Origin of the sequence: Streptomyces sp. NPDC001717, from assembly GCF_042892775.1 — a bacterium.
Lineage (GTDB): Bacteria > Actinomycetota > Actinomycetes > Streptomycetales > Streptomycetaceae > Streptomyces.
This window is the reverse complement of the sequence record NZ_JBIAUK010000001.1, coordinates 769,890-882,032: the sequence shown is the minus strand read 5'-3', so window position 1 is coordinate 882,032 and position 112,143 is coordinate 769,890. Positions and strand designations below refer to the sequence as shown.

At 72.4% G+C, this 112,143-nt stretch carries 103 protein-coding genes, 2 tRNA genes and 1 riboswitch (1 of these 106 cut by a window edge); of the genes, 43 read left to right on the top strand and 62 right to left on the bottom strand.

From position 1 onward, the window contains the following. Nucleotides 1-210 carry the 5' end (the start) of an extracellular solute-binding protein gene (locus ACFYZL_RS04225; RefSeq protein ID WP_384751762.1) on the bottom strand. It extends 1,074 nt beyond the left edge of the window, so only the first 210 of its 1,284 coding nucleotides appear in the window; it begins with the start codon at nt 208-210; its stop codon lies off the left edge, out of view. 288 nt (nt 211-498) lie between these two features. On the opposite strand from ACFYZL_RS04225, the gene ACFYZL_RS04220 reads away from it, so the two are divergent. The 3 genes from ACFYZL_RS04220 to ACFYZL_RS04210 all read left to right on the top strand — a co-directional run bounded on the left by ACFYZL_RS04220 (nt 499) and on the right by ACFYZL_RS04210 (nt 3,847). Next, nucleotides 499-1,263 (top strand): GntR family transcriptional regulator, encoded by a 765-nt coding sequence (locus tag ACFYZL_RS04220; protein WP_215146782.1) that lies wholly within the window; start codon nt 499-501, stop codon nt 1,261-1,263. A gap of 170 nt (nt 1,264-1,433) precedes the next feature. After that, nucleotides 1,434-3,656 (top strand): carbon starvation CstA family protein, encoded by a 2,223-nt coding sequence (locus ACFYZL_RS04215; RefSeq protein WP_384751764.1) that lies wholly within the window; start codon nt 1,434-1,436, stop codon nt 3,654-3,656. Then, a complete protein-coding gene (locus ACFYZL_RS04210; protein ID WP_384751767.1) occupies nt 3,653-3,847 on the top strand; it encodes a CstA-like transporter-associated (seleno)protein in 195 nt (64 codons plus the stop codon). The genes ACFYZL_RS04215 and ACFYZL_RS04210 overlap by 4 nt, the downstream gene beginning before the upstream one ends. Nucleotides 3,848-3,896: 49 nt before the next feature. Here the strand turns inward: ACFYZL_RS04210 and ACFYZL_RS04205 are convergent, their stop codons facing one another. Continuing rightward, entirely contained in the window at nt 3,897-4,481 is a 585-nt protein-coding gene (locus tag ACFYZL_RS04205) for a Uma2 family endonuclease (protein WP_388675766.1), read from the bottom strand. A 34-nt stretch (nt 4,482-4,515) separates the two neighbouring features. On the opposite strand from ACFYZL_RS04205, the gene ACFYZL_RS04200 reads away from it, so the two are divergent. From ACFYZL_RS04200 to ACFYZL_RS04190, 3 genes are all read left to right on the top strand, one after another. After that, nucleotides 4,516-5,010, top strand: a complete 495-nt coding sequence (locus ACFYZL_RS04200; RefSeq protein WP_388675763.1) for a GNAT family N-acetyltransferase — start codon at nt 4,516-4,518, stop codon at nt 5,008-5,010. A gap of 76 nt (nt 5,011-5,086) precedes the next feature. Further along, nucleotides 5,087-5,142: riboswitch (cobalamin riboswitch) on the top strand. 162 nt (nt 5,143-5,304) lie between these two features. Continuing rightward, entirely contained in the window at nt 5,305-7,692 is a 2,388-nt protein-coding gene (locus ACFYZL_RS04195; protein WP_388675760.1) for a ribonucleoside-diphosphate reductase subunit alpha, read from the top strand. Then, nucleotides 7,692-8,711 (top strand): ribonucleotide-diphosphate reductase subunit beta, encoded by a 1,020-nt coding sequence (locus ACFYZL_RS04190; protein WP_384751775.1) that lies wholly within the window; start codon nt 7,692-7,694, stop codon nt 8,709-8,711. Before ACFYZL_RS04195 ends, ACFYZL_RS04190 begins: the two co-directional genes overlap by 1 nt. Here ACFYZL_RS04190 and ACFYZL_RS04185 read toward each other — a convergent pair. Then, nucleotides 8,663-8,869 (bottom strand): hypothetical protein, encoded by a 207-nt coding sequence (locus ACFYZL_RS04185; protein WP_384751778.1) that lies wholly within the window; start codon nt 8,867-8,869, stop codon nt 8,663-8,665. The genes ACFYZL_RS04190 and ACFYZL_RS04185 overlap by 49 nt on opposite strands. 81 nt (nt 8,870-8,950) lie before the next feature. On the opposite strand from ACFYZL_RS04185, the gene ACFYZL_RS04180 reads away from it, so the two are divergent. Then, nucleotides 8,951-9,922 carry a helix-turn-helix domain-containing protein gene (locus ACFYZL_RS04180; RefSeq protein ID WP_384751781.1) on the top strand — a complete coding sequence of 324 codons (972 nt, stop codon included), beginning with the start codon at nt 8,951-8,953 and terminating at the stop codon, nt 9,920-9,922. Nucleotides 9,923-10,015: 93 nt separating this feature from the next. Here the strand turns inward: ACFYZL_RS04180 and def are convergent, their stop codons facing one another. The 8 genes from def to ACFYZL_RS04140 form a co-directional block, all read right to left on the bottom strand. Beyond that, complete coding sequence (def, locus tag ACFYZL_RS04175) at nt 10,016-10,654, bottom strand: peptide deformylase (protein ID WP_384751784.1); 639 nt, start codon at nt 10,652-10,654, stop codon at nt 10,016-10,018. 57 nt (nt 10,655-10,711) lie between these two features. Continuing rightward, a complete protein-coding gene (locus ACFYZL_RS04170) occupies nt 10,712-11,719 on the bottom strand; it encodes a tetratricopeptide repeat protein (protein ID WP_384751786.1) in 1,008 nt (335 codons plus the stop codon). A gap of 131 nt (nt 11,720-11,850) precedes the next feature. Then, a complete protein-coding gene (locus ACFYZL_RS04165; protein WP_388675754.1) occupies nt 11,851-13,134 on the bottom strand; it encodes an HD-GYP domain-containing protein in 1,284 nt (427 codons plus the stop codon). Next, complete coding sequence (locus tag ACFYZL_RS04160; protein ID WP_388675751.1) at nt 13,131-14,615, bottom strand: HD-GYP domain-containing protein; 1,485 nt, start codon at nt 14,613-14,615, stop codon at nt 13,131-13,133. Before ACFYZL_RS04160 ends, ACFYZL_RS04165 begins: the two co-directional genes overlap by 4 nt. A gap of 191 nt (nt 14,616-14,806) precedes the next feature. Further along, nucleotides 14,807-15,112, bottom strand: a complete 306-nt coding sequence (rsrA, locus tag ACFYZL_RS04155; protein WP_376659124.1) for a mycothiol system anti-sigma-R factor — start codon at nt 15,110-15,112, stop codon at nt 14,807-14,809. Continuing rightward, the gene (locus tag ACFYZL_RS04150; RefSeq protein WP_030709911.1) at nt 15,109-15,753 is read right to left on the bottom strand and encodes a sigma-70 family RNA polymerase sigma factor; all 645 of its coding nucleotides are present in this window, start codon (nt 15,751-15,753) and stop codon (nt 15,109-15,111) included. The genes rsrA and ACFYZL_RS04150 overlap by 4 nt, the downstream gene beginning before the upstream one ends. Before the next feature lie 267 nt (nt 15,754-16,020). Beyond that, nucleotides 16,021-16,659, bottom strand: coding sequence for an alpha/beta family hydrolase (locus ACFYZL_RS04145; protein ID WP_384751795.1), 639 nt, complete (start codon nt 16,657-16,659; stop codon nt 16,021-16,023). A gap of 31 nt (nt 16,660-16,690) precedes the next feature. After that, nucleotides 16,691-17,509: an SOS response-associated peptidase gene (locus tag ACFYZL_RS04140; RefSeq protein ID WP_384751798.1), complete on the bottom strand. Its 819-nt coding sequence runs from the start codon at nt 17,507-17,509 to the stop codon at nt 16,691-16,693. 53 nt (nt 17,510-17,562) lie between these two features. On the opposite strand from ACFYZL_RS04140, the gene ACFYZL_RS04135 reads away from it, so the two are divergent. From ACFYZL_RS04135 to ACFYZL_RS04120, 4 genes are all read left to right on the top strand, one after another. Beyond that, complete coding sequence (locus tag ACFYZL_RS04135; RefSeq protein ID WP_384751801.1) at nt 17,563-18,276, top strand: M50 family metallopeptidase; 714 nt, start codon at nt 17,563-17,565, stop codon at nt 18,274-18,276. A gap of 64 nt (nt 18,277-18,340) precedes the next feature. Then, nucleotides 18,341-19,702, top strand: coding sequence for a 3-phosphoshikimate 1-carboxyvinyltransferase (gene aroA / locus ACFYZL_RS04130; RefSeq protein WP_384751803.1), 1,362 nt, complete (start codon nt 18,341-18,343; stop codon nt 19,700-19,702). Nucleotides 19,703-19,712: 10 nt separating this feature from the next. After that, nucleotides 19,713-20,723, top strand: a complete 1,011-nt coding sequence (gene rsgA / locus ACFYZL_RS04125) for a ribosome small subunit-dependent GTPase A (protein ID WP_376659129.1) — start codon at nt 19,713-19,715, stop codon at nt 20,721-20,723. A 97-nt stretch (nt 20,724-20,820) separates the two neighbouring features. Further along, nucleotides 20,821-21,144 carry a multidrug efflux SMR transporter gene (locus ACFYZL_RS04120; protein WP_366678933.1) on the top strand — a complete coding sequence of 108 codons (324 nt, stop codon included), beginning with the start codon at nt 20,821-20,823 and terminating at the stop codon, nt 21,142-21,144. Here ACFYZL_RS04120 and ACFYZL_RS04115 read toward each other — a convergent pair. Beyond that, nucleotides 21,110-21,649 (bottom strand): TetR/AcrR family transcriptional regulator, encoded by a 540-nt coding sequence (locus ACFYZL_RS04115; protein ID WP_384751806.1) that lies wholly within the window; start codon nt 21,647-21,649, stop codon nt 21,110-21,112. The genes ACFYZL_RS04120 and ACFYZL_RS04115 overlap by 35 nt on opposite strands. A 124-nt stretch (nt 21,650-21,773) precedes the next feature. On the opposite strand from ACFYZL_RS04115, the gene hisN reads away from it, so the two are divergent. From hisN to ACFYZL_RS04100, 3 genes are all read left to right on the top strand, one after another. Beyond that, nucleotides 21,774-22,577: a histidinol-phosphatase gene (gene hisN, locus ACFYZL_RS04110; protein WP_384751809.1), complete on the top strand. Its 804-nt coding sequence runs from the start codon at nt 21,774-21,776 to the stop codon at nt 22,575-22,577. A 133-nt stretch (nt 22,578-22,710) separates the two neighbouring features. After that, on the top strand, nt 22,711-23,106 hold the full coding sequence (locus tag ACFYZL_RS04105; protein WP_384751812.1) for a cyclic nucleotide-binding/CBS domain-containing protein: 396 nt from the start codon (nt 22,711-22,713) through the stop codon (nt 23,104-23,106). 165 nt (nt 23,107-23,271) lie between these two features. Next, the gene (locus tag ACFYZL_RS04100) at nt 23,272-23,688 is read left to right on the top strand and encodes a Fur family transcriptional regulator (RefSeq protein ID WP_384751815.1); all 417 of its coding nucleotides are present in this window, start codon (nt 23,272-23,274) and stop codon (nt 23,686-23,688) included. Nucleotides 23,689-23,803: 115 nt separating this feature from the next. On the opposite strand, the gene ACFYZL_RS04095 is transcribed toward ACFYZL_RS04100, so the two are convergent. From ACFYZL_RS04095 to ACFYZL_RS04080, 4 genes are all read right to left on the bottom strand, one after another. Further along, nucleotides 23,804-23,877, bottom strand: a tRNA-Met gene (locus ACFYZL_RS04095). 119 nt (nt 23,878-23,996) lie between these two features. Next, a complete protein-coding gene (locus ACFYZL_RS04090; RefSeq protein ID WP_384757828.1) occupies nt 23,997-25,868 on the bottom strand; it encodes a sel1 repeat family protein in 1,872 nt (623 codons plus the stop codon). A gap of 215 nt (nt 25,869-26,083) precedes the next feature. After that, nucleotides 26,084-26,157, bottom strand: a tRNA-Met gene (locus ACFYZL_RS04085). A 63-nt stretch (nt 26,158-26,220) separates the two neighbouring features. Further along, nucleotides 26,221-29,103: a UPF0182 family protein gene (locus ACFYZL_RS04080; protein ID WP_384757830.1), complete on the bottom strand. Its 2,883-nt coding sequence runs from the start codon at nt 29,101-29,103 to the stop codon at nt 26,221-26,223. 130 nt (nt 29,104-29,233) lie between these two features. On the opposite strand from ACFYZL_RS04080, the gene ACFYZL_RS04075 reads away from it, so the two are divergent. Next, entirely contained in the window at nt 29,234-29,803 is a 570-nt protein-coding gene (locus tag ACFYZL_RS04075) for a PPA1309 family protein (RefSeq protein WP_384757825.1), read from the top strand. A gap of 13 nt (nt 29,804-29,816) precedes the next feature. On the opposite strand, the gene ACFYZL_RS04070 is transcribed toward ACFYZL_RS04075, so the two are convergent. The 4 genes from ACFYZL_RS04070 to ACFYZL_RS04055 all read right to left on the bottom strand — a co-directional run bounded on the left by ACFYZL_RS04070 (nt 29,817) and on the right by ACFYZL_RS04055 (nt 33,235). Further along, nucleotides 29,817-30,908, bottom strand: a complete 1,092-nt coding sequence (locus ACFYZL_RS04070) for a PDZ domain-containing protein (RefSeq protein WP_384757822.1) — start codon at nt 30,906-30,908, stop codon at nt 29,817-29,819. A 79-nt stretch (nt 30,909-30,987) separates the two neighbouring features. Continuing rightward, a complete protein-coding gene (locus ACFYZL_RS04065) occupies nt 30,988-31,185 on the bottom strand; it encodes a hypothetical protein (RefSeq protein ID WP_384589556.1) in 198 nt (65 codons plus the stop codon). A gap of 147 nt (nt 31,186-31,332) precedes the next feature. Next, nucleotides 31,333-31,794 carry a molybdenum cofactor biosynthesis protein MoaE gene (locus ACFYZL_RS04060; RefSeq protein ID WP_384757820.1) on the bottom strand — a complete coding sequence of 154 codons (462 nt, stop codon included), beginning with the start codon at nt 31,792-31,794 and terminating at the stop codon, nt 31,333-31,335. 286 nt (nt 31,795-32,080) lie between these two features. Beyond that, nucleotides 32,081-33,235 (bottom strand): SDR family oxidoreductase, encoded by a 1,155-nt coding sequence (locus tag ACFYZL_RS04055; RefSeq protein ID WP_384752988.1) that lies wholly within the window; start codon nt 33,233-33,235, stop codon nt 32,081-32,083. Nucleotides 33,236-33,427: 192 nt separating this feature from the next. On the opposite strand from ACFYZL_RS04055, the gene ACFYZL_RS04050 reads away from it, so the two are divergent. Then, nucleotides 33,428-34,831: a zinc-dependent metalloprotease gene (locus ACFYZL_RS04050; protein ID WP_384752991.1), complete on the top strand. Its 1,404-nt coding sequence runs from the start codon at nt 33,428-33,430 to the stop codon at nt 34,829-34,831. After that, entirely contained in the window at nt 34,828-35,358 is a 531-nt protein-coding gene (locus tag ACFYZL_RS04045) for an NUDIX hydrolase (protein ID WP_384752994.1), read from the top strand. The genes ACFYZL_RS04050 and ACFYZL_RS04045 overlap by 4 nt, the downstream gene beginning before the upstream one ends. Before the next feature lie 67 nt (nt 35,359-35,425). Here ACFYZL_RS04045 and ACFYZL_RS04040 read toward each other — a convergent pair whose 3' ends face one another. The 4 genes from ACFYZL_RS04040 to ACFYZL_RS04025 all read right to left on the bottom strand — a co-directional run bounded on the left by ACFYZL_RS04040 (nt 35,426) and on the right by ACFYZL_RS04025 (nt 39,303). Further along, entirely contained in the window at nt 35,426-36,181 is a 756-nt protein-coding gene (locus tag ACFYZL_RS04040) for an AIM24 family protein (protein WP_384752997.1), read from the bottom strand. Nucleotides 36,182-36,198: 17 nt separating this feature from the next. Then, nucleotides 36,199-36,879, bottom strand: a complete 681-nt coding sequence (locus tag ACFYZL_RS04035) for an AIM24 family protein (RefSeq protein WP_384589610.1) — start codon at nt 36,877-36,879, stop codon at nt 36,199-36,201. Nucleotides 36,880-36,899: 20 nt separating this feature from the next. Then, on the bottom strand, nt 36,900-38,588 hold the full coding sequence (locus ACFYZL_RS04030; RefSeq protein ID WP_388675739.1) for a TerD family protein: 1,689 nt from the start codon (nt 38,586-38,588) through the stop codon (nt 36,900-36,902). Nucleotides 38,589-38,706: 118 nt separating this feature from the next. Beyond that, the gene (locus ACFYZL_RS04025; RefSeq protein ID WP_384589576.1) at nt 38,707-39,303 is read right to left on the bottom strand and encodes a M48 family metallopeptidase; all 597 of its coding nucleotides are present in this window, start codon (nt 39,301-39,303) and stop codon (nt 38,707-38,709) included. Between the two features lie 188 nt (nt 39,304-39,491). Here ACFYZL_RS04025 and ACFYZL_RS04020 point away from each other — a divergent pair, with 188 nt between their 5' ends. Beyond that, nucleotides 39,492-40,634: a ThiF family adenylyltransferase gene (locus ACFYZL_RS04020; RefSeq protein WP_388675735.1), complete on the top strand. Its 1,143-nt coding sequence runs from the start codon at nt 39,492-39,494 to the stop codon at nt 40,632-40,634. An 84-nt stretch (nt 40,635-40,718) separates the two neighbouring features. Next, on the top strand, nt 40,719-42,047 hold the full coding sequence (locus ACFYZL_RS04015; protein ID WP_384753005.1) for an ABC1 kinase family protein: 1,329 nt from the start codon (nt 40,719-40,721) through the stop codon (nt 42,045-42,047). A gap of 13 nt (nt 42,048-42,060) precedes the next feature. Here ACFYZL_RS04015 and ACFYZL_RS04010 read toward each other — a convergent pair whose 3' ends face one another. The 5 genes from ACFYZL_RS04010 to ACFYZL_RS03990 form a co-directional block, all read right to left on the bottom strand. After that, nucleotides 42,061-42,267, bottom strand: coding sequence for a hypothetical protein (locus ACFYZL_RS04010; protein WP_384589585.1), 207 nt, complete (start codon nt 42,265-42,267; stop codon nt 42,061-42,063). Nucleotides 42,268-42,368: 101 nt separating this feature from the next. Continuing rightward, nucleotides 42,369-42,698: a hypothetical protein gene (locus ACFYZL_RS04005; RefSeq protein ID WP_384753008.1), complete on the bottom strand. Its 330-nt coding sequence runs from the start codon at nt 42,696-42,698 to the stop codon at nt 42,369-42,371. Beyond that, nucleotides 42,695-43,066, bottom strand: a complete 372-nt coding sequence (locus ACFYZL_RS04000) for a WhiB family transcriptional regulator (protein ID WP_365165514.1) — start codon at nt 43,064-43,066, stop codon at nt 42,695-42,697. Before ACFYZL_RS04000 ends, ACFYZL_RS04005 begins: the two co-directional genes overlap by 4 nt. Before the next feature lie 180 nt (nt 43,067-43,246). Next, nucleotides 43,247-43,561 (bottom strand): hypothetical protein, encoded by a 315-nt coding sequence (locus ACFYZL_RS03995; RefSeq protein ID WP_384753023.1) that lies wholly within the window; start codon nt 43,559-43,561, stop codon nt 43,247-43,249. Nucleotides 43,562-43,742: 181 nt separating this feature from the next. Then, the gene (locus ACFYZL_RS03990; protein ID WP_388675730.1) at nt 43,743-45,983 is read right to left on the bottom strand and encodes an ATP-dependent DNA helicase UvrD2; all 2,241 of its coding nucleotides are present in this window, start codon (nt 45,981-45,983) and stop codon (nt 43,743-43,745) included. A 101-nt stretch (nt 45,984-46,084) separates the two neighbouring features. Between ACFYZL_RS03990 and ACFYZL_RS03985 the strand changes: the two genes are divergently transcribed. After that, nucleotides 46,085-46,345, top strand: a complete 261-nt coding sequence (locus ACFYZL_RS03985; RefSeq protein WP_030029876.1) for a mycoredoxin — start codon at nt 46,085-46,087, stop codon at nt 46,343-46,345. Between the two features lie 112 nt (nt 46,346-46,457). On the opposite strand, the gene nudC is transcribed toward ACFYZL_RS03985, so the two are convergent. The 5 genes from nudC to ACFYZL_RS03960 all read right to left on the bottom strand — a co-directional run bounded on the left by nudC (nt 46,458) and on the right by ACFYZL_RS03960 (nt 57,440). Further along, a complete protein-coding gene (gene nudC / locus ACFYZL_RS03980; protein ID WP_384753014.1) occupies nt 46,458-47,399 on the bottom strand; it encodes an NAD(+) diphosphatase in 942 nt (313 codons plus the stop codon). A gap of 72 nt (nt 47,400-47,471) precedes the next feature. Then, entirely contained in the window at nt 47,472-48,881 is a 1,410-nt protein-coding gene (locus ACFYZL_RS03975; RefSeq protein WP_388675726.1) for a dipeptidase, read from the bottom strand. 10 nt (nt 48,882-48,891) lie between these two features. After that, the gene (locus ACFYZL_RS03970; RefSeq protein ID WP_388675723.1) at nt 48,892-52,740 is read right to left on the bottom strand and encodes a UvrD-helicase domain-containing protein; all 3,849 of its coding nucleotides are present in this window, start codon (nt 52,738-52,740) and stop codon (nt 48,892-48,894) included. Nucleotides 52,741-53,225: 485 nt separating this feature from the next. Then, nucleotides 53,226-56,891, bottom strand: a complete 3,666-nt coding sequence (locus tag ACFYZL_RS03965) for a UvrD-helicase domain-containing protein (protein ID WP_388675720.1) — start codon at nt 56,889-56,891, stop codon at nt 53,226-53,228. Between the two features lie 189 nt (nt 56,892-57,080). Continuing rightward, the gene (locus ACFYZL_RS03960) at nt 57,081-57,440 is read right to left on the bottom strand and encodes an MGMT family protein (RefSeq protein ID WP_384757972.1); all 360 of its coding nucleotides are present in this window, start codon (nt 57,438-57,440) and stop codon (nt 57,081-57,083) included. Nucleotides 57,441-57,559: 119 nt separating this feature from the next. On the opposite strand from ACFYZL_RS03960, the gene ACFYZL_RS03955 reads away from it, so the two are divergent. Then, nucleotides 57,560-60,394, top strand: a complete 2,835-nt coding sequence (locus ACFYZL_RS03955; RefSeq protein WP_384757975.1) for a lysylphosphatidylglycerol synthase domain-containing protein — start codon at nt 57,560-57,562, stop codon at nt 60,392-60,394. Nucleotides 60,395-61,081: 687 nt separating this feature from the next. On the opposite strand, the gene ACFYZL_RS03950 is transcribed toward ACFYZL_RS03955, so the two are convergent. Then, complete coding sequence (locus tag ACFYZL_RS03950; RefSeq protein WP_388675716.1) at nt 61,082-61,822, bottom strand: YwiC-like family protein; 741 nt, start codon at nt 61,820-61,822, stop codon at nt 61,082-61,084. Nucleotides 61,823-62,012: 190 nt separating this feature from the next. Between ACFYZL_RS03950 and ACFYZL_RS03945 the strand changes: the two genes are divergently transcribed. The 7 genes from ACFYZL_RS03945 (at nt 62,013) to ACFYZL_RS03915 (ending at nt 72,983) form a co-directional block, all read left to right on the top strand. Then, nucleotides 62,013-65,660, top strand: a complete 3,648-nt coding sequence (locus ACFYZL_RS03945; RefSeq protein WP_388675713.1) for a nitrate reductase subunit alpha — start codon at nt 62,013-62,015, stop codon at nt 65,658-65,660. A gap of 4 nt (nt 65,661-65,664) precedes the next feature. Next, nucleotides 65,665-67,209: a nitrate reductase subunit beta gene (narH, locus tag ACFYZL_RS03940; protein WP_388675710.1), complete on the top strand. Its 1,545-nt coding sequence runs from the start codon at nt 65,665-65,667 to the stop codon at nt 67,207-67,209. Then, nucleotides 67,206-67,892: a nitrate reductase molybdenum cofactor assembly chaperone gene (gene narJ, locus ACFYZL_RS03935; protein ID WP_384758378.1), complete on the top strand. Its 687-nt coding sequence runs from the start codon at nt 67,206-67,208 to the stop codon at nt 67,890-67,892. Before narH ends, narJ begins: the two co-directional genes overlap by 4 nt. Next, on the top strand, nt 67,892-68,617 hold the full coding sequence (gene narI, locus ACFYZL_RS03930) for a respiratory nitrate reductase subunit gamma (protein ID WP_388675706.1): 726 nt from the start codon (nt 67,892-67,894) through the stop codon (nt 68,615-68,617). The genes narJ and narI overlap by 1 nt, the downstream gene beginning before the upstream one ends. Then, nucleotides 68,614-69,822, top strand: a complete 1,209-nt coding sequence (locus ACFYZL_RS03925; RefSeq protein WP_384758371.1) for a TIGR04053 family radical SAM/SPASM domain-containing protein — start codon at nt 68,614-68,616, stop codon at nt 69,820-69,822. The genes narI and ACFYZL_RS03925 overlap by 4 nt, the downstream gene beginning before the upstream one ends. Before the next feature lie 31 nt (nt 69,823-69,853). Then, the gene (hemG, locus tag ACFYZL_RS03920; protein WP_388675703.1) at nt 69,854-71,230 is read left to right on the top strand and encodes a protoporphyrinogen oxidase; all 1,377 of its coding nucleotides are present in this window, start codon (nt 69,854-69,856) and stop codon (nt 71,228-71,230) included. A 148-nt stretch (nt 71,231-71,378) separates the two neighbouring features. Further along, entirely contained in the window at nt 71,379-72,983 is a 1,605-nt protein-coding gene (locus tag ACFYZL_RS03915; protein WP_384758367.1) for an alpha/beta hydrolase, read from the top strand. A gap of 67 nt (nt 72,984-73,050) precedes the next feature. Here the strand turns inward: ACFYZL_RS03915 and moeZ are convergent, their stop codons facing one another. The 12 genes from moeZ to ACFYZL_RS03855 all read right to left on the bottom strand — a co-directional run bounded on the left by moeZ (nt 73,051) and on the right by ACFYZL_RS03855 (nt 87,157). Next, a complete protein-coding gene (moeZ, locus tag ACFYZL_RS03910; protein WP_384596291.1) occupies nt 73,051-74,229 on the bottom strand; it encodes an adenylyltransferase/sulfurtransferase MoeZ in 1,179 nt (392 codons plus the stop codon). A gap of 76 nt (nt 74,230-74,305) precedes the next feature. Continuing rightward, entirely contained in the window at nt 74,306-75,061 is a 756-nt protein-coding gene (locus ACFYZL_RS03905; protein WP_388675699.1) for a spherulation-specific family 4 protein, read from the bottom strand. Next, a complete protein-coding gene (locus tag ACFYZL_RS03900; protein ID WP_384758948.1) occupies nt 75,049-76,053 on the bottom strand; it encodes an NAD-dependent epimerase/dehydratase in 1,005 nt (334 codons plus the stop codon). The genes ACFYZL_RS03905 and ACFYZL_RS03900 overlap by 13 nt, the downstream gene beginning before the upstream one ends. A gap of 89 nt (nt 76,054-76,142) precedes the next feature. Beyond that, the gene (locus ACFYZL_RS03895) at nt 76,143-77,240 is read right to left on the bottom strand and encodes a hypothetical protein (RefSeq protein ID WP_388675696.1); all 1,098 of its coding nucleotides are present in this window, start codon (nt 77,238-77,240) and stop codon (nt 76,143-76,145) included. After that, complete coding sequence (locus tag ACFYZL_RS03890) at nt 77,237-78,838, bottom strand: DUF3492 domain-containing protein (RefSeq protein ID WP_388675693.1); 1,602 nt, start codon at nt 78,836-78,838, stop codon at nt 77,237-77,239. Before ACFYZL_RS03890 ends, ACFYZL_RS03895 begins: the two co-directional genes overlap by 4 nt. Nucleotides 78,839-79,021: 183 nt before the next feature. Next, nucleotides 79,022-80,752: a dipeptide ABC transporter ATP-binding protein gene (locus ACFYZL_RS03885; protein WP_388675690.1), complete on the bottom strand. Its 1,731-nt coding sequence runs from the start codon at nt 80,750-80,752 to the stop codon at nt 79,022-79,024. Further along, nucleotides 80,749-81,741: an ABC transporter permease gene (locus ACFYZL_RS03880; protein WP_384759006.1), complete on the bottom strand. Its 993-nt coding sequence runs from the start codon at nt 81,739-81,741 to the stop codon at nt 80,749-80,751. Before ACFYZL_RS03880 ends, ACFYZL_RS03885 begins: the two co-directional genes overlap by 4 nt. After that, nucleotides 81,738-82,724, bottom strand: coding sequence for an ABC transporter permease (locus ACFYZL_RS03875; protein WP_388675687.1), 987 nt, complete (start codon nt 82,722-82,724; stop codon nt 81,738-81,740). The genes ACFYZL_RS03880 and ACFYZL_RS03875 overlap by 4 nt, the downstream gene beginning before the upstream one ends. After that, nucleotides 82,721-84,457 carry an ABC transporter substrate-binding protein gene (locus ACFYZL_RS03870; protein ID WP_384757378.1) on the bottom strand — a complete coding sequence of 579 codons (1,737 nt, stop codon included), beginning with the start codon at nt 84,455-84,457 and terminating at the stop codon, nt 82,721-82,723. The genes ACFYZL_RS03875 and ACFYZL_RS03870 overlap by 4 nt, the downstream gene beginning before the upstream one ends. Before the next feature lie 190 nt (nt 84,458-84,647). After that, the gene (locus ACFYZL_RS03865; RefSeq protein ID WP_329379517.1) at nt 84,648-84,743 is read right to left on the bottom strand and encodes an Ms4533A family Cys-rich leader peptide; all 96 of its coding nucleotides are present in this window, start codon (nt 84,741-84,743) and stop codon (nt 84,648-84,650) included. Between the two features lie 56 nt (nt 84,744-84,799). Beyond that, nucleotides 84,800-86,179, bottom strand: coding sequence for a DUF3152 domain-containing protein (locus ACFYZL_RS03860; RefSeq protein WP_388675682.1), 1,380 nt, complete (start codon nt 86,177-86,179; stop codon nt 84,800-84,802). Nucleotides 86,180-86,188: 9 nt separating this feature from the next. Then, nucleotides 86,189-87,157: an alpha/beta fold hydrolase gene (locus ACFYZL_RS03855; RefSeq protein ID WP_388675679.1), complete on the bottom strand. Its 969-nt coding sequence runs from the start codon at nt 87,155-87,157 to the stop codon at nt 86,189-86,191. Nucleotides 87,158-87,288: 131 nt separating this feature from the next. On the opposite strand from ACFYZL_RS03855, the gene ACFYZL_RS03850 reads away from it, so the two are divergent. From ACFYZL_RS03850 to ACFYZL_RS03835, 4 genes are all read left to right on the top strand, one after another. Then, the gene (locus ACFYZL_RS03850) at nt 87,289-87,498 is read left to right on the top strand and encodes a hypothetical protein (RefSeq protein ID WP_384757370.1); all 210 of its coding nucleotides are present in this window, start codon (nt 87,289-87,291) and stop codon (nt 87,496-87,498) included. A gap of 181 nt (nt 87,499-87,679) precedes the next feature. Beyond that, complete coding sequence (locus ACFYZL_RS03845) at nt 87,680-88,327, top strand: TetR/AcrR family transcriptional regulator (protein WP_384757368.1); 648 nt, start codon at nt 87,680-87,682, stop codon at nt 88,325-88,327. 138 nt (nt 88,328-88,465) lie between these two features. Then, nucleotides 88,466-88,693, top strand: a complete 228-nt coding sequence (locus ACFYZL_RS03840) for a DUF3107 domain-containing protein (protein WP_376662072.1) — start codon at nt 88,466-88,468, stop codon at nt 88,691-88,693. A gap of 128 nt (nt 88,694-88,821) precedes the next feature. Beyond that, on the top strand, nt 88,822-89,124 hold the full coding sequence (locus tag ACFYZL_RS03835) for a hypothetical protein (protein ID WP_384757365.1): 303 nt from the start codon (nt 88,822-88,824) through the stop codon (nt 89,122-89,124). A gap of 90 nt (nt 89,125-89,214) precedes the next feature. Here the strand turns inward: ACFYZL_RS03835 and ACFYZL_RS03830 are convergent, their stop codons facing one another. Next, nucleotides 89,215-89,973 (bottom strand): ferritin-like fold-containing protein, encoded by a 759-nt coding sequence (locus ACFYZL_RS03830; protein WP_384594087.1) that lies wholly within the window; start codon nt 89,971-89,973, stop codon nt 89,215-89,217. 447 nt (nt 89,974-90,420) lie between these two features. On the opposite strand from ACFYZL_RS03830, the gene ACFYZL_RS03825 reads away from it, so the two are divergent. The 3 genes from ACFYZL_RS03825 (at nt 90,421) to ACFYZL_RS03815 (ending at nt 93,729) form a co-directional block, all read left to right on the top strand. After that, nucleotides 90,421-92,499 carry a DEAD/DEAH box helicase gene (locus ACFYZL_RS03825; RefSeq protein WP_388675673.1) on the top strand — a complete coding sequence of 693 codons (2,079 nt, stop codon included), beginning with the start codon at nt 90,421-90,423 and terminating at the stop codon, nt 92,497-92,499. Nucleotides 92,500-92,608: 109 nt separating this feature from the next. Next, the gene (locus ACFYZL_RS03820) at nt 92,609-93,484 is read left to right on the top strand and encodes an alpha/beta fold hydrolase (RefSeq protein WP_388675670.1); all 876 of its coding nucleotides are present in this window, start codon (nt 92,609-92,611) and stop codon (nt 93,482-93,484) included. A 92-nt stretch (nt 93,485-93,576) separates the two neighbouring features. Beyond that, nucleotides 93,577-93,729, top strand: coding sequence for a hypothetical protein (locus tag ACFYZL_RS03815; protein ID WP_365165459.1), 153 nt, complete (start codon nt 93,577-93,579; stop codon nt 93,727-93,729). A gap of 74 nt (nt 93,730-93,803) precedes the next feature. Here the strand turns inward: ACFYZL_RS03815 and ACFYZL_RS03810 are convergent, their stop codons facing one another. From ACFYZL_RS03810 to ACFYZL_RS03795, 4 genes are all read right to left on the bottom strand, one after another. After that, on the bottom strand, nt 93,804-94,409 hold the full coding sequence (locus tag ACFYZL_RS03810; protein ID WP_384594078.1) for a MarC family protein: 606 nt from the start codon (nt 94,407-94,409) through the stop codon (nt 93,804-93,806). A gap of 104 nt (nt 94,410-94,513) precedes the next feature. Next, the gene (locus tag ACFYZL_RS03805) at nt 94,514-95,377 is read right to left on the bottom strand and encodes a PHP domain-containing protein (RefSeq protein ID WP_384759138.1); all 864 of its coding nucleotides are present in this window, start codon (nt 95,375-95,377) and stop codon (nt 94,514-94,516) included. A gap of 133 nt (nt 95,378-95,510) precedes the next feature. After that, nucleotides 95,511-96,155, bottom strand: a complete 645-nt coding sequence (locus ACFYZL_RS03800; protein ID WP_384753867.1) for a DUF6758 family protein — start codon at nt 96,153-96,155, stop codon at nt 95,511-95,513. A gap of 71 nt (nt 96,156-96,226) precedes the next feature. Then, the gene (locus ACFYZL_RS03795; RefSeq protein ID WP_384753870.1) at nt 96,227-96,811 is read right to left on the bottom strand and encodes a suppressor of fused domain protein; all 585 of its coding nucleotides are present in this window, start codon (nt 96,809-96,811) and stop codon (nt 96,227-96,229) included. Nucleotides 96,812-97,168: 357 nt separating this feature from the next. Between ACFYZL_RS03795 and ACFYZL_RS03790 the strand changes: the two genes are divergently transcribed. From ACFYZL_RS03790 to ACFYZL_RS03780, 3 genes are read left to right on the top strand one after another with little or no spacing between them, the layout of a single operon-like run. Continuing rightward, the gene (locus ACFYZL_RS03790; protein WP_384753873.1) at nt 97,169-98,284 is read left to right on the top strand and encodes a magnesium and cobalt transport protein CorA; all 1,116 of its coding nucleotides are present in this window, start codon (nt 97,169-97,171) and stop codon (nt 98,282-98,284) included. Nucleotides 98,285-98,297: 13 nt separating this feature from the next. Next, nucleotides 98,298-98,816, top strand: coding sequence for a hypothetical protein (locus ACFYZL_RS03785; protein ID WP_384753876.1), 519 nt, complete (start codon nt 98,298-98,300; stop codon nt 98,814-98,816). A gap of 19 nt (nt 98,817-98,835) precedes the next feature. After that, complete coding sequence (locus ACFYZL_RS03780; RefSeq protein WP_384753879.1) at nt 98,836-99,345, top strand: hypothetical protein; 510 nt, start codon at nt 98,836-98,838, stop codon at nt 99,343-99,345. 201 nt (nt 99,346-99,546) lie between these two features. Here ACFYZL_RS03780 and ACFYZL_RS03775 read toward each other — a convergent pair whose 3' ends face one another. Further along, nucleotides 99,547-100,344, bottom strand: coding sequence for a hypothetical protein (locus tag ACFYZL_RS03775; protein ID WP_384753882.1), 798 nt, complete (start codon nt 100,342-100,344; stop codon nt 99,547-99,549). A 230-nt stretch (nt 100,345-100,574) separates the two neighbouring features. Between ACFYZL_RS03775 and ACFYZL_RS03770 the strand changes: the two genes are divergently transcribed. The 3 genes from ACFYZL_RS03770 (at nt 100,575) to ACFYZL_RS03760 (ending at nt 103,752) form a co-directional block, all read left to right on the top strand. Beyond that, nucleotides 100,575-101,846, top strand: coding sequence for a magnesium transporter MgtE N-terminal domain-containing protein (locus ACFYZL_RS03770; protein WP_384753885.1), 1,272 nt, complete (start codon nt 100,575-100,577; stop codon nt 101,844-101,846). Between the two features lie 103 nt (nt 101,847-101,949). Then, nucleotides 101,950-102,540 (top strand): DUF1003 domain-containing protein, encoded by a 591-nt coding sequence (locus tag ACFYZL_RS03765; protein ID WP_384753913.1) that lies wholly within the window; start codon nt 101,950-101,952, stop codon nt 102,538-102,540. A gap of 42 nt (nt 102,541-102,582) precedes the next feature. Beyond that, on the top strand, nt 102,583-103,752 hold the full coding sequence (locus ACFYZL_RS03760; RefSeq protein WP_388675662.1) for an Mrp/NBP35 family ATP-binding protein: 1,170 nt from the start codon (nt 102,583-102,585) through the stop codon (nt 103,750-103,752). Nucleotides 103,753-103,921: 169 nt separating this feature from the next. Here the strand turns inward: ACFYZL_RS03760 and ACFYZL_RS03755 are convergent, their stop codons facing one another. From ACFYZL_RS03755 to sigE, 5 genes are all read right to left on the bottom strand, one after another. Then, a complete protein-coding gene (locus tag ACFYZL_RS03755; RefSeq protein ID WP_384753891.1) occupies nt 103,922-104,668 on the bottom strand; it encodes a hypothetical protein in 747 nt (248 codons plus the stop codon). A gap of 113 nt (nt 104,669-104,781) precedes the next feature. After that, complete coding sequence (locus tag ACFYZL_RS03750; protein ID WP_384753893.1) at nt 104,782-105,228, bottom strand: sec-independent translocase; 447 nt, start codon at nt 105,226-105,228, stop codon at nt 104,782-104,784. A gap of 117 nt (nt 105,229-105,345) precedes the next feature. Beyond that, complete coding sequence (locus ACFYZL_RS03745; protein WP_388675658.1) at nt 105,346-106,731, bottom strand: S1C family serine protease; 1,386 nt, start codon at nt 106,729-106,731, stop codon at nt 105,346-105,348. A 54-nt stretch (nt 106,732-106,785) separates the two neighbouring features. Beyond that, entirely contained in the window at nt 106,786-107,502 is a 717-nt protein-coding gene (locus ACFYZL_RS03740) for a zf-HC2 domain-containing protein (protein ID WP_384753897.1), read from the bottom strand. Then, a complete protein-coding gene (gene sigE / locus ACFYZL_RS03735) occupies nt 107,499-108,275 on the bottom strand; it encodes an RNA polymerase sigma factor SigE (RefSeq protein WP_384589969.1) in 777 nt (258 codons plus the stop codon). The genes ACFYZL_RS03740 and sigE overlap by 4 nt, the downstream gene beginning before the upstream one ends. 178 nt (nt 108,276-108,453) lie before the next feature. Here sigE and ACFYZL_RS03730 point away from each other — a divergent pair, with 178 nt between their 5' ends. Then, nucleotides 108,454-109,116, top strand: a complete 663-nt coding sequence (locus ACFYZL_RS03730) for a class I SAM-dependent methyltransferase (protein WP_360867549.1) — start codon at nt 108,454-108,456, stop codon at nt 109,114-109,116. Nucleotides 109,117-109,153: 37 nt separating this feature from the next. On the opposite strand, the gene ACFYZL_RS03725 is transcribed toward ACFYZL_RS03730, so the two are convergent. Beyond that, nucleotides 109,154-109,771 (bottom strand): hypothetical protein, encoded by a 618-nt coding sequence (locus tag ACFYZL_RS03725; protein ID WP_388675653.1) that lies wholly within the window; start codon nt 109,769-109,771, stop codon nt 109,154-109,156. Nucleotides 109,772-109,888: 117 nt separating this feature from the next. Beyond that, nucleotides 109,889-110,056, bottom strand: coding sequence for a DUF3117 domain-containing protein (locus tag ACFYZL_RS03720; protein ID WP_003966491.1), 168 nt, complete (start codon nt 110,054-110,056; stop codon nt 109,889-109,891). 322 nt (nt 110,057-110,378) lie between these two features. Between ACFYZL_RS03720 and ACFYZL_RS03715 the strand changes: the two genes are divergently transcribed. Further along, nucleotides 110,379-111,182, top strand: a complete 804-nt coding sequence (locus ACFYZL_RS03715) for an enoyl-CoA hydratase/isomerase family protein (protein ID WP_388675650.1) — start codon at nt 110,379-110,381, stop codon at nt 111,180-111,182. Here ACFYZL_RS03715 and ACFYZL_RS03710 read toward each other — a convergent pair. Continuing rightward, nucleotides 111,167-111,787: a DNA-3-methyladenine glycosylase I gene (locus tag ACFYZL_RS03710; RefSeq protein WP_384753905.1), complete on the bottom strand. Its 621-nt coding sequence runs from the start codon at nt 111,785-111,787 to the stop codon at nt 111,167-111,169. The two genes, ACFYZL_RS03715 and ACFYZL_RS03710, sit on opposite strands and share 16 nt — an antisense overlap. Further along, nucleotides 111,787-112,131, bottom strand: coding sequence for a DivIVA domain-containing protein (locus tag ACFYZL_RS03705; RefSeq protein WP_384753908.1), 345 nt, complete (start codon nt 112,129-112,131; stop codon nt 111,787-111,789). Before ACFYZL_RS03705 ends, ACFYZL_RS03710 begins: the two co-directional genes overlap by 1 nt. Between the last annotated feature and the right edge of the window lie 12 nt (nt 112,132-112,143).

Genomic DNA, 112,143 nt, shown 5'->3' with positions numbered 1-112,143 from the left:
CTTGACCGTGACACCGGGGTGCTTGGCCGAGAACTCCTTGTTGACCTCGTCGAGCCAGGCCTTGGGCGCGGAACCGTCCATCAGCCAGACGGTGATCTCCTTGGCGCCACCCGCGTCGGCCTTCCCCTTGTCGTCGCCGCCGTTGCCGCACGCCGCGACTCCGACCATCATGCCCGCGACACCGACCGCCGCAATGAGCTTGCGCTTCACGCCACCCTCCTCGGGGATGCTGCCTGCAACTTCCCTCGCCCGCCGCGGTGACGTACCAAGTACTGCCCGTGGGGCCGGGATCCGATCCATATTGGTGTAGACCAGTAGCTGGAGCTTGGCCTAGACCTTTAGGGGTGTCAAGGGTCTAATGAGCGGGTGTCCGGTCCGTTATCGGACCGACACCTGGACAGAGATCAGGGCTGTCCCCCCGCACGTGTCACGATGTGACCGCACATATCGGAGGAGCCGGTGACGGCAGCGAAACTGGAGTCGGGAAGGCGGGCGGCGATGGCCACCGAAGGGGCGATCACGGAGCCGGAAGGCGGGGCGGCGACTCGCACGGCACGTGTACCCAAGTACTACCGACTCAAGCGGCACTTGCTCGACATGACCGAGACCCTGCCGCCCGGCACCCCGGTCCCGCCGGAGCGCACGCTCGCGGCCGAATTCGACACCTCGCGGACGACCGTGCGCCAGGCCCTCCAGGAACTGGTCGTGGAGGGACGACTGGAGCGGATCCAGGGCAAGGGCACCTTCGTCGCCAAGCCCAAGGTTTCCCAGGCGCTGCAACTCACCTCGTACACGGAGGACATGCGCGCCCAGGGCCTGGAACCGACCTCCCAGCTCCTGGACATCGGCTACGTGACGGCCGACGACACCCTCGCCGGACTGCTGAAGATCAACACCGGTGGACGGGTGCTGCGCATCGAGCGGCTGCGCCTGGCCAGCGGAGAGCCGATGGCCATCGAGACCACCCACCTCTCGGCCAAGCGCTTCCCCGCGCTGCGCCGGTCGCTCGCCAAGTACACCTCGCTCTACACGGCGCTGGCCGAGGTGTACGACGTGCACCTGGCCGAGGCCGAGGAGACCATCGAGACCTCCCTGGCCACCCCGCGCGAGGCCGGCCTGCTCGGCACCGACGTCGGCCTGCCGATGCTGATGCTCTCCCGGCACTCCCTGGACGCCGACGGCGAACCGGTGGAGTGGGTGCGGTCCGTGTACCGCGGCGACCGCTACAAGTTCGTCGCCAGGCTGAAGCGCCCCGCCGTCTGACGCACCCCGCCGCCTGACGCACCCCGCCGTCCGACGCGTCCCGCCGCCGGCGAGAACCGTCCGACGGGCGCCCTCTCCATACCGTTATGCGGACGGGGTCTTACGCTGACCGGCCAATTCCCCGTAGATTCCCTGCGCTTAGGCAGATGATCGACGAGGGGACGAGGGTCATGGCTGAACCGGAAGCAACAGGCACACGACGGGGCGTGGCGAGTCCGGGCACCACGCCCGGCTCGCCCTCCCCGAAGTCCGTCGCCGCATGGGTGCTCGTCGCGCTCGTCGGCGCCATCGGCTGGGGCGTGCTCGCCCTCTCCCGCGGCGAGGAGATCTCCGCCGCCTGGCTGCTCGCGGCCGCGGTCGGCTCGTACGCGATCGGCTACCGCTTCTACGCGCGTTTCATCGCGAACCGGGTACTGAAGGTGGACCCCACCCGGGCCACCCCCGCCGAACGCCTTGACAACGGTGTCGACTTCCACCCCACCGACCGGCGCGTCCTGTTCGGCCACCACTTCGCCGCCGTCGCCGGCGCCGGCCCGCTCGTCGGCCCGGTGCTCGCCGCGCAGATGGGCTACCTGCCGGGCACGATCTGGATCGTCGCGGGCGTCATCTTCGCCGGGGCCGTCCAGGACATGGTCACGCTGTTCTTCTCCACCCGCCGCGACGGCCGCTCGCTCGGCCAGATGGCCCGTGACGAGATCGGCCCGATCGGCGGGGCCGCCGCCCTGGTCGCCGTGTTCACCATCATGATCATCCTGCTGGCGGTGCTCGGCCTGGTCATCGTCAACGCCCTGGCGCACTCCCCGTGGGGCGTCTTCTCCATCGGCATGACCATCCCGATCGCCCTCTTCATGGGCTTCTACCTGCGCGTACTGCGCCCGGGCCGGGTCACCGAGGTCTCCGTCATCGGTGTCGCCCTGCTGCTCCTCGCCATCGTGGCGGGCGGATGGGTCGCCGAGTCCTCGCTCGCGTCCACCTTCACCCTGGAGAAGGAGACGCTGGTCATCTGGATGATCGGCTACGGCTTCATCGCGTCGGTGCTGCCGGTGTGGATGCTGCTCGCGCCCCGCGACTACCTCTCCACCTTCATGAAGGTCGGCACCATCGCGCTGATGGCGGTGGGCGTGGTCATCGCCATGCCGACCCTGAAGATGCCCGCGGTCACCGACTTCGCGTCCCGCGGCGACGGCCCGGTCTTCGCCGGTTCGATGTTCCCCTTCGTCTTCATCACCATCGCGTGCGGGGCCCTGTCCGGCTTCCACTCGCTGGTCGCCTCGGGCACCACCCCGAAGATGATCCAGAAGGAGACCCAGGTCCGGGTCATCGGCTACGGCGCGATGCTCACCGAGTCGTTCGTCGCCATCATGGCGATGATCGCGGCCACCATCATCGATCCCGGTCTCTTCTTCGCGGTGAACTCCCCCGGCGGCGTCATCGGCACCACGGTCCAGAGCGCCTCGGAGGCGGTGACCCACCTCGGCTTCGCCATCAGCCCGGAGGCCCTCGCGCAGGCGGCGAAGGACGTCGAGGAGGCGAGCCTGCTCTCCCGCACCGGTGGCGCGCCGACCTTCGCACTCGGAATGTCGGAGATCTTCTCGTCCGTGATCGGCGGCGCGGGGATGAAGGCCTTCTGGTACCACTTCGCCATCATGTTCGAGGCGCTGTTCATCCTGACGACCGTCGACGCGGGCACCCGCGTGGGGCGGTTCATGCTCCAGGACACCCTCGGCAACGTGCACAAGTCCTTCAAGGACATCAGCTGGAAGCCCGGCGTGTGGATCGCGAGCGCCGTCGTCGTCGGCGGCTGGGGCTACTTCCTGTGGGTCGGCATCAAGGACCCGCTGGGCGGCATCAACCAGCTCTTCCCGCTGTTCGGCATCGCGAACCAGCTGCTCGCCGCCGTCGCCCTGGCCGTCTGCACCACGCTGCTGGTCAAGTCCGGCCGGCTCAAGTGGGCCTGGGTGACGGGCGTCCCGCTGGCGTGGGACGTGGCCGTGACGCTGACCGCGAGCTACCAGAAGGTCTTCTCGGACGACGTGAAGGTCGGCTTCTTCGCGCAGCGCGACAAGTACCAGGGCGGGATCGACGCGGGCAAGGTGCTGCCGCCCGCCAAGACCATGGACGACATGCACACCGTGGTCACCAACGCCACGGTGGACGGCGTCCTTTCGGCGCTCTTCGCGGTCCTGATCATCATCGTGCTGGCCGACGCCGCCCGGACCTGCCTGAAGGCCGTCTCCGACCCGGAGTCGGTGCGGCTGGCCGAGGTCCCGTGGACCGAGTCGAAGATCATCGCTCCGGCCGGTCTGATCCCGACCGCGGCCGAGCGGGCCGAGCTCGCCGCGGCGGGCCTGGACTCGGGCGGCGGACGGGCCAAGGAACCGGCGGCGTCATGAGCCTGCGCGACGCGCTGGCCCGCGTCCGGTACTTCGTACGGGAGTTCTCGGGCGAGGCGGCCTACGACCGGTACGTCGCCCACGCCCGCTCCCACGACCCGCAAGCGGCCGTCCCGACCCGGCGCGAGTTCGAACGCGCCCGCACGGACGCCCGCGAGGCGGACCCCCGCGAGGGCTTCCGCTGCTGCTGAGCGCAGCCCGAAGGGCCCCGCCGAGCATGGCGGGGCCCTTCGCCGTTCGTCAGCGCACCCAGTCCTTGAGGGGCTCGGTCCGGAGGGTGATCCCGACGGGGTCGGGGAGCGGGACGTCCTTGCCGAAAGGCACGGTCCGGGCACACTCGTAGCGGCGGCCGTTGGGCTCGCTGTAGACCGAGACCTCGCACGTGTTCCGGTCGACCAAGAGGTAGATCGGGATGCCGGTTTCCGCGTAGACGCGGGGCTTGTCGACCCGGCTGCGCCGGTCGGTCTCGCAGTCGTACGAGGTCACCTCGGCGACCATGAGCACCGGCTCGGGCTCACCCCATTCGCCCTCTCCCGCGAACGCGCCGCTCGGCGCCAACACTCCATCGGCCGTTGCACGGCACGCGAGGTCTGCCTGCACCCGCAGTCCCTTCCAGGCATGCAGAAAGAGCTCCGGTCTCGACTCGAGGAAGCCGCGCGTCAGCCACTGGACCACGCGCCCGCGACTCCCGTCATGCCGAGCCTTGACGCTCAGTCGCCCGTCGATGAACTCAAGTCGTAGCCCCTCCGCCTCGCGGGCGGCGATGCGTGCCACCGCCTCGAACTCTTCGGGGAGCATGTGGGGACGCTTTCCCGGGGCGCTCATGCCCACGAGCGTAGTACCCGGCACACTCGTCCACATGGACATCGTCATCAGGGCGGCCCGACCCGCCGAATACGAAGAACTCGGCGAGATCACCGCGCAGGCCTACCTGGGCGACGGGCTCCTCGGCTCCGGCGAGGCCTTCTACGCGGGCGTGCTGCGCGATGTCTCAGGGCGCGCCTCCCACGGCGAGGTGCTCGTCGCCGTCGACGAGGGCGCCGTGCTCGGCGGGGTGACCTTCGCCCCGCCCGGGAGCCCGCTCGCCGACATCGCCGGGCCCGGCGAGGCCGAGTTCCGGATGCTGGCCGTCGCCCGCGAGGCGCGCGGCCGCGGCGCCGGCGAGGCCCTGGTCCGCGCCTGCACGGCCCGGGCCCGGGAGCTGGACGGCGTCACGCACCTGGTGCTCTCGACCCAGCGCGGGATGAAGGGCGCCCAACGGATCTACGAACGCCTCGGGTTCGTCCGCACCCCGGAGCGGGACTGGGCGCCCGTTCCGGGGCTGACGCTGCTCACCTACCGTCTGGAGCTGTAGCCGCGCCGACACAACATGTGGTGGGTCGCGCAGGACGCGGCCCCCACATGTATGCTCATCCTCGCTGTCGCCGCAGGGGAATCCGGTGCGAATCCGGAACTGTCCCGCAACGGTATGAAAAGTCCGAGGACCTGCCGACGGTGCATCCGGGTCGACCGAACCGGGTGCCGATTCGTCCGGGCCTCGCGGTTGGGCCGGTGGACGCCGTGCGGTGTTACGCGTACTGCCACGCCCGCACGTGCTCCCCCGCGTCCGCCCGCCGTCGACCGGGCCGAGCGAGGGAGAGCTCCCGCCGTGACCATCGCGCCTTCCGCACCGCGCGCCGAGTCCGTTTCTGGCGACAACACCGAGGGCCCGGGGGCCGCGCTGCTGCGTACCCTCACCGAACTGACGGCGGACCTCCCCGACACCGACCCCGGCCGGGTGGCCGCCGCCGCACTCCGCGGCCGCAGCTCCGCCGCCGACGAGGCCGAGCTGCGCGGCCTGGCCACCGAGGCCGCCGCCGGCCTGATCTCCGAGGACCCCGCGTACTCGAAGCTCGCCGCCCGGCTGCTGACGCTGGCCGTCCGCGAGGAGGCCGCCGGCCAGGGCTCCACCTCCTTCTCCGGCTCCGTCGAGGTCGGCCACCGCGAGGGCCTCATCGCCGACCGCACCGCCGAGTTCGTGCGCGCCCACGCGGCCCGGCTCGACGCGCTGGTCGAGTTCTCCCTCGCCGAGGGCGCGGACGACCGCTTCGGTTTCTTCGGCCTGCGCACCCTGCACAGCCGCTACCTGCTGCGCCACCCCATCACCCGCCAGGTGATCGAGACCCCGCAGTACTTCATGCTCCGCGTCGCCTGCGGTCTCGCCGCGGACGAGTCGGTCCAGGCCGTGGAGGAAGTGGCCTCCCTCTACCGGCTGATGAGCCGCCTGGACTACCTTCCGTCCTCCCCGACGCTCTTCAACTCCGGCACCCGGCACCCGCAGATGTCCTCCTGCTACCTGCTGGACTCGCCGCTGGACGAGCTCGACTCGATCTACGACCGCTACCACCAGGTCGCCCGGCTCTCCAAGCACGCCGGCGGCATCGGCCTCTCGTACTCCCGCATCCGCGCCCGCGGTTCCCTGATCCGCGGCACCAACGGCCACTCCAACGGCATCGTGCCGTTCCTGAAGACGCTCGACGCCTCCGTCGCCGCCGTGAACCAGGGCGGCCGCCGCAAGGGCGCCGCCGCCGTCTACCTGGAGACCTGGCACGCGGACATCGAGGAGTTCCTGGAGCTCCGCGACAACACCGGTGAGGACCAGCGCCGCACCCACAACCTGAACCTCGCCCACTGGGTGCCGGACGAGTTCATGCGCCGCGTGAACGCCGACGCCGACTGGTCGCTGTTCTCCCCGGCCGACGTCCCCGAGCTGGTCGACCTGTGGGGCGACGCGTTCGACGCCGCCTACCGCAAGGCCGAGGAGTCGGGCCTGGCCCGCAAGACCATGCCCGCCCGCGACCTGTACGGCCGGATGATGCGCACCCTCGCGCAGACCGGTCAGGGCTGGATGACCTTCAAGGACGCCTCCAACCGCACGGCGAACCAGACCGCCGAGCCGGGTACGGTCGTGCACTCCTCCAACCTCTGCACGGAGATCATCGAGGTCACCAACGACGGCGAGACCGCCGTCTGCAACCTCGGCTCGGTCAACCTGGGCGCCTTCGTCCTCGCCGAGACGGGTGAGATCGACTGGGAGCGGATCGACGAGACCGTCCGCACCGCCGTCACCTTCCTCGACCGCGTGGTGGACATCAACTTCTACCCGACCGAGCAGGCGGGCCGCTCCAACGCCCGCTGGCGTCCGGTCGGCCTGGGCGCCATGGGCCTCCAGGACGTCTTCTTCAAGCTGAAGCTGCCCTTCGACTCCGCCGAGGCGAAGGCCCTGTCCACCAAGCTCTCCGAGCGCATCATGCTCGCCGCGTACGAGGCCTCCTGCGACCTCGCCGAGCGCAGCGGCCCGCTGCCGGCCTGGGAGCAGACCCGCACCGCGCGCGGCGTCCTGCACCCGGACCACTACGACACCGAGCTGAACTGGCCGGAGCGCTGGGAGGCGCTGCGCGCCCGCGTCGCCGAGACCGGCATGCGCAACTCGCTGCTCCTCGCCATCGCCCCGACGGCGACGATCGCCTCGATCGCCGGCGTGTACGAGTGCATCGAGCCGCAGGTCTCCAACCTCTTCAAGCGCGAGACCCTGTCGGGCGAGTTCCTCCAGGTCAACGGCTACCTGGTGGAGGAGCTGAAGCAGCTCGGCGTGTGGGACGCCCAGACCCGCGAGGCGCTGCGCGACTCCTCCGGCTCGGTCCAGGGCTTCGGCTGGATCCCGGCGGAGGTCCGCGAGCTGTACCGCACGGCGTGGGAGATCCCGCAGCGCGGCCTGATCGACATGGCGGCGGCCCGTACGCCGTTCCTCGACCAGTCCCAGTCGCTGAACCTGTTCCTGGAGACGCCCACCATCGGCAAGCTCAGCTCGATGTACGCGTACGCCTGGAAGCAGGGCCTGAAGACCACGTACTACCTGCGCTCGCGCCCGGCGACGAAGATCGCCCGCGCCGCGCAGGCCGCCACCGCCGCTCCGGTGGCGCTCCCGCAGGCCGTCGACGCCGATGCGCTGGCCTGCTCCCTTGAGAACCCCGAGTCCTGCGAGGCCTGCCAGTAATGAGCACCACCCAGTCCGACAAGAACCTCCTGGACCCGGGCTTCGAGCTCACGCTCCGCCCGATGCGCTACCCCGACTTCTACGAGCGCTACCGGGACGCCATCAAGAACACCTGGACCGTCGAGGAGGTCGACCTCCACTCGGACGTCGCCGACCTCGCGAAGCTGACCCCGGCCGAGCAGCACATGATCGGCCGTCTGGTCGCGTTCTTCGCGACGGGCGACTCGATCGTCTCGAACAACCTGGTGCTCACGCTCTACAAGCACATCAACTCCCCGGAGGCGCGCCTGTACCTGTCGCGCCAGCTGTTCGAGGAGGCCGTGCACGTCCAGTTCTACCTGACGCTGCTCGACACCTACCTGCCGGACCCGGACGACCGCGCGGCGGCCTTCGACGCGGTCGAGGAGATCCCCTCCATCCGCGAGAAGGCTCAGTTCTGCTTCAAGTGGATGGACTCGGTCGAGAAGATCGAGCGGCTGGAGAACGCCGCCGACCGCCGCCGCTTCCTGCTGAACCTGATCTGCTTCGCGGCGTGCATCGAGGGCCTGTTCTTCTACGGCGCCTTCGCGTACGTGTACTGGTTCCGCTCCCGCGGTCTGCTGCACGGCCTGGCCACCGGCACCAACTGGGTGTTCCGTGACGAGAGCTGCCACATGGACTTCGCCTTCGCGGTCATCGACACCGTCCGCAAGGAGGAGCCGGAGCTCTTCGACGAGGAACTCCAGCAGCAGGTCACCGACATGCTGAAGGAGGCCGTCGAGGCGGAGCTCCAGTTCGGCCGCGACCTGTGCGGCGACGGCCTGCCGGGCATGAACACCGAGTCGATGCGCGAGTACCTGGAGTGCGTCGCCGACCAGCGCCTGGTCCGTCTCGGCTTCCCGCCGGTGTACGGCTCGCAGAACCCGTTCTCCTTCATGGAGCTGCAGGGCGTCCAGGAGCTGACGAACTTCTTCGAGCGCCGCCCGTCGGCCTACCAGGTCGCGGTCGAGGGGACCGTCGACCTGGACGAGGACTTCTGAGCCCTCGGGGCCTTCCCCGCCTTCGCCTCCGATCGGCCGGCGGCTGCTTCGCGCAGCTGCCGGTCGATCCTGCGTTCCCGGGCCGTTCCGTACAGGGCGGGGCCGGTGAGGAGTGCGGCGACGGCGAGGACGACGAGGTAGTTCAAGATCGTGGTCATGGCTCCACTCTCGCGAGAGCGGCGAAAACCGGACAGTGGCAGGACTGTCATGAAAGAGCGAATTACTGCCACACTGGAGCCATGCCTCTGAACAACGTCGCCGTGGCCGTGGTGAATCGGGTCGCCCCCTTCGAACTGGGCATCTTCTGCGAGGTCTTCGGGATCGACCGCAGCGAAATGGGCCTGCCGGTGTACGACTTCGCGGTCTGCGCGGTCGAGGACAATCCGCTGGCCGTCGGCGACGGCCACTTCGGCATCACGCTCCCCCACGGGCCCGAGCGGCTGGAGGAGGCGGACCTGATCTGCCTGCCCGCCGACCGGGAGGCACCCACGCGCGAGTATCCCGAGGCTCTGCTGACGGCCCTCGACCGGGCCGTGGAGCGGGGTGCGCGACTGCTGAGCGTGTGCAGCGGCGCCTTCATGCTGGGAGCGGCCGGGCTGCTCGACGGGCGGCGCTGCACCACGCACTGGATGCACGCGCCCGCCCTGATGCGCCGCTTCCCGCGCGCCCTGGTCGACCCCGACGTGCTGTACGTGGACGAGGGCCAGATCATCACCGCGGCCGGCACCGCCTCCGGGATCGACGCGTGCCTGCACGTCGTACGGCAGGAGCAGGGCGCCGAGGTGGCCAACACCATCGCGCGGCGGATGGTCGTGCCGCCGCACCGGGACGGCGGTCAGGCCCAGTTCATCCAGCGACCGCTGCCGCGCACGGCCTGCGACACGGTGGGCGAGGTCATCGCGTGGATGGCCCGCCACCTGGAGGAGGAGATCACCGTCGAGCAGCTGGCCGAGCGCGCCCACATGTCACCGCGCACCTTCGCCCGCCGCTTCCTCCAGGAGACCGGCACCACGCCCTACCAGTGGGTGCTGCGGCAGCGGGTGCTGCTCGCCCAGGAACTGCTGGAGACCACCGACGAGACGGTCGACGCGATCGCCGGCCGCTGCGGCTTCGGCAACGCGGCCGCCCTGCGCCACCACTTCCTGCGGACGCTGGGCACCACGCCGAACTCCTTCAGGCGCGCCTTCCGCGGCCCCCGGGCCGTCGCCTGACCCGGACGCACCCGACCGGATAGCGGCGGGCCCCCGCACGACCACCGCGGCCCCGACCGACGAGGCGGGCCGGAGCGCGGCGAGCGGTCGCCGTCAGTCGTTCGGAACGGTCTCGTAGCGCGGGGTGCCCTCCGCCATCTGCCGCAGGGCGTCCTTGCGGTCCCGCTTCGAGAGCCGGTCGATGTACAGGTACCCGTACAGGTGGTCGGTCTCGTGCTGGAGGCAGCGCGCGAAGTAGCCGGTGCCGCGCACCTTGATCGGGTTGCCCTGGGCGTCCTGACCGGTGACCTCGGCGTAGTCCGGGCGGGCCAGCGAGGCGTAGGCGGTCGGGACCGACAGGCAACCCTCGTTGGAGTCGTCCAGGACCCGGCCGGCCGCCGGCAGCTCCACCAGCTTGGGGTTGACCACGACACCGGTGTGACGCACGCCGTCGTCGTCGGGGCAGTCGTAGACGAAGACCTTGGCGTCCACGCCGATCTGGTTCGCGGCCAGGCCCACGCCCTCGGCGGCCTTCTGGCTGGCGAACATGTCGTCGATCAGCTGCGCCAGTTCGTCGCCGAACTCGGTGACGTCCTTGGTCTCGCGGTGCAGGACCGGGTTGCCGACCACCGTGATGGGGCGGGCCGTACCGCGCTCGCGGTGGGCCAGCTCGCGCTCCGCACAGTCCTCGGTGTCCACGACGTACCCGTCGTTCACGAGCTCGCCAACAACCTCGTTCTCCTGCTGCGCCATGTCCGCCGTACGCCTTCCGTAAGTCACCGATGTGCCCGTACAGCCTACGGCCCCTGCTCAGCAGACTTCTTCGAGATCCCGCCACTCCCGGGTGTCCGGGCTGTCCGCGACCCAGCCGTCGAGCAGACCGCGCACCAGACCGGGCGGGGCGGCGATGCCGCATTCGCGCTCGGGCACCCACAGCGAACCCGAACCGGCCGTACGGTGCCCCAGCGGGCCGGGGTGCCCCGGCTCGCTGTGGTCGTGCGGATCCAGGTGCTCGCCGTCGCCCTCGTCGCTCGGCATCTCGCTCTCCGAGCAGGTCCGGCACAGCAGCCGCACCGACGAGGACCAGTCCTCGGCGGCGAAGCCGGCGTCCGCGGCGAGCTGCTCCAGCGCGTCCCGGTCGGTCTCGCTCGCCGCTTCCAGGAGCACCACCCAGGTGGGCACGGGCGACGGCGCCCACAGCTCGATCTCGTCGAAGACGGGGTAGGAGGGGCCTGCCGCGGTGATCCGCTCGCCGTGCGGGACCCCGTCGTGCAGCACGACCTCGCCCCAGCGCCGACCCGAGGAGGGCAGCGGGATGGAGAGGACCTCCAGCCGGGCCGGGTCCAGCCTGCGGCCCCAGACCACCTCGGCCTCGCCCTCGGGCGAGAGGCGGACCGCGGCGCTGCCGAGTTCCATGCCGACCGGCTCGCCGCCGTGCTTGCCGTTGCCCGCGCCGGCGTGGGCGTCGCCGGGCACCTTCAGCCCGTACGCCTGCCAGGCCCGCCGGGCCAGCGGCCAGTCCTGGAGCGCGGTGGCGGCGATCCCGACGTTCCACCAGTCCGGGGCACCGGTCTCGCGGTCCAGCAGGGCCACGGCGCGCAGTCCGGCGGCCCGGGCCTGCTCCCAGTCGTGCCGGAACTTGTGGAGCAGCGCCAGGTTGAACCAGGACTCGGACAGCCAGGGTTCCAGGTCCGCCGCCCTGGTCAGGAGCGCACCCGCGTCCTCGTACCGACCGTCGCCGATCAGCGTGAACGCGCGGTCGGTGGCCTGCCGCCACGAGGCGGAGGGCCTATGCCGTACCTTCCCGAAGATCCTCACGATTCCCGCCTGCCTGGGGGCACCTCCCAGCGGTGGCTGGGGGACTCTGGTGCAGCCTCGCCGACACTCTCACGGTCGCTCCTACTGGCATCCAACCATGCCCACTCGGACGGCCGCTCATTACCCATGGGTTACCCCGGTGGTACAGGAACAACTCTGTCACGTCCACCCCTGGCCAGAACCCTCGCCAGGCACTCCACGACCTCCGGTTGGTAGTCCCGCCCGGTACCCAGCCGCAACTGCTCCAGCGCGGCCAGTGAGCCGCCCGGGTGACGGCTCCCTCCCGCGGCGCCGGTGAGGTCCTCGTACGCGTTCACCGCGCGCACGATCCGTGCGGCCACGGGCTGCTCCCGGTACGGGTCGGCCTGCCGCTCCACCACCACGGCGACCTCGGCGGGCACCCCGGTCTGGCGGGCCACCTCCCCGCCCAGCTCGGCGATCCGGCGGGCCTCGGCGGCGGGCAGCTCGGCCGTGGCCCCGGCGGGGACCGGGTCGACGAGGGAGAGCTGTCCGATGTCGTGCATGAGCGCGGCGTACTCCAGCACCGTGAGCTCCCGCTCCGACAGGCCCAGCTCCCGGCCGACGGCGCAGCTCAGGGCCGCGACCCGGCGGGAGTGGCCGGGCCGGGTGTAGCCGGCGATCTCGGTGGCACGGGCCAGGGAGGTGATGGTCTGGCGGTAGGTGGTGCGGATCGCGGTGATCCGGTGGAAGGACAGCTGGGTGAGCAGCAGCGGCACGCTGAAGACGGGGATGGCCCACAGTCCCGCGACGGCCACGCCCAGCGCCATCACGACGCCGGTGGCGCAGATCGCCGCGCCGATGCCCAGCTGGGCCCTCAGCTCGTCGCGCAGCAGGGGCCCGTACGGCCAGCCGGTCCGGGCCCCCGCGAGCGCCGCGGCGAGCACGGCGTCGCACAGGGCGGTGAGGCCGAGCAGGCAGAGCAGGAAGACGACGAGGTACGGGCCCTGGCCGCCCCACTCCCCCAGTCGGCCCGAGTTGTAGAGAGGCTGGAAACAGACGGCGGCGAAGGCCACGGTGAGGACCCGCCGGGAAAGGTGGTCGAGGGCGGGACCCCGGCCTCGGGCGACGTGCGGGACGATCCCGGCGAGCGTGGCCGCGACGACGACGGCGACCGCCTGGAGCACCCCGTGGTGGGTGGGCTGCCCGGCGTTCTGGCCGAGCAGGGCGTAGGCGAGGGCCCCGGCGGAGGCGAGGGGTGCGGGCCGGCGGCCCGTGTCCTCGCCTTGGCGGTCGGCCCACTGGTCCCTGCGGGCGAGCTCGCCGACGGTGATCAGGATGCCGAAGGCGAGGGCGGTGCCCGGCTCGTGGACCCCGTTCCACAGGGTGTGTCCGAGCGCGACGGCGGTGAGCAGCCCGGCGGCGCCCCGCACGGCCCACACGGCTCCCGCCCTCACCGGCTCCCCCTGGCCCGCACGCCGTCCGGGTCGGGCTGCGGTGCCGTGCCCTGCGCCGGGAGGTCGGTCGGCGAGCCGGGGTCAGGGGTCGCCCCCGCGGCGGGAGCACCGCCCGGAGTGCCGCCGGGAGTGCCCCCGGGGATCACCTGGAGGTCGTCGTCGGAGGTGACCACCGGGTTCCATCCGTCGCGGCCGATCGCCTCGGCGAGGGCGCGCACCATCGCCGCGTCGAACTGGGCGCCCGCGCACCGCTCCAGCTCGGCGAGGGCGGTCGCCACCGGCCGGGCCCGGCTGTAGGAGCGGGTGGAGGTCATCGCGTCGAAGGCGTCGGCCACCGCCACCACCCGGGCCAGTACCGGGATCTGCTCGCCGGTCAGCCCGTACGGGTAGCCGGAGCCGTCGACCCGTTCGTGGTGGTGCAGGATCGCCGCCCTGGCCTCGCCGAGGAAGCCGATGCCGCGCACCATCTCGTGTCCGTACTCGGGGTGCAGTTCGATGATCCGGCGCTCCTCCGGCGTGAGCGGCCCGTCCTTGCGCAGCAGCCGGGTGGGGACGCCGAGCTTGCCGACGTCGTGCAGGATGCCGGCGATGCGGACGACTTCGAGGCGGTCCTCGGCCATGCCCAGCTCGCGGGCGATCATCGCCGAGGCCTGGCCGACCCGCTCGCTGTGGCCGCGGGTGTAGCGGTCCTTGATGTCGACGGCCTGGACGAGGGCGCGGATGGTGGCCCGGTGGGCGGCTCGCTCGCGGTGGTACTGGGCGAAGACCCAGCAGGAGATGTACATCGGCAGCAGCACGAGCAGCGCGGCCGGGAGCCCGTAGGGGCTGCGCCACATGACGGCCATCATCAGTCCGGCGAGGCCGTGGACGCAGTGCGGGGCGAGGGACCGGGTGAGCAGGCCGCGCCAGGCCGTGGCGGCCGGGCGGCGTTCCGCGGCGGCCAGGACGGCCCCGTCGAGGGCGGTGAGCACCAGGCAGAAGGCGGCGGCCGCGACCGCCGCGGGGAGCAGCACGTACGGGAAGTCGGCCACCCACACGGGCGGGCCGGAGCCCGCGGCCACCGGGTCCGTCCGCGCCGGCCCGCCCAGGGCGGCGGGGCCGCGCAGCAGTCCGTACGCCTGCCCGGCGGTCCAGGCGGCCATCGAGTGCTGTGCCCCGTGCCAGACGCGCCGCACCCAGGCGGGTCGTTGGACCACGGCGCCCGCGAGTCCGCCGGGCAGCGCCACGAGCGCGGCGGCGGCGGGCGGGAGCAGGAAGACGGCGGCGAGCAGCACCGGGAAGAAGGCGCCGATGCCCTCGGGGACGCGGCTGCCGAGCAGCGGGCAGACCCTGACGAGTTCGCAGCCGAGGTAGAGGACGGCGAGCGTGGCCACGGCGGGCCAGGGCGTGGCGGAATCCGTGAAGGCGGGCGCGAAGCACGCGGCGGCCCCGAGGACGGCGCACAGGATGTAAACGCGCGCCGCCGGCGGAAGTACCCGCATGGCGCTCTCCTCCCCTGTGCAGTGCACGCCCGGTACCAAATCAAACCAGTACCGATGGGGGAGAATAAGTGGGGCCCCTCGCGAAGTGGGCCACATTTTCGGATTGCGCCGAGCGGGCGCCCCCGGATTAACACCTTCGGGTGAACGAAGTGCCCTTCCGGGGGCGGGTGTTCAAACGGCCGGCGACCCGGTCAGCCCGTGACCGGATTCTCCGCCGTGACGTCGTGTTCGGGTACGGCCTGCCCCGATCTGATCAACTCGATCCGGCCCATCACCTTCGACCGCAGGTCGGTCGGCACGTCGTCCGACCCGCAGCAGCGCTTGACCAGCTTCTTCACGGCCTGCTCGAGGCCGTACTTCTCCAGACAGGGATTGCACTCGCCGAAGTGTGTCTCGAACTTCGTGCAGTCACTGTCGGGCATCTCGTGGTCGAGGAACTCATAAAGGTGGTCAAGCACCTCAGAGCAGTCCGTCTCGTGCGGCTCTCCGCAGCTCATGAGCCCGAGCCTTTCCGGTCGTTCGACTCTCCCGCGCCGGCGGGTACCAGCCCGCGCTCACGGGCATAGTCCTCCAGCATTCCGCGGAGTTGACGGCGGCCACGGTGCAGTCGCGACATGACCGTACCGATGGGTGTACCCATGATGTCGGCGATCTCCTTGTACGCAAAGCCCTCTACGTCTGCAAGATAGACCGCGATGCGGAACTCCTCCGGAATGGCCTGGAGCGCTTCCTTCACATCCGAATCGGGCAGGTGGTCGAGTGCCTGCGATTCGGCGGACCGCAAGCCCGTCGACATGTGCGACTCGGCGCGCGCCAGCTGCCAGTCCTCGATCTCCTCCGCGGCGCTGCGCTGGGGCTCGCGCTGCTTCTTGCGGTAGGAGTTGATGAACGTGTTGGTCAGAATGCGGTAGAGCCACGCCTTCAGGTTGGTGCCCTCGCGGAACTGGTGGAAGGACGCGTATGCCTTCGCGTACGTCTCCTGGACCAGGTCCTCGGCGTCGGCCGGATTGCGCGTCATGCGCAGCGCGGCCGAGTACATCTGGTCGAGGTAGCCGAGGGCGTCCCGTTCGAAGCGCGCGTTGCGCTCCGGGGTCGTCTCCTCCGCGTGGCCTTCGTCGGTCCCAGCGACAGGACCCACCTCCTCCGACAGCGTGGCGGCTCCGAAAGCGGATCCGCTCGAATCGGAGAATAGTCGACCTTCCCGGCCCTCCGCCGCCCGAAGCTCACTGCGCTTGGGCCCCGGCAGAACCGTCCAGTCCAGGTCAACGGCATGCGTCCGGCTCTGGCTGATGACCTGGGTCATGCGCTCCCTCTCCTCCGACGATTTCCCGTACGTACCGACATCCGGCACAACAGAAGGGCGGGGCGGCGCATTCCCGGCTGCGGAGCGGGTTTCGGCCGGATTTCACACGGGCAGCGCCGGAAGCCATTCCGCGACCGCCCCGGTGATCATCCCGAGGGCCGCTTCCTGGGTGAGGTCGCCCTTCTTCAGGACGGCGAAGCCGTGGTCCGCGCCGGGGACCTCCACCAGGGCGTGCTCGCCGGCCGGGAACTCCTCCGGCCGCCCGAAGGGGTCCCGGCCGCCCTGGACCACGAGGGTGGGCCGCCCGGCCCCGGTGAGCTCCTCCGCGCGGGACTTCTCGGGGCGGCCCGGCGGGTGCAGCGGGAAGGCCAGCGCCAGCACCCCGGCCGCGCCCAGTTCGGCGGCGGTGCGGCAGGCCACCCGGGCCCCGGCGCTGCGGCCGCCCGCGACCACCGGCAGCCCGGGCGCCGCGAGGACCGGCCAGAGCCCGCGCCAGCCCTCGTCCAGGACCTTGGGCGCGGCGGCGACCTTCTTCCCGGCGACCCGCCAGGGCTGTTCCACGAGGGCCACGGTGACGCCGAGGGCGGGCAGGGCGGCGGCGAGCGCCTGGAGGTCACGGGCCTCGATGCCGCCGCCTGCGCCGTGGCTCACGGCGAGCACGAGCTTCGCCTCGGGGGCGGCGTGCCAGGTGATACGGGCCTCGCCCGCGGGGGTCTCCACGTTCTCGGTACGGGTGCTCATGGCTCCCATCCTGCCCGCACGCCGGCCCTGGTCAGAAGAGCGTGCCCTCCTCCGGCGCGGCCAGCTCCGCCAGCAGCTCCGGCCCGTTGTTCCGTACGTTGCTCGCCGCCGTGGAGACCGGGTAGGCCCGCATCAGCCCGCCCGGCGGGGCCGCGAGGAGCTGCTGCAGCGAGCCCTCGGTGTCGGTGTTCGCCGGGTCGAGCCAGGCGTCCCAGCGGTCCGGGGTGAGCATGAGCGGCATCCGCGGGTGGATCTCGGAGAGCGAGCGCGGCCCTTCGGCGGGCGCCACCCCCAGCGGCGTGGTCTCGGCCTCGGTGGTGATCACCGAGCAGGTGGCCCACCAGGCGAGGGGGTGCTGATCGGGCAGCGTCCGGTCGCGCCAGAACTCGTAGATCCCGGCCATGGCGAAGACGGAGCCGTCGGCGGGGAGGACGAAGTAGGGCTGCTTGCGGGCCCGCTTCTTCTTCCCCTCCACCTCCAACTGCCGTTCGTCGTGGGCGGTGACCCACTCGTAGTACCCGTCGGCCGGGATGATGCAGCGGCGCTGGGCGAAGGGGCGGCGGAAGGAGGGCTTCTCCGCGAGGGTCTCGGAGCGGGCGTTGATCATCCGGGCGGCGCCGTCGGGGTTCTGGGCCCAGGAGGGGACCAGGCCCCACTTCAGGACGCGCAGCTGGCGAACCGGACCGCGCTCGGGTGCGTCCTTCAGAGGACGGTCGAGGACGACGTGGACCTCTTTCGTCGGTGCCACGTTCCAGTCGGGGGCCAGGGTCTCGGCCGGCTCCCACCGCTCGATGCCGAACGCCTCCACCAGTTCCTCGGGCGCCCGCCCGGCTGCATACCTTCCGCACATGGCTGCCACACTGCCATGTCGCTCGAACAAGACCACGAGGAGTCCGCCACTTCATGGACAGCAGCACGATGGCCGGTCTGTGGGACCGGCTCACGGGTATACAGACGGCGCCCGACCAGTGGCTGGTCATCGCGACCGGAGTGGTCGCCCTGGTCGCCGTGGGCTACGGACCGGTGTGGCGGGTGCTGCGCAACGCCGTGACCATCGCCCACGAGGGCGGCCACGGGCTGCTGGCCAAGCTGACCGGGCGCCGCCTCGACGGGATACGGCTGCACTCCGACACCAGCGGGGTCACCCTCAGCTACGGCAAGCCGACCGGCGTCGGCATGGTCCTGACCGCGGCGAGCGGGTACACGGCGCCGTCGCTGCTCGGGCTCGGCGGGGCGCTGCTGCTGTCCGCCCACCGGATCACGCTGCTGCTGTGGGTGGCGACCGCCCTGCTGGCGGTGATGCTGGTGAAGATCCGCAACGCCTACGGGGTGCTGACGGTGGTGCTGACCGGCGCCACGTTCGTGCTGGTGTCGTGGCTGGCCCCGGCCGAGGTGCAGGCCGCGTTCGCGTACGGGGTGGTGTGGTTCCTGCTGATGGGCGGGGTCCGGCCGGTGTTCGAGCTGGGGGCCAAGCGCCGGCACGGGGGCGCGCCCGATTCGGACGCGGACCAACTGGGGCGGCTGACGCATCTGCATCCGGTGGTGTGGCTGCTCTTCTTCCACGTCGTCGCGCTGTGTTCGCTCACCGGCGGCGGGCGCTGGCTTCTCGGCCTCTGAGACGGTCCGGCCACGGTGCCGTGATCAAGATCCGGGGGCTTCGCGAGCCACTAAAGTGGGGGCCATGACCGAGACCCCCGCGCTTCCCGCCCTCTGGCCCGCTCCGCTCGCGGAAACGGCCGTCCACGCCACCGTCACGGTGCCGGGGTCCAAATCCGTCACCAACCGTGCCCTGGTCCTGGCCGCGCTGGCCGCCGAGCCTGGCTGGGTGCGCCGCCCGCTGCGCTCGCGCGACTCCCAGCTGATGTCGGACGCGCTGCGCGCCATGGGCGTGGGCATCGAGGAGACGGTCTCCTCCAGCTCCGCGGGCGACGGTGCCGGCGGCGAGGCCTGGCGCATCATCCCGGCGGCCCTGCACGGCCCGACCACCGTGGACGTCGGCAACGCGGGCACGGTCATGCGCTTCCTGCCGCCCGTGGCGACCCTCGCCGACGGGGACATCCGCTTCGACGGCGACCCGCGCTCCTACGAGCGTCCGCTCGGCCAGGTCATCACCGCCCTGCGCACGCTCGGCGCCCGCATCGACGACGACGGCCGGGGCGCGCTGCCGATGACCGTCCAGGGCGGCGGGGCCCTGGAGGGCGGCACGGTGGAGATCGACGCCTCCAACTCCTCGCAGTTCGTGTCGGCGCTGCTGCTCTCCGCGCCGCGCTTCAACCAGGGCGTCGAGGTCCGCCACGTGGGCGGCAACCTGCCGTCGATGCCGCACATCCGGATGACGGTGGAGATGCTGCGCGCCGCGGGCGCCCAGGTCGACACCCCCGAGGCGGGCGGCGAGAAGGACGTGTGGCGGGTCGCCCCCGGCGCGCTGCTCGGCCGCGACATGGTCGTCGAGCCGGACCTCTCCAACGCCCAGCCGTTCATGGCCGCGGCCCTGATCACCGGCGGCACGGTCACCATCCCGGACTGGCCGCGCCGCACCACGCAGCCCGGCGACGAACTGCGCCGCATCTTCACGGAGATGGGCGGCTCCTGCGAGCTGACCGACGAGGGCCTGGTCTTCACCGGCAGCGGCAAGATCCACGGCATCGACGTGGACCTGAGCGAGGTCGGCGAGCTCACCCCGGGCATCGCGGCGGTCGCCGCGCTGGCGGACTCGGAGTCGGTGCTGCGCGGGGTCGCGCACCTGCGGCTGCACGAGACGGACCGGCTGGCCGCGCTGACCAAGGAGATCAACGGCCTCGGCGGCGACGTCACCGAGACCGAGGACGGTCTGCACATCCGCCCGCGCAAGCTGCGCGGCGGTGTCTTCCACACGTACGACGACCACCGGATGGCCACCGCGGGCGCGGTGATCGGCCTGGCCGTCGCGGGTGTGGAGATCGAGAACGTGGCGACGACCGCGAAGACCCTGCCGGACTTCCCGAAGATGTGGGCCGACATGCTCGGTCAAGCTCCGCGAGGCGCGACGGGAGCGGGAGCGTAGGGGCCCCGTCATGCGCAGGTACGGCAAGCACACCGACGAGGACGACATCCGCCAGCGCCCGAACCCCAAGGGCAACCGGGCCAGGACGAACATCCGGCCCAAGCACGAGGACGCCTCGGAGGGTTTCGTCCTCACCGTGGACCGCGGCCGGCTGACCTGCCTGGTCGAGGACCGCACGGTCACCGCCATGAAGGCCCGTGAGCTGGGTCGCAAGGCGGCGGTGGTGGGCGACCGGGTGTCACTCGTCGGCGATCTGTCCGGCAAGAAGGACACCCTCGCGCGGATCGTGCGGATCCAGGAGCGCAAGTCCGTCCTGCGGCGCACGGCGGACGACGACGACCCGTACGAGCGGGTGGTCGTCGCCAACGCCGACCAGCTGGCCATCGTCACGGCCCTGGCCGATCCGGAGCCGCGGCCCCGGATGATCGACCGCTGCCTGGTCGCGGCGTACGACGCCGGGCTGGAGCCGCTGCTGGTGCTCACCAAGTCCGATCTGACCTCCGCGGACAAGATCCTGGAGATCTATTCGACGCTGGGTCTGAACTACGTCGTCACCAACCGCGAGGAACTCGCGACGGGCGATGCCGCCGAACGGGTCCGCGAGCGGCTGGCCGGCCGGATCACCGCTTTCGTCGGGCATTCGGGCGTCGGCAAGACCACCCTGGTGAACTCCCTGGTCGCCGAGGGCCGCCAGCGCGCCACCGGGCACGTCAACGCGGTGACCGGTCGGGGCCGGCACACCACCACCTCCGCGCTCGCGCTGCCGCTGCCCTCCGGGGACGGCTGGGTCATCGACACCCCCGGTGTGCGTTCCTTCGGCCTGCACCACGTGGACCCGTCCCGGGTGATCCTGGCCTTCCCGGACCTGGTTCCGGGTACGGAGGAGTGCCCGCGCGCGTGCAGTCACGACGAGCAGGACTGCGCGCTCGACAAGTGGGTGGAGGACGGTCACGCGGATCCGGCGCGGCTGTATTCGCTGCGACGGCTGCTGGAGACGCGGGAGCGGCGCGAAGGCGACTGACCCGGCGGGGTTTGCCGTGTTTCCGCAACGGCACGACCGGTAAATGCATAATCGCACCAAGTGACGCGACGTCACGTGACGCGGGGAGGCATTCGCCATGGCGTGGCTGCTGGTCGTGGTCGCCGGACTCCTGGAGACCGGTTTCGCGGTGTGCCTCAAGCTGTCCCACGGGTTCACCCGGCTGTGGCCCACGATCGCCTTCGCCTGTTTCGCGCTCGGCAGCTTCGGCCTGTTGACCCTCGCGCTGAAGAAGCTGGACGTGGGCCCGGCGTACGCGGTGTGGACGGGCATCGGCGCGGCCGGTACCGCCATCTACGGGATGGTCTTCCTCGGCGACCTGGTCTCCACCCTCAAGCTGGTCTCGATCACCCTGGTCATCCTCGGGGTCATCGGGTTGCAGCTCTCCGGCTCCGCGCACTGAGCAGGGCGAGCAGTTCGGCCGCCCCCGGCTCCTCCTCCGGGGCCACCACGTAGGAGAGGGCGAGGCGTACGGCGAGTTCGCACCGCCGGACGTCCTCGTGGGGCATGAGCGCCGCCGCGGCCCGGTCGCGCACCGCCCGGGTCAGCTCACCGGGCCCGGGCGCACGGCCCGGCGCGGGCAGGTCCGGGTCCCAGAACCCGGTCAGCAGGGCCCGTACGAGGGGATGCGCACGGGCCGCCCGTAAGGTCCACTCCGCGACCGCGGCGAGCCGGTCCGCCGTCGCGCCCGGGGCGGCGAGGGCCCGGTCCACGCCGTCGAGGTACCGGTCGGCCTCCAGCCGGACCAGGGCCCGGCCCAGGCCCCCCTTGCCGCCGAACTCGTTGTAGAGGCTCTGCCGGGACACCCCGGCCGCGGCGGCGACCTCGACCATCTTCACGGCCGGCCACGGGCGCGCGGCGAGGGCCGCTCCCGCCGCCTCCAGCAGGGACTCCCGGGCCGCCGGCATCGTCGCCTCCCCCGTTTGGCTCTTCAGCCAGAGTTGACGGGGCGACAGATCCTGTCAAGGGCGCGCGCCGGCCGCACTGTGGACCTCGTTCGCAGGGGCGCGGCGGCCCCGATACTGTTCGGGCATGCCCCGGTATGACGATGACCTGCGCCTTGCCCTCGAGCTCGCCGACGCTGCGGACGCCACCACGATGGAGCGGTTCCGCGCCCTCGACCTGAAGGTCGAGACGAAGCCGGACATGACCCCGGTGAGCGAGGCGGACAAGGCCGCCGAGGAGGTCGTCCGGGCCGGCATCGAGGCCGCGCGGCCCGCCGACGCGATCCTGGGCGAGGAGTACGGCCTCAAGGGCAGCGGCCCGCGGCGCTGGGTCGTGGACCCGATCGACGGCACGAAGAACTACGTGCGCGGGGTGCCCGTCTGGGCGACCCTGATCTCCCTGATGGAGGAGGGCGCCGACGGGGTGTTCCGCCCGGTCGTCGGCGTGGTGTCCGCACCGGCGCTGGGACGCCGTTGGTGGGCCTCGAAGGGGGGCGGCGCCTTCGCGGGCGGCGCGCTCGGCGAGACGACCCGGATCGGCGTGTCCAAGGTGGCGGGGCTGGGCGACGCCTCGTTCGCGTATTCCTCGCTGAGCGGCTGGGAGGAGCAGGGCCGGCTCGAAGGCTTCCTGGACCTGACCCGGGCGTGCTGGCGCACGCGCGCCTACGGCGACTTCTGGCCGTACATGATGGTCGCGGAGGGTTCGCTGGACCTGTGCGCCGAGCCGGAGCTGAACCTGTGGGACATGGCCGCCATCGCGGCGGTGGTCGAGGAGGCCGGTGGCCGCTTCACCAGCCTGGACGGCGTGGACGGGGTGCACGGCGGGAACGCCGTGGCGTCGAACGGGCTGCTGCACCAGGAGATGCTGGACCGGCTGCGTCCGCGCGCCTGAGCGTGCCCCCTTGATGACCCTGCGTTGTCGTGGGAATGTGAGAATCCTCCGCTTGTGCGCTTGTGAATCCTTTCTCTAGGGTTCCGGCGCACCCCACCCAGGCGGAGGGACTCACCAGGAGGTGGCTCTCTTCATGCTCGTCCGCGACGCCATGAGCACCGTGATCCTCACCCTCGGACCCGCCCACACCCTCCGACAGGCAGCCTGCCTGATGTCCGGCCGGCGCATCGGCGCGGCCGTAGTCCTCGACCCCGACCACAGCGGAATCGGCATCCTGACCGAACGCGACATCCTCAACTCGATCGGCGCGGGACACGACCCCGACCGGGAGACCGTGAGCGCGCACACCACCAACAACGTGGTGTTCTGCACCCCCGACGCCACCTTGCAGGAAGCCGCCGAGGCGATGGCCCACGGCGGATTCCGGCATCTGATCGTGCTGGAAAACGGCGGCCCGGTGGGCATCGTGTCCGTGCGGGACGTCATCAGGTGCTGGACACCCGGCCGGCGGAGCACGGTTCCCGCCTGACGCGAACGACGCCGGGCCGGAACCCCGAGAGGGGCTCTCGGCCCGGCACCTCGCGCCCCCACCCGCCCCCGACCCCAGATTGGACATCGTCCAATTCGAGCAGAGGTCCAAGATCGCAGCGCTTCGGGAGTTACACCGGGTCACCTCACTGTTAGGCTGACGTCCATGAGTGACCTGCTGGAACGACTCCGCGGACGCGGCTGGCGCATGACGGCGCAGCGGCGTGTCGTGGCCGAGGTGCTCGACGGTGACCACGTGCACCTGACGGCCGACGAGGTGCACGCGCGCGCCGTGGCCAAATTGCCCGAGATCTCCCGGGCCACCGTCTACAACACGCTGGGCGAGCTGGTCACCCTCGGCGAGGTCCTGGAAGTCGCCACCGACCGCCGCGCCAAGCGGTACGACCCGAACGCCCACCGGCCGCACCAGCACCTGGTCTGCGCCCAGTGCGGCGCCATCCGCGACGTCCACCCGTCGGGCAACCCGCTGGCCGACCTGCCGGACACGGAGCGCTTCGGCTTCGTCGTGTCGGCGGTCGAGGTGACGTACCGCGGGATCTGCCCGAACTGCGCGGGCGCCTGAACCACACGGTGAAAGGCCCGGACCCACGGGGTCCGGGCCTTTCCCGGCTTCCCGCCTTGGCATACGAAAACGACTCAGGGCCCGGATCCATTGGATCCGGGCCCTGAGCCTTCAGTAGCGGGGACAGGATTTGAACCTGCGACCTCTGGGTTATGAGCCCAGCGAGCTACCGAGCTGCTCCACCCCGCGTCGGTAAACACGACTTTACGTGAGGCCACCCGGCAGATGCAAATCCGTTAACCGCGCCGATGGCGAACCGGCCCCGGCCGGGCGGAAGGCCGGGCAGAACCAGCCCCGCCGACGACGGGTCACGCCGAGAGTTCCTCCGCCAACGCCTCCCGGAGCCGCGCCGCCCGCTCCGAAACCTCCGCCGGGCCCAGCTCCATCGCCCGGACGCACCACTTCTGACCCTCCGCGAGGTCCCCGTGCCGGGCCGCCAGGAGGCCCAGCCGCAGCGCGGCCCGGCCGTGGCCCGCCACCGCCGCCCGGGTCCACCACAGCGCGGCCTCCGGCTCGCTCCCCTCACGGGCCAGCAGCAGCCCGAGGTTGAACGCCCCGTTGCGGGAGCCGGCCTCCGCCGCCTCCCGGTACCACCGCGCCGCCACGTCCGCGTCACCGCGGGCGGAGGCCAGCATGCCCACCCGCACCTGCGCCCGGCGGTGGCCCAGCTCCGCGGCCCGCTCGTACCACTCCTCGCTCTCGGTCCGCGCGGACCCGCCCACCGGCTCGCCCAGCGCCACCGGCTCCGGCGGCGGGGCCAGCGACTCCAGCAGCGCCGCCAGCCGGAAGGCCGCCTCCGCGCTGCCGCCGCCCGCCGCGCACCGCAGGTGCCGTTCCGCGGCCCGCTCCTCGCCGTCCCGCACCAGGGCGATCCCGACCTGGAGCGCCGCGTCCGTGTGGCCGGCCGACGCGGCCCGCTCGTACCACTTCAGCGCCGTGCGGTCCTCGTCCCGGCTGGCGAAGAGGATCCCGAGGTTGAAGGCGGCGTCGACGCTGCCCGCTTCGGCCGCCTTCGAGAACCACGGCTCCGCGCCCGCCGCGTCGCCGCCCTGGAGCAGCAGGATGGCGAGCGCGTTGGCGGCCTCGCGGTGCCCGGCGTAGGCCGCGCGCCGGTACCACTGCTCGGCCTGCGCGGTCCGGTCCTGCGCCACGCACAGCAAAGCAAGGTTGTACGCCCCGTTTTGGTCGCCCGCGTCCATGGCCGTCCGGTACCAGCGTTCCGCGGTCTCGGTCTCGCCGCGGGCGGCGTGCAGCGCTCCCAGCGCGTTGGCGGCGTTGCCGTCGCCGTCCTGCGCGGCACGGTGCCACCACGCGGCCGCGCTGTCCTCGTCGCCGGCGTCGCGCAGCAGGAAGCCGAGCGCGCACGCGGCCCGGGCCTCGCCCTGCTTGGCGGAGGTCAGGTACCAGCGGCCCGCCTCCTTGAGCTCCCCGCGGGCCTCCAGCAGCGCGCCCAGGTGCAGCGCGGCACGCCGGTGTCCGCGCGCGGCGGCCTGCCGGTACCACTGCTCGGCCTCCGCAGGGTCGCCCTTGCGCAGGTGCCGGGCCAGCCGGTACGCGGCCTCGCGGTGGCCCTGTTCGGCGGCGGCGCGGAACCACCGCTCGACCCCCTTGTCCCCGCGGTGCTCCAGCAGGTCGGCCAGTCCGTACGCGCCCAGCGCGTGGCCGGATTCCGCCGCCTGCCGCATCCAGTACTCGGCGGCGGGCTCGTCGCCGCGCTCGCGGAAGTGACGGCCCAGGGCGTGCGCGGCGGGCGCGGATCCGGCGACGGCCGCGACCCGCCACCACCCGGCGGCCTCGTCCGGGTAGCCCCGCTGGTGCAGCAGTACGCCGAGGTTGTTCGCGGCGGCCCGGTCCCCCTCGCCGGTGGCGCCGCGCAGGTAGGGCTCGGCCCCGTCCAGGTCGCCGCGGCGCAGGAGCAGCGCCCCGAGCACGCTCATGGCGCCCGGGTCCCCCTTGTCGGCGGCGACCCGGTGCCGGGCCTCCAACTCTGCGTCACTCGCGGCGTCGACCTCCCCGAACACGTCCTCCGCGCTGTGCCTGTCCAAGAACTCCGCATCGGTCTGCGCGGTCAACGCATCGGCGGCCCGAGCCGCCCCCTTGGCCCCCGTGGCCGGTTCGGCTTCCGCCCTCGCAATCCGCCCTGTCTCCAGCAGAGTTGGCCTGTCCCCCATGAATCCCATCGTCGCATCACCTGCTACCCGCGTACACCTGGTATGTCGCAGCCAGTGAGGTCACTACAGCGTTTTGTCGACATGCCCACAGACCGCTAAGTCAAACACGGTCCTGCCCCAACTCACCCGCCCCAGCTACCGCGTGTCCATCCCCGTACATATCCGGGGCATATCCCGGACATGACGAAGGCCCGGATCCATCGGATCCGGGCCTTCGTCTTCAGTAGCGGGGACAGGATTTGAACCTGCGACCTCTGGGTTATGAGCCCAGCGAGCTACCGAGCTGCTCCACCCCGCGTCGGTGAAACCACAGTATCACGACGCGGGACGAAGCCGTTACTCCTTGATCACGAGCCGCCCGTCACTGCCCGGCCGGCTTGGGTGCCGTCAGCTTCGCCTCCGCGTCGACCGCCCGCTTCAGTGCCGCCTTGATCTCGTCCTGCGCCTTGCCGAAGGCGGCCCAGTCACCGGCCTGCCTGGCCTTCTCGGCGTCGTCGATCGCCTTCTGCGCGTCGGCGAGCGCCGCCTTGACCGTCGGGTCCTGACCGGTGGTGGTCGGCGGCTGCTCCACGGTGCCGTCGCCCGGGGTGGTCTTCGGAGGCGTCGCCGCCTCGGCCCCGAACACCACGTTCAGCGCCTTCTCCAGCGTGTCCTCGAAGGCGGTCTGGTCCCCGTAGGTCACCAGGACCTTCTTCAGCAGCGGGTACTTGAGGCCGCCGCCGCGCACGTAGACCGGCTCGACGTAGAGCATTCCCTTGTCGAGCGGGACCGTGAGCAGGTTGCCGTACTCCACCTGGGAATCGCCGCGGCTCAGGATGTTGATCTCCTGGGCGATCTCCGGCTTGGAGTTGAACCTCGCCTGGACGAGCTTGGGACCGTCCACCGGGTTCGCGGTGGGCGTCTTCAGCAGCTGGATCTTGCCGTAGTCGGCCGTGGTGGGATCTGCGTTGACCGCCATGAAGGCGCTCAGGTTGTCCCGGCCGTTCGGCGTGAGCGTGGTGGTGAGCGAGAAGGCCTGGTTGGGATCCTTCTGACCCGGCATCTTCATGGAGAGGTAGTACGGCGGAACCGCCGTCCCCGCCTTGGTGGTCGGGTCGTCCGGCACCGCCCAGACCTCGCTGCCGCTGAGGAAGGTCTGCGGGTCGGTGACGTGGTACCGGGTCAGCAGCTCGCGCTGGACCTTGAAGAGGTCCTGCGGGTAGCGCAGGTGCTCCATCAGGGCCGGCGAGATCTCCTTCTTGTCCTTCACCGTCCCGGGGAAGGCCTTCATCCAGGTCTTGAGGACCGGGTCCTTCTGGTCCCACTGGTACAGCTTCACCGTGCCGTCGTAGGCGTCGACGGTGGCCTTCACCGAGTTCCGGATGTAGTTGACCTGGTTCTCCTGGGCGACCACGGCGCGCTGGGAGTTGGTCAGCGAGTCCGTCGTGCTGTCCCCGAGCCGGGTGCGGGAGGCGTAGGGGTAGCCGTTGGTGGTGGTGTAGGCGTCCACGATCCACTGGACCCGGCCGTCGATCACCGCCGGGTAGACGGCTCCGTCGATGGTCAGCCACGGGGCGACCGCCTCGACCCGCTCCTTGGGCGTGCGGTTGTAGAGGATCTTCGAACCGTCGCCGATGGCCCCGGAGTAGAGGATCTGCGGCTCGCTGAAGGCCAGGGCGTACGCGGCCCGGTTGACCGGGTTGTCGAGCTTGACCCCGCTGTTGCCCTCGTAGGTGGTCTCCTTCTCACCCGCGTCGTTGGCGTAGTCGAGCTCCTTCTGCGGTCCGCCGACGATCGAGTACTGCTTCGTCTGCTCGCCGTAGTAGATCCGCTGCTCGTACTTCCCGAGGTCGCCCGTCGAGGGGAGGCCTGACTCGGTGAACGAGGGCTGGCCTCCCGGAGTGACCTCGGTGCCCTTGGCCGCGACCACGCCGTACCCGTGGGTGTAACGGAAGTGGTCGTTGATCCAGTTGTTCTTCGGGACGCCCGCGAGGTTGATCTCGCGGAGCCCGATGACCGTGTCCTGGCCCTTGTACCGGTCGACCGCCAGCGTGGCCGGGAAGCCGTAGTAGCCCTTGTTCTGCTGGAGCTGCTGGAAGGCCGGGGAGACGATGTTGGGGTCGAGGAGGCGGATGCTCGCCGTGGTGTTGGCCTCCTGGCGGAGCACCTTCTTGTCGGCCTTCGGGTCCGGCAGGCCCGCGTACTCCGTGACGGACGCGTCGGCGACCCCGTAGGCGTCGCGGGTGGCCTTGATGTTCTTCTGGACGTACGGGGATTCCTTGGCCTGCTCGTTCGGCTGGACCTGGAACTTCTGCACGATCGCCGGGTAGAGCCCGCCGATCAGGATCGCCGAGAGCACCATCAGGCCGAAGCCGATCACCGGCAGCTGCCAGGTGCGGCGCCACAGCGTCGCGAAGAACAGCAGCGCGCAGATCGCGGCGATGGCGACGAGGATCGTCTTCGCCGGCAGGTAGGCGTTCGCGTCGACGTACCGCAGGCCCGTCCAGTTGTCGGCGGCCTTGAAGTCACTGGACTTCACCGCCAGCCCGTACCGGTCGAGCCAGTACGCGACGGCCTTGAGGCCGACGAAGAGGCCGAGCAGCACCGACAGGTGCCCGGTCGCGGCGGCGGTGGCCCGGGCGCCCGGGCTGGTCACGCGCAGTCCGCCGTACAGGTAGTGCACGACGGCCGCGGCGATCACCGACAGCACGACCGCGGCGAAGCCGAAGCCGAGCAGGAAGCGGTACCAGGGCAGGTCGAAGGTGTAGAAGGACACGTCCATGTGGAACTGGGGGTCCTTCGTGCCGAAGGGCACCCCGTTCACGTACATGAGCCAGGTCTTCCACTGACCGGCCGCGGAGGCACCCGCGATCAGGCCGACGAGCACGGCGATGCCGAGGAGCAGCCACTTCTTGTACGGGGCGATGCTCATCCGGTAACGGTCGAGGCTCTGCTGCTCCATCGACATCGCGCTGAGCGGCGGCCGCAGCCGGTGCGCCAGCCAGATGTTGAAGCCCACGGCCCCGGCCATCAGCAGACCGAAGACGGCGAAGAGACCGATCTTGGTCCACAGGGTGGTGGTGAAGACGGTCGTGTACTTCACGGAGCGGAACCAGAGCCAGTCCGTCCAGAAGCCCGCGAACATGATGAAGAGCATGGCCAGGACGGCCAGCACGCCCAGGGTCATGAGCAGAGTCCGGGCTCGCCGGGAGGGGCGGCCGACTCTCATCCGTGGCCCGGAAGGGCCTCCGCCGCGGTCCGGCATCTGGAAAGCCAAGGTCCACACCTCGAAAGTCGCTGAGTCTGGTATTAACGGGGCCCCCGATCGTAGAGCCCACTCTTGCAACTTACTGAGGCTTTAGTCAGTTCCCGGTATCCGCCGGAAAGGAGGCAGGATGTTGTCCATGTCCAACGTTTCGCCTTCCCCCGGCACGCCGATGGCGGCCAGTCCGCTCACCCGTGCCTGTCTCGAGATCGACGAGTACGCGGCGGGCCTCGGCTGGGACCAGCCCGCGCGGCTGTTCGCCCTCGTCGACACCGCCAAGCTCAAGAAGCAGGAGCCGCGTCTGGCGAGCCAGCTCGGTCTCGACCAGGATGACGCCGGCAACACCTCCCTCACCCCGATCGAGCAGGACAAGCTGCCGGTCGGGACCCCCCTCGACAAGTTCCTGGGCACCGTCGCCTGGCCCGACGCGGTCGTCGGGTGCGCCCTGACGGTGGAGCGGCTCATGCTGCCGCCGTCCGCGGAGGCCTCCGTACCGGAGGGGCTGAGCGACAAGCAGCTGTCGAAGTGGGTCGCCGGTCACCCGGAGCGGCAGGAGGTGCGCCTCACGGTGGCCGTGCTGCGTGACGGCACCCGCGAGTCGGCCGTACGCCTGCGGGAGAAGGACTCCTCGACCGAGGTCCTCACCGGCGGCGGACTGGTGCCGGGGCTGGCGGAGGCGCTGGCGGCGACCTTCTCCTGAGCCGCGGAGGGGGTCAGGACCTGGCGGCGCACTGCGGCAGCCCGGCCTTGTCCCCCTTGCGGATCTTCTCCAGTGCCTTCGTGGCGTCGTCGATGGTGGACACCTTCACGAGCGTCAGGCCGTCGGGCACGCTCTTGGCGGCCGACGCGCAGTTCTCGGCGGGCGTCAGGAAGTACTCGGCGCCCGCCTTGCGGGCCCCGATGGTCTTCATCTGGATGCCGCCGATGGGGCCGACCTTGCCCGTGTCGTCGATGGTGCCCGTGCCGGCGACGAACTTCCCGCCGGTGAGGTCCTCGGGGGTCAGCTTGTCGACGATGCCGAGGGCGAACATCAGGCCGGCGCTCGGGCCGCCGACGTCGGCGAGCTTGATGTCGATCGTGAACGGGAAGGTGTGGTCGGTGCCGGCCCGGATGCCGACGATGGCGTGACCGTCGCCCTCCGCCTTGCCGGCCGTGATGACGACCTTGGTGGAGCCGCCGGGCTCGCGGTTGGCCTTGGCGGCCTCGGCCGCTTCCGCGGCGGGCACGATGGTGAACTCGACCGGGTCGCCCGGCTTGTGCTTGGTGACGAACTTGGCCACGTCCTCGGGCGCGGTGACCGGGGTGCCGTCCACGGCCTTGATCACGTCACCGGCGTGCAGCTTGCCGTCGGAGGGGCTGTCCTTGACGACCGAGGCGACGATCACGCGGGCGGTGACCGGGATGCCGAGCTCCTTCAGGGCCGCCACTTTGGCGCTCTGCTGGGACTGGCTGAACTCCTCGGCGTTCTCCTGCGTGGACTGCTCGTCCGTCTTGCCGTCGGGGTACAGGTTCTCGTGCGGTACGACGATGTTGTCGCCGGCCAGCCAGCCGTAGACCGCTTCCAGCAGGTTCATGTCGTAGTCCGCGCCGGTGACACGGACCGTGGTCATGTTGAGGTGGCCGCTGGTCGGGTACGTCTTGCGCCCCGAGATGTTGAGGACGGGCTCGCCGTGCGAGTCCCCGAGCGTGTTCACGGTCGGCCCGGGACTCATCTCCGAGTACGGGACCTTGATGAACACCCCTGCGCAGAGCAGCGCGAACAACACGAGCGTGGAGGCGAGCATCGTCGCGGTGCGGCGTGGCATGGATCCGACAGTACGGGACGGCCCTGTGAAGCGGCTCCCGGGGCCGGTCCGGAAGGGGCCCGAGCACGCGCGGGACGCGTCAGACGGCGTCGGAACCGGAGTGTGCTTCCGCCTTCACCCTGGCCGGATCGGGCTTGCCCATGGCCTCGCGGAACCGCGCGTAGCCGGCGAGCTCGGATATGTCGCCTTGCGTACGGTCGCGCGCCGCCCAGCTGCCCCATATGCCCGCGCCGATCGCGGCGAACAGCGGAATCAGCAACCACGCCAGAGATGCCATGGGCGTGTCTCCCTACCCCGAAAGTACGTGCCGTTGTGGTGGCTTCAACGCTCGTGCCCGTGGGGGGGTTACGCAAATCGAGGGCGTGTTGCGCGGCCGAACGGGTGCGAGGGTACCCCCTTCCGGGGGCAATGCCGCCGGCGGGGGTCAGCAGGCGCCGACCCACTCCTCGGAGCCGTCGGAGAACGTCTGGTGCTTCCAGATCGGGACCTCGTGCTTGAGGTCGTCGATGAGCATCCGGCAGGCGTCGAAGGCCTCGCCGCGGTGCGGACAGGACACGGCGACGACGACCGCCAGGTCGCCGACGGAGAGGTCGCCGATGCGGTGCACGGCGGCCAGGGCGCGGACCGGGTACTTGGCCACGACGCGCTCGGCGACGCGGCGCATCTCGGCCTGGGCGGTCGGGTGGCAGGAGTAGCCGAGGGACTCGACGTCGGCTCCGCCGTCGTGGTTGCGCACCGTGCCGACGAAGAGCGTCGTACCGCCCGTCGCGTCGTCGCCGACGGCCTGGAAGACCTCGTCGATCGAGAGCGGGGTGTCACGGATCTCGAGCAGCCGGATGGGGTCCGGAGCGGCCTGCTCGCCGGGGTGGTCGAAGTGCGGTGCCATGCCTTCATCGTGCCCTAGCCGCCGACCCGGCGGAATAGCCGAATCGCCCGTCCCCCGCCCCTCACCTTGGGATCCTCCTACAGGAGCCGATCCAGCCCGCAGGTGTTCGCAGCGCGGGCCGATCCAGCCCGCAGGTGTTCACGGCGCCGGCCGATCCAGCCCGCAGGTCTTCGCAGCGCCGGCCGATCCAGCCCCGCCGGCGTTTGAGGCGCGGGGTCCGGGGCGGAGCCCCGGAAAGCCCGGGCGCAGCCCGGGGCCCCGCCACCCGGCCCGGGAGGGCGGCGGCTCAGAGCCCCCGCCGCCTCCGCGCCGCGCGGACCACCGCGGCCGCACCCAGCAGCGCGACCGTCGCACCGGCGGCACCCGCGGCGGTGGCGTCCTTGCGGCCCAGCCGCCGCCCCGCGACGGTGTGGCGTCCCGCGACCTCCTGGAGGAGCTCGGCCAGCACCTCCTCGTTCGTCCACCGCGGCCGCCACCCCGCCGCGTGCAGCCCGCTGACGCTGACCACCCACGGGTGCATCGTGTACGCGAGGTCTCCGGCCGGGGACGGCGTGAGCCCGATCCGGTGCAGCCTGGCCGCCGCGCCCAGCGCGACCGCGGAGGGGAGCTCCATGCGGCGGATGCCGCTCAGCTCCTCGACCTCCTCCTGCTCCAGCCAGCCCTCGCAGCCCACCGCCAGCTCGCCCTCGACCTTCTCCAGGGCCGCGTACTCCAGCGCGCTGACCAGGTCCTCGACGTGGCAGAACTGCCAGGTCGGCCGGGAGCCGGCCACCACCAGCAGGCGCGGGGACTCGAAGTACCGGGTCAGCGCGGTGTCCGTACCGCCGACGAGGACGGCCGGGCGGACCACGGTCACGTTCAGCCCGGGGTGCGCGCGCGGCGCCCGCCGCCCCAGCCGCTCGATCTCCAGCAGGTCGCCGACACCGGTCGCCTCGGCCGTGGCCCGCAGCTCGGAGTCCTCCGAGAGCGGGATGTCGTTGTCCGGCAGGGCCCCGTAGACCATCGCCGAGGTGCACAGCACGACCCGGTGCACCCCGGCCGCTGCCGCGGCCGTCAGCACGGTCTGGGTGCCGCGCACGTTGTACGCCGTACGGGCCGCCGGGTCGGTCTCCAGGTCGAGGTCCAGCGCGAGGTGGACGACCACGTCGGCGCCGCGCAGCTTCTCGGCGATCGCGGGGTCCCGTACGTCCAGGACGTGCCACTGCGCGGTCGCGCAGTCGCCCCGCCGCTCGTCGATCGCGACGACCTGCTTGACCTCGTCGGACTCGGCCAGCCGGCTCACCAGGGCGGCGCCCACGCCGGTCGCGGCACCGGTCACCGCGATCACGGGGCCGCGCAGGGCCGGGTTACGCGGCTGGCGAACACCATCGGCGCTGTCGCCCGGCTCAGGGCGATTTTCCGGGCTGGGCTTGTCCAAAGCGTGCGGATCCGGGGAACTCACCAGGCGTCTCCAGCGGTTGTCTTCAGTAGGGACGCGCCGTGACGCGTACCTACCAGGTGATGTCCATCCTGCCGCAGCCCAGGAGTCGGCGGAGCACCGAGCCCGCAAGCGGCTCGGGTGTCTACGCTGGGTGGTGTTGTCGGACCATTGCCCGTCGGCACCCGCCGGCGGCCCTACGAGCCGAGGAAACCCGTGAGCGACACCCCATTCGGATTCGGCCTTCCGCCGGAGGAGCCGGACAACGGCGACGAGGGCAAGAAGAAGGGCAATCAGGGCGGTCAGGGCGGCCCGAATCCGTTCGGGTTCCCGGGCATGGGCCTGCCCGGCGGCGCCGGCGGCCAGGGCGGCGCGGACAATCCGTTCGCCGCGATGTTCGGTTCGATGAACCCCAATGACCTGGGCGCGGCCTTCCAGCAGCTCGGCCAGATGCTGAGCTACGAGGGCGGTCCCGTGAACTGGGACATGGCCAAGGACATCGCCCGCCAGACCGTGTCGCAGGGCACGTCGGACGGTGTGAAGGACGTGAGCGTCGGTATCGCCGAGAAGTCGGCCGTCGAGGAGGCCGTGCGCCTCGCCGACCACTGGCTGGACGGCGCGACCTCGCTGCCCTCGGGCGCGACCACCGCCGTGGCGTGGAGCCGTGCCGAGTGGGTCGAGGCGACCCTCCCGGTGTGGAAGGAACTCGTGGACCCGGTCGCCGAGCGGGTCGGCGCGGCCATGGGCGGCGTGCTTCCCGAGGAGATGCAGGCCATGGCGGGCCCGCTGCTCGGGATGATGCGTTCCATGGGCGGCGCCATGTTCGGCCAGCAGATCGGGCAGGCCGTGGGCGTGCTCGCGGGCGAGGTCGTCGGCTCCACCGACATCGGGCTGCCCCTGGGCCCGGCCGGAAAGGCCGCGCTGCTGCCGCTGAACATCGAGAGCTTCGGCAAGGACCTGGGCGTCCCCTCGGACGAGGTACGGCTGTACCTGGCGCTGCGCGAGGCGGCGCACGCACGGCTGTTCGCGCACGTGCCGTGGCTGCGCTCGCACCTGTTCGGTGCGATCGAGGGCTACGCCCGCGGCATCAAGGTCGACACCTCCAAGATGGAGGAAATGGTCGGCCAGCTCGACCCGTCGAATCCGGAGCAGCTCCAGGAGGCGCTCCAGGGCGGCATGTTCCAGCCGCAGGACACCCCCGAGCAGAAGGCCGCCCTGGCCCGCCTGGAGACGGCACTCGCGCTGGTCGAGGGCTGGGTGGACGCGGTCGTGCACGAGGCGGCGAAGCCCCGTCTGACCTCGGCGGACGCGATGCGCGAGACCATGCGCCGGCGGCGCGCCTCGGGCGGTCCGGCGGAGCAGACCTTCGCGACGCTGATCGGCCTGGAGCTGCGTCCGCGCCGGCTGCGGGACGCCTCGCGGCTGTGGGCCTCGCTCACCGACGCCCGCGGGGTGGACGGGCGCGACGGGCTGTGGGAGCACCCGGACATGCTGCCGACGGCGTCCGACCTGGACGACCCGGACGGCTTCGTGCACCGCGAGCAGATGGACTTCTCGGAGCTGGACAAGATGCTCGGCGAGGCCGCGGAGAAGCGCGACGAGGACGGCGGCGAGAAGTGAGCCTGCACGAAGACGCGGTCCTCGTGCTGAAGGAGTACGAAGGCCAGCCCGAGCTGCGGGACGTCTACCTGGAGCACCTCGCCGCCCACGAGGACGGGGTCTACAAGCCCTGCCGGGCCGGGCACGTCACCGGCAGCGCCCTGGTGATCGACCCGGTGGGCGGCCGGGTCCTGCTGACCCTGCACAAGAAGCTGGGCATGTGGCTGCAGATGGGCGGCCACTGCGAGCCCGGCGACGAGACCCTGGCCGGGGTGGCGCTGCGCGAGGCCGTCGAGGAGTCGGGGATTCCGTCCGGGCTGAGCCTGCTGCCCGGCGGGCCGGTGCGGCTGGACCGGCATGCGATCCCGGCGCCCTGCAACTGGCACCTGGACGTGCAGTACGCGGCGCTGGCCCCGGCCGGTGCGGAGGCGGAGATCAGCGACGAGTCCCTGGACCTGCGCTGGTTCCCGTACGAGGAGGTGCCGGCGGTGGCCGACGCCTCGGTCGTGCGGCTGCTGGAGGCGACCTTGGCGCGGCTCGGCGGCTGAGTCGCGGATGTGACGGAGGGGCGGTCCCCGCTGGGACCGCCCCTCCGTCGTGACCACCGGCTCGCGGCTAGTTCCAGGCGTTGTTCTGGTTCTGCGCGTGCGCGCCGTGCTGGCCCATGCCGTACTGGGCGGCGATGCCCTGGCCGAGCTGGGCGTTCTGCGGCGGCAGCACCTCGCTGGGCTGGACCAGCGCGAAGCCGGTGCCCAGGAAGCTGAGCTCCCAGCCCTCGCCGGTGTTGCCGCGGCGCCGCCAGACGCCGGTGGAGTGCGTCTGGGCCTGCATCTGCACGCGCAGCGAGGTGGACCAGGCGACGATGGCGTCCGCGTCGGCGTTGACGTACTTGTCCGGGGTGACCTGCATCATCAGCGGCTGACCGGAGGTCATCAGGGCGACCTTGCCGCGGCCGGTGATGTTGAGCTGGTACTTGCCGGTGCCGGAGACCCCGTACTGGCTGTCCACCGCGATGGCCTCGGTGTGCAGCGTGGAGTCCATGGCCAGCACGTAGCCGCTGTCGACGGTGAGGCCGTCCTGGTCCACGTCCACGACGTGCACGTACTGGGCGAGGTTGGCCAGGTAGACCGTGCCCTGCCCGGAGCAGCGCATCAGGTCCAGGCCCTCGCCGGTGCGGGCGCGGGCGGTGCGCTGGGTGGTGCTCTGGTACTCGCCGTCGAAGTCGACGATGCCCTGGTAGGCGACCATGGCGCCCTTGCGGGCGAGCACGTCGTCGTGGCCGGTCAGCGTGACCCGCAGCAGCTGCGGGTTCTGGACGGCGTACCGCTCCTGGGACTGCGCCTCGGCGTGGGCGAAAAGTGAGCTCTGCATGATGTGCCTTTCCCCCCTCAGCCCCGGGCCCGGAGCCGGTCGGTGCTGTCCTCGCTGGGCTGTACGACGACGATGCCCTGGCCGGAGAAGGCCAACTGGTAGGCCTCCCCGCTGCCCCGGCCGATCAGGGACGAGGCCTTGAAGCTGCGCTTGCCCTTGACCTTCAGGTTCGGGGACCAGGCGACGAGCGCGTCGGGGTCGACGTACGTCTCGTCCTCGCCGCGGCCGCAGTCGACCACGATCGGGGTGCCGCGGGAGGTGATGGCGACCCAGCCGGTGCCGGAGATCCCCACGTTGAACAGGCCCTGGCCGGCGAACTTGGCGATGCCCTTGACCCGCTCGACGCCCCACTGGAGGTGGGCGTCGAAGGCGAGCAGGTTGGTGCCGTTGACGGAGAGGGCGTCGTTGTTGAGGTTGATGACGACGACGTCCGCGCCGTAGTCGGCGAGGTAGAGCAGGCCGTCGCCGGTGCACTTCATGAGCGGTGCGCCTTCGCCGGTGAGCCACTGCGAGGCCATCTGGCGGACGGCCGGCGGGTTGGGCTCGTACTGGACGAAGCCCTCGTAGGCGACCATCGAGCCCGTGCGGGCGAAGAGGTCCTGGCCGCTCTGCATGGCGACCTTGAGCATGGCCTTGCCGTGGTTCTCCATGCGGGCCGTGACGGGGGTCGGGGCGTAGCCCGCGAGCTGCTGGTTCATTGCGTTCATGTCGGGCTCCCTCAGACCTCGTACGGCTGGACGACGATGAAGTTGCCGGGAGCGCCGCGGAACTGGAGGTTCACGGTCTCCCCGCTGTGGCCGGGGTAGGCGTTGCGCCGGAGCCGGACCTGGCTGGAGATGATCACCTGGGAGGCGGCCGACCACGCCACGATGGCGTTGCTGTCCGCGAAGGTGGTCGGGGTGACGGGCAGGACGACCGGGACGCCGTGCGTCTTGACGATCACGGTGCCGGAGCCCTGGAACTGCATGGTGAACAGGGCGCCGCCGGGGATGCCGTGGCCCTCGATGCGGCGGACCTCGTGCTGGAGCGACTCGTCGAAGGCGAGGACGTTCTCGGCGGAGACGCAGATCGCGTCGCCCTGGAGTTCGATCGCGTGGAGGTGGGCGCCGTTCTCCGCGAGGAAGACCTGGCCGCGGCCGGTGCAGCGCATGAGCTGCATCTCCTGGCCGGTGGCGTTGCCGACGATGCGGCCGGCGAAGCCCGCTCCCTTGTAGCTGAAGTCGACCTTGCCCTGGTACAGGACCATGCTGCCCTGGCGGGCGAGGACGGCCTGGCCGCCCATGCTGAGGTCGACCCGCATGAGCTGCTGGTTCTGCGGGGTCCAGCGGGTGCCCGTGGGGGCTTCCTTGTACGGCTGGAGGGCGGCGGCGAGGCCTGCCCCCGCGGCCGGGGCGGCCTGCTGGGGGTAGCCGGGCTGCTGCGGATAGCCGGGCTGCTGACCGTACGCGGGGGGCTGGCCGGGTACCTGGCCGTACGCGGGCGGCTGCTGGCCGACCGGGTGGCCGTACGACGGCTGCTGGCCGTAGCCCTGCTGGGGCGGCTGGCCGTAGGGCGCGGGGGCCGGGCCGGGCGGCGGCGGGACCTGTCCGTACGGCTGCTGCTGGGGCGGCTGGCCGTAGGGCGCGGGCGTGGGCTGCGCCGGGGGCGCCGGGACCAGCGGCGCGGCCATCGTGGGCGCGCTGTGCTGCGGGTACGCCTGCGGGGCGGGGGCCGGCGCGCCGGGGACCTGGCCGCCGTAGGAGGGCGCGGGGGCCGGGGCCTGCGGGGCGTGTGCCTGCGGGGCGGGGGCGCCGAAGGCGGGGGCCGGGGCGGCCGCCTGCGGCGGCGCGGCGAATCCGGGCGTGGCCGGGGCCTGGGCCGGGGCCTGCTGCGGTTCCTCTTCGGCGACCTCGCCGCCGAAGTTCTTCAGCAGCGCCTCGAGTCCGCCGTCGAAGCCCTGGCCGACGGCCGCGAAGCGCCAGACGTCCTTGAGGTAGAAGTCGCCGAGCATGACGGCCCGCTCGGTGCTGAACTCCGAGCCGGTGAACGAGTACCGGACGACCTCTTCGCCGCCCGCCACGATCCGGATGTAGCCGGGGCCGATCTGCGACATCTGTCCGGCGCCGTCGATGGTGGCGGTGAAGGACAGCTTGTGGATGTGCGCCGGGATGCGGTCCAGGGTCACCCGGAAGGATTCCGCGTCGCCGGACTGCGCGCCGAGCAGCTGGATGGACTCCTCCGGCGACTTCGGCTGGTTGAAGAAGACGAAGTAACGGTCGTCCGACAGCTGTTCGTTGGCGTCGAGGCCGAAGCAGCTGATGTCGAAGGTGAGTCCGGGTCCGGAGATCTGGACGCCCACGTACAGGTCCGTGCCCGCCGTCAGATCACTGATCTTGGCCTTGTGGCCTCGTTGGAATTCCCTGGCCATACGTAACGACCGTCCCCCATCCCGACTGTGAATACGTGCCGCTCAGGCTAACGGCAACTTCCGACATCCGGCCAAGCCGGTACCGACCCGGTACATATCACGCCGCGCCGTTCGGGACCTATTCGTCGCGGGCGGCGGGGACCTTCGGCAGCCGCTCCGCCGCGACGACCCCCTCCAGGTATCCGCGGGCCCGTTCGGTCTTCGGGTAGGCCTCCAGCAGCTCCCAGAAGCGGGGGCCGTGGCCGGGGACCAGGAGGTGGGCGAGCTCGTGCAGGAGCACGTAGTCGACCACGTACTCCGGCATTCCCTGGAGGCGGTGCGAGAGCCGGATGCTGCCCTCGGCCGGCGTGCAGGAACCCCAGCGGGTGTTCTGGTTGGTGACCCAGCGGACCGAGCGCGGGCGGGCGCGGCCGCCGAAGTACTGCTCGGACAGACGCTCGGCGCGCTCGCCCAGTTCCGCGTCGCCGAAGGTGCGTTTGCCCTCCTGGGCGGCGAGCTTGTCGAGCATGACGCCCACCCAGCGCCGCTCCTCCGCCTCGGACATCCGGGCAGGGATGAGGACGACCGTACGGTCACCCTCGCGGTAGGCGGATACGGTCCTGCGGCGGCGCGCGCTCCGGCGGACTTCCACGGCTCGCTGCGTTGGGTCGGCGGACACGCCACGACGGTACCCGGTGGGCGTGGTGGAAGTCCCGCTCGTCCAGGGTTCGAACATGATCGATTCACGGCGGGTCCGCGGAACATCCCTTTTCTCCATCTCATATGCCTAATACCTCTCGCCTGTGGACAAATTTCTGCACGGAATTCGGCGGGCGGGCACTGTTGCGGAAGTGGCCGCGGAAGACGCGGAAAGCGGGGTCGGATCGGGGTCGGTATCCCGATCCGGATCGGGGGAGGACGGCGATGTATCCGAAGGTGAAGCCCGCGCTGGCGCGGGCCTGGCGGGATCTGCAGACGGTGCAGTTCGGGGTGACCCCGGCGCACGCGGTGGCGCTCGGGCCGGTGGACACGACGACGGGCGCCCTGATCGACCGGATCGACGGGACTCGGGGGATGGAGCTGCTGCGCGCGGAGGCCGCGGCGATGGGGCTGCCGGACGGTCAGGCGGACGAGGTGGTGCGGCGTCTGGCGGGCGCCGGCCTGATCGACGACGTCACGGCGGGCGGCCCGCGGGCTCAGGCCGTGCGCAAGCGGCCGGAGGTGCTGGAGCGACTGGGACCCGATCTGGGCTCCCTCTCCCTCGTCCACCGCGAGCCGGGAGGGGACTTGCGGGGTGTGGCCGCGCGCCGGGCGATACGGGTCCAGGTGCGCGGGAGCGGCCGGGTGGGCGGGGTCATCGCCTCGGTCCTGGCGGGGGCGGGCGTGGGCCGGGTCGAGGTCCTCGACGGGGGTCGCGTGGAACCGGCGGACGTGGCGCCCGGCGGGATCGGGCCCGGCGGTGTGGGCCGGCTGCGCGCCGAGGCGGCGGGGAAGGCCGTGCGGGAGTCGGCCCCGGGCCCCGCCCCGAGAACCGGGGAGCACACGGGGGCGGAGCCCGGGCTGTCCCTGGTGGTGGTCGCGCCCCGGGACGGGCTCGGTGCCTGGGCCCCGGATCCGGAGACCTCGGCCGGCTGGGTCGCCACCGGAGTCCCGCACCTGTTCGCGGGCGTGCTGGAGGGCACCGGGTTGGTGGGTCCGCTGGTGCTGCCGGGGGCGACGGCCTGCGCCGGGTGCATGGAACGCGACCAGGTCGACCGGGATCCGGCCTGGCCGAGGATGTTGGTGCAGTGGAGATCGGCGCACCGCCGCCGCGCGGGCGCCGCCTGCGATCTGGGGCTGTCCACGGCGGTGGCCGGCCTGGCCGCGGCCCACGCACTGTCCTTCCTCGACGGCGAACTCCCGGCGAGCACGGGCTCCCGCTGGGAGGCCGCCCTGCCCTCCCTGCACTGGCAAGCCGTCGCGGTGCGCCCGCACCCCGACTGTCCGTGCGGGGCGAGCACGGCACGTCCAGCGGCACTGGAGCACGCAGGAGGAGGATCGGGAGCGGACCGGGAGGGAGGGCCATGACAGGATGCGTTGGGTCCGCCGGGCCGGAGGGCGGGCCAGAGGCTGCCACTTGCGGCGCAGCTGTCTGGGAAACGGAGGGGCGTTATGTCTGATCTTCCCCGGAAAGCGGTCACCCGTACCGCCAAGCTGGCCGCGCTGCCTCTCGGCATCGCAGGTCGGGCCACATGGGGGCTGACCAAACGGATCGGCGGCAAGTCGGCCGAGATCGTCGCGCGAGAGCTTCAACAGCGCACCGCGGAGCAGCTGTTCCGCACGCTCGGGGAGCTGAAGGGCGGTGCCATGAAGTTCGGGCAGGCCCTGTCGGTCTTCGAGTCGGCCCTGCCCGAGGAGGTCGCGGGGCCCTACCGGGCGGCGCTGACGAAGCTTCAGGAGGCGGCCCCGCCGCTGCCCTCGGCGACGGTGCACCAGGTGCTGGCGGACCGGCTCGGCGCGGACTGGCGGGAGCTGTTCGAGGAGTTCGAGGACAAGCCGGCCGCGGCGGCCTCCATAGGCCAGGTGCACCGGGCGGTGTGGCACGACGGCCGGGCGGTGGCGGTCAAGGTCCAGTACCCGGGGGCCGGCGAGGCCCTGCTGTCGGACCTGAAGCAGCTGGGCCGGTTCGCGGGGCTGCTGGGGCCGCTGATCCCGGGCATGGAAATCAAGCCGCTGATCAAGGAGTTGCGCGACCGGGTCGCCGAGGAGCTCGACTACGAGCTGGAGGCGGAGGCTCAGCGGACGCATGCGGAAGCCTTCGCGGACGACCCGGACGTGGTCGTGCCGGATGTCGTGCACCAGGGCGACCAGGTGCTGGTGACCGAGTGGATGGAAGGCACCCCGCTGTCGGAGGTGATAGCCGACGGCACCGACGAGGAGCGTGACCGCGCCGGTCAGCTGCTGGCCCGGTTCCTCTTCTCCGGTCCCGCGCGCACCGGCCTGCTCCACGCGGACCCGCACCCGGGCAACTTCCGCCTGATATCGGGCGCGGACGGCCGGATGCGGCTGGGTGTCCTGGACTTCGGCACGGTCGACCGGCTGCCCGGGGGCTGGCCCGAGCCCATCGGCAGGTCGCTGCGGATGACCCTGGACGGCGACGCCGAGGGGGTCTACGGCCACCTGTGCGCGGAGGGGTTCGTGAGGGAGTCCATAGAACTGGACCCCGATGCGGTGCTGGACTACCTGAAGCCGATCATCGAGCCCGCCGAGGCGGAGGAGTTCACCTTCACCCGGCCGTGGCTGCGCGGCCAGGCGGCGAGGATCGCCGATCCCCGCTCCCCCGCACACCAGTTGGGTCGGCAGATCAACCTGCCGCCCTCGTACCTGCTGATCCACCGCGTGACGCTGAGCACCATCGGGGTGCTGTGCCAGCTGGGCGCGACGGTGCGGCTGCGCGAGGAACTGGACACCTGGCTGCCGGGGTTCGCCTCCGACGAGTGACGCCGAGGGGCGGTCACCACCAGGAGGAGTCGAGTCTGCCTTCGATCGCGCGGAGGTTGGCGCGCGCGCAGTCGACGCAGAAGTACTGTCTGGTCCCGTTCTCCACCGAACAGGTCCAGGTGGGCGGGGGGCCGGGCGGGGCCTGGGTGCCGCAGCGCGCGCAGACGACGGGCTCGGGCTCGGTTCCCGGTGGGACGGGGTGGGAAGTCGGCTGGTCCACCTACAGACGATATCCCCGTAGGGGGTGGACAGCCGTCCGCAACGCACCGGGGGGACCGGTCCCTTCGGACCGGTCCCCCCGGGTGGTGCCGTCTTCGGCACTCAGTGCATGACGGCCATGGCCAGCGCGCGGCGGGCGCGCAGCGAGACTCGCTCGGCTCGCCGCTGCATGCGGCGGGCGGCGACCAGGCGGCGGGCGTGACGCTCGGCGTCCACCTCGCGCATGCGGTCGTCCATATGGGCACGAGCCAGGGCTTCTGGGATGAGTTGCATTTCACGGGTCCTGTTCTGACGCGAGGTGATCTCGCCTGCGGTGATGAAGTCTGCGTGGGCGGCGCCGTGCGGCTGCTCGCTCGTGGCGTAGGGGGACATGAGGGCCTGCTTCAGGGGGTCGTGCGTGAGGGGGCGGTCGATGGTTCCGAGGGCGGTCATGCCGCTGCAACCGGGTTCTTGCGCGGACGGCCACGGGGGCGCTTCCGGGCTACGACGACACCCTGGACGAAGAGCTCTCCGCCCCAGACGCCCCAGGGCTCACGACGCTCGGTCGCCCCGGCGAGGCAGGCCTCGACGAGCGGGCAGGTACGGCACAGGGACTTCGCGTACTCGACGTCCGCCGGGGACTCGGCGAAGAAGACCTCCGGGTCGAAGGTGCGGCAGGGAACCGGGACGCCGAGGTTCTCGATGGCGTCGTCGAGCGCGGTGAGCGCGGTGAGCGGGGTCAAGGTGGAGTCCTCCGGGACTGCGGGCGGGGAGAGAGTCTGGGTCTGCGATACGGACGGGGCGTGCGCTTCGAGTTGCACGGTGTTTTCTTCCTCGTCTTGGTCGGCTAGTCGTTCCGGCCGGTCGGCCGGTCGCGGCTGGTCTGGTTCTGCCAGTCCCGAGGCCCCTTCGCTCCGTCATCCCCGTTCGGGGACAAACAGAAGGGCCGCGGATCCCGGGTGGGGTTCCGCGGCCCTGAAGGCGCCGGCCTGATCTTTCGATCAGGCTGGATCACTCCAGGGTTCGAGCCCACGGAAGGCCCACATCAGGTGGTGCTGGTGCTTCGTCGTCTGCTTCGTCTTGGATCCGGCACCGGCTTCGGCGGCGAAGCCATAGGCGCCCTGCGCCTGAGCTTCTGCTGCCAGTACTGCCACCGGTGCCTGGGTCGGTCGCTCATTGCGCGCGCTGACCGGAAGGGTCGCCGACAGGGCGGGGCGGTCGGCGGAAATCGCGGACGCACCGGTACCCCGGAGGGAGACGGAACCGAGCAGGCAGGAAGCGGCGACCGAGCGATCGGTCATTTTGGTGAAGGTCATGAAGCTGGTCACTGGTCTCGCCTCCTCTCGGCGTCTCGGGGACCTGACCCCGGGGGGTCCGTCCCATGCGTATTCGGATAAGTACAGCACGGATCCGGGGCTTCGGAGAAGCCACCGTTTCCGTTGCTAAGAACCTATGGGTCTTCGCTGGGCATGTGCAAACTATTTTTCCGACGAGTTTCTACGCGTCGTCAGAATCCTCGGTTCCGCTCTCCCGGCCTGCGCAGATGGCCAGGACGTCGGCTCCGTACCGGTCCAGCTTGCGGCCGCCGACGCCGGAGATCATCGAGAGCTCTCCGGCCTCCGAGGGCGCGGCCTCCGCGATCGCCATCAGCGTCTTGTCCGTGAAGACGCAGTACGCGGGCAGACCCTGCTCCTTCGCCTGGACCGCGCGCCAGTCCCGCAACCGCTCGTAGAGCCCCTCGTCCATGTCGGACGGGCAGTCCTCGCAGCGCATCAGCTTGATCTCGCCCGCCTCGGTGAGGGTCTTGCGGCACACCCGGCACAGCGTGGGGCCCCGCCTGCCGCGCGCCCGCGACGCCCGGTCGGCCGGGGAACCCGGCAGCCTCCCCGGGGCCGCGGAGCCCGGCCGCAGGCCGTTCAGGAAGCGACTGGGCCGCCGGGAGGCCCTGCCGCCCGGGGCGCGGGAGAGCGCCCAGGAGAGCGTCAGATGGAGCCGTGCCCGGGTGACGCCGACGTAGAGGAGCCTGCGCTCCTCCTCGACCTGCTCGTCGGTCTTGGCATATGTGATCGGGATCATGCCGTCGGTGAGGCCGACGAGGAACACGGCGTCCCACTCCAGGCCCTTGGCCGCGTGCAGCGAGGCCAGGGTGACGCCCTGCACCGTCGGGGCGTGCTGGGCGGCCTTGCGCTCCTCCAGCTCGATCGTCAGGTCCGCCAGATTGGCCCCCGGCCGGCTGCGGGCGAAGTCCTCGGCGAGACGGACCAGGGCGGCCAGCGATTCCCACTGGTCGCGGACCGCGCCGGAGCCGGCGGGCGGCTCGGCGGTCCAGCCGGTGGAGCTGAGCACGGCGCGGACCTGGGCGCCCAGTTCCACGATGTCGTCGAGGACCCGGTCGTTCCCGCTCCCGGCGGAGCGGGCTGCTCCGCGCAGCGCGAGGATCGCCTTCTGGACCTCCTGCCGCTCGAAGAACCGCTCGGCCCCGCGCAGCTGGTAGGGGACCCCGGCGTCGGCGAGGGCCTGCTCGTAGACCTCGGACTGGGCGTTGATGCGGAAGAGCACGGCGATCTCGCCGGCCGGGACGCCCGCCGCGATCAGATCGCGGATCCGGTGGGCGACGCCCTCGGCCTCGGCGGGCTCGTCCGGGTACTCGGCGTAGACCGGGTCGGGGCCGGTGTCGCGCTGCGAGACCAGTTCCAGGCGGTGTTCGGAGGCCCGGCCCCTGGCCTGCTTGAGCAGCCCGTTGGCGAGGTGGACCACCTGGGGCGTGGAGCGGTAGTCGCGGACCAGCTTGACCACGGTGGCCTGCGGGTAGCGGGTCCGGAAGTTCAGCAGGTGGTCGGGGGTGGCGCCGGTGAAGGAGTAGATGGTCTGGCTGGCGTCGCCGACGACGCAGAGGCTGTCGCGCTCACCGAGCCAGAGGTCGAGCAGCCGCTGCTGGAGGGGGCTGACGTCCTGGTACTCGTCGACCACGAAGTGCTGGTACTGGGCGCGGATCTGCTCGGCGATGTCGTGCCGGTCCTGGAGGATGCCGACCGTCAGGAGCAGCACGTCCTCGAAGTCGATCATCGCGCGGTCGCGCTTGAGCTGCTCGTACGTCCCGTAGATCTGTGCGATCTCGGCGAGGTCCCGGGGGGCTTCGCGACCCGCCTTGACGGCGGCCGCCGGATAGTCGGCGGGCACCGTCTGGGTGACCTTGGCCCACTCGATCTCGCCGGTGACGTCGCGCAGCTCGCCCCGGTCGAGGCGGATGCGGCAGCGGGCGCCAGCCTCGGCGACGAGCTGGATCTTGCGTTCCAGCAGCCGCGGCACGTCCCCGCCGACCGCCTTGGGCCAGAAGTACTGGAGCTGGCGCAGGGCGGCGGAGTGGAAGGTGCGGGCCTGGACGCCGCCGGCGCCGAGACCGCGCAGGCGGCCGCGCATCTCCCCGGCCGCGCGGTTGGTGAAGGTGACGGCCAGCACGCTGGCGGGCATCAGCTGTCCGGACTGGACCCCGTACGCGATCCGGTGGGTGATCGCGCGGGTCTTGCCCGTGCCGGCGCCGGCCAGCACGCACACCGGTCCGCGCAGGGTCGTCGCGACCTCGCGCTGCTCCGGGTCCAGGCCCAGGAGCACCGCGTCGGCCGATTCCGGGGAACCTGCGGAGGCGGGGAAGGACGGGGAGTGCGTTGCTGCTGTCACCCCGCAATGCTGCCAGGTCTCGTGGGTCGGGCGGGAAACTTGTCCACAGCCCGTGCGCATCCGTCGTACTTGTACGAGGAGGGGCGTGGTACGGGAATGGCGGCGGCGTCCCGTACGTTCGGGTACTCGGACCAACGAGCCCTCACGAAGGAGACCGCAGCATGCAGGACACGGGCACCGTCACGATGTACAGCACGACCTGGTGCGGCTACTGCCGCCGGCTGAAGACCCAGCTGGACCGGGAAGGCATCGCGTACAACGAGATCAACATCGAGCTCGACCCGGCGTCCGCGGCGTTCGTGGAGAAGGCGAACGGCGGCAACCAGACCGTTCCCACCGTGCTCGTGAAGTCCGCCGCCGGCAACGAGTCCGTCATGACGAACCCGAGCCTGGCCCAGGTCAAGCAGGCCCTCGCCGTCTGAGCCGCCGAGCGGCCCACGGGGCTCGGCCGAGCCCGTCAGAAAGGCCCCCGCCTCGGCGGGGGCCTTCTGCTGTGTCGAAGGTGCTGTGACGAACGTTACGGGGCGACGAAACTCACGCGGCCGGCTTCGGCAGCGGTTCGCCGTACCAGTTCTCGACGAGGCGCGCGGCGATGGAGATGCCCGACGGGGGCACCACCTCGCCGGTCTCGAACGCGCGGCGCAGGTCCTCGCGGGAGAACCAGCGGGCCTCCTGGATCTCCTCGCCGTCCACGTTGATCTCCGAGGTGGTGGCGCGGGCCGTGAAGCCCAGCATCAGGCTGTACGGGAAGGGCCACGGCTGGCTGGCCACGTACTCGACCTCGCCGACCCTGACGCCCGCCTCCTCCCACACCTCGCGCACGACGGACTGCTCGATGGACTCTCCCGGCTCCACGAAGCCGGCCAGGGTCGAGAAGCGGCCCTCGGGCCAGTGGACCTGGCGGCCGAGCAGCGCGCGGTCCTGCTCGTCCGTGACCAGCATGATCACGGCCGGGTCGGTGCGCGGGTAGTGCTCGGCGCCGCAGCCCGGGCAGCGACGGATGTGTCCGGCGGCCGCGACGACCGTCCGCTCGCCGCAGCGGGAGCAGAAACGGTGCATCCGCTGCCAGTTCTCCAGCGCCACGGCGTGCACCATCAGCCCGGCGTCCCGGTGGCCCAGCAGCAGTCCGGCCTCGCGCAGGCCGGCCGGGCGGGCCGACTGGTCCATGCGGCCGGGCAGCGAGTCCTTCTGCAGCGCGAAGTACCGGACGCCGTCCTCGTCGGTGCCCAGGAAGTACCGGTGCGTCTCCGTGGCCGGTGCCTCGAAGGCCGCCGTCATCACGATGCCGGTGCCCCCGTCGGGGGTGTCGTCGATCAGCACCTGACCGCCGGAGACGACGAAGACACGGGTGGTGGGGTGGCTCCAGGCCGCGGCGAGCCACGCCTCGTCGAGGCGGTGGTGCGCGGCGCGGTCGATTCCGCTGGGCGCGGCGAGCGAGAGCGGACGCTCGGTACGGGTGCTCACAGGTACTTCCAACTCCCCCGGTGGTGGGACTAGGCAGGCGTACGGACTACGAGTGCGGCGGGTGCGGGTGCGACGGTGCGGGTGTCAGGCGCTTCCGCCGCGGTGGGTGGCGGCCAGGTCGCCCCACAGGTAGGCGGTCGTCTCGACGCCCTTGAGGAGGAGGTCCAGCTCCACCTTCTCGTTCGGCGAGTGCCAGCCGTCGGAGGGTACCGAGATGCCGAGGAAGAGGACGGGTGCGTCCAAAACGTCCTGGAGGTCGGCCGCCGGGCCCGAGCCGCCCTCGCGCGTGAAGCGGACCTTCTGGCCGAAGGCGCGGCCCATGGCCCGTACGACCGACTGCAGGGCCGGGTGGTCCAGCGGGGTCAGGCACGGGCGGGTCGGGGCGCCGAAGATGATGGAGTGCCGGATCCCGTCCGGGATCCGGGCGGAGACCCAGTCCCTGACGGCCGCCTCGACCTCGTACGGGTCCTGCCCCGAGACCAGGCGGAACGAAAGCTTCAGGTGGGCGGAGGCGGGCACGATCGTCTTGCCGCCGGGGCCCTGGTAGCCGCCGCCGATGCCGTTGACCTCGGCGGTCGGGCGGGCCCAGACCCGCTCCAGGGTGGAGTAGCCGGCCTCGCCCGCGGCCGCGTGGGACTTGGCCGTGCGCAGCCACTCCGCCTCGTCGAAGGGCAGCTCGGCGATGAGCGCGCGCTCCGCGTCGGTGAGCTCGGCGATGCCGTCGTAGAAGCCGGGGATCGTGACCCGGCCGTCCTCGTCGTGCAGGGCGGCGACCAGGCGGGCGGCGACGGTGGCCGGATTCGGCACGGCCCCGCCGAAGGCGCCGGAGTGGATGTCCTGGTCCGGGCCGTGGAAGTCGATCTCGCAGTCGGCGACGCCGCGCATGCCGGTGCAGACGGTCGGGGTGGTCTCGGACCACATGCCGGTGTCGGAGACGATCACGACGTCGGCGGCGAGCTCGGCGGCGCGGGCCTCGACCAGCGCGCGGAAGTGCGGGGAGCCGGACTCCTCCTCGCCCTCGATCAGGAGCTTCAGGTTCACGGCGGGGGCGGTGGCGCCGGTGGCCGCCAGGTGCGCGCGCACCCCCAGGGTGTGGAAGAACACCTGGCCCTTGTCGTCGGCGGCTCCGCGACCGTACATCCGGCCGTCCTTGACCACGGGCTCGAACGGCTCGGTGTGCCAGCCGTCGGCGAGGGCGGCGGGCTGGACGTCGTGGTGCCCGTAGACGAGGACCGTGGGGGCGTCCGGGTCCTCGCTGGGCCAGTGCGCGAAGACGGCGGGGGCGCCGTCCGTCTCCCAGACCTCGGTGACCGGGAAACCGGTCTCCTTGAGCTTCGCGGCCAGCCATTCGGCGCTGCGGCGCACGTCGTCCGCGTGCTCGGGCTGCGCCGAGACGGACGGGATGCGCAGCCACTCGGCGAGGTCGTCGAGGAAGGCGGCGCGGTGGGTGTCGATGTACGTGCGGACGACGCTGTCCGGCGTGCTGAGGCTCATGGCCACGAGCCTAGCCTTCCGCCTGAGCGTCACCGTCCGTGCCCGATTTGCCTTGGAGGATCCGCTCAAGGCGGGCCCGGTCGGGGAGGTTGCGGGGGCGGATCACCCGGCCGCTGCGGACGTGCAGGAAGGCGGCCTTGACCTGGGCGAGGGGGGTGCCGGTGGCTTCCGCCCAGGCCAGGCGGTACACGGCGAGCTGGAGCGGGTCGGCCTCGGTGGTGCGGCCGGTCTTCCAGTCGACGATCTCGTAGCCGCCGTCCTCGGTGCGGTACACGGCGTCGATCCGGCCGCGGATGACCCGGCCGGCCAGGGTGAGCTGGACCGGGGCTTCCATGCGGTGGGGCGGGCGGTCGGCGTATTCGCTGCGCTCGAAGGCGGCCTTGAGGGCGTCGAGGTCGGCTTCGTCCGCGATCTCCTGGTCGGAGCCGGGCAGCTCGGTGGCGGGGTCGAGGACGTCGAGGATCGGGAGGGGGAGCTCGTCGAAGCGGGACTCCACCCAGGCGTGGAAGCGGGTGCCCTGGCGCGCCGCGGGCTGGGGGGGCTTGGGCATGGGGCGGGCGAGGTCGCGGGCGAAGCCCTGCTCGTCGGCGGCGAGGCGGAGGAGCTGGGAGGCCGAGAGGGCGGGCGGGAGCGGTACGTCCCGGACGGCCGCCCGGGCACGGCGGAGCTCGCCCTCCAGGGCGTCGAGGTCACGGTCCCAGGAGGCCACCGTCCGGGCCTCTTCCGGGGTGAGGGGGGTGGTGGCGGCCTTCGGCCGGCGGGCGGGCCTTGCGGACCCGGGCGCGGGGTGCCTCCCGGCGGGGGTCGGGGCGGTCGGGGCGTCGGCCTCCGGCCAGAGGTCGTCGTACGGGTCGGCGGCGGGGGTGGGCCGGAGGGGGTCGTCCCCCACCCCGCCCGTTCCCGCAACCGGGGCTCCGCCCCGGACCCCGGTGGGGTGCGGGCCTGCGGCCCAGGGCTCGGCCGCCCAGGGGTCGTCGAAAACCGGCCCGGCGGGGGCTCCGTTCACGGGTGCGGCTGCGCCGGCGGCGGGCCGGGGACCGGCCCAGGGCTCGGCAGCCCAAGGGTCGTCGGAGTCCGGGCCGGCGGCCGGGGCCTCGGGGCCGGTTGCGGGTACGCCGTGAGCGGGGCCTGGCACGGACCAGGACTCGACGGCCCAGGGGTCGTCGGAGTCCGCGCCTTCCGCCGCAGCCGCAGGCCCGGGCGCGGCCCACGGGTCGGCTGCCCAGGGGTCGTTCGGGGGCGGGGCGTCGCCGGGGTGGGCGGACGGCCCGGGTTCGTCCTCGTAGGACGGGTCCTCGCAGTGCGGGGGCCAGAGGTACGGGTCCTCCTCCGGAGACGGAGACGTTGACGGCGGGGTGGCCAGGTGGGATTCGACCAGCGCCGCCGCCGCGCGGCGCAGGGCCAGGGAGGCCGGGTCCAGGGGGAGCGGCCAGGAGTGGTCCGGGGCGGAGTCGTCGGCGAGGGACGGGTTCTCGGCCTTCGGGTCGGGTTCCTCCGCCCAGGCCTCGATCTCGCCGAAGCCCGCCGCGCAGTGCTCGTACAGGGCCGTCAGGAACGCCGACGGTCCCCGCCGCTTCTTCTGCGTCGGGCCCCACCAGTGGCCCGAGGCCAGCAGCAGGGAGCGGGGGCGGGTGAAGGTCACGTAGCCGAGGCGGAGCTCTTCCGTCTCCTTGTGGGATTTCAGGGCCGCTTTGAAGGACTTGAGGCCCGCCGACGTCCACGCCGGGTCCCCCGGCAGGGTCGCGGCGTCACCGCGCAGGGCGTACGGGAGCACCTTCGCGTACGAGGTCCAGGCCTCCGGCGCCTTCTCCTTCGGGAAGGAGCCCGCGCAGAGGTCGGGGACCACGACCACGTCCCACTCCAGGCCCTTGGACTTGTGGGCCGTCAGGACCTTGACCGTGTTCTCCCCGCCCGGCAGCGCGTGGTCCAGGCCCTTCTCGTACTGGGCCGCCGTGCGCAGGAAGGCGAGGAAGGCGAGGAGCGTGGCCTCGCCGTCGAGGGCGGCGAAGCCGGCGGCGACGTCCATGAAGTTCGACAGGGTCTCGCGGCGGCGGGCGGCCAGCGCGTGCGGGGACGCGGACAGCTCCACGTCCAGGCCGGTGGCGGCCAGCACCCGGTGCAGTACGTCCATCAGCGGGTCGGCGAGCGAGCGCCTGAGGTCACGCAGTTCCTGGGCGAGGTGCGCGAAACGGACCCGGGCCTCGGCCGAGAAGGGCAGGTCGTCCGGGGCCTGCCCGGCGCCGTCGAGGAAGGTCTCCAGGGCGTCGGCCAGGGAGATGATCTCGGCCGGGTCCACTCCCTCGACGGCCGCCGCGAGGCGTTCGTCCGCGTCCTGCGCGGAGGAGGGGGCGCGGTCCACCAGCAGCCGGGCCCGGCGGCCCAGCAGGGCCAGGTCGCGCGCGCCGATCCGCCAGCGCGGGCCGATCAGGAGCCGGACCAGGGCGGCGTTGGCCCCCGGGTCCTGGAGCACCTCGCAGACCGCGACCAGGTCCGCGACCTCGGGCAGGTGCAGCAGGCCGGACAGGCCGACGACCTCCACCGGCACGTCCCGGGCCACCAGCACGGCCTGGATCCGCGCGAAGTCCCCCGCGGAGCGGCACAGCACGGCGATCTCGCCGGGCTCCGTGCCGGTGCTCACCAAGTGCGCGACGGAGTCCCCGAGCCATTCGAGTTCCTCGGCGTGCGTCGGCAGGAGCGCGCAGCGCACGAAACCGGCGTGTTCCTCGCCCGGCGCCGCGCGCAGCGCCTCGACGCCCTCGTGCATGTCGCGCAGCGGGGCGGCGAGCCCGTTGGCCAGGTCGAGCAGGCGGCCGCCGCTGCGCCGGTTCTCGCTGAGGGAGAGCCGGGTGGCGGGGCTGCCGTCGGCGTGCGGGAAGTGCTCGGGGAAGTCGTCGAGGTTGGCCACGGAGGCGCCGCGCCAGCCGTAGATGGCCTGGCAGGGGTCGCCGACGGCCGTCACGGCGTGCCCGGTGCCCGCGCCGAAGAGACCGGAGAGCAGCAGGCGCTGCGCGACGGAGGTGTCCTGGTACTCGTCGAGCAGGACGACGCGGAACTCCTCGCGCAGCAGGGCGCCGACCTCGGGGCGGGTCGTGGCGAGCTGCGCGGACAGGGCTATCTGGTCGCTGAAGTCGAAGAGGTCGCGGGAGCGTTTTGCGGCGCGGTAGCGGGCGACGAGCTCCAGCAGTTCGAGGCGGCCGCGCGCGGCCTCGGGGACCTTGCGCAGGTCCTCGTTGGTGAGCTTCGTACCGGCGAGGGTGTCGAGGAGGGCGGTGTCGTGGGCGCGCAGTCCGGCCGGTTCGACGAGGTGCTCGGAGAGCTCCGCGTCGAGCGCCAGGAGGTCCCCGACCAGGTCGGGGAGGGATTTGGTGAGCGAGGGGTACGGGCCGGGGGCCTCGCGCAGCACCTTCGCGGCGAGCTGGAAGCGGGTGGCGTCGGCGAGCAGGCGGGAGCCGGGTTCCAGGCCGATGCGCAGCCCGTGGTCCTTCAGGAGCTGCCCGGCGAAGGCGTGGTACGTGGAGATGCGCGGCTCGCCGCCGGCCGCGTCGGGATCGGCCGGGGAGGGGTCCGGATCGGTGATTCCGGCCCGCGCGAGGGCCTTGCGCACGCGCTCGGCGAGCTCGCCGGCGGCCTTGTTGGTGAAGGTCAGGCCGAGCACCTGCTCGGGCGCGACCGCGCCGGTGCCGACGAGCCAGACCACGCGGGCGGCCATGACGGTGGTCTTGCCGGAACCGGCGCCCGCGACGACGACCTGCGGGGCGGGCGGGGCGGTGACGCAGGCCATCTGTTCGGGCGTGAACGGGATCCCGAGGAGCTCCTTGAGCTGCTCGGGGTCGGTGAGGACGGGTGGACGCGCGGACACGTAAAAAGGCTAGCCGCACGCACCGACAGCCCGGACCGGCCTGACCTCACCGTCCGCCCCTGCCGGGCCTGGCCCCCGCGGCGTCGGGGCCGACCCCGCAGGGCGTCGAACGCCGGTGCTCGGGGGGCCGGTCCCTCGGCACTCCCGCGCCGTCGGGGTCGGGTGTGCGGTGGGGCGCCCCCGCAGGGCGTCGAACGCACCACGTCATACGTGTCCGCTGCCCCTGCCCGTTCGACGCCCGAGGAGGTGCCCCGGCGCGCGCCCGGCCCCGACGGCACCCCCCGTGGCCCGGCCCTGCCCGGGGTGCCGCTGCGCGGAGCCGTCCCCTACCCGCCCTTCCACCGTTCCCCGGGCTCCGCCCGGACCCGGTCCTCAAACGCCGGACGGGCTGAAAAGACCCGGGGCTCCGCCCCGGAACCCGCGCCTCAAACGCCGGCGAGGCTGGAATCGCCCGCCGGCGCGGGCGCGGAGCGCCGTCGGGGGGGTTACTCGATCGTTTGGCGGCCTTCGGGGCGGGCGCTGCACGAGGCTCGGAAGGAGCAGTGGTCGCACTGCCGGCCGGTGACGGGCGCGAAGCGCTCCTCCAGGACCCGGCCCGCCGCGGTGGCGAGGAGGTCGCCGACCCACTCGCCGTCGAGCGGCTGCTGGGCCTGGATCTTCGGGTCGTCGGAGCCCTGGCGGAGCTGGACCAGTTCGGCGCCGCCGGGTTCCGGGCGCAGCCCGTCGAAGACCTCGTCCACGGCACCCTCGCGGACCGCGAGCTGGTAGACGGCCAGCTGGGGATGGCGGGCGACCTCGGCCTTGGTGGGCGAGGACTTGCCGGTCTTGAAGTCCACGACGTACGCGCGCCCCTGCGGGTCCGCCTCGACGCGGTCCATGGACCCGCGGATGCGGACGGCGTACTCGCCCGCGTCGAGGGTGACGTCGAACTCGTGCTCCGTGGCGACGGCGGCCCGGCCCCCGCGGTCGGTGGTGTGCCACCGCAGGAACCGTTCGAGGGCGGCGCGGGCGTTCTCCTTCTCCTGGCGGGACTTCCAGGGCGCGTCGAAGGCGAGGGCGTCCCACACGGAGTCGAGGCGTTCCATGAGGACGGCCAGGTCGGCGGGGGTCCGCCCGGAGGCGACCTCGTCGGCGAGGACGTGGACGACGTTGCCGAAGCCCTGGGCGGCGGTGGAGGGGGCGTCGGCCTTGACCTCGCGGCCGAGGAACCACTGGAGGGAGCAGGTGTTCGCGAGCTGGTCCAGGGCGCTGCCGGACAGGGCGACGGGCCGGTCCCGGTCGCGCAGCGGCACGCTGCTGCGGGTGGGCTCGTACAGGCCCCACCAGCGCTGCGGGTGCGCGGCGGGCACGAGGGGGCGGTCCTCGTCGTCGGTGAGCGCGGCGAGCCGGGCGAGGCGGCGGGCGGCCGCCTCGCGGAGCTCGGGCGAGGCCTCGGGGTCGACGGTGGTGGCGCGGAGCTCGGCGACGAGCGCGGGGACGGCGAGGGGGCGGCGGGGGCGGCCGGTGACGTCCTTGGGGGTCACGCCGAGTTCGCCCAGGAAACGGGAGGGCTGGTCGCCGTCCTCGGCGGGGGCCTTGACGGCGGTGACGACGAGGCGGTCGCGGGCGCGGGTGGCGGCGACGTAGAAGAGGCGGCGCTCCTCGGCGAGGAGCGCGCCGGGGGTGAGGGGCTCGGCGAGGCCGTCGCGGCCGATGCGGTCGGCCTCCAGGAGGGAGCCGCGGCGGCGCAGGTCGGGCCAGAGCCCCTCCTGCACGCCCGCGACGACGACGAGACCCCATTCGAGGCCCTTGGAACGGTGGGCCGTCATCAGCCGTACGGCGTCGGGGCGGGCCGCCGTGCCGGTGAGGGTGTCGGCGGCGATGTCCTCGGCCTCGAGCTGTTCGAGGAAGTTGAGGGCGCCCCGGCCGCCGGTACGTTCCTCCGCGCGCGCGGCGGTGTCGAAGAGGGCGCAGACCGCGTCGAGGTCGCGGTCGGCGTTGCGGCCGGCGGTGCCGCCGCGGCGGGCCTGGCGCTCCAGGCGCTGCGGCCAGGGGGTGCCGTCCCAAAGGGTCCAGAGGGCCTCTTCGGCGGTGCCGCCCCCCTGGAGGAGCTCGCGGGCCTTGCGCAGGAGAAGGCCGAGGCGTTGGGCGCCGCGGGCGTAGGCGGGGTCGTGGGCGGTGAGCCGCTCGGGCTCGGCGAGGGCGCGGGCGAGGAGTACGTCGGAGGGCGCCGGCACCTTGACGCCTGCGGCGCGCTCTTCGTCGCGCAGGGCGCGGCCGAGGCGGCGCAGGTCGGCGGCGTCCATCCCCCCGAGGGGGGAGCCGAGCAGTTCGAGGGCGGCCTCCACGCCGATCCATCCGGCGTCGACCGGGTCGGTTGCCGGGTCACCTGCCCCGTCGCCTGCGGCGGGCTCGGGGTGCGGGTCGCCTGCCCGGTCGCCTGCGGCGGGGCCGGGCTCGGCCGGGTCGAGGAGGGTTTCCCGCCCACCCGCCCCGACGTTGCGAGCAGGCTCGCCCGCCTCGGGCAGGGCCGCGGCTGCGGGGCTGCCCGCCTGGTCCGGCTCGGCCGGGTCGGGGGAGGTTTCCCGCCCGCCCGCCCCAACGGTGCGAGCAAGCTCGCCCGCCTCCGGCGCCGGGGCGCCCCCAAGGTCGGCGGGCACGGCCGTGCCTGCGGCGCCCGGCACGGTGCTGCCCGTGGCCGTTCCCGCGGACGGCGGTGCGGCGAGGTCGGCCGTGGCCGTTCCCGGCGCAGCCGGTGCCTCCGGGCCGGCCGGCGCAGCCTCGTCGGCCGGGGCGGACGGAGCGGCGGGGGGCGTCGCGGGTGGGGTGGCTGTGGTGCGAAGGGCGGTGAGGAGGGGGGCCACCGCCGGTTCGTGGCGGAGGGGGGTCGCCGTGGCGTCGGTTTCGGCCGGGACGCCCGCCGTGATCAGGGCGCGCCGCATCGCCGGGAGGGTGCGGCCGCCCGCGCGGACCAGGACGGCCATGTCCTGCCACGGCACGCCGTCCTCCAGGTGCGCGCGGCGCAGGATGTCGGCGATGTTGTCGAGCTCCGCGCCGGCCGTGGGGTACGTGTACACCTCCACCGAGCCGCCCTCCCGGGTGGGGGTGAGCCCGCGGTGGGCTCGGACGGCCTCCGCCGGCAGGCGGGGCAGCGGCATGCGGGTGGTCAGGAGGCGGGTCGCCGCGAGGAGGTTCGCGCCCGAGCGGCGGCCGACCGTCAGGGCCCGTACCGCCGCGCCCGGGAAGGCGGACTCGAAGTCCAGGGTGTTGTTGATGTCGGCGCCCCGGAAGGCGTAGATCGACTGGTCGGGGTCGCCGAAGGCGGTCAGCGTCCCGCCGGGGCCGGTCAGGGCTCGCAGCAGCCGCAGCTGGGAGGCGTCCGTGTCCTGGTACTCGTCCACGAAGATCGCGTCGTACGAGGAGGCCAGGGACGGGGTGCGCTCCGCGAGGAGGACGGCCCGGTGCAGGAGTTCGGCGTAGTCCAGCATGCCCTGGAGGTCCAGGACGTCCAGGTACTCGGAGAGGAAGGCCGCGGCCGCCTTCCAGTCCGGGCGGCCGATCCGGTCGGCGAAGGAGGAGAGGGCGGAGGGGCCCAGGCCCAGCTCGCGGGCGCGGGCCAGGACGGCGCGGACCTCGTCGGCGAAGCCGCGCGTGGTGAGGGCGGCCCGCAGGTCGTCCGGCCAGCGGATGGAGCGGGAGCGGCGCTGGCCCTCCAGGAGGGTGCGGACCATGACGTCCTGCTCCGCGCCGGACAGCAGCCGCAGCGGGTCCGCGAACAGGTCGACGTCCTGGTGGGCGCGGACCAGGCCGTAGCAGAACGAGTGGAAGGTGGTGGCCTGCGGCGCCCGCGCCCCGCCGAGGCGCAGGGCGGTGCGGTCGCGCAGTTCCACGGCGGCCTTGCGGCTGAAGGTCAGGATGAGGATCCGGGCCGGGTCCGTGCCCGCCTCGACGCGGGCGGTCACCGCCTCGACCAGCGTGGTCGTCTTGCCGGTGCCCGGTCCGGCCAGGACCAGCAGTGGTCCGCCGGCGTGCTCAACCACCGACCGCTGGGCTGCGTCCAGCACAGGGGGATCCACCCGTTCCGGCCCGGTGCGCACGAGGCGGTACGCGTCGGGGGTCCGCGTACGCCGCCGTTCGGTGCGGCGGTCGGCGTCGGTGGAAGGGGTGATCACGTGAGGTGCCGGTCCTGGTCGTCCTGGGTGGCGGGCGGGGTCTGGGGGCGGGTCCGCGACGGTTCGCGGAGAAGCCGAAGAGGCAACGCTACGGCAACCGGCCGACGCCGCGCAGTCCCCCCGGGTACCCCGTACGGGCGTTCGCGCGTTCCCTCGACCGCCCGCTGGGGCCCCCCATGGCCGAAGCTGTCAGGTGTGAGCCTCGTCGCGCCCGCCGTCCCGACCGGGGTCCCCGGGCTCCCCGTCCCAGCGTGCCCGGCGCATGTCCAGCCGTGCCTCGCCGCCGGTGGTCAGGCGCAGCGGCGTGGCCTCCGCCCGGTAGTGCTCCAACGCGCGCAGTTCGTGTCCGGGCAGGGGGACGCCGTCCGCCCGCACCACGCGCCACCAGGGCACGGCTCCCCCGTACAGGGCCATGACGCGCCCGACCTGACGCGGTCCGCCCTCGCCGAGCCACTCGGCGACGTCCCCGTACGTCATCACCCGGCCGGGCGGAATCCGCTCGGCCACCTCCAGTACGTGCTCCGCGTACGCGGGCAGTTCCTCGCTCATCCGGCCCATGGTGCAGGACGCCGGCGGCCCCCCGGCGGAAGCCTCGGTTCCATACCGGCGCGCACCCTGATGCCCCGCTCCCCGGTCGGTCCGTGCCACCATCTTCCGGGCGGTGACTGGTGATACGTGATCAAGAAGAGACGGATGTGACGACGAAGGAGCAGGGTGTGAGCCCTCCGAACGGCGCGGCGACGGACGGCGACGCGCGCCCGGACGACGGCGACGGCGAGAGCCACAGCACCCACGACCGCGCTCGTCACGACGACACCACCCGCCGCCCGGACTCCCCGGGGGACGGTCCCGCGCAGCACGGCGGCACCCCCGAGGACAGGGCACCCGAGGAAACCCCTCCCGGGGACGGCCCGCACGGGCACGCCCCCACCGCCGCCGATCAGGTCGAGGTCGACGAACCGCTGCTCGCCGCCCGCGTGCACCGGCCGTCCGATCTGGTACGCCTCCTCGTCGGCATCCTCGGCATCGCCGTCGTGCTCGGCATCTCCGCCTTCGCCCACGGCACCACGGCCGGCCTGGAAGCCGACATCAACCAGGGCACCGGAGCCGCGCCCGACCTGCTGATCAAGGTCGCCGCGCTGGTCTCCAGCATCGCCGTGCTGCTGCTCCCCGTCGCCTTCGCCATCGAGCGGCTGATCAAACGCGACGGCCTGCGCATCGCCGACGGCGTGCTCGCCGCCGTCCTCGCGCACGGGGTCACCCTCGCCACCGACCTGTGGGTCTCGCAGGCCGCCCCCGAGACCATCCAGGACGCCCTGACGATCCCCGCCGGCACCGCCGGGGACCTCACCGACCCGGTGCACGGCTACCTCGCACCCGTGATCGCGTACATGACAGCAGTGGGGATGACCCGCAGACCGCGCTGGCGCGTGGCGCTGTGGGTGGTGCTGCTGCTCGACGCCTTCACGATGCTGGTCAGCGGTTACACCACTCCCTTCTCGATCATCCTCACCGTGCTCATCGGCTGGACCGTGGCGTACGGGACCCTGTACGCCGTCGGCTCCCCGAACGTCCGCCCCACCGGGCAGAACCTGCTCGCGGGCCTGCGCCGCGTCGGCTTCCAGCCGGTCAGCGCGATGCGCGCCGAGCAGCAGACCGAGGGCGGCCCGGACGCCTCCGAGACCGGCGACCGGGGGCGGCGCTACCACGTCACCCTGGAGGACGGCCCGCCGCTCGACGTCACGGTCGTCGACCGCGAGCAGCAGGCCCAGGGCTTCTTCTACCGGGTCTGGCGCCGGCTCACCCTGCGGGGCATCACCACCCGGCGCAGCCTCCAGTCCCTGCGCCAGGCACTGGAGCAGGAGGCCCTCCTCGCCTACGCGGCCATCGCGGCGGGGGCCAACGCGCCCAAGCTGATCGCCACCTCCGAGCTCGGCCCGGACGCCGTGATGCTCGTGTACGAGCACCTCGACGGCCGGACGCTGGACTCGCTCCCCGACGAGGAGATCACGGACGAGCTGACGCACAACACGTGGAAGCAGGTGCGGGCGCTGCAGTCGCGGCGGATCGCGCACCGGCGGCTCACCGGGGACGCGTTGGTGGTGGATCGTTCCGGCAACGTCGTCCTCACCGACCTGCGCGGCGGCGAGATCGCGGCCGGTGACCTGGTCCTGCGGATGGACGTCGCACAGCTGCTGACCACCCTCGGCCTGCGGGTCGGCGCGGAGCGCTCGGTGGCCTCGGCGGTGTCGGTGCTCGGCCCCGACACGGTGGCGGACTGCCTGCCGCTGCTGCAGCCGATCGCGCTGAGCCGGTCCACCCGGGCGACGCTGCGCAGGCTGGCCCGGGAGCGGGCGGACCGGGAGCGGGAGGCCGTACTGGAGTCCTCGCGCGCGGCGAAGGCGGCGCGCGAGGCGGCCGGATCGGACACGAACCCGGTCGCCGACCGCAAGGCCGAGAAGAAGGCGCTGGACGACGCGCTGGACGGGGCCCGGGAGGAGGACCTGCTGAGCCAGATCCGCCGGCAGGTCCTGCTGATCCGCCCGCAGGCCCCGGTGGAGCCGGCCCGGCTGGAGCGGATCCGGCCGCGGACGCTGGTGTCGTTCATCGCGGGCGCGTTCGGCGCGTACTTCCTGCTGACGCAGCTCGCGCACGTGGACTTCGGAACCATCGTCGGCAAGGCGCAGTGGGGCTGGGTCGGGGCGGCGCTCGCCTTCTCGGCCCTGAGCTACTTCGCGGCGGCGATGAGCCTGCTGGGCTTCGTGCCGGAGCGGGTGTCGTTCCTGCGGACGGTCGTCGCGCAGGTGGCCGGTTCCTTCGTGAAGCTGGTCGCGCCGGCGGCGGTGGGCGGTGTCGCCCTGAACACGCGCTTCCTGCAGCGCGCGGGGGTCCGACCGGGGCTGGCTGTCGCGAGCGTGGGCGCCTCGCAGTTGTTCGGACTGGCCAGCCACATCCTGCTGCTGCTGTCCTTCGGCTATCTGACGGGGACCGAGAAGACCCCCGAGATGACCCCGTCGAGGACGGTGATCGCCGGTCTGCTGACGGTGGCGGTGCTGGTGCTGGTGGTGACGGCGGTCCCGTTCATGCGGAAGTTCGTCGTGACGCGGGTACGGGCGCTGTTCGCGGGCGTGGTGCCGCGCATGCTGGACGTGCTCCAGCGGCCGCAGAAGCTGATGACGGGGATCGGCGGGATGCTGCTGCTGACCGGCTGCTTCGTGATGTGCCTGGACGCGTCGATCCGCGCGTTCGGGGGCGGCGAGGCCATCAGCTACGCGAGCATCGCGGTGGTCTTCCTGGCGGGCAACGCGCTGGGCTCGGCCGCCCCTACGCCGGGTGGCATCGGCGCGGTCGAGACGACGCTGACGCTGGGGCTGATCGCGGCGGGGCTGGAGAAGGAGGTCGCGATCTCGGCGGTGCTGTTGTTCCGGCTGATGACGTTCTGGTTGCCGGTGCTGCCGGGGTGGGTGTCGTTCAACTTCTTGACCCGCAAGGAAGCCATTTAGCCTCCGGCTCGGTGGGCGGTCCGGGGGCTGGTTCCCCGGCGCTGCGCGCCCGTCCGCCTCGTCCGTGCTCCGCCCGTCCCCCCGGGCTCCGCCCGGACCCGCGCCTCAAACGCCGGCGGGGCTGTATTTGCCCCTGCCGGCCGCAGGGCCATCCCGGCCTCGCCGGCTTTCGAGGCGCGGGGGACCTTTTCACCCTCGCCGGCTTTCGAGGCGCGGGGCCACCACCCAGCCCCGTACGCCTTCGAGGCGCGGGGCGACCCTCCAGCCTCGCCGGCGTTCGAGGCGCGGGGGACCTTTCCAGCCTCGCCGGCGTTTGAGGCGCGGGGTCTGGGGCGGAGCCCCAGGACGGGTCCGGGCGGAGCCCGGGGAACGGTGGAAGGGCGGGTAGGGGACACGCTCCGCGCAGCGGCACCCCGGCCGAGGGAGGGCCGCAGGGTGGGCCGTCGGGGCCGGGCGCGCGCCGGGGCACCTCCTCGGGCGTCGAACGGGCAGGGGCAGCGGACACGTATGACGTGGTGCGTTCGACGCCCTGAGGGGGCGCCCCACCGCACACCCGACCCCGACGGCGCGGGAGTGTCGAGAGGGACCGGGCCCCGAGCACCGGCGTTCGACGCCCTGGGGGCCCACCGCACGCCCGACCCCGACGGCGCAGGGGTACGGGCGCCCTGCCGGGCCCGTCGGCGGGCGTCAGAGGGACAGGGGCAGCGTCAGCAGGAGGGCCGTGGAGCAGGCCAGTTCGATTGCGCCGACCACCGGGGGGCGTAGGCCCCGGCCCGGGAGGGCGAGGGATCGGGCGAGGTAGGCCGCGAAGGGGATCGCCAGCCAGGGTGAGAGGAAAGCGGCCGCCACCAGGGCCGCCGCGTGGTAGACCGCCGAACCGAGGCGGTAGGAAGGAGAGTTCCGTTCGCGGATCATCGTCTTCACGTACGGCACCGTCCCCGCGAAGTACAGCAGGCACGCCACCCCACCCGGCCAGGACAAGGCCGGGCCGAGGCCGCCCAGGCGGGCCGCCACCAGCAGCATCCCGCATGCCGGGACCACGGCCGCCAGGCCGTTGAGCAGGGCCCGCTCCCGGCCGCGCCACGCGAAGTACGTGTTGACCAGGACGAAGGGCGAGGCGAACAGGGCCGCCGCCACCAGCCACGGGTGGAGGAGCGCCAACGGCACGCCGGCCGCCGCGAACGCCGCCCCGAACACGACCGCGGGAAGGGCGTGCCGGCCGGCCGAGCGCAGGCCGCGCGCGTGCAGCCGCAGCCATTGCCGGCCGTGGAAGACCGCGACGTAACCGAGCAGCCATGCCGCGAACAGCAGCGCGTGCGCCCACCCCGGCCGGGGTGCGAGCAGCGTGCCCGCGAGGAAGGGCACCGTCAGCATCGCCCAGGCACCGTGCTCGTCCGGGAGCCATGTACGTCTCGTCGTCTTCGCCACCGGTAATCGGCATTTCTTCGCGTGATTTCGCTCCGCCGTCGCGGAGTTGGACTTCTCCAGGCTGGCATCCGCCCGGCCCGTGAAATACCGGAAAGAGGTCACGCCCGTACGGGACCTTTGTCACCGGATTCGGCTTTTCCGCAGGCGTAGCGTCGATTGCGCACCATCGTTCTCGGCCTGGAGGCTCGCCTTGCAGAAGCGTCACGCCGCTGATCCGCTCGTCAGGGCGGGGAGTTTCTTCACCCGCGCCGAGGTTTCCGGCGACCTGCGTACCGTCCATCGCACGGGCGGCCGTGCGGCCGAGGCCTTCTACCGGGACCGGTGGAGCCACGACAAGGTCGTGTACTCGACCCACGGCGTGAACTGCACCGGTTCGTGCCGCTGGAAGGTGTACGTCAAGGACGGGATCATCACCTGGGAGGCCCAGGCCACCGACTATCCGTCCGTGGGCCCGGACCGGCCCGAGTACGAGCCCCGCGGCTGTCCTCGTGGCGCTTCGTTCTCCTGGTACTCGTATTCGCCGACCCGGGTGCGCCACCCCCACGTGCGGGGCGTGCTGCTGGAGATGTACCGGGAGGCGAAGGCGCGCCTCGGCGATCCCGTTCTGGCGTGGGCCGAGATCCAGGGCGACCCCGAGCGGCGCCGCGCCTACCAGCGGGCCCGCGGGAAGGGTGGTCTGGTGCGGGCGACCTGGGAGGAGGCGACGGAGATCGTCGCCGCCGCGCACGTGCACACCATCAAGGAGCACGGCCCGGACCGGGTCGCCGGCTTCTCGCCCATCCCCGCGATGTCGATGGCCTCGCACGCGGCGGGCGCTCGCTTCCACTCCCTCATCGGCGCGCCGATGCTCAGCTTCTACGACTGGTACGCGGACCTGCCGGTGGCCTCGCCGCAGGTGTTCGGGGACCAGACCGACGTCCCGGAGTCCGGTGACTGGTGGGACGCCGCGTACCTGATGATGTGGGGCTCGAACGTGCCCGTCACGCGTACGCCCGACGCGCACTGGATGGCGGAGGCGCGTTATCGCGGACAGAAGGTCGTGAGCGTCTCCCCGGATTTCGCGGACAACACGAAGTTCGCCGACGAATGGATGCATCCGCACCCCGGTACGGACGGTGCGCTGGCCCTGGCGATGGGGCACGTCATCCTGAAGGAATTCTTCGTCGAGAAGGAGACGCCCTTCTTCGTCGATTACGTGCGGAAGTACACCGATCTGCCTTTTCTCGTTTCGCTCAAGGAGACGGAACAGGGTCTGGTGCCCGGCAAGTTCGTCACCGCCGCCGACCTGGGGCGGGAGACGGAGAACGCGGAGTGGAAGACCGTCCTCGTCGACGACGTGACCGGTGAGCCGGTCGTCCCGAACGGCACGCTCGGGCACCGCTGGGGCAAGAACGAGACGCCCGAGTGGAATCTGGACCTCGGCGCGACCGTCCCCCGGCTGACGCTCCTCGGCGAGAACGGCACCGCGGAGATCACGCTGCCCCGCTTCGAGGACGACGAGCGCGGCGGTACGGTCCGCCGCGGGGTCCCCGTCCGGCGCCTCGGCGGGCGGCTCGTCACCACCGTCTTCGACCTGATGCTCGCCCAGTACGGGGTCGAGCGCCCGGGCCTGCCCGGCGAGTGGCCGGCCGGCTACGAGGACGCCTCGCAGCCCGGCACCCCCGGCTGGCAGGAGTCGCTGACCTCGGTCCCGGCCGCGCAGGCGGCGCGCGTGGCGCGGGAGTTCGCGCGGACTGCGGAGGAGTCGCGGGGCCGCTGCATGATCCTGATGGGCGCGGGCACGAACCACTGGTTCCACTCCGAGACCATCTACCGCTCCTTCCTGGCCCTGCTCACCCTCACCGGCTGCCAGGGCCGCAACGGCGGTGGCTGGGGGCATTACGTCGGCCAGGAGAAGTGCCGCCCGGTGACCGGCTGGGCCACGCTCGCCGCCGCCTCCGACTGGTCGCGACCGCCGCGCCAGATGATCGGCGCGGCCTGGTTCTACCTCCACACCGACCAGTGGCGTTACGACACCCTGCCCGCCGAGGCCCTGGCCTCGCCGCTGGCCACGGGCGCCTTCGAGGGAATGACGGGCTCCGACTGCCTGGCGGCGAGCGCCCGGATGGGCTGGATGCCCTCGTACCCGACCTTCGACCGCAACCCGCTGGAGTTGGGCGAGGCCGAGGACCCGGTCGGGGAAACGGTTCGCCGGCTGAAGGACGGCACGCTCGGTTTCGCCGGCGAGGATCCGGACGCGCCGCGCAACTGGCCGCGCGTGCTGAACGTATGGCGGGCCAACCTCCTCGGCTCCAGCTCCAAGGGCAACGAGTACTTCCTCAAGCACCTCCTCGGCACGCACTCCAACCTCCCCGAGGACGGGCCGCGCTGCACCCCGAGGGACGTCACCTACCGGGAGGAGGACGTGGAGGGGAAGCTCGACCTGCTGATGAGCATGGACTTCCGGATGACGTCCACGACGCTGCTGTCGGACGTGGTCCTGCCCGCGGCCACCTGGTACGAGAAGCACGACCTGTCCTCCACGGACATGCACCCCTTCCTGCACGCCTTCACCCCGGCCGTGGACCCGCCCTGGCAGGCCCGCTCCGACTTCGACGCCTTCCACGGTCTCGCGACACGCTTCGGCGAGCTCGCCCGGACCCATCTGGGCGTGCGCAAGGACCTGGTGGCGACCGCCCTCCAGCACGACACCCCGGGCGGCGAGATGGCCCAGCCGGGCGGGGTCGCGCTCGACTGGTCGAAGGGCGAGTGCGAGCCCGTGCCCGGCCGAACGATGTACGCCCTGGCGGTGGTGACCCGCGACTACGGGGCGGTCGGCGAGAAGTTCGCCGCACTCGGCCCGCTGGTGGACGGGCTGGGCGTGACGACGAAGGCCGTCACCTTCGACGTGGCGGAGGAGGTCGCGTACCTCGGCGAGAAGAACGGGCGGGTCAGGGGCGGGATCGCCGACGGCCGGCCCCGCCTGGACACCGCGCAGCGGGCCTGCGAGGCGATCCTGGCCCTCTCCGGCACCTCGAACGGACGCCTCGCCACCCAGGGCTTCGAGACCCTGGAGAAGCAGGTCGGCACGCACATGGCCCACCTGGCCGCCGAGGCCGAGGGCAAGCGGATCACCTTCGCCGACACCCAGGCCCGCCCGGTCCCGGTGATCACCTCGCCGGAGTGGTCGGGCTCGGAGTCCGGCGGGCGCCGCTACACCGCCTTCACCGTCAACACCGAGCACCTCAAGCCCTGGCACACCCTCACCGGCCGCCAGCACTTCTTCATCGACCACGACTGGCTGCACGAGGTCGGGGAGTCGCTGCCGGTCTACAAGCCGCCGCTGAACATGCACACCCTGTACGGGGAGCCCGAGCTGGGCCGCGTCGACGAGCAGGCGAAGTCGGTGGCGGTGCGCTATCTGACCCCGCACAACAAGTGGGCTATCCACAGCCAGTACCAGGACAACCTCTACATGATGACCCTCGGCCGGGGCGGTCAGACGGTGTGGATGTCCCCGCAGGACGCGGAGGCCATCGGGGTCGCCGACAACGACTGGATCGAGGCGGTCAACCGCAACGGCGTGGTCACCGCCCGCGCGATCGTCTCCCACAAGATGCCGCCCGGCACGGTCTACATGAACCACGCCCAGGAACGGACGGTGGGCGTCCCCAAGACGGAGAAGACGGGCCGCCGCGGCGGCATCCACAACTCCCTGACCCGGGTGATGCTCAAGCCCACCCACCTCATCGGCGGCTACGCCCAGCTCACCTGGGCCTTCAACTACCTGGGCCCGACCGGCAACCAGCGCGACGAGGTGACGGTCATCCGCCGCCGCGACCAGAAGGTGGAGTACTAGTCCCATGCCCCCTCGCGAAGCGAAGATCGGACGGGTGATGGCACAGGTCGCGATGGTCATGAACCTCGACAAGTGCATCGGCTGTCACACCTGTTCGGTCACCTGCAAGCAGGCGTGGACCAACCGGCAGGGCACCGAGTACGTCTGGTTCAACAACGTCGAGACCCTCCCCGGCCAGGGCTACCCCCGCCGCTGGGAGGACCAGGAGAAGTGGCGGGGCGGCTGGGAGCGCACCCGCTCGGGCAGGCTGCGCCTGCGGGCCGGCGGCCGGCTGAAGAAGCTCGGCGGCCTCTTCGCCAACCCCCACCTGCCGGAGATCGACGACTACTACCAGCCCTGGACGTACGAGTACAAGAACCTGACCGAGGCCCCGGCGGGCGACGACCTGCCCACCGCCCGGCCCGTCTCGCAGGTCACCGGCGAGCCCATCGACACGATCGAGTGGGGTCCGAACTGGGACGACAACCTCGGCGGCGCCCCCGCGCACGCGCCGAAGGACCCGATCGTGGAGAAGATCCGCGACGAGGTCGGCGAGAAGATCCGCTTCGAGTTCGAGCAGAGTTTCATGTTCTACCTCCCCCGGATCTGCGAGCACTGCCTGAACCCGGCCTGCGCCTCGTCCTGCCCCTCGGGCGCGATGTACAAGCGCGAGGAGGACGGCATCGTCCTCGTCGACCAGGACCGGTGCCGCGGCTGGCGCATGTGCGTGACGGGATGCCCGTACAAGAAGGTGTACTTCAACCACCACACCGGCAAGGCCGAGAAGTGCACGTTCTGCTTCCCGCGCATCGAGGTCGGCATGCCGACCGTCTGCTCGGAGACCTGCGTCGGCCGGATGCGCTACCTCGGCGTGATGCTGTACGACGCCGACAAGGTCGCCGAGGCCGCCGCGGTCGAGGACGAGCAGGACCTCTACCCCGCCCAGCTGGAGTGCTTCCTCGACCCGGACGACCCGGCCGTGATCGCCGCCGCGCGGCGCTCCGGCATCACCCGGGAGTGGATCGAGGCGGCGCGGAACTCCCCCGTGTACGACCTGATCGCCGGCTACCAGGTCGCCCTCCCCCTGCACCCGGAGTACCGGACCATGCCGATGGTCTGGTACGTGCCCCCGCTCTCCCCCGTCGTCGAGGCGGTCGCCGCCACCGGCGGCGACGGCGAGGAGGCGGGCAACCTCTTCGGGGCCATCGACGCCCTGCGCATCCCCGTCGAGTACCTCGCGGCGCTCCTCACGGCGGGCGACACGTACGCCGTGGAGGCGGTGCTGCGCCGGATGGCGGCGATGCGCGCGTACATGCGGCGGATCAACCTCGGCGAGGAGAAGGACGAGTCGATCGCCGCGGCGGTCGGGCTCACCGGCGTCGAGATGGAGGACATGTTCCGTCTCCTCGCGATCGCCAAGCAGGAGGACCGCTTCGTGATCCCGACGTCCGCCCGCGCCGACGCGGACGCGCTCGCCGAGTCGCACCCGTTGGACGACGGCTGCCCCGTGGGCGCGGTGGGCGAGCCGCGCGTGATGCTCAACCTCGGCCCGACAAGGAGGAGTTCGTGACCACCGGCTCCCGTTCCCCCGATGCCCTGGTACGTCTCGTCGCGTGCTGCGCCCTGCAGTACCCCGGCGACCACTTCCACGACGAACTGCCGCGGCTCCGCGCGGCCCTCGCCGGGGCTGCCGCCGAACCGGCCGCGCTGCTCGGCTCCTTCCTGGACCACGCCGAGTCGCTGTCCCCGATCGAGCTGTGCGCCGAGTACACCGGGACCTTCGACACCCGCAACCGGCGCTGCCTGTACCTGACCTGGTGGGTGGACGGGGACACCCGCCGTCGGGGGCTGTCCCTGGTCCGGCTGAAGCGGATCTACCGGGACTTCGGGCTGGAGTTCGCCGGTGAGGAGCTGCCCGACTTCCTGCCCGTGGCGCTGGAGTTCGCCGCGCTGCGCGAGGAGGCGGGCACCGAGCTGCTCCAGGAGCACCGCGCCGGTCTGGAGCTGTTGCGGCTCGCGCTCGCCGAGTCCGCCTCCCCGTACGCCAGGGTGCTGGAGGCGGTCTGCTCGACGCTGCCCGGCCCGTCCCCCGAGACCAAGGCCGAGGCGAAGGCACTCGCGAGGAGCGGGCCGCCGCGGGAGCTGGTGGGCGCGGGATCACCGCCGGAGCCCTTCGGCCCCGGCATCGACATCGGCACCGATCGGCCGGCCGACCTCCCCTGGCCCACCTTCGCGGAAAGGCGGACCGCCTGATGGACCTCCTCCTGTGGGGCGTGCTCCCCTACCTCTCGGTCGCGCTGCTGATCGCGGGCACGATCTGGCGGGCCCGGTACGACGCGTTCGGCTGGACCACGCATTCGACGCAGCTGCACGAGTCGCGACTGCTGCGGATCGGCTCGCCGCTCTTCCACTTCGGCATGCTGTTCGTGGTCCTGGGCCATGGGGTGGGGCTGCTGATCCCGATGAGCTGGACCGACGCGGTCGGCCTGAGTGACCACACCTACCACCTCCTGGCCGTCGCCACGGGCGCGGTGGCGGGGGTCGCGGCGGCGGCCGGGCTCGGCATCCTCGTGTACCGGCGCTTCAAGGTCCCCGCGGTCCGTCGGGCGACGCTGAGGAGCGACCACCTGATGTACGCCTTCCTGCTCGGCGCGATCGCCCTCGGCCTGACGGCGACGGTCCTGAACTCCACCGGGCAGACGGACGGCTACAACTACCGCGAGGGCGTCTCGGTCTGGTTCCGCAGCCTGTTCACCCTCTCCCCGGACCACCACCTGATGGCCGGCGCCCCGCTCGCCTTCAAGCTGCACGTCCTGTTCGGGTTCACGCTGTTCGCGCTGATCCCGTACTCGCGGCTGGTGCACATGTTCTCGGCGCCGCTGAAGTACCTGTTCCGGCCGTACGTGGTCTACCGGCGGCGGGATCCGGAGCAGCTCGCGAACCGGGCGCCGAAGCGGGGTTGGGAGCGGGTTTCGTGAAGCCCGCCACCGTCGTGCGGCGGCCCCGGCACCCCGTCGCCGAGCGTCCGTTCATCGTCATCTGGGAGGCCACGCGGGCCTGTCCGCTGGCCTGTCTGCACTGCCGGGCCGAGGCGCGGACCGCCCGCCATCCCGGGGAGTTGGACGGGGCCGAGGCCCGCCGCGTCATGGACCGGGTCGCCGACTTCGGCAGGCCGAGCCCCCTTTTCGTGATCACCGGCGGGGACCCCTTCCAGCGGGCCGACCTCACCGAGCTGATCGCGTACGGCACCTCCCTGGGCCTGCGCGTGGCCGTCTCCCCCTCCGGTACGCCGACCCTCACCCGGGCCGGTCTCACCGCGGTCCGCGACGCGGGCGCGGTCGCGGTGTCGCTGTCCCTGGACGGGGCGACGGCGGAGCGGCACGACGCCTTCCGCGGCGTGCCCGGGGTGTACGACCGGACCCTGGAGGGCTGGCGGGCGGCACGGGAGCTGGGCTTGAAGGTGCAGGTCAACACCACGGTCACGCGCGGGAACCTGGAGGACCTGGCCGACGTCGCGGCGCTCGTGAAGCGCGAGGGCGCGATGCTGTGGTCGGGCTTCGTGCTGGTCCCCACAGGGCGCGGGGAGCAGCTCGGCCGGCTCACCCCGGCCGAGATCGAGGACGTACTGCACTTCCTCTACGACTGCGGTTCGGTCATGGCCACCAAGACCGCCGAGGGGCACCACTTCCGGCGGGTCGCGATCCAGCGCACGGTGCTCGCGGCGCGCGGGGAACTCCCGGAGCCGGGCCCGCTCCACGCGCGGCTGACCGCCCGCGCGGCGGAGCTGGGGCTCTTCGACGGGGAGCGGCGGCCGGTGCGGCGGCCGCCGATGGACGTCTCCTCGGGGCGCGGCTTCGTCTTCGTCTCGCACACGGGCGAGGTGCACCCGTCGGGGTTCCTCCCGGTGTCGGCGGGCAACGTCAAGGACCTGCCGCTGACGGAGATCTACCGCGAGTCGGAGCTGTTCGTGCGACTGCGGGATCCTTCGTTGCTGCGCGGGAAGTGCGGGGCGTGCGAGTTCAAGACGGTGTGCGGCGGCTCTCGCTCGCGGGCGTACGGATTCACGCGCGACGTGCTGGCGGCGGACCCGTACTGCGCGTACGAGCCGGGGAGCTTCCCGTACCAGGAAGACGTCCGAGCCCTGACCGAAAGCACGATGCGCCGGTCCCCGGCCGTGCCATAGGTTCCCAAAGGGAACATATCGGGAGAAGACAATGCGTTCAGTGATCGTCATCGGTGGCGGTATCAGCGGTCTTGCCGCCGCGTGGCAGTTGCGCGGCCGCGCCGACGTGACCGTGCTGGAGAGCCACGGCAGGGTCGGCGGCAAGCTCCGGACCGGCACCATCGCGGGGATCACCGTCGACGAAGGCGCGGAATCCCTGATGGCCCTGCGGCCGGAGGCCGTGGAACTGGCCGCCGCGGTGGGGCTCGGCGGCGCCCTGTGCGACCCGTCGAAGGCGCCGACGGTCATCTGGACGAACGGCGCGCTGCGGCCGCTTCCGGCCGGGCACGTCATGGGCGTGCCCACCGACCCGTCGGCCCTGGCCGCCGGCGGTCTGCTCTCGCCGGAGGGCGTCGCCCGCGTCGCGGCCGAGGAGTGCCTGCCCGGCGCGCCCCTCGTCGGGGACGTCTCGGTGACCGAGTACCTGGCGGGCCGCTTCGGCCGGGAGGCCGTGGACCGGCTCGTCGAACCGCTCCTCGGCGGGGTCTACGCCGGGCGTGCCGAGCGGCTGTCGCTGCGCGCGGCCATGCCGAGGATCGCGGCGCTGGCGGAACAGGGCGGGCCGCTGCTGCCCGCGCTGCGCCGGGCCAGGGCGGCGGGTGCGCCGCGCTCGGCCCCGGTGGCCGTGCAGGGCGTGGCCGGCGGCACCGGCCGGTTCCCGCAGGCGGTGGCGCAGGCCTGCGGGGCGCGGATCCTGACGGAGACGACGGCGCGCGTGCTCCAGCGGCTGCCGGGCGAGCGGTGGCGGGTGGAGGCCATGACGGGCGACGGCCCTCTGACGATGGAGGCGGACGCGGTCGTCCTGGCCCTCCCCGCCTTCGCGGCGGCGGAGCTCCTGCGCCCGCACTCGCCGCTCGCGGAGGCGGAGCTGTCGGCGATCCCCCACGCGTCGACGGCCGTGATCACGATGGCGTTCTCCCGCGCCCGGGCCCGTTTCCTCCCGGAGGGCAACGGCTTCCTGGTCCCGCCGGTGGACGGGCACGTCCTGAAGGCGGCGTCCTTCCCCTCCAACAAGTGGCCGTGGCTGGCCGCGGCGGCCCCGGACACGTTCGTCCTGCGCGCCTCCATCGGCCGGATCGGCGAGGACGACGTCCTGGCCCGTCCGGACCGCCACCTGATCCGCTCCGCGATCACCGAGCTCCACCACGCGGTGGGCCCGATGGGCGAACCCCTCGCGGCCCGCGTGACCCGCTGGGACCGCGGCCTCCCCCAGTACACGGTCGGCCACGGGGCGCGCGTGTCCCGCATCCGCGAGGCTGCCTCGAAACTCCCGAACCTGGCGCTGTGCGGAGCCGCGTACGAGGGCGTGGGCGTGGCGGCCTGCATCGCCACGGGCCGAGCGGCCGGCAACGCCGTCTTGGCGGCCTGAACCCTGCCCCCGCCCGGCGGAGCCGGGATTCCCTGGGCTCCGCCCCAGATCCCGCCCCCCGAACGCCTGAGGGGCTGGATGTGGCCGGCGGGGACCCGGATGGGTCAGCGCGGGGGCGGGGTGGGGGCGGGGCGCGGAGGATGGGGTTATGTCGACATATGCCCTGAGGGCCACCGCCACCGCCGCCCTCGCGGCCGCGCTGCTCACCACCAGCGCGTGCTCCGACAACGGCGGCGTGAACGGGGGCGAGAAGGTCAACGCCGACGGCAGCCGACGCGCCAAGCCGCTGAAGTGGGAGGACTGCCCCGCCCCCACCCCCCTGGAGGGCGGCGGGCAGGCGCCGCCCAAGGGATGGCAGTGCGCCACCCTCGACGTGCCTCTCGACTACGCGAAGCCCGAGGGGGAGACGATCCCGATCGCGCTGATCCGCGCCAAGGCCCGCGACAAGGACAAGCGGCTCGGCTCGCTCGTCTTCAACTTCGGCGGCCCCGGCGGGTCCGGCATCAGCACCCTGCCCGGCGCCGCCAAGGACTACGAGGCCCTGCGCGAGCGCTACGACCTGGTCAGCTTCGACCCCCGCGGGGTCGGCCGCAGCGTCCCCGTCCGCTGCCTGGACGACAAGCAGCTGGACGCGTACTACGCGCAGGACTCCTCCCCCGTCACCCCCGAGCAGGAGAAGGCCTTCACCGACGGCATCAAGCAGTACCAGCGGGCCTGCGAGCGGAACTCCGCCAAGGTCCTGCCGTACGTCGGCACGGAGAACGCCGCCCGCGACATGGACCGCATCCGCCAGGCCCTCGGCGACGAGAAGCTGAACTACTTCGGCATCTCCTACGGCACCGAGCTCGGCGGGGTCTACGCCCACCTGTTCCCCAAGAACGTCGGCCGGGCCGTCTTCGACGCCGTCGTCGACCCGACCAAGAACTCCGAGGAGGGCGCGCTCGGCCAGGCCAAGGGTTTCCAGCTCGCCCTCGGCAACTTCGCCCAGGACTGCGTGGACCGCGGCGACGAGTGCAAGCTCCAGGGCAGCACCCCCAAGGAGATCGAGGCGAACGTCATCAAGCTCCAGAAGGAGTTGGCGGCGAAGCCCATCCCCGGCATCGGGGACCGGAAGTTGACGGAGACCGCCGCGACCAACGGCATCGCGCAGGCCCTGTACTCCAAGGAGCTGTGGCCGCTGCTGGAGCAGGGCCTCGACGAGGCCGAAGGCGGCCAGGGCCAGCTGCTGATGGCGCTGTCCGACGCGCTCAACGGCAGGGACGAGCACGGCCAGTACAGCAACATCGGGGCAGCCAACTCCGCGATCAACTGCGCGGACGCCAAGGACCGTTACACGCTGGAGCAGACCAAGGCCCAGCTGCCCGCCTTCCGCGCCGCCTCGCCCGTCTTCGGGGACTTCCTCGGCTGGGCCATGATGAGCTGTACCGGCTGGCCCGTCCCGGGCGCCTGGGAGACCCCGGACGTCTCCGCCCCCGGATCCGCCCCGATCCTGGTGGTCGGCAACACCGGCGACCCGGCCACCCCCTACGAGGGCGCCCGGAACATGGTCGAGCGGCTCGGCAAGGGCGTCGGGGTGGAGCTCACGTACAAGGGCGAGGGCCACGGCGCGTACAACAGCGGCGACGCGTGCGTGCAGGGGGCGGTCAACTCGTACCTGCTGGACGGGAAGACGCCGAAGGCCGGCACGGTCTGCACCGCGACGAAGGAGCCCACGGGGACGCCGGTGGCGCCCGAGCCCCCCGAAGGGGCGTGAGGGCACCGACACCACGAAGAGGAGGGGCCGGCCCGCGTGCAGCGGGCCGGCCCCTCCTCCGTACTGCTTAGTAGACCGGCTTCTCGGGCTCGATCTGGTGGACCCAGCCGATGACGCCGCCGCCGACGTGGACCGCGTCGGCGAAGCCCGCGGACTTCAGCACCGCGAGGACTTCCGCACTGCGGACACCCGTCTTGCAGTGCAAGACGATCTTCTTGTCCTGCGGCAGGTCCTGGAGGGCGTTGCCCATCAGGAACTCGCCCTTGGGGATCAGCTTCGCGCCGGGGATCGAGACGATCTCGTACTCGTTCTTCTCACGGACGTCGATGATCTCGATCTTCTCGTCCGCGTCGATCCACTCCTTGAGCTGCTTGGGAGTGATCGTCGAACCGGCGGCCGCCTCCTGGGCCTCCTCCGACACGACGCCGCAGAAGGCCTCGTAGTCGATGAGCTCGGTGACGGTCGCGTTCGGACCGCAGACCGCGCAGTCGGGGTCCTTGCGGACCTTGACCTGGCGGTACTGCATCTCCAGGGCGTCGTAGATCATCAGGCGGCCGACCAGCGGCTCGCCGACGCCCGTGAGGACCTTGATGGCCTCGGTGACCTGGATGGACCCGATGGACGCGCAGAGCACGCCCAGCACGCCGCCCTCGGCGCAGCTCGGGACCATGCCCGGCGGCGGCGGCTCCGGGTACAGGCAGCGGTAGCACGGACCGTGCTCGGACCAGAAGACCGAGGCCTGGCCGTCGAAACGGTAGATCGAACCCCACACGTACGGCTTGTTCAGCAGCACGCAGGCGTCGTTCACCAGGTAGCGGGTGGCGAAGTTGTCGGTGCCGTCGACGATCAGGTCGTACTGGCTGAAGATGTCCATCACGTTGTCGGCTTCGAGCCGCTCTTCGTGCAGGACCACGTTCACGTACGGGTTGATGCCGAGGACGGAGTCGCGGGCGGACTCGGCCTTGGAGCGGCCGATGTCGGCCTGGCTGTGGATGATCTGGCGCTGCAGGTTCGACTCGTCGACCTCGTCGAACTCCACGATGCCCAGCGTGCCGACGCCGGCCGCGGCCAGGTACATGAGGGCGGGCGAACCGAGGCCACCGGCACCCACGGCGAGCACCTTGGCGTTCTTCAGGCGCTTCTGGCCGTCCATCCCGACGTCGGGGATGATCAGGTGACGCGAGTACCGGCGGACCTCGTCGACGGTGAGCTCAGCAGCTGGCTCGACCAGGGGTGGCAGCGACACGGGGACTCCAGGGTCATCCCCGCGGATGCGGGGCATTTGTAGGTTGTTCTATCCCGTAACAGTGCCACGCCCATTTTCATTCCGAGACACCCGTCCCGATCCGCGAGACGATTTCGTCCCAGTACCCGGGCATCGACTCCCACGGGTCACGGTCGGGCGTGCCCCGCCGGTCCGTGAACCAGATCGTGCCCGCGCCCTGCCAGCGGGCGATGCGGACGGCCTCCTCCAGATGCGTGCGCGGCACTCCGTGGACGAGGTGGCAGAAGCGCTCCGGCGGGTGGTCTGCGGTCCACTCGGCCACCTGCGACCAGCGGTAGTCGGCCCAGGACCCGGAGAAGGTGACCAGCTGGTCGGCGATCTCCGCGTAGCCCTCGTACGGATGGGTGCCCTGCCCGAGCACGATCAGCGGGGCCTCGCCCAGGCCGCGCAGGGCATCCACGACCCGGCGCACCGAAGCCAGTTCCGCCCGGTCGGCGGGGGTCCCGGCCAGGTAGAAGCCGCCGACCCCGTACCAGTCGCGGAAGCGGTGGGCGTCGGAGAGCAGCTCGCCGAAGGACCGTGCGCCGTCCCGTACGGCGAGGTGCCCGAGCACCGTGCCGCCCGCCGCACGGAGCTTCGCCGCGGCCTCCGTGCAGTGCGGGTCGGGCCGGCCGCCCGGGCCGTCCGTGACGTTGAGGACGGCCCAGTGCAGCGGGGTGCCGGGGCGGGTCAGCTCGGCCCATTCGACGGGGGCGAGCAGCGGGTGCGCGTAGCCGGGGATGCCGAGGCCGATGCGGCCGGCCCCGGTCGCGGAGGCCGTGGAGGTTCCGGGCGGAGTGGTCAGATGCGGCACGCCGCCTCCATCCAGATGTCCGCGAGCGACTCCTCCAGGTTGATCCGGGGCCGCCAGCCGAGCCGGTCGCGGGCGGTGCGGACGTCGGCCTGCTGCCAGGCACCGCAGCCGTCGGGGTACGGATAAGGCTGCGGGACCGAGGCGGCGATCTGCTCGGCGGTGGCCTCGGAGCGGGGCGACGCGATGGCGGCGAGCCCGCCCGGGCGCCCAGGGTGCCCCTGCTGGGGTCCGCCGTGCGGGACGTCCAGCTCGTGCAGGGCTCCCCCGTATCCGGCGACCCTCGCCAGCACGGAGGCCGCGTCCCGCAGCCGGACCGCGCGGCCGGTGCCGATGTTCACCACTCCCTGGGCCGCCGACAGGGAGGCGGCGTGCACGGCCCGCGCCACGTCCCGTACGTCCACGAAGTCGCGCTGCACGCCGAGCCCGCTGAGCTTGAGCTCCCCGTCGCCGGACTGCATGGCGCGGCGCATGGCCTCGGCGAGCCGGCCCAGCGGGGATCCGGCGGGGGTGCCGGGGCCGACGGGCGAGAAGATCCGCAGGACGACGGCGTCCAGCCCGGAGCCCAGAACCAGTTCGGTGGCTGCCAGTTTGCTGACCCCGTACGGGCCTCCCGGTCTCGGCACGGCGTCCTCGGCCGTCGACGACCCGGGCTGGCTGGGACCGTACTCTGCGGCGCAGCCGAGCTGGACGAGGCGGGCCCCGCAGCCGCTGCGGCGCAGCGACTCGCAGATCGTCGCCACGGCGACGGTGTTGTGCCGGGTGAGCTCCCGGGCGCCGCCGCGGGTGGCGCCGGCGCAGTTGATGACGACGCCCGGGTGGACGGCGTCGAGGAAGCGGGTGAGCGCACCGGGGCTGCCGGTCGCGAGGTCGAACCGTACGTCGGCGTCGTCCCCGCGGCCGAGCGCGGTGAGCTGCACGGCGGGGTCGGCGAGCAGCCGGTCGGCGACGTAGCGGCCGAGGTATCCGTTGGCTCCGATCAGCAGCACCCTCATCGCGTGGCCCCCTTGTTGGTTGGCTGCCCGGTCATGTCCTTCTCCTTGTGGATCGGTGTGGGTCGGTCGGTGTGGATGATGGGGCGATGTCAGGTACGTGCGTGCGCGGAAGCCCGGGCCAGCACGAGAACGGCCTGTACAAGGAGTCCCGCGACGGCGGCGAGCGCCGCGGCCGGTACCGGGACCAGGGCTAGCGCCAGCGCCGCGGCGATCGGGGCCCTGCGGGCGCCGTGCCGGAGCAGGAGGCGGGTGAGGAACAGCAGCAGGGCGAGCGGCACGGCCACGCGGAGCGGCGCTCCGGCGAGGGCGGCCGCCCCCGCGGCGGCCGCTGCGAAGAGCGCGGCCGCCGCGAGGAACAGGGGCCGGGCCCGGTCCGCGAAGTCCTCCAGCGCCCGGCTCCCGGCGAGCCGGGCCCGGGCCTTGGCGGCGAACGCCTCGGCGACCAGGTGGGCGGGGGCGACGGCCAGTGCGAGGCCGACCCCGAGGGCCGTGCCGTGCCGGTACACGGCCCAGCCGGTGACCGCGGCGGCGAGCAGGTACGGGCCCCACGCGAGCCGGGGACCGGCGGAGCGCCCGGGCCACACCAGGGCGGCCACGGTGACCGCCGCGGTGAGGGCCCCGGCCCACGGCACGCCGGCGGCGGCCGCGCCGAGCCCGGCCGCCCCGGGGAGCAGGGCGTACCCGAACCCCCGGAAGGCGCGGGCCCCCGCGGTGACGCGGGCGGGCCGGCCGCCGGGGTGCTCGCCGCGCGGGGTACGGGCGTACAGCTCCTCGGCGAGCGAGAACACGTCCCGGTGCCGGAACCGCGCGGCGGTGCGGTCGGTGATCCCGTGCGCTTCCAGGCCGGCGGCGATCTCCAGCGGGTCGACGGCGCGCTCGCAGAGCTCCCGATGCCGGTGCAACAACGCCTTGACGGGGTCCCCCGCGGCCCGCCGCCGGCCCGCCGCGCCTGCCTTGGCGGTCCCTTCGGCCGTACCGGCTCCCTCGGCCCCGGCTGGGGCCACTTCGGCCTCGCCAGGGGCCATCCCGGCCTCGCCGGCGTTCGAGGCGCGGGGGTCCGGGGGCAGCGCCCCCGGCAACGGCGCCGCGCCGAACCCCGCACCGGAGGGCACCACAGGTGCGGCGGGACCGCCGGGGCTCTGCCCCGGACCCCGCGCCTCAAACGCCGGCGAGGCTGAGATCGTCATACCGCCGCCTCCGGGGCCGGGTCCGGGACGGACCACGTCGGGCTGGTCCAGTGGCCCGGGACCCTCGCTTCGGCCGGCTGCGCGAACGGCACTTCTCCGTCCGGTCGCGCCCCGGAGCCCCGCGCCAGCAGCCACAGGTAGATGTCGCGGAAGGCGCCCACGTTCTGCTCGACGGTGAACAGCTCCAGCGCCCGCGCCCTGGCGGCCGCGCCCAGGCGCTGCGCCCGTTCGGGGTCCCGCAGCAGCGAGAGGCACGCGTCGGCCAGCGCCCGCGGATTGCGCGGCGGTACGACGAGCCCGGTGCCGCCGATGGCCTCGCACACCGCGCCCACGTCCGTCGACACGGTGGCCCGGCCGCTGAACATCGCCTCGGCCAGGGTGATCGGGAAGCCCTCGATCACCGAGGAGAGCACGGCGATCCGGCCCGCCCCGTACGCCTCCGCCGAGGACGCGGCGTCGGGTCCGCCGATCTCCTCGAAGGTGACCGGGTTCTCCCCCACCGTCACGGCGTCCGCCGCCTCGTCGGGGAAGAGCTGCGCCGCCAGCGAGCGGCAGTCGGCGAGGTAGCCGGGGGCCACGGCGGTGGCGAAGATCCGCAGCCGGGTCCCCGGTTCGGCCGTGCGGACCTCGGCGAAGGCGTGCAGCAGCCCGACGAGGTCCTTCGCGGGCTCTACGCGGCCGACCCACACCAGGGTGCCGGGGTCCCCGCAGTCCGCGGCCTCCCCGACGGTGGCGAATCGGTCCGCCTCCATACCCGGGTACACCGTCCGCACCCGTTCCCTGGGGGCTCCGCACCGCTCCTGCCAGCGCCGGGCGTGCGCGTTGCCGGGGGTCAGGAGGTCCGCCCGGGCGTAGATCTCGCCGGCCAGCCGGAGGTGGAAGGCGGCGAGCAGGGCCCGCACGGCGGGCCGGGAGGCCTGGCGCCGCTCCAGGTAGTGGGAGCGGAGCTGGACCCCGTACTCGGTGACCAGGAGCGGGACCCCGAAGAAGCGTTTGGCCAGCAGTCCCGGGATGGCGGCCACCCCGCCCGCGGCCGCGTGGCAGACGTCGACCTCGCCGAGGCTTCCGAACCGGCCGTTCTCCTCGTACCAGTCGAGGGACAACGGCCGCAGCATGCGCTCCAGTTCGTCGACGAACTCCAGCAGGTCGACCACCTGTACCGCCTGTACGGTGCGGCTCGCGCCCGGCGCCCGGCACGCGGACTCCAGCAGTCGCACCGCGGACTCGGACCTCAGCGCGGCGCACAACCCGCCCTGGTCGCGCCCGAGTTCGGCGAGCCCGTACAGCCCCTCGGCGAAGGGTCCGGCCTCCTGCGCGCAGATGCCCCGGACCAGTTCCCCGAAGCAGTCGGCGAACCGGCGCCGCTCGCGCCGGGAGTACGTCCGGCCGTCGTCCGCGGGGGCCCACAGCGGGGCCGAGCGGACGAGGGTGACGTGGTCGGGGAGCGGGACCCGCGTCCGCTCCTGCTCGGCGTCGCGGCTCAGCGCGTACAGCTCGAACTCGTGCTGCGGGAGCCCCCGCACGAGCCGGTCGCACCACACCCTGCCCTCGCCCGTCGCATACGGATAACCACCTTCCGTGAGCAGTCCGATCCGCACGAGTGGCACCCCCGGTTTCCCGTTTCAGGCGGTCGTCGTCGGTGTGGCGACCCGCCGCGGAAAACTCAAGCGGATATGCCGAAGGCGCGACGGACGGTTGTCCGTCGCGCCACCGGAAGGGGTGAAGAGTCGTAACTTTCCCCTTCGGTTCGCGTTCGAGCGCGCTAGGAAGAGCGTGGGCGACTACGCGTGAACGGCCTTCCTCTCCGACCGGCGCCGGGCCGCCGGCTCCGGGTCCGGCGCCGGGACGGCGGCCAGCAGCTGCCGCGTGTAGGCGTGGGCCGGGCGGTCGTAGACCTCGTCGACCGGGCCCTGCTCCACGATCTCGCCGGCCCGCATGACGGCCACGCGGTCGCTGACCTGCCGGACCACGGCCAGGTCGTGCGCGATGAAGACCAGCGCGATGCCGAGCTCCCGCTGGAGCTCCGCGAGGAGGGCGACGACCTGGGCCTGGGTGGTGACGTCGAGGGCGGATACCGGCTCGTCGCAGACGATCAGCCGGGGCCGCGGCGCGAGGGCCCGCGCGATGCCGACGCGCTGGCGCTGCCCGCCGCTGAACTCGTGCGGGTAGCGGTCGTGGTGCGCGGCCTCCAGTCCCACGCGCAGCAGCAGTTCCTCGACCCGGGCCCGAATGGCGGCCGCGTCCCGCTCACCGGCCGCGCGCAGCGGATCGGCGATGGACTCGCCGACGGAGCGGCGCGGGTTGAGGGAGGACACCGGGTCCTGGAAGACCATCTGCGCGCCCGCCGCGACCCCCGTGACCTCGACGCCGTCGTGCCGCACCTGCCCCGAGGCGGGTGCCAGCAGCCCGACGAGCATCCGCCCGAGGGTGCTCTTCCCGCTGCCGCTCTCGCCGACGATCCCCAGCGTCTCCCCCGCGTGCACCGCGAGGGACACCCCGCCGACGGCGACCACCCGCCGCTTCCCCCGCCCGAACTCGCGCCGTACCGAGAAGGCCTCGACGACCGGAACGGAATCCAGCCCCTCCGGCGATCGAGGAGCGGGGTCCGGGGTGGAGCCCCGCGAAACGGCGCCGCGGCCGGGCGCGGACCCCGGCGCGTCCAGCCCCGCCGGCGTTCGAGGCGCGGGTCCGGGCAGAGCACGGGAAACCCGCGGCCCGTCCAGCCTCGGCACCGCCGCCAGCAACGCCCGCGTGTACGGCTCGGCCGGCGTGGACAGCACCGCGCGCACCGATCCGCGTTCGACGACCGAGCCACCCCGCAGGACCAGCAGCGCGTCCACGCTCTCCGCCGCCACCCCCAGGTCGTGGGTGACCAGCAGCAGCCCGAGCCCCCGCTCCTCGCGCAGTTCGTGCAGCAGGTCCAGGATCTGCGCCTGGACGGTGACGTCGAGCGCGGTGGTCGGCTCGTCCGCGATCAGCAGCCGCGGATCGCACGCCAGCGCCATCGCGATCAGCGCCCGTTGCCGCATGCCGCCGCTGAATTCGTGGGGGCGTGCGCGTGCGCGCCGTGCCGCGTCGGGGATGCCCACCCGGTCCAGCACCTCGACGGCCCGCGCCCGCGCGGCCCGCCGGGAGACGTCCGCGTGGATCCGGTGGACCTCGGCGATCTGGTCGCCGATGGCCTGGTACGGGTCGAGGGAGCTCAGCGGGTCCTGGAAGACCATGGCGGCGGTCCCGCCCCGCAGCCGGCGCAGCCGCGCGCCCGAGGCGGCGGCCACGTCGGTGCCGCCCACCCGGACGGTGCCGCCCACCCGCGCGCCGGTCCCCCGGTGCAGGTCCAGCAGGGCCGCGGCCACGGTGGACTTGCCGCTGCCGGACTCCCCCACGATGCCCAGCGCCCGCCCGGCCTCCAGTGTGAAGGAGACACCGTCGACGGCCCGGACGTACTCCCCCGGCCCGCCGACCGGGAACTCGACGGTGAGGTCGGTGACCTCCACCAGCGACTCGGTCATGTCAGGGCCACCCTTCGGTCCGCGGCCGCGTACAGCAGGTCGCCGATCGCGCCGGCGACGACCACGGCCGCGCCGATGGTCAGGACGATGCCCACCACGACGGGCAGGTCCACGATCCTGACCCCGTCCATCAGGGTCTTGCCGATCCCGGGGATCCCGAACAGCGATTCCGTCAGGACGGCGCCGCCGATCATCGCGCCGAATTCCACGGCGCTGAGCGCGATCACGGGTGCCAGCGCCCCGCGCACCGCGTGCCGTGTGACGACGGCCCGCTCCCCGACTCCGTAGGCGCGGAAGGTGCGGATGTGGTCCGCGGCGAGGGTTTCCAGGGTGGAACTGCGGGTGAGCCGGGCGTACTTGGCGCTTTCGAAGAGCCCCAGCGTCACCCAGGGCAGCAGCATGTTCCAGGCCCACTGCTCGGGGTCCTCGGTCAGCGGCACGTACGTCGGGAACGGCAGCCACCGGAGGTAGGCGCAGACCACCATGAGCAGCAGCAGCCCGAGGATGAAGACGGGGGTGCCGGTCCCGGCGAGGGTGAGGACGGTCAGGACCCGCTCGGTGATCCCGCCGCGGCGCAGCGCGGACAGCAGACCGGTGCCGACGCCGATGACCAGCCAGAACACGAGCGCGCCGACGGCGAGGGACAGGGTGGCGGGCAGCCGGTCCAGGATCAGCAGGGTGACCTGCTGGTCGTTGCGGTACGAGAAGCCGAGGCAGGGGGCGTCGCAGTGCAGGACGACGCCCGCGCCACCGGGGTAGTCGCGGCCCGCCACCAGTCCCTGGAGGAAGTGCAGGTACTGGGTGAGCAGGGGCTCGTCCAGCCCGATCCGTTCCCGTACCTGGGCGATCTGCTGCGGGTTGCAGCGTTCTCCGCAGGCGAGCCGGGCGGGGTCGCCGGGGGCGACGTAGAAGAGGGCGTAGACGACGACGGACAGGGTGAGCAGCACGAGCAGTGCTCCACCGAGTCGTTTGAGCACGAACGAGGTCACGCCGTGCGCTCCTTTCCGGTGCCGACCCGCAGGCGCGAGCCCTCGCGCGGGTCGAGGGCCGTGCGGACGGCGTCGCCGAGGACGGTGAAGGCGAGCACGGTGACGAAGAGCATCCCGGCGGGGAGCAGGACGTACATGGGGTCGGCCCGGAACCAGGTCTGGGCGCCGGACAGCATCTGCCCCCACGACGGGGTCGGCGGCTTCACGCCGACCCCGAGGAAGGAGAGCGAGGCCTCGACGACCATGTTGGTCGGCACGTGGATCGCGGCGTACGTGATCACGGGCGCGGCCAGCGAGGGCAGCAGTTCCCGGCGGGCGATCCGCAGCGGGCCGTTCCCGGCGAGCCGGGCGGCGTCCACGAAGTCCAGCCCGCGCAGGGCGAGGGTCTCGGCACGCACGATGCGGGCGGTGGCGCCCCAGCCGAGGAAGCCGATCAGCAGGATCAGCAGCAGGGGGCGGGGGAAGTCGGCCGGGACGACGGCGGTGAGCGCGATTCCGATCACCAGACCGGGCAGGGTGATCATCACGTCGGTGAGCCAACCGATGAGGGCGCCGACAGCGCGGTTCCCGAGTCCGGCGGCGATCCCCGCGACGAGCCCGAGCAGGGTCTGCAGGGCGGTCGCGCCGAAGGCGACGAGCAGGGAGATCCGTGCTCCGTGGAGGAGCCGGGTGAGCAGGTCGCGGCCGCTGCCGGGTTCGACGCCGAGCCAGTGCTCGGCGGAGACCCCGCCGAAGGAGCCGTGGGGCACCCCGCCGCGGGCCGAGTCGACGAGGTCGTCGTGGTAGGCGTTCGGGTCCTGGCCGGTGAGGTGGGCGATCAGGGGCGCCGCGAGGGCGAGGAGGACGAGCAGCGCGAGGACGCCGCCGGCCGCGACGGCGGAGGGTCGTCGGCGCAGCCTGTGCCAGGCCCGGCGGCGCGCGGCGCCCGCGCCCGGGTTGGTGGTCCCGGGCGCGGGCGCCGACTGTCGGTCGGTGGTGCTCACTTGACCGCGACCTGCGAGATGTCGAGGACGCCGGTCCAGTCGCTGATGACGACGTTCTTGACGTCCTTGCCGACGAGCCGCTTGTAGACGGGGTGGAAGAGTGGTACGTCGAGCGCCTGCTCGCCGATCTTCTTGTCGAGGGCGCCCCAGCGCTTGGCGGCCGCGGCCGGGTCGGTGAGCTTGGCGATCTCGTCGATCTCGGCGTTCACGGCCGGGTCGTCGAGCTGGGCGTGGTTGTAGTTGGAGCCGTTGGTGACGATCTGCCGGCCGTCGAAGATCGGCGCGAGGAAGGGGCCGCCCGAGGGCCAGTCGGCACCCCAGCGGGAGAGGAAGAAGCCGGGGGTGTTCTTGGCGTCCCAGCGGCGCTGGTTGAAGGCGTTGGCCTCCAGGCCCTCCAGCTTCACGGTGATCCCGGCGGCGGCCAGCGCCTGCTGGACGGCGGTGGCGACCTCGGGGCTGGTCTGGCGGTTCTGCGCGTTGGAGTGGGTCAGGGTGATGGTGAGGCCGTCGGGGTGGCCGGCTTCCTTCAGGAGCTCCTTGGCCTTGGCCGGGTCGCCGGTCCTGCCCGCCGGGAAGTGGTCGTAGGCCAGGTGGCCGAAGGCCTCGTGCTCGGGCAGGAAGGTGGTGGCGGGCTCGGCGAGCGCGGAGCCGCCCGCCGCGTTGATCACGCTGGTGCGGTTGATCGCGTAGGAGATGGCCTGGCGCACCTTCGGGTTGTCGAAGGGGGCCACCTTCGGGTTGAAGGCCAGGTAGTTGACGTAGCCGAAGTGGCCGGTGCCGACGCGCGCCGCGAGCTCCTTGTCGTCTCCGATCTGGGCGAGTTCGGCCGGCCCCAGGTTGGTGTCGGTGGTGATGGCGGCCGCGTCGGGGCCGGAGCTGGTGGTCAGGCGCTGGTTGACGACGGCGGCGTCGAGGCCGGCCCTGACGTCGATCGCGTCCGGGTAGGCCTTGCGTTCGTCGTCGGTCTTCGGGTCCCAGTGCTCGTTGCGCTCCAGGGTGAGGTGCTCGCCGTCGTTCTCGTTCTTGACGACCTTGTACGGGCCGGAGGAGATCGGGTGCTCCTCGTACTTGACCCCGGTGTCCTTGGCCTTGGGGACGGGCGCGAACTGCGTCTGGGTGGCCACGAACGGGAAGTCACCCTCGGGCTTGCGCAGTTTGAAGACGATGGTCTTCGAGTCGGGCACGACGATCGAGTCGAGCCCCTTGCCGCCGTCCTTGTAGGGGCCCTCGTACGTCTCGCCGCCGACGAGCCAGTCCCGCAGGTACGGGGCTCCGCCCGACAGTTCGGCGGCGAAGGACCGCTCGATGCCGTACTTGATGTCGGCCGTGGTGATCGGGGAGCCGTCCTCGTACTTCAGCCCGTCCTTGAGGGTGTACGTCCACTCGGTGGCGTCGGCGTTGGGCTTGCCGATGTCGGTGGCGAGGTCGGGCACGACCTTGGTGCCGGCTGCGCCGGACTCGCGGTTGCGGGTGGTCAGCGTACGGAAGACCAGCGAGGGGACGTTTCCGCCGCCCGAGGTGTAGAGCCGGGCGGGGTCGAAGTCCTCCTGGGGCTCGTTGTTGAGGACGGTGAGGGTGCCGCCCTTCTGCGGCGCGCCCGCGGCGCCCGCCTTGTCGCCGGTACCGGCCTTGTCCGCGCCGTCCTTCGGCCCGCAGGCCGCGGCGCCCCCGGCCAGTACGAGGCTGACGGCGACCGCGGCCACGCGGTGCGATATGTGGGCATGACGGAGCATCGGAAAGAGACCTCTCGGCGTGAAGGAAGGGAGGAATGCCACGCGAGGGGCAGCGATCGACGGCGGAGCCGGAAAGGGCTCCGAAACGGGAAAAGCCGCGCCTGCGGGCGTGCGTACGCCCGGGCGCGGCGAGGATTCCTGCGGGATTTTCCCGGAAGTCCAGGTGAGGTCGCGGCGCTTGCGGGCAGGCTCAGCGACAGAAGATGTCGGCCACGCTGTGCGCGGTCACACCAAGAAGCGCCAGCTCAATGGCGGCGCTCGCGGTCGTGGTGTGGTGTTGCGACATGCGGAGAACGATCGCCGATGATCGGACGGATTGTCAACGCGGAAAGCCCGGTCGGGTCAAGTCCCGGGAAAGACCCATGGGTTGGGCTTGCACTGGATTCCGTCGATGTCGAGGGACTTGGTCTGCTGCTGCATGATCGGGGCGAGCGCGCCGGGTGTCTTGCAGCTCACGTGCCCGTGTCCGAGCCGGTGGCCGACCTCGTGGTTGATGAGCATCTGGCGGTAGCTGAGCATCTGTTCGGGGCCGTACGTCGCGGAGCCCTGTGCCCAGCGGAACGCGTTGATCATCACGCGCTCGGTGGAGGCGGAATCGCAGGAGACGTTGTCGATGGTGGTGTCGAGCCCGGACTTGGCGCACCACTTCCCGGTGGTCCCGGGGCTGGCGAGGGTGATCACGAAGTCGGCCTCGCCGCCCGGCACCCGCTCGAAGGTCATCGCGCCGCCGTGGCCCCAGCTCCGGTCGTCGTTGAGGGTGCGGTGGACGGCCTCGGCGAACAGCGCCGGGTCCAGGCCGAGGCCCTGTTCGACGTCGACGCGGTAGCGCACGACCTTGCCCTTGCCGGGGGCCTTGGCGACGCCGGGCACCGTGTCGAAGGTTCCGGGGCCGGTGAGCTTCGCGTCGATCGGCAGCTGCTGGGCCATCTTCTGCTCGTACGTGAGCTCCGGCGCAGCCGAGATCGCGGGGGCGGCCGCGGCGGGCGCGTGGGCCGTCGGGCTGTTCGCGCCGTCGGCGGCATCGGCCGGGGCCTTGCCGGGGGCGGCGAGCGGGTCCGGCTTCGCGGCGTCGCCGTCCGAACTCAACTGGACGGCGACGACGACGGCGAGGGCGGTGGTGACGGCCGCGGCGGCCATGCCGGTGTACGTCCACGCCTTCCGGCCGCGGCCGGCGCCGGGGCGCTGGGCCTCGGTGGCGGCGGGCTCGACGGGTGTACGAGGTCCGGGCACGCGCACCTTGCGGTGCGAGCCGGTGGAGGTGACCGGGTCGGCCTCGGGCGCGGGCGCCGGAGCGGGCGCGGGCATCGGCGCGGGCGGCGCGAGGGTGACCTGCGGGAAGCCCACCGCGGGTGTGCCGAAGGCCGGGGTGTCGCTGTCGAGGAGGGCCGTCGGCGCGGCGGCGCGCGTGCGCGGCACCCCGCGCCAGTCCCCGTAGACGGGCGCCGGACCCGGGCCCGGGCCTGCCCCCCAGGCGCCGCCCTGCTCGTACTGCTGGGGGTGTCCGCCGGCCCGCGCGTCCTGGTGCGCGTACCCCTGGTGGGTGACGGTGGGTTCGGGCCGGCGCCGCCCGCCCGGTTCCCAGGCGTCGAACCCGTGCGCGAGGTCGTCGTACTCGTACTCGTAGCCGTACCCGGGCTGCGGCTGCGAGGGCGCCGGCGCGGGGGCCGGCGCCGGATCCGGCACCGGGGCAGGAGCGGAGGCCTTGCGACTATGTCGTCCCACGGTCCGTCCTCAGCCCTCGTCGTCTTCGGTGTCCCGGAGGAGCTCCCGGAAGGCGTCGGCCACCAGCCCGGGGTGCTCCATCATCGCCACGTGCCCGGCCTCGGGCAGCGTCAGCAGCCGCGAACCGCGGAAGGAAGCGGCCGCCCTGCGCGCCATACGGTACGAGACCAACTGGTCCTTGCCGCCGTAGACGAGCAGGGTCGGGGCGAGCACCCGCTCCGCCTGGCGCCACAGTCCGTGCTGCCCGCCGAGGGTGTAGGCGTCGACGATCCCGCGGGAGGACCTGGTCATGGCCTCCCAGAAGTACGGCAGCTGCATCCGCCGCTCCATCTCCGCGACGGCGTCCCGGAAGCCTTCGGGACTCACCCGTGAGGGGTCTCCGTAACAGAGGTCCGTCACTCCTCGGGTGCGCTGTTCGGCGCTCAGTCCCCGGGTGAGTCGACTGAAGAGGGCCGCCACTCCGGGTACGGCGAGGAGCGCTGTCGGAACGGCGCCCTTCTGCACGCGCAGCTCGGGCAGGGCGGGCGAGACCAGCGTCAGGGTGCGCACGAGGTCGGGCCGGACGGCCGCGACCCGGGTGGAGACGGCGCCGCCGAGGGAGTTCCCGAAGAGGTGCACCGGGCCGCGTCCGGCGGCGTCGAGGTGGCGGATGACGGCGCGGGCGAAGCCGGTCACGGAGTAGTCCCGGTCGGCGGGCGGCGGGGACCAGCCGAAGCCGGGGAGGTCGACGGCCTCGCCGTCGACGGTGTCCGCCAGCTGTCCCATGAGGGACGACCAGTTCTGCGAGGAACCGCCGAGTCCGTGGACGAACAGCGCGGGCGGCAGGTCCGTGCCCAGCGGGGGGCGCACCCGGAAGTTGAGCTCCAGGCCGGGTAGAACGACGGTCCGCGACCGCTCCCCTTCGGCCACCGGGGCGGCTCCCACCAGGGACGACGGCTCGGCGGTGGACCGTACGCCCGGCAGCTCCGTGGAAGACATGCGGGCAATGTTACGAGACGATCACGCTCGACCTCCTGTGTTCGCGGTCACAGAAGTGTGGCAATCCGCATAGCGGGGTATCCGCGATCCTCCTAGGCTCGTAGGTGAACCAAGGAAGCGAGGGGAGCGGGATGACTGTCGACCCTGCGGAACCGGACACCTTCCGGGAGGTCGAGTTCCCGGACGCGGAGGCACCCGAGGCGGACGTGGCGGAACAACTGGCCGAATTGCAGCCGGGCGAGGACGACCCGCTGGGCGGCGGGGAGCGGGGCGAGGCCGCCGACGGCGACGCCGCCGAGCAGGCGCGGGTGGTGCCGCTGGACGAGGACGACTACCGCTGAGCGGCCTCCGGCCGACCCGTCCCCGGCCTGGGACCGACCCCTGACCGACCGCTGACCAGCGCCTCCGACCGGTCCGTACCGCGAGAAAACTCGGCTTGAACCCTCCAGATTCGGTTACCGAAAAGTACGATGGCGGCGCGGCGCAGAGCGCACTGTGTTCATAGAGAAAGTGGGAGGCGGCGTGACAGCCATCGAGCAGACCGAGGCAGCGCGTCCGCGGGGCACGCGACTGCCGCGCCGAGCCCGGCGCAACCAGCTGCTGGGCGCGGCCCAGGAGGTTTTCGTCGCGCAGGGTTACCACGCGGCGGCGATGGACGACATCGCCGAGCGCGCCGGGGTGAGCAAGCCGGTGCTGTACCAGCACTTCCCGGGCAAGCTCGACCTCTATCTGGCGCTCCTCGACCAGCACTGCGAGTCGCTGCTGCTGGCCGTGCGCACCGCCCTCGCGTCGACGACGGACAACAAGCTGCGCGTGGCCGCGACGATGGACGCGTACTTCGCGTACGTGGAGGACGAGGGCGGCGCCTTCCGTCTGGTCTTCGAGTCCGACCTGACGAACGAGCCGGCGGTGCGCGAGCGCGTCGACCGGGTCTCGCTCCAGTGCGCCGAGGCCATCTCCGACGTGATCGCCGAGGACACCGGCCTGTCCAAGGACGAGTCGATGCTGCTCGCCGTGGGGCTGGGCGGGGTCTCGCAGGTCGTGGCGCGCTACTGGCTGTCCAGTGAGAGCCCGGTCGCCCGCGATACGGCGGTCGGCCTGCTGACCTCGCTCGCGTGGCGCGGCATCGCCGGCTTCCCGCTGCACGGCACCGAGGGCGCGGGAGCCTGACGGCTCCGACGGGGCTGACCGGCCGCTGTTCGCTGCGAGCGTGTCCGGTCAGCGCAGTCCGCGTCCCCTCTCCGGGCTAATGTGGACCGCGTACGGCGCGGCTGATCGCGCGAAACGGACCGTCGGAGGGACAAAGCCGTGGAGGTCAAGATCGGCGTGCAGCACGCACCCCGGGAGATCGTGCTGGAGAGCGACCTGAGCGCCGAGGAGCTGGAGCGCATCGTCGCCGCCGCGCTGTCCGGCACCGAGCCGCTGCTGAGCCTCAGCGACACGAAGGGCCGCAAGGTCCTGGTGCCGTCCGACCGCCTGTCGTACGTCGACCTGGGTGAGCCGACCGCGCGCAAGGTCGGTTTCGGGAACCTCTGAGGGGTATCCGGAGGCACGGAGAACTGAGCGAAACGGCCCGGTGGTTGATTCCATCGGGCCGTTTCCCTTTCTTCCGCTTCGGGTAGGACGGCAGTGACCCGGTTTGCCCCGACGTTTCGGAGGGACCCATGCTGCTGATGGAAGCGCTCGGCTCTGCTCTGCTGGGCCTCGCCCTTTCCGCGACAGCCGCGAGAGCGCTGGCGCAGCGGCTGCCCTCACGGAGGACCGTGCTGGTCAGCGGAGTGCTGGGGGCGCTCTTCGGGGCGTATCTGACGCACTTCGCGCTGGGCCCCGGGCACAACACGCTCACGGCGACCTTCGTCGGCGCGGTGCTCGTCTCGGCCGTGGTCCTGTCGCTGCTGCTCCGTCCGGCCTCAGGGCCCCGCAGGCAGTCCCACGGGACTCCGTTTTCGCTCCCGACGCGGGGCTGACGGCCGATCCCGTACGAAACCTCCTCCACGAGCCGGAGGCCCCGGTGCGCCGTGATGCGCGCCGGGGCCTCCGTCTCGTACGGGTACCGCTCAGGCGGCGAGCCCCAGGGCCGCCATGCGCTTGGTGTGGGCCTTGGTGATGCGGGTGAACATCTCGCCGACGGCCGCGAGGTCGAAGCCGGCCGCCATCCCGTCGACGCCGCCGACCAGCATGGTGGACAGCGCGTCGCGCTCGGCGACCACGCGCTGGGCCTGCGAGAGGGCCTCGCCCATCAGTCGGCGGGCCCACAGGGCCAGCCGGCCGCCGCAGCGCGGGTCGGCCTCGATCGCGGCGCGGACCTTCTCGACGGCGAAGTTGCCGTGGCCGGTGTCGTCGAGCACGCCGAGCACGAGCGCGCGGGTGTCGGTGTCCAGGTGGCTGGCGACCTCGCGGTAGAAGTCGCTGGCGATCGAGTCGCCGACGTACGCCTTGACCAGGCCTTCCAGCCAGTCCGAGGGCGCGGTCTGGCGGTGGAAGTCGTCGACGCCCTTCGCGAAGGGCTCCATGGCGGCGGTGGGCTCGACCTCGATGGCGGCGAGCCGGTCGCGCAGGCGCTCGAAGTGGTGGAACTCGGCGGAGGCCATGGCGGCGAGCTCGGCCTTGTCGTCGAGGGTGGGCGCGAGCTTCGCGTCCTCCGCGAGGCGCTCGAAGGCCGCGAGCTCGCCGTACGCGAGGGCGCCGAGCAGGTCCACGACGGCGGCCCGGTACTGCGGCGAGGCGGAGGCCGTCGCCCAGTCCTGGGCGGCGATGCCCACGGCTTCGGCGGGGGTGCTGTCGTCGGCGGGCGAGGCGTTTTCAACGGTCGACATGCTCCGCACAATAGCCCGCCGAAAGGCGCGCCAAGTCACCACACCTACTCACTGTCGGGACACCTAAACGCGTCGACCCGGTGAATTCACCCGACACACCTGCGCGAATCCGGGGTACAGTGGTAATGCGCTTGCCGAATACTCGGCGGCGCATCCGAATGAGGATGCCCGGTCGGTGGCCCGATCGGCTCCAACCGACCGCCCTCGGCGTGGTGAGTACGCACATGCGTACCGCCTCCAACGAGGGGCCCCCTCAGCGGCAGATGCGCTTGAGCGAAGGCCAGTGGTCCCGCGCAGCTTCGTACGTGGCAGTACTGCAAGCACGGCACGGTACGACCCCCCTCGCCGCCTCGCGCCGCGTCTCACAGAAGAGGCAGCACCCTGACTACGTTCCGAGACCTCGGGATCTATCCCGAGACGGCCGAGGCCCTTGAGGCCGTCGGCATCGTGTCCCCCTTCCCGATCCAGGAGATGACCCTCCCCGTCGCCCTTTCCGGCACGGACGTCATCGGCCAGGCCAAGACCGGTACCGGCAAGACGCTCGGTTTCGGCCTTCCGCTGCTGGAGCGGGTCGTCGTCCCCGCGGACGTCGAGGCCGGTCGGGCCAGGCCCGACCAGCTGACCGACGCCCCGCAGGCCCTCGTGGTGGTTCCGACCCGCGAGCTGTGCACCCAGGTCACCAACGACCTCCTGACCGCGGGCAAGGTCCGCAACGTCCGCGTCCTCGCCATATACGGCGGCCGCGCGTACGAGCCCCAGGTCGAGGCGCTCAAGAAGGGCGTCGACGTCATCGTCGGCACCCCGGGCCGCCTGCTGGACCTGGCCGGGCAGCGCAAGCTCGACCTGTCCCACGTCAAGGCCCTCGTCCTCGACGAGGCCGACGAGATGCTCGACCTGGGCTTCCTGCCCGACGTCGAGAAGATCATGAACCTGCTGCCCGCGCGGCGTCAGACGATGCTGTTCTCGGCGACCATGCCGGGCGCGGTCATCGGCCTGGCCCGCCGGTACATGTCGCAGCCGACGCACATCCGCGCCGTCTCCGAGGACGGCGAGGGCGCGACCGTCGCCAACATCGCGCAGCACGTCTTCCGCGCGCACAACATGGACAAGCCGGAGCTGGTCTCCCGCATCCTGCAGGCCGAGGGCCGCGGGCTGGCCATGATCTTCTGCCGTACCAAGCGCACGGCCGCGGACATCGCCGAGCAGCTGGAGAAGCGCGGCTTCGCCTCGGGCGCCGTCCACGGCGACCTGGGCCAGGGCGCTCGCGAGCAGGCGCTGCGCGCGTTCCGCAACGGCAAGGTCGACGTGCTGGTGTGCACCGACGTCGCCGCGCGCGGTATCGATGTCGAGGGTGTGACCCACGTCATCAACTACCAGACGCCGGAGGACGAGAAGACCTTCCTGCACCGCGTGGGCCGCACCGGCCGCGCGGGCAACAAGGGCACCGCCGTCACGCTGGTCGACTGGGACGACATCCCCCGCTGGCAGCTGATCAACAAGGCGCTGGACCTGAACTTCCACGACCCGGTCGAGACGTACTCCACGTCTCCGCACCTGTTCGAGGAACTGAACATCCCGGCCGGCACCAAGGGCATCCTGCCGCGCGCCGAGCGCACGCGGGCCGGCCTGAAGGCCGAGGAGCTGGAGGACCTGGGCGAGACCGGCGGCCGCGGTGGCCGTGGCGGTCGCGGCCCGGCCGCAGCCGCCGTCGTGACGGAGGAGCGCCCCGCGCGCACCCGTACGCCGCGCCAGCGCCGCCGTACCCGTGGTGGTGCGGAGGTCGGCGCCGAGGACGCGGCCGCCGCTCCCGTGGCCGAGGCCCCGCAGGCCCCGGCGGCTCCGGCCGCCGACGAGCCGCGCAGGCCGCGCCGCCGCCGTACCCGTGTGGGCACGGTGCCGGCCCAGGCCGTGGAGGCCGCTCCGGCCGCCCCGGTCGTCGAGGCGGCTCCGGTCGCCGCGGCCGCTCCGGTCGCCGCCGCCCCCGTGGCGGAGGAGGCTCCGGCCAGGCCGAAGCGCACCCGCACCCGCAAGGCCGTCGCCGAGGCCCCCGCGGCCGCCGTCGCCGAGGCCGCCGTGGCCGCCGTGGCCGAGGCTCCGGCCCCGGCTCCGGTCGCCGAGGAGGCTCCGGTCGCGCCGAGGCGCACGCGCAAGCCCACCCAGAGGTCGGTCATGGCCGACGTGGTCCCCGTGGTCGAGGAGGCCCCGGTCGCGCCGCGTCGTACCCGCCCCCGCAAGGTCGTTGCGGCCGCGCCCGAGCCGGACTTCCAGATGGCCCCGCCCGTGGAGCCGGCCCCGGCCCGCCGTACCCGCCCCCGCAAGACCGCCGAGGCCGCCCCGGCCGCCGCGGTGGTCGTCGCCGAGACCGCCGTCGTGGCGGAGGAGGCCCCGGCCAAGCCGAAGCGGACCCGTACCCGCAAGGCAGCGGCCGCTCCGGTCGCCACCGAGGCCGCCGCGCCGGCCGAGGAGGCTCCCGCCAAGCCGAAGCGCACGCGCACCCGCAAGGTCGCGGCCGCGCCGGAGGCGTAGGCACCCGGTTCCCGTACCGCACCGTCGGCCCCGGTCCCCTTTCGAGGGGGCCGGGGCCGACGGCGTACCCGGGCCCCCTCCGCCCCCTACGGGCCGGTAACCTCGGGCCATGAGCAAGCCGCCGCGCCTCACCCTGCCGTCCGTCGCCCGTGGGCGCCTCCTCCCCACCGCACGCGGCCCGTTCGCCGTGCACGAGGCCGGTGAGCCCGTCCGAGGCACCGCCCTGCTGGTCCCCGGGTTCACGGGGAGCAAGGAGGACTTCGTCGGGCTCCTGGAGCCGCTGGCCGCCGCGGGGTACCGGGTCGTCGCCGTCGACGGGCGCGGCCAGCACGAGACTCCCGGCCCGCGCGAGGAGGCCCCGTACGCCCTGGAGGAGCTGGCGCAGGACGTCCTGGCACAGGCGGCGGCGCTGGGAGCGGGGCCGGTGCACCTGGTCGGGCACTCGCTGGGCGGGCTGATCTCGCGCGCGGCGGTGCTGCGCGACCCGTCGGCGTTCGCCTCGCTGACCTTGATGAGCAGCGGGCCGGCCGCGATCGCGGAGGAGCAGCAGGCGCGTACGAAGCTGCTCGTCGCCGCCCTCGAGGCGATGGGCGACACTGCGCCCGATCACTACATGCCAGGCATCTGGGCGGCGATGCGGGCCCAGGATCCCGAGGACGCGGTCGCCGACTCCCCCGAACTGGCGGAGTTCCTGCGCGCGCGGTGGCTGGCCACGGTCCCCGAGCAGCTGATCGTCACCGGCCGGGTGCTGATCTCCGAGCCCGACCGGGTGGACGAGCTGAGCCGGACCGGGCTGCCGAAGCTGGTCGTGTCCGGCGAGGTCGACTACGCCTGGCCGGTCCCGCTGATGGACGAGATGGCGCGGCGACTGGGTGCGCGGCGGGTGGTCGTCCCGGGTGCGGAGCATTCCCCCAATGCGGAGAATCCGCAGGTCACAGCGGGTGCGCTGAGCTCGTTCTGGGACTCGCACACCACTAGTCCTTAGTCAGTGAAAAAATTTCCTTAGCGTAGGGAATGATTGCGGCTTACTCTTCGTTAACACCTTTGCAAGGAGACACCGACGAAGGGAGAAGCCCCGTGCGCTTCGAGATTCTGCGCCTGGACGACGTCGACGGGACCGCCGTGGACAGCACCGTCGTGGACGCGTCCTCCGTCAACCGGATCGTGCAGCAGGCCGCGGCCGTCGGCCAGCGCATTCTGATCCGACCGGCCGAGAGCGCGTCCAACTGACGCTTCGCGCGATACGTTCACGCCCCCGCACCGATCACGGTGCGGGGGCGTTCGCATCTGCGCGGATCCTCGGCTCAGGCGCCGTGGACCACCTGGAGCACGCCGTTGATGATCTGCTGGACGGCGATCGCGGAGAGCATCATGCCGGCGAGGCGCGTCACGAGGACCACGCCGCCGTCCTTGATGACCCGGATGATCACCAGCGAGTAGCGCATCGTCAGCCACAGCACGACGTGCATGGCGGCGATCGCGGTCCAGACGGAGAGCTGCCCGCCGAACCCGTCGGCCTTCTGCACGGCGAGGATCACGGACACGATCGCACCGGGCCCGGCGAGCAGCGGCATGCCCAGCGGGACGAGGGCCACGTTCACGTCCTTGGTCTGCTTCGGCTCGTCGGTCTTGCCGGTGAGCAGGTCCAGGGCGATGAGCAGGAGCAGCAGGCCGCCGGCGATCATCAGCGCCGGGACGGAGACGTGCAGGTAGTCCAGGATCTGCTGGCCGCAGAGGCCGAACACGGCGATGACGCCGAAGGCCACGCAGACCGCCTGCCAGGCCATGCGGCGCTGCACCTTGGCGGGACGCCCGGAGGTCAGGGCGAGGAAGATCGGAGTGATCCCCGGGGGGTCCATAATCACGAAAAGCGTGAGAAATAGGGATCCGAAGACGGCGAAATCAAACACAGTGATGCCTTGCAGGTGAGGGGTGTCGCGAAAGGGGGGTATCGCGCAGAAGAGCGGAAAGGAGGACGGGAGGGGTGGAGCGGGCAGGCCGGAAGGCCCGTCCGTCAGCGCTCGCGTCCGCCGGCGCCGGGCACCGGGAAGGCCCCGGTCGCACGGCGCGTGATCTCGCCGTAGATCTCGGGGTCGGTCGTGTACTCCCCGAGCCGGCAGGTCTTGCGGCTGCCGTGGTAGTCGCTGGAGCCGGTGGTCAGCAGTCCCAGGTCCGCCGCGAGGCCGCGCAGCCGGGCGCGGGTGTCGGCGTCGTGGTCCATGTGGTCCACCTCGATGCCGTCCAGGCCCGCGGCCGCCAGCTCGGCGATCGCGGCCTCGGGCACGCACTGGCCGCGCTTGACGGCGAGGGGGTGTGCGAAGACGGTGACCCCGCCGGCCGCCTTGACCAGGCGGATGGCGTCGAAGGGGTCGAGCTCGTGCTTCTCGGCGTACGCGCGGCCGCCGTCGGCCAGCCAGTCGGGCGTGAAGGCGTCCGACACGGTGGGCACGACGCCCAGCTCGACGAGGGCGGTGGCGATGTGCGGCCGTCCGACCGAGCCGTCACCGGCGATGCGGGCCACCTGCTCCCAGGTGACGTCCACGCCGAGGTCCTGGAGCTTGCCGACCATGGCCTGCGCGCGGGGGGTCCGGTCGTCCCGGACGAGCTCGCGCTCACGGGCGAGGTCGGGCTCCTCGGGGTCGAAGAGGTACGCGAGCATGTGCATCCCGACCCCGTCGAGGCGGCAGGACAGTTCGGCGCCCGTGACCAGCGTCAGCCCGGCCGGCACCGCGGCGACGGCCTCGGCGTACCCGCCCACGGTGTCGTGGTCGGTCAGCGCGACCACGTCGAGCCCCGCTGCGGCGGCATTGCGCACCAGCTCGGCGGGGGTGTCCGTACCGTCGGAAGCCGTGGAGTGGGCGTGCAGGTCGATGCGCACAGCCGGGCTCCAGGGTTCGTACGGACGGGGGGACACTCCAGGATAACCGGGCCGAAGGTCGCCTCTGGTCCAGACCTCCTGGGGCCTGTCGTCACACTCCCGCCGCGGGGCGGGCGGGAGTGTGACGACACACCTAGGCCGGCCCCAGGATGCGGGGGCTCAGGGCCCCGCACGGAAGGAGCTCGACCTCCGCTCCCGCGTCGCGGAGGTCGGTGAGGACGAGCTCGTCGTACATGAGGAGGCCGGTCTGTTCCGGCCACACGATCGCCCACAACCACAGGCCCCGCGCCTCGCCCGCGAAGACGGCCCGGTCGTCGGGGGCCTTGCTCAGGTGCCACAGCGGGGTGGGGCGGCCCGCGGCCACGACCTTGGCGTGGGGCGGCGCCGATACGTCGATGTGCGCGCCGGGGTCGGGCCCGTCGATGCCGGCGTACCGGGCGCCGAGGCCCACTCCGAGTTCCTCCGCGACCAGGACCAGTTCGCCGATGCCGCCCAACGGGCCGGGCCCCGAGCAGGCCACGGCCGTCGCCCGGCCCCCGCTGCGGTCGTCACCGGCGGAGGCGACCCCGGTGAACAGCCACCCCACCGGCAGCGGCCAGGGCATCCACACCGGCACCTTGGCCCGGTGCACCACGACGCCCAGGGCCTCCACGCTGGGCGGGATGACCGGTTGCAGGGGGTGGACGGTGCCGTGCACGGCGCACTGCCAGGAGTCGGAGAAGAGTCCGGGCGCCCTGACCCGGCCACCGCACTTCGGGCAACTCGGTTCACCCCTCATAAGAAGCCACGCTCCTCCCCGCCCGCCCGCCAGTCAAGGCCGGCTCACCCATCCGGGCCGTCGGGGCGGGGTCAGTCCAGGGCGACCGCGCTGCGCAACGGGTCGCGCAGGTCGGTGCCGCGGGCGAGCCAGCGCTCCTGGAGGGCCGCGGCGCCGTGGACGCGCTTCCAGGCGGCCTCGTTCGCCGTCATCGGCAGCAGCGGCAGGAAGCGGACCGGCTCCATGGGTTCGTCGAGCTCCAGGTCCTCCACCAGGCCCCCGGGTTCGGCCACGAGCACGGAGCTGAAGGCGGCCCCGTCCCAGAGCGGTTCGCCCACGTCGAGCGAGGCGCCGGGGGCCACGATCAGACCCTCGACCTGGGGGGAGGCCGCCAGCACGGCGAGCGGCCGGAGCAGTTTGTCGGTGGGCGCGAGTCCCGCTCGTACGGTCAGCACGAGCTCGGCGCGCGGCCCGCGTACGGGGTCGGCGACCATGTCGGTCGGATCGGTCATCGGGTTCGCGGACATCCCGAGGGTCGCGTACCGCACGAGGTCTCCCTCGGCGAAGCGGAGCACCTCGATGCGGTCGGTACCCAGGAAGGTGACGGCGGCACGGGCGTCGGGTTCACCGAACGCGGTGCGCAGCCGGGCCTCGACGAGGGCCAGAATTTCTGCCATGGAGCGAGCATAGAACTCGTATCAGCCGGGTAAAGGGCGGGTCTTGACCATCAGTCGGCTGATAGTGTTGACAGCTGGTTCGGGCCGCACGCAGAAGCGTTGTTTCAAGGCCCTGGACGACAGGACGTCCTCCACGGAGGACCGGCCGGAGGAGGTGGGGCTGCGATGGACCGAAGTCGATCGTGCAGTACCAATCGCTCTTCCGCTTCCCTGACGCTCTGAATCAGTAGAAGAGCGACGGCAGAACGTCTTTGTCCTCCCGTCCTGTTCCTTCCGCCTGCCCGGGCCCACCCGCCCGCGCCCCCGGAAGGTCTCCCACCCGTACGGTCCGCAGCCGTGCGCGAGAAGGAGCCTGCCATGTCGATGCTGCCCTACCTGCGTGCGGCCGTCCGTCCGTCGCTGCGCAAGTCCACCCCCGTCCAGCCGGGCTACGACACCACGCGCGACCCCTCCGCCAGTAGCGCGGTCGTCGACTGCGCCGTCTACCGCGACGGCCGGCGCGTCCAGGGAACGACCTGTCTGACGCCCCGTGAGGCCATCCGCCGGGTCCGCGAGGACGGCGGTTTCGCCTGGATCGGCCTGCACGAGCCGACCGAGGCCGAGTTCGCGGGGATCGCCGCCACGTTCGGGCTGCACCCGCTGGCCGTGGAGGACGCGGTGCACGCGCACCAGCGGCCGAAGCTGGAGCGGTACGACGACACCCTCTTCACCGTCTTCAAGACGATCCACTACGTGGAGCACGCCGAACTGACCGCCACCAGCGAGGTGGTGGAGACCGGCGAGGTGATGTGCTTCACCGGCCCCGACTTCGTCATCACGGTCCGGCACGGCGGCCAGGGCTCCCTCAAGGGGCTGCGCCACCGCCTCCAGGACGACCCGGACCTGCTCGCCAAGGGCCCCTCCTCCGTCCTGCACTCCATCGCCGACCACGTGGTCGACGGGTACATCGCGGTCGCGGCCGCCGTGCAGGACGACATCGACGAGGTGGAGAGCGCCGTCTTCGCCGCCCCCGCCAAGGGCGTCACCCGCGGCGGCGACGCGGGCCGCATCTACCAGCTCAAGCGCGAGGTACTGGAGTTCAAGCGGGCGGTGTCGCCGCTGCTGCGACCCATGGAGCTGCTCAGCGAGCGCCCGATGCGGCTGGTCGACCCGGACATCCAGAAGTACTTCCGCGACGTCGCCGACCACCTCGCCCGCGTGCACGAGCAGGTCGTCGGTTTCGACGAGCTGCTGAACTCGATCCTCCAGGCCAACCTCGCACAGGCGACCGTCGCCCAGAACGAGGACATGCGCAAGATCACCTCGTGGGCGGCGATCATCGCCGTGCCCACCATGATCTGCGGGGTGTACGGGATGAATTTCGACCACATGCCCGAACTCCACTGGAAGTACGGCTACCCGGTGGTGATGGCCGCCATCGTCGCCAGCTGCTTCACCATCCACCGAGCCCTGCACCGGCACGGTTGGCTGTGAAATTCTGACGATCATGAAAAAGAATCAGTTGGGGCGACTCATCGGTGGCCTCTTCGGTCTGGCCTTCATCCAGGCCAACGCGGGCGCCCTGCCACAAGCACTGGGCGCGCCCATCCGAGTGATCGCCGTCGTCGCCTTCCTCGGCCTCTTCCTGTCCATACGCCGCGCCACCACCGAGCCCGCGCCCAGGGCGGCCTTCGGCCGGAACTACCGGTACGTGGTGGCCGCCGAGGTGATCGCCGGCCTCGGCGGGGCCGCGGTCATCACCAACGTGCTGGACGAGCCGCGGGCGACGGTGGGCTGGATCGCCCTGGTCGTCGGCGTCCACTTCTTCGCACTGGCCTCCGTCTGGAGCATGCCGCCGCTGCGGATCCTCGCCGCGGGGATGTCCGTGTGCGGGGCGGCGGGAATGGCGCTGGCGATCGGCGGCGCGAGCGCCTCGACGGTGGCTGCCGTCTCCGGGGTCGCCCCGGGCGTACTGCTGCTCGCCGCCGCCTGGCGGGGCTACTCCCGCGCGGCCGTGGCCGTGTGACCTCCCCTACTCTGTGCGCATGACTCTCAGCACGCTCGACCTGGCCCTCGTCGAGGAGGCCACCAAGAAGTCCGGCCTGATCTGGGTCCGCGGCGCCGGAGCGGACCGTGCCCTGTGGCACGCCTGGGTGGACGGCGCAGCGCACGTGCTGGGCGACGGGCCCGGCGAGCAGCCCTTCCCCGCCCTGGCCGACGGCGCGACGGCCGAGGTGACGGTGCGGAGCAAGGACAAGGGCGGGCGGCTGGTCGCCTGGACCGCGACCGTGCGGGAACTGGCACCCCGCGGCGAGGAGTGGGCGGCGGCGGTCGCGGAGCTCAAGGGCAAGCGGCTGAACGCGCCGGACTCCGAGGACATGACGGAGCGGTGGGCGCGGGAGTGCCGGCTGCTGCGGCTGGAGCCGCAGACCGTCGGCGCCCTGCCGGACGGCTCCCTGGCCGCGGCGCCCCTGGCCTCGCCGGCCATCACCCGCCGCCCGATCCCGGCCCACCTCCCGAAGCTCCTCCTGAAGCGTCGCAAGCCCCGCCCGTAGGCTCCGCCGGGCCGGGGTGCCGCTGCGCGGAGCCGGTCCCCCACCCGCCCTTCCACCGTTCCCCGGGCTCCGCCCGGACCCCGCGCCTCACACGCCGGCGGGGCTGGGATTGCCCCGCGCCTCGAATGCCGGACGGGCTGGAGTTGCCGAGCCCGGCGTGCACCCGCGGGCCGACAGGGGCACATCCAGCCCCCGGGGGGGCTACGGGTTCGTGGGGTTCGCCCCCTGCCCCGCGCCCTTCGACGGAGTCGGCGCCGCGGAGCCGCCCGTCGCCTGGTCCTTCGTGGTCGGCAGCTGCGTGCCGTAGTCCACCGTCTGGTCCTGGGCCGGCGGGTCCAGCGGGAACGTCTTGCCCCACTCCGCGAGCTCCACCCGGCCCGCACCGCCCGCGCGTTCCATGAGCAAGGGGTACGGGGTCCCCTCCAGGGACACCGAGAGCTTGCCGCCCTTGCCGTCCGCCGCCGTGACCTGCACGGCCTTGGTGTGGCCGACCTTGGTGTAGGAGCCCTTGGCGAGCTTGCCCTCCAGCCCGAGCAGCCCGTCCAGCAGGACATGCATGTCGGTGAAGCCGCGGAACTGCTTGTACGTGGGGTCGCTCTCCGGCACCTTCACGTACTTGTCGCCGAGTTTGCCCGCCGAGTCGGACTGCCCCCAGAACGCCGCGCTCGCCTTCAGGTACAGCTGCTCCCCCACCCGCAACAGCTGGAAGGTGTCGTCCTTCGACTTCACCTCGCCGGAACCGCCGTCCGACTTCAGCCGCATGTCGAGGGTGAAGGACTTGCCGCCGCTCACCAGCGTGCCGGACAGGTGCACCGAGTCCGCGCCCGTGGCGGCCGCCTTCGCCTTCTCCTCGATCTTGTCCGCGGACAGCTTGCCGACCCCGTTCGTCCCCTCGTCCGGGTCCGAGCCGCAGCCCGTACCGGTGACGGCGAGTCCCGCGCACAGGGCACCGATGAACGCGGCCCGGCGCAGGCGCGCGGCAGGGAAGTAGGCGGTCACGGGCAGGTGCCTCTCGTCGTGCGGGCGTGCGAAGCGTGCGGGCGTGCGGCTCGGCTGTGAGCAGCAGGCAGCGTACCTGGCGCCGCACCGCCCGCCACGACCGCGCCCCGGCAACCGGCACCGCACCGCCGCGGTACCCGCGCGGACCGCCCCACCAGGACGCTTGCACGGGGCACGGGCTAGCCTGAGGGGCGGCAGGACTGTTGACGGACGCGTCTGGAGGCGCTCGGATGGCTGGTGGCGCCCCGCGGATCTTCGTCTCGCATCTGTCGGGTGTGCCCGTCTTCGACCCCAACGGCGACCAGGTGGGCCGGGTCCGCGACCTCGTGGCGATGCTGCGCGTCGGCGGACGGCCGCCGCGCCTGCTGGGCCTGGTGGTCGAGGTGGTCAGCCGGCGCCGGATCTTCCTGCCGATGACCCGCGTCACGGGCGTGGAGTCCGGCCAGGTGATCACGACCGGTGTCGTCAACATGCGCCGCTTCGAACAGCGCCCCACCGAGCGGCTGATCCTCGGCGAGCTGCTGGACCGCCGGGTGACGCTGACCGCGACCGGCGAGGAGGTCACGGTCCTGGACGTGGCCATCCAGCAGCTGCCCGCCCGCCGGGACTGGGAGATCGACAGGATCTTCGTACGCAAGGGCAAGGTCGGTGCGCTGCGCCGGCGCGGTGAGACGCTGACGGTGGAGTGGTCCGCGGTGACGGGCTTCTCGCTGGAGGAGCACGGGCAGGGCGCCGAGAACCTGGTCGCCACGTTCGAGCAGATGCGCCCGGCCGACGTGGCGAACGTCCTGCACCACCTGACGCCGAAGCGGCGCGCCGAGGTGGCCAACGCCCTCGACGACGACCGGCTCGCGGACGTCATGGAGGAGCTCCCCGAGGACGAGCAGGTGGAGATCCTCGGCAAGCTGAAGGAGGAGCGCGCCGCCGACGTCCTGGAGGCGATGGACCCGGACGACGCGGCCGACCTGCTGTCCGAGCTGCCGGAGGACGACAAGGAGCGGCTGCTGACGCTGATGCAGCCGGACGACGCGGCCGACGTGCGGCGCCTGCTGTCGTACGAGGAGAACACGGCCGGCGGTCTGATGACGACGGAGCCGATCGTGCTGCGCCCGGACGCGACGGTCGCGGACGCGCTGGCCCGCGTACGCCAGTCGGACCTGTCGCCGGCGCTGGCGGCGCAGGTGTACGTGTGCCGGCCGCCGGACGAGACGCCGACGGGCAAGTACCTGGGCACGGTGCACTTCCAGCGGCTGCTGCGCGATCCTCCGTTCACGCTGGTGAGCTCGATCGTGGACACGGACCTGCCGCCGCTGCGTCCGGACGCCTCGCTGCCGGTGGTGACCAGCTACCTGGCCGCGTACAACATGGTGGCGGTGCCAGTGGTCGACGAGAGCGGTTCGCTGCTGGGCGCGGTGACGGTGGACGACGTACTGGACCACCTGCTGCCGGACGACTGGCGCGAGAAGGACTTCCACTCCGAGGAGGTCGTGGGTGGCCACTGAACGGGGGCGCGGCGAGAAGGAGCAGGCGCGCGAGCGACGCCGTGAGCAGATCCGCGAGCGGCGCGAGCGGGCGCGCGCCCAGGCGCGCGAGCTCGGGCTGACCGTGGAGTCGGGCGAGCGGGCGGAACGTTCCGCCTTCGAGCGGGGCGAGCGGGCGAAGGCGGCCTCGGCGACCGGTTCGAGCGCGCTCACGCGGTCGCGGGTCCGGCTCGACGTACCGCGGCCTTCGCGGCGCCGGCTGTTGCCGGAGTACGACCCGGAGGCCTTCGGGCGGCTGTCGGAGCGGGTGGCGCGGTTCCTCGGCACGGGCCGCTTCATCGTCTGGATGACCCTGGTCATCATCGTGTGGGTGCTGTGGAACATCTTCGCGCCGGACCACCTGCGGTTCGACGAGTACCCGTTCATCTTCCTGACGCTGATGCTGTCGCTCCAGGCCTCGTACGCGGCTCCGCTGATCCTGCTCGCGCAGAACCGGCAGGACGACCGGGACCGGGTCAACCTGGAGCAGGACCGCAAGCAGAACGAGCGCTCCATCGCCGACACCGAGTACCTGACGCGGGAGATCGCGGCCCTGCGGATGGGTCTGGGCGAGGTCGCGACGCGCGACTGGATCCGGTCCGAGTTCCAGGACCTGATCAAGGAGATGGACGAGCGTCGGCTATTCCCGCGGGAACGTGACGAAGGCGACCGCTGACGGGCTTTCCCGAGCCCTGCTACCGAGCCGTACCATCGGGGCATGGCTACCGACACAAGCTCCGCCGCCGACGCCGCCGTGCCCGAGCAGGACGCGATCCTGGACGCGCTGGCGACGGTGAACGACCCCGAGATCCACCGGCCGATCACCGAACTCGGCATGGTGAAATCGGTGGAGATCGGCGACGGCGGCGCGGTCGCCGTCACCGTCTACCTGACCGTGTCGGGCTGTCCCATGCGCGAGACCATCACGCAGCTGGTCACCGAGGCCGTCGCGAAGGTCGCGGGCGTGACCTCCGTCGCGGTCACCCTCGACGTGATGAGCGACGAGCAGCGCAAGGAGCTGGCGGCCACGCTGCGCGGCGGCACCGCCGAGCGCGAGGTGCCCTTCGCCAAGCCGGGCTCGCTGACCCGTGTGTACGCGGTCGCGTCCGGCAAGGGCGGCGTGGGCAAGTCCTCGGTCACCGTCAACCTGGCCGCCGCGATGGCGGCGTACGGTCTGAAGGTCGGCGTGGTCGACGCGGACATCTACGGCCACAGCGTGCCGCGCATGCTGGGCGTGGACGGCAAGCCCACCCAGGTCGAGAACATGATCATGCCGCCGTCCGCGAACGGCGTGAAGGTCATCTCCATCGGCATGTTCACCCCGGGCAACGCGCCGGTGGTGTGGCGCGGCCCGATGCTGCACCGCGCGCTCCAGCAGTTCCTCGCGGACGTGTTCTGGGGCGACCTGGACGTGCTGCTGCTGGACCTCCCGCCGGGTACGGGCGACATCGCCATCTCGGTGGCCCAGCTGGTCCCGAACGCCGAGATCCTCGTGGTCACCACCCCGCAGCAGGCCGCGGCCGAGGTCGCGGAGCGGGCCGGCTCGATCGCCGTACAGACCCACCAGAAGATCGTCGGCGTGGTCGAGAACATGTCGGGCCTGCCGTGCCCGCACTGCGACGAGATGGTCGACGTGTTCGGCTCGGGCGGCGGCCAGAAGGTGGCCGACGGTCTGACGAAGACGGTCGGCGCGACCGTCCCGGTGCTCGGCTCCATCCCGATCGACGTGCGCCTGCGCGAGGGCGGCGACGAGGGCAAGCCGGTCGTCCTGGCCGACCCGGACTCCCCGGCCGGCGCGGCCCTGCGCGCGATCGCCGGCAAACTGGGCGGCCGAGCCCGAGGCCTCTCGGGCATGTCCCTGGGCATCACCCCGAAGAACAAGTTCTGACGGCGGTTCGTGGGCAGTCGTTCCGCTGGGGCGAGGGGGGTCCCCCTGCTCGAGCGGAGCCGAGAGCTTGGGGGAGGGTGGGCACAACCCGACCACCGGCCCGCACGGGCCGCGCAGCGAAAAGGGCACCGCCGACCAGCGGTGCCCTTTCCCGTACCCGTGACCCGGACTACTCGTATGCGCCGAGGTCCGAGATCACCGAGAACCCGAGCCCGTACGCGCTCATCCCCCGCCCGTACGCCCCGAGGTGCACACCGCCCCGCGTGGACCCGGCGAGGACCCACCCGAACTCGGACTCACGGTAGTGAAACGGCGTCGGCTCCCCGTCCACCGGCAGGGACAGCGTCGACCAGTCCTCGCCGTCCAGGTCGTCGGCGAGCTCCCACGCGGCCTCGGTCTGCTGGTCGAGCCAGTCGTTGCGCAGGGCGTGGTCCATCTGGCCCGGCCAGCTGTAGGCCAGCAGCCCGGAGCCGGCCAGCCAGGCCGCCGAGGAGACCGAGGTGGCCTCCAGGACGCCGGTGCCGTCTCCGCTGCGGCGCAGCGGGTTGCTCGCGACGGTGACGACCACCGCGAAGCGCTCCTTCTCGCCGGTGGCGATCTCGCCCCGCGCGGACGGCTCGTCGCCGTGGCCGGTGGAGCCGTGCTCCACGGTGCCGTCGGCGCCGGTTCCGACCTGCATGAGCCAGCGGGGGCCCGTGAAGGCCCCGTCCAGCCCGTACCAGGGGAACTCGGCCCTCAGATAGCCCTCGACGGTCCGGCGGGCCGCCGGGACGGGCGCGGCGCCCTCCTGCGGCTGCTGCGGCTGCTGCGCCTGTTGCGGGGCGTTCTGCGGATCCTGCGCGGGTTCGGCGGCGGGGGCGGGCGCGGTGGCCTCGGGGGCTTGCGCACCTACCCGGCTACTGCTCGTCGTCTCCATGGGGCGGCCTCTCGTTCCGTGGGGTCCGGAACGGCCCGCCCCCCTCGGGCGTCCTACATCCGGACAGATGGAGGATAGCCACCGGACCCGGGATCGGCGGGCAAGCGCAGCCCCTACGTGGCGTCGGCGTCGAAGCGGGCGCGCTGTTCGGCGGCCGGGGAGGCGGGCTTCTTCAGCAGGTCGGGGCCGGTGCCGGCGGGCGTGGCGGAGGCTCCGGTCGAGGCGGGGGCCGCGTCGGCCTCCTTGCTGTTGACGGCGTCGGTGACGTCGTTCAGCTCCTTGCGGAGGTCGAAGCTGCTGCGGATCTCCTTGAGGTCCTCGTTCTCCGTGAGCTGCTTGCGGATGAAGGTCTTCGGGTTCAGGTCCTCGAACTCGAAGTCCTTGAACTCCGGGCCGAGCTCGGAGCGGATGTCCTGCTTGGCGCTGTCGGAGAACGCGCGGATCTTCCGGATGACCCCGGAGACGTCCTGGATCACCTTGGGCAGCTTGTCCGGGCCGAAGACCAGGATCGCGAGCACCACGATCGTGACGAGTTCGAGTGCGCCTATGTCGTTGAACACCCTGCCGCTCCTCGGTCTCTCTCACTGCGGGCCCGCACACACGGTACCCGCCCTTGTCCGCACGCCCATACCTGCGTGCTCGCCCCGCAGTGGTTTCACCCCACGGTCATGCGGTGCTCACGAGCCGTTCGCCGACCCCAGGACGACCTCCAAGGTCTCCTCCCGGCCCCCGCGCCGCACGGTCAGGGTCAGTTTGTCGCCCGGGCGGTGGGACCTGATCTTGATGATCAGCTCGTCCCCGCCGCGCACGCGCTGCCCGTCCACCTTGGTGATCACGTCGCCGGCCTTGATCCCGGCGCGGGCGCCGGGACCGCCGGAGACCACGGACGGCTTGCCGTCCTCGCCCTTGTCCCCGACCCGGGCTCCGTCGCCCGTGTACTCCATGTCGAGCGTGACCCCGATCACGGGGTGCGTGGCGTGGCCGGTGCGGATGAGTTCCTCGGCGACGCGCTTGCCCTGGTTGATGGGGATGGCGAAGCCGAGGCCGATGGAGCCGCCCTGCCGGTCGGGATCGTCCTTGTCGGCGCCGCGGATCGCGCTGTTGATGCCGACCACGTGGGCCTTGGCGTCGAGGAGCGGGCCGCCGGAGTTGCCCGGGTTGATGGGGGCGTCCGTCTGGAGGGCGTCGACGTAGCTGATGTCGCTGCCGTCGCCCTTGTCACCGCCCGCGGTGACGGGCCGCCCGGTGGCGCTGATGATGCCGGCCGTGACGGTGTTGGAGAGGTCGAAGGGGGCGCCGATGGCCACCACCGGGTCGCCGACCTTCACGTTCTCGGAGTTGCCGAGGCTCAGGGGCTGGAGCCCGCGCACCCCGCTGACCTTGACCACGGCCAGGTCGTATCCGGAGTCACGGCCGACCAGCTCGGCGGTGACGCTCTCGCCGGTGCTGAAGGTGACCGCTATCTCCTTGGCGTCGGCGACGACGTGGTTGTTGGTCAGGATGTGGCCCTGCTGGTCGAGTACGAAACCGGTGCCGGTGCCGCCGCCCTTCGCGCTCCGCACGTGCAGGGTCACCACCCCGGGCAGTGCGGTGGCCGCGATCCCGGCCACGCTTTCGGGCGCCCGGCCCTTGTCCGCGACGGCCGCCTGGGGGAGCTCCAGTCGGGTGCTGCTCTGTCGCTCGGCGAGCACGCCGAGGTAGCCGCCGACACCGCCCGCGAGCAGGGCCGTGCCCACGGCGAGGGCGACGACCTGCCAGAGGTCGAACCCGCGCCGCTCCCGGCCGCGGTCCACCGCCTGGAGGGGCGCCTGGAGGGGCTGGGCGCCCCACGGGTCGTACCGGACCGCGCGGGGCGGCTCCGCTTCCCCGCCTCCCACCGCCCCCGTGCCGCCCGCCGCCTCCGCGGCAAGACCTGCGGGCGCGCCCTCGGCCGCGCCCTCGGAACCACCCTCGGGACCGTCCTCGGGCCTGGGGGCCGGAACCGTGTCGTGGCGGCCTTCGGCCGTGCCCTCGGGCCGGCTCCACCACGACGGAGCCGGTTCGATCTGCTGCCTGTCGGCCATGGGCGCTCCCCGCCTACCTATGCGCATGTGCCGCAGATTCAATCAGGTCCCGCGTCAGCGCAGCAGGGAGACCGGTCGCGTCGTGGCCGGCGGGCTGGGGTGCAGCGGCGGCAACGGGGTCGCGAGGGTCGACAGGAGGGTCGGTCCGATAGCGGGCGGCGGCACCGGCTCCCTACCCCGGTCCCGGTCCCGGTCACGGTCGCGGACCGCGGCGTCGGCTACGGAGACCACGGGGCCGGGCCGCGAGGCGGGCGCGGGCTGTTCCCCCCGTACGTTCGGCTCGACGCTCTCCATGGGCAGCGTCCCGCCGAGGGCGAGCGCGGCCAGCGACACCGCTCCGGCCGCGACGTAGGCGAAGCGGCGGCGCGGGCGGGCGACTTCGTGGATGCGGAAGCCCGAGGGCTGCGACGGGACGCCCGGCTGCGCCAGGGCGTACGCGAACGAGGCGAGGGGATCGGCCGGCCGGTCCCCCGTCGCTCCCGACGGACCCGGCCCGCCGGTCGACCCCATGGCGCCTGACGGGCCGTCGGGACCGCCGCCCGGCAGCCCCTGGAGCCGCGCCAGCAGCCCGGCGGACAGCGGCGGCGGCGCGCTCTCCACGAACATGCTCTTCAGCCGGCGCTGCGCGTCGGCCTCGGCCTTGCACTTGGGGCACGTGGCCAGGTGGGCCAGCACCCGCTCGCGGGCGTCGTGCTTCAGCTCCCCGTCCACCAGGGCGGCGAGCCTGTCGCCCAGGTGGTGCTCGGCGGGGGACGGACCGACTCCGCTCACTCGGCTCCGCCCTCTCCCCCGGCGCCGGGCGCACCCACCGCCGCACCCGCCAGCGCGCGCTGCTGCGCACGGACTTCGGGGGAGCGGTGCTTGAGCGCCTTGCGCAGGTGTGAACGGCCGCGGTGGATACGGCTGCGGACGGTGCCGAGCTTCACGCCGAGTGTCGCGGCGATCTCCTCGTACGACAGGCCCTCGATGTCGCAGAGCACCACGGCGGCGCGGAACTCGGGCGCGAGGGTGTCCAGCGCCTGCTGGACGTCGGCGTCGAAGTGGGTGTCGTGCAGGACCTGCTGCGGGGAGGGCTCGCGGCTCGGCAGCCGCTCGGCGGCGTCGTCGCCGAGCGCGTCGAAGCGGATCCGCTGCTTGCGGCGGACCATGTCGAGGAACAGGTTCGTGGTGATGCGGTGCAGCCAGCCCTCGAAGGTGCCGGGCGTGTACGTGGACAGCGAGCGGAAGACGCGGACGAAGACCTCCTGGGTCAGGTCCTCGGCGTCGTGCTGGTTGCCCGTCAGACGGTAGGCAAGGCGGTAGACCCGCGCGCTGTGCGTGCTGACGATCTCCTCCCATGAGGGAGGGGTCCACGCCTGCGAGCCCGCATCGGCGGCGAAGGTCGCGGTGGTTGCGGTGGCGGTGTGGAAGCTGTCAGCAATGTAGGTCACGGATTTCGGCTCGCCGGCCGACCAGAAGAGGCGTCTGAACACGCCCCCACGATCCACAGGCGCAGCCGCACCTCCCCTGTCGGCTCTGGTGGTGTCCAGCGGAGTCCCTACCATAGCCACCCCCTCTGTCAGCTCCGGATAAGCCTTTTTGCAGTATCTTTACGCAGGTCTTAGGTCACACAGAGGCCGAAGGCGTCGTTCTGCCCGGCAGCGCCCCTTCTGATCCCGTCTCCACCCTTCACAACGCCCGGTCCCATCTGCGGGTTCCCGACGTCAACGGATACAGTCACCGTTGCGCCAACTATGGGGACAGGAGAGGGTCATTACCGGCAACCGGCAGACGAGCTGGGCGTTCGCCGACGCGTTTGTCGCCGAGGACGACGCTCTGCGGTGGGCCCGCGACCGGTCCAGGGAAGCGGGCCTGCGCTCCGTCTCCCCCGGCACCGGGGCCGCGCTGCGCCTGCTGGCCGCCACCGCGGATGCCAAGGCGGTCGCCGAGATCGGCACCGGCACCGGCGTCTCCGGCATCCACCTCCTCCACGGAATGCGCCCCGACGGGGTGCTGACCACGGTGGATCCCGAACCGGACCGGCAGGCCTTCGCCCGCCAGGCCTTCCGCGCCGCCGGTTTCGCGGGCAACCGCGCCCGCTTCATCCCGGGCCGCGCCCTCGACGTCCTGCCCCGGCTCGCGGACGGCGGGTACGACCTCGTCTTCTGCGACGGGGACCCGACCGAGTCCCTCGACTACCTCGCCGAATCGTTGCGCCTGCTGCGCCCCGGCGGACTGGTGTGCTTCGAGGGGGTGTTCTCCGACGGCCGTACGGTCGACTCCGCGGCCCAGCCGGTGGAGGTGCTCCGCGTCCGCGAGCTGCTGCGGAGCGTCCGGGAGAGCCCGGCACTGGAGTCCGCGCTGCTCCCGGTGGGCGACGGGCTGCTGTGCGCCGTACGCCGCTGAGCCCGTAGGCCGCGCGGGCCACGGACCCGCGGACCCGTCAGCGCAGCAGCGCGAAGGTCAGGGCGGCCGTGCCGCCCAGCGCGGTGCCCGCGAGGAGCTGGGCCGGCGTGTGCGCCTTCAGCACCAGCCGCGACCAGCCGACGGCGGCCGCGAGCAGCGCGACCGGGAGGGCCACCGGTCCGAAGGCGAGCAGCAATATCATCACGGTGCCACCGGCCACCGACATGTGGATGGAGATCTGCCAGCCCGCCGTCACCGCCAGGGACGAGACCAGGCCGACCAGCATCGCGACCACGAGCGCGAAGACGTCCGCCGGGGCGCCCAGCGCGTACAGCAGGCCGATCCCGACGACGACGGAGACCAGGCTCAGCGCCATCGGGACCATCCGCTGGCGCCGGACCCGTATGTGCTGGTCGGTGAGCGCGCCCCGCTTCACCCCGAGCACGATGATCCCGATCGGGACCACCCCGCAGAACAGGGCGGCGAGCAGCCCCCAGCCGAGGCCGGACCACGACCCGGTGGCGGACCAGCCGATCAGCAGGAGCAGGGCCACGACCAGGTTCGCCAGCGCCAACGCGTCGGTGAGGATCCGTGCCGCCTTCTCCCGGGGAGTGCAGTCCGCGAAGGCGGGCGGCGCGGGCGGGGAGAACGTCACGTCACAACTCCGAAGATCGAATACGCCGGACACGCGGTCCGGGACGCAACGCTGCCCCGACCGCTCGGAGCGATCGGGGCAGCGCAGAGAATGCGGAATGCAGTTGGTGCCGACGTGTCAGCCGACGACCTTCTTCAGGGCGTCACCCAGGGCGTCCGCCTCGTCGGGGGTCAGCTCGACGACAAGCCGACCGCCGCCCTCGAGCGGTACGCGCATGACGATGCCCCGCCCCTCCTTGGTGACCTCGAGCGGGCCGTCGCCCGTCCGCGGCTTCATGGCCGCCATGCTCGTTCCCCTTCCTGAAACCAGCTCATCGTCAGCCGACGGCCCCGTTCAGGCGCCTAGTACCCGGCATCGAACACATTGCTTCCCGGCCATTATCCCGCATGTCAGGACCCGATGACCAACCTCAACGGTGAACGCTTCGGCAACGCGCTCGACCAAAACCACTCATTTCGGGGACCCGCCTGCGATACTTCGCCCCCGCGCGGTGCGCTTTCTTTGACGCACATCACATGTGCGTGCGCCGCGCGGTCCGCCATGCTGACCCTTGCACCGGCCGGTACCGGCCGGTAGTCAAGCCCGCGACGAAGGGGGACCCCCTGCCATGGCCGACAGCGTGCTCTACGAAGTGACCGACGGACTCGCGACCATCACGATCAACCGCCCGGACGCGATGAACGCGATGAACACCGAGGCCAAGGTCGCCCTGCGCGACGCGGTCCGGGCCGCGGCCGACGACACCGCGGTGCGGGCCGTCCTGCTCACCGCGGCCGGCGACCGGGCCTTCTGCGTGGGCCAGGACCTCAAGGAGCACATCGGGAACCTCGCCTCGGACCGCGAGAGCGGCACCACGCTGACCATGAGCACGGTCGCGGAGCACTACAACCCGATCGTCCGCGCCCTCACCGAGATGCCCAAGCCCGTGGTGGCCGGGGTGAACGGCGTCGCGGCCGGAGCCGGCTTCGGCTTCGCGCTGGCGGCGGACTTCCGCGTCGTCGCCGACACCGCCTCCTTCAACACCTCGTTCGCCGGCGTCGCGCTCACCGCCGACTCCGGGGTCTCCTGGACCCTCCCCCGCCTGATCGGCGCCTCCCGCGCCTCCGACCTGCTGCTCTTCCCGCGTTCGATCAAGGCGCAGGAGGCGTTCGAGCTCGGCATCGTCAACCGCCTGGTGCCCGCGGAGTCCCTGCGCGCCGAGGCCGAGGCCGTGGCCCGCGCCCTGGCCTCCGGCCCGACCGTCGCCTACGCCGCGCTGAAGGAGTCCCTGGCCTACGGGGCCTCGCACTCCCTCGCCGAGGCGCTGGAGCACGAGGACGTCCTGCAGACCCGCGCGGGCGCCTCCGAGGACCACGCCATCGCCGTCCAGGCCTTCCTCGCGAAGCAGCCGCCGAACTACCTGGGCCGCTGAGCGCCCGTCTCCCGCGAGGCCAGGACCTCGCGGGAGGCGCAGTCGGCCAGGTGGTCGTTGACCAGCCCGCAGGCCTGCATCAGCGCGTAGGCCGTCGTGGGTCCGACGAACCGGATCCCCGCCTTCTTCAGCGCCTTCGCCAGCGCGGTGGACTCGTCGGTGACCGCCGGGACGTCGGCGATGCCGCGCGGGGCCGGACCGGGCTCCTCCGGGGCGTGCGACCAGATCAGCGCGTCCAGCTCGCCCGGCTCCCACCCGGCGAGCACCTTCGCGTTGGCCAGCGTCGCCTCGATCTTGGCCCGGTTGCGGATGATCCCCTCGTCCGCCAGCAACCGCTCCGCGTCCGCCGGCCCGAACTCCGCGACCGCCGCGATCTCGAAGGACGCGAAGGCCTTCCGGAAGCCCTCCCGCCGCCGGAGGATCGTGATCCACGACAGGCCCGACTGGAAGGCCTCCAGGCACAGCCGCTCGTACAGCGCGTCGTCACCGTGGACCGGGCGGCCCCACTCGGTGTCGTGGTAGGCGACGTATTCTCCGGTGGGCCCCGAGGACAGAGCCCACGGGCAGCGCAGCGCCCCGTCCGGGCCCGCGAGGGCGGCGCCCATCACTCGGCGTGCTTCGTGAGGTCGACCCGGCCCGCCGGAACCGCGTCCTGCGGCTCGGCCTCGACCCGGGCCGTCAGCTGGGCGATCCGCGCGTCGCGCTCCGCCAGCTCCGCCGCCAGCCGGTCCAGTACGTCGTCCACCTCGGACATCCGGTACCCGCGCGGCGCGACGGGCAGGCGCAGCGCGTCGATGTCCGCCCGCACGACGGGCCGGGTCTCCGGCAGCGCGTCGGCCACCCGGTCCGGTTCCGCCTCCGGCAGGACCGCCTCCGAGCCCCCGCCGATCACCGCCAGGGTGACCGCCGCCACGACCACGACCAGCGCGATCATCAAGAAGAAGAACACGATCACTCCCCA

Coding starts and splice junctions, on each gene's coding strand:
- ACFYZL_RS04120 (WP_366678933.1), top strand. CDS start 20,821: ATGGCGTGGCTGCTGGTCGTGGTCGCCGGACTCCTGGAGACCGGTTTC.
- ACFYZL_RS03780 (WP_384753879.1), top strand. CDS start 98,836: ATGACTCTCAGCACGCTCGACCTGGCCCTCGTCGAGGAGGCCACCAAG.
- ACFYZL_RS03870 (WP_384757378.1), bottom strand. CDS start 84,457: ATGCTCCGTCATGCCCACATATCGCACCGCGTGGCCGCGGTCGCCGTC.
- ACFYZL_RS03885 (WP_388675690.1), bottom strand. CDS start 80,752: ATGACCGAGTCGCTGGTGGAGGTCACCGACCTCACCGTCGAGTTCCCG.
- ACFYZL_RS04060 (WP_384757820.1), bottom strand. CDS start 31,794: ATGGCACCGCACTTCGACCACCCCGGCGAGCAGGCCGCTCCGGACCCC.
- ACFYZL_RS04180 (WP_384751781.1), top strand. CDS start 8,951: ATGCCTCTGAACAACGTCGCCGTGGCCGTGGTGAATCGGGTCGCCCCC.
- ACFYZL_RS04160 (WP_388675751.1), bottom strand. CDS start 14,615: ATGCGGGTACTTCCGCCGGCGGCGCGCGTTTACATCCTGTGCGCCGTC.
- ACFYZL_RS04140 (WP_384751798.1), bottom strand. CDS start 17,509: ATGTGCGGAAGGTATGCAGCCGGGCGGGCGCCCGAGGAACTGGTGGAG.
- ACFYZL_RS04070 (WP_384757822.1), bottom strand. CDS start 30,908: ATGCCACGCCGCACCGCGACGATGCTCGCCTCCACGCTCGTGTTGTTC.
- ACFYZL_RS03985 (WP_030029876.1), top strand. CDS start 46,085: ATGCAGGACACGGGCACCGTCACGATGTACAGCACGACCTGGTGCGGC.
- ACFYZL_RS04135 (WP_384751801.1), top strand. CDS start 17,563: ATGGACAGCAGCACGATGGCCGGTCTGTGGGACCGGCTCACGGGTATA.
- ACFYZL_RS03710 (WP_384753905.1), bottom strand. CDS start 111,787: ATGGGCGCCGCCCTCGCGGGCCCGGACGGGGCGCTGCGCTGCCCGTGG.
- ACFYZL_RS03760 (WP_388675662.1), top strand. CDS start 102,583: ATGGCTACCGACACAAGCTCCGCCGCCGACGCCGCCGTGCCCGAGCAG.
- ACFYZL_RS03795 (WP_384753870.1), bottom strand. CDS start 96,811: ATGGCAGAAATTCTGGCCCTCGTCGAGGCCCGGCTGCGCACCGCGTTC.
- ACFYZL_RS03830 (WP_384594087.1), bottom strand. CDS start 89,973: ATGTCGACCGTTGAAAACGCCTCGCCCGCCGACGACAGCACCCCCGCC.
- ACFYZL_RS04025 (WP_384589576.1), bottom strand. CDS start 39,303: ATGTTCGAACCCTGGACGAGCGGGACTTCCACCACGCCCACCGGGTAC.
- ACFYZL_RS04115 (WP_384751806.1), bottom strand. CDS start 21,649: ATGCCGGCGGCCCGGGAGTCCCTGCTGGAGGCGGCGGGAGCGGCCCTC.
- rsrA (WP_376659124.1), bottom strand. CDS start 15,112: ATGAGCTGCGGAGAGCCGCACGAGACGGACTGCTCTGAGGTGCTTGAC.
- ACFYZL_RS03990 (WP_388675730.1), bottom strand. CDS start 45,983: ATGCGCACGGGCTGTGGACAAGTTTCCCGCCCGACCCACGAGACCTGG.
- hisN (WP_384751809.1), top strand. CDS start 21,774: ATGCCCCGGTATGACGATGACCTGCGCCTTGCCCTCGAGCTCGCCGAC.
- ACFYZL_RS03745 (WP_388675658.1), bottom strand. CDS start 106,731: ATGGCCGACAGGCAGCAGATCGAACCGGCTCCGTCGTGGTGGAGCCGG.
- ACFYZL_RS03895 (WP_388675696.1), bottom strand. CDS start 77,240: ATGACGATCTCAGCCTCGCCGGCGTTTGAGGCGCGGGGTCCGGGGCAG.
- ACFYZL_RS03915 (WP_384758367.1), top strand. CDS start 71,379: ATGTCGACATATGCCCTGAGGGCCACCGCCACCGCCGCCCTCGCGGCC.
- ACFYZL_RS03755 (WP_384753891.1), bottom strand. CDS start 104,668: ATGGAGACGACGAGCAGTAGCCGGGTAGGTGCGCAAGCCCCCGAGGCC.
- rsgA (WP_376659129.1), top strand. CDS start 19,713: ATGCGCAGGTACGGCAAGCACACCGACGAGGACGACATCCGCCAGCGC.
- ACFYZL_RS03900 (WP_384758948.1), bottom strand. CDS start 76,053: ATGAGGGTGCTGCTGATCGGAGCCAACGGATACCTCGGCCGCTACGTC.
- ACFYZL_RS04190 (WP_384751775.1), top strand. CDS start 7,692: ATGAGCACCACCCAGTCCGACAAGAACCTCCTGGACCCGGGCTTCGAG.
- ACFYZL_RS04205 (WP_388675766.1), bottom strand. CDS start 4,481: ATGAGCGCCCCGGGAAAGCGTCCCCACATGCTCCCCGAAGAGTTCGAG.
- aroA (WP_384751803.1), top strand. CDS start 18,341: ATGACCGAGACCCCCGCGCTTCCCGCCCTCTGGCCCGCTCCGCTCGCG.
- ACFYZL_RS04065 (WP_384589556.1), bottom strand. CDS start 31,185: ATGGCATCTCTGGCGTGGTTGCTGATTCCGCTGTTCGCCGCGATCGGC.
- ACFYZL_RS03820 (WP_388675670.1), top strand. CDS start 92,609: ATGAGCAAGCCGCCGCGCCTCACCCTGCCGTCCGTCGCCCGTGGGCGC.
- ACFYZL_RS04090 (WP_384757828.1), bottom strand. CDS start 25,868: ATGGGATTCATGGGGGACAGGCCAACTCTGCTGGAGACAGGGCGGATT.
- ACFYZL_RS03865 (WP_329379517.1), bottom strand. CDS start 84,743: ATGTCGCAACACCACACCACGACCGCGAGCGCCGCCATTGAGCTGGCG.
- ACFYZL_RS04040 (WP_384752997.1), bottom strand. CDS start 36,181: ATGCAGAGCTCACTTTTCGCCCACGCCGAGGCGCAGTCCCAGGAGCGG.
- ACFYZL_RS03960 (WP_384757972.1), bottom strand. CDS start 57,440: ATGAGCGAGGAACTGCCCGCGTACGCGGAGCACGTACTGGAGGTGGCC.
- ACFYZL_RS04015 (WP_384753005.1), top strand. CDS start 40,719: ATGTCTGATCTTCCCCGGAAAGCGGTCACCCGTACCGCCAAGCTGGCC.
- ACFYZL_RS04035 (WP_384589610.1), bottom strand. CDS start 36,879: ATGAACCAGCAGCTCGCGGGCTACGCCCCGACCCCCGTCACGGCCCGC.
- ACFYZL_RS03800 (WP_384753867.1), bottom strand. CDS start 96,155: ATGAGGGGTGAACCGAGTTGCCCGAAGTGCGGTGGCCGGGTCAGGGCG.
- ACFYZL_RS03995 (WP_384753023.1), bottom strand. CDS start 43,561: ATGACCTTCACCAAAATGACCGATCGCTCGGTCGCCGCTTCCTGCCTG.
- ACFYZL_RS03790 (WP_384753873.1), top strand. CDS start 97,169: ATGTCGATGCTGCCCTACCTGCGTGCGGCCGTCCGTCCGTCGCTGCGC.
- def (WP_384751784.1), bottom strand. CDS start 10,654: ATGGCGCAGCAGGAGAACGAGGTTGTTGGCGAGCTCGTGAACGACGGG.
- ACFYZL_RS04005 (WP_384753008.1), bottom strand. CDS start 42,698: ATGACCGCCCTCGGAACCATCGACCGCCCCCTCACGCACGACCCCCTG.
- ACFYZL_RS03855 (WP_388675679.1), bottom strand. CDS start 87,157: ATGTCTTCCACGGAGCTGCCGGGCGTACGGTCCACCGCCGAGCCGTCG.
- hemG (WP_388675703.1), top strand. CDS start 69,854: ATGCGTTCAGTGATCGTCATCGGTGGCGGTATCAGCGGTCTTGCCGCC.
- ACFYZL_RS04185 (WP_384751778.1), bottom strand. CDS start 8,869: ATGACCACGATCTTGAACTACCTCGTCGTCCTCGCCGTCGCCGCACTC.
- ACFYZL_RS04145 (WP_384751795.1), bottom strand. CDS start 16,659: ATGAGCACCCGTACCGAGAACGTGGAGACCCCCGCGGGCGAGGCCCGT.
- ACFYZL_RS04080 (WP_384757830.1), bottom strand. CDS start 29,103: ATGCCGGACCGCGGCGGAGGCCCTTCCGGGCCACGGATGAGAGTCGGC.
- ACFYZL_RS04020 (WP_388675735.1), top strand. CDS start 39,492: ATGTATCCGAAGGTGAAGCCCGCGCTGGCGCGGGCCTGGCGGGATCTG.
- ACFYZL_RS03835 (WP_384757365.1), top strand. CDS start 88,822: ATGCTGCTGATGGAAGCGCTCGGCTCTGCTCTGCTGGGCCTCGCCCTT.
- ACFYZL_RS03785 (WP_384753876.1), top strand. CDS start 98,298: ATGAAAAAGAATCAGTTGGGGCGACTCATCGGTGGCCTCTTCGGTCTG.
- ACFYZL_RS03720 (WP_003966491.1), bottom strand. CDS start 110,056: ATGGCGGCCATGAAGCCGCGGACGGGCGACGGCCCGCTCGAGGTCACC.
- ACFYZL_RS03975 (WP_388675726.1), bottom strand. CDS start 48,881: ATGAGCCTCAGCACGCCGGACAGCGTCGTCCGCACGTACATCGACACC.
- sigE (WP_384589969.1), bottom strand. CDS start 108,275: ATGGTAGGGACTCCGCTGGACACCACCAGAGCCGACAGGGGAGGTGCG.
- ACFYZL_RS04105 (WP_384751812.1), top strand. CDS start 22,711: ATGCTCGTCCGCGACGCCATGAGCACCGTGATCCTCACCCTCGGACCC.
- ACFYZL_RS04200 (WP_388675763.1), top strand. CDS start 4,516: ATGGACATCGTCATCAGGGCGGCCCGACCCGCCGAATACGAAGAACTC.
- ACFYZL_RS04220 (WP_215146782.1), top strand. CDS start 499: ATGGCCACCGAAGGGGCGATCACGGAGCCGGAAGGCGGGGCGGCGACT.
- narH (WP_388675710.1), top strand. CDS start 65,665: ATGCCCCCTCGCGAAGCGAAGATCGGACGGGTGATGGCACAGGTCGCG.
- narI (WP_388675706.1), top strand. CDS start 67,892: ATGGACCTCCTCCTGTGGGGCGTGCTCCCCTACCTCTCGGTCGCGCTG.
- ACFYZL_RS04100 (WP_384751815.1), top strand. CDS start 23,272: ATGAGTGACCTGCTGGAACGACTCCGCGGACGCGGCTGGCGCATGACG.
- ACFYZL_RS03770 (WP_384753885.1), top strand. CDS start 100,575: ATGGCTGGTGGCGCCCCGCGGATCTTCGTCTCGCATCTGTCGGGTGTG.
- ACFYZL_RS03850 (WP_384757370.1), top strand. CDS start 87,289: ATGACTGTCGACCCTGCGGAACCGGACACCTTCCGGGAGGTCGAGTTC.
- ACFYZL_RS04215 (WP_384751764.1), top strand. CDS start 1,434: ATGGCTGAACCGGAAGCAACAGGCACACGACGGGGCGTGGCGAGTCCG.
- ACFYZL_RS04210 (WP_384751767.1), top strand. CDS start 3,653: ATGAGCCTGCGCGACGCGCTGGCCCGCGTCCGGTACTTCGTACGGGAG.
- ACFYZL_RS04075 (WP_384757825.1), top strand. CDS start 29,234: ATGTTGTCCATGTCCAACGTTTCGCCTTCCCCCGGCACGCCGATGGCG.
- ACFYZL_RS04030 (WP_388675739.1), bottom strand. CDS start 38,588: ATGGCCAGGGAATTCCAACGAGGCCACAAGGCCAAGATCAGTGATCTG.
- ACFYZL_RS03715 (WP_388675650.1), top strand. CDS start 110,379: ATGGCCGACAGCGTGCTCTACGAAGTGACCGACGGACTCGCGACCATC.